The sequence below is a fragment of the Rhodococcus sp. 27YEA6 genome (assembly GCF_044908235.1).
GTDB classification, from domain to species: Bacteria; Actinomycetota; Actinomycetes; order Mycobacteriales; family Mycobacteriaceae; genus Rhodococcus_F; species Rhodococcus_F qingshengii.
This window is the reverse complement of record NZ_JBIYCY010000008.1, coordinates 170,680-286,022: the sequence shown is the minus strand read 5'-3', so window position 1 is coordinate 286,022 and position 115,343 is coordinate 170,680. Positions and strand designations below refer to the sequence as shown.

Annotated in this window: 104 protein-coding genes and 2 tRNA genes (1 of these 106 running past the window's edge); 56 read left to right on the top strand and 50 right to left on the bottom strand. The window is 62.6% G+C overall.

The window, feature by feature from the left end; genetic code table 11:
• Window positions 1-730: 730 nt before the first annotated feature.
• Window positions 731-1,426 carry a glycoside hydrolase family 25 protein gene (locus ABH939_RS21665; RefSeq protein ID WP_370334015.1) on the bottom strand — a complete coding sequence of 232 codons (696 nt, stop codon included), beginning with the start codon at window positions 1,424-1,426 and terminating at the stop codon, window positions 731-733.
• A gap of 107 nt (window positions 1,427-1,533) precedes the next feature.
• The gene (locus tag ABH939_RS21660) at window positions 1,534-2,871 is read right to left on the bottom strand and encodes an amylo-alpha-1,6-glucosidase (RefSeq protein WP_064689015.1); all 1,338 of its coding nucleotides are present in this window, start codon (window positions 2,869-2,871) and stop codon (window positions 1,534-1,536) included.
• A 110-nt stretch (window positions 2,872-2,981) separates the two neighbouring features.
• Here ABH939_RS21660 and ABH939_RS21655 point away from each other — a divergent pair, with 110 nt between their 5' ends.
• The 3 genes from ABH939_RS21655 (at window position 2,982) to ABH939_RS21645 (ending at window position 6,148) form a co-directional block, all read left to right on the top strand.
• A complete protein-coding gene (locus ABH939_RS21655) occupies window positions 2,982-3,680 on the top strand; it encodes a haloacid dehalogenase type II (RefSeq protein WP_007735269.1) in 699 nt (232 codons plus the stop codon).
• Between the two features lie 72 nt (window positions 3,681-3,752).
• Window positions 3,753-4,664 carry a cation transporter gene (locus ABH939_RS21650; RefSeq protein WP_042449892.1) on the top strand — a complete coding sequence of 304 codons (912 nt, stop codon included), beginning with the start codon at window positions 3,753-3,755 and terminating at the stop codon, window positions 4,662-4,664.
• Between the two features lie 119 nt (window positions 4,665-4,783).
• On the top strand, window positions 4,784-6,148 hold the full coding sequence (locus tag ABH939_RS21645) for a DUF222 domain-containing protein (protein WP_404650111.1): 1,365 nt from the start codon (window positions 4,784-4,786) through the stop codon (window positions 6,146-6,148).
• Between the two features lie 9 nt (window positions 6,149-6,157).
• Here ABH939_RS21645 and ABH939_RS21640 read toward each other — a convergent pair whose 3' ends face one another.
• Both ABH939_RS21640 and ABH939_RS21635 read right to left on the bottom strand, forming a co-directional pair.
• A complete protein-coding gene (locus tag ABH939_RS21640) occupies window positions 6,158-7,138 on the bottom strand; it encodes a hypothetical protein (RefSeq protein ID WP_404650110.1) in 981 nt (326 codons plus the stop codon).
• Window positions 7,123-8,124, bottom strand: coding sequence for a PHP domain-containing protein (locus ABH939_RS21635; protein ID WP_404650109.1), 1,002 nt, complete (start codon window positions 8,122-8,124; stop codon window positions 7,123-7,125). The genes ABH939_RS21640 and ABH939_RS21635 overlap by 16 nt, the downstream gene beginning before the upstream one ends.
• A gap of 60 nt (window positions 8,125-8,184) precedes the next feature.
• Here ABH939_RS21635 and ABH939_RS21630 point away from each other — a divergent pair, with 60 nt between their 5' ends.
• Both ABH939_RS21630 and ABH939_RS21625 read left to right on the top strand, forming a co-directional pair.
• Window positions 8,185-8,595 (top strand): TIGR03668 family PPOX class F420-dependent oxidoreductase, encoded by a 411-nt coding sequence (locus ABH939_RS21630; RefSeq protein ID WP_030537452.1) that lies wholly within the window; start codon window positions 8,185-8,187, stop codon window positions 8,593-8,595.
• 144 nt (window positions 8,596-8,739) lie between these two features.
• Entirely contained in the window at window positions 8,740-9,492 is a 753-nt protein-coding gene (locus tag ABH939_RS21625) for a cyclase family protein (RefSeq protein WP_172403480.1), read from the top strand.
• Here ABH939_RS21625 and ABH939_RS21620 read toward each other — a convergent pair.
• From ABH939_RS21620 to ABH939_RS21605, 4 genes are all read right to left on the bottom strand, one after another.
• The gene (locus tag ABH939_RS21620; protein WP_404650108.1) at window positions 9,481-11,037 is read right to left on the bottom strand and encodes a diguanylate cyclase domain-containing protein; all 1,557 of its coding nucleotides are present in this window, start codon (window positions 11,035-11,037) and stop codon (window positions 9,481-9,483) included. The two genes, ABH939_RS21625 and ABH939_RS21620, sit on opposite strands and share 12 nt — an antisense overlap.
• 119 nt (window positions 11,038-11,156) lie before the next feature.
• Window positions 11,157-12,065, bottom strand: a complete 909-nt coding sequence (locus tag ABH939_RS21615) for a metal ABC transporter permease (protein ID WP_228401542.1) — start codon at window positions 12,063-12,065, stop codon at window positions 11,157-11,159.
• 3 nt (window positions 12,066-12,068) lie between these two features.
• A complete protein-coding gene (locus tag ABH939_RS21610; protein WP_003942501.1) occupies window positions 12,069-12,800 on the bottom strand; it encodes a metal ABC transporter ATP-binding protein in 732 nt (243 codons plus the stop codon).
• The gene (locus tag ABH939_RS21605) at window positions 12,797-13,723 is read right to left on the bottom strand and encodes a metal ABC transporter substrate-binding protein (protein ID WP_047272640.1); all 927 of its coding nucleotides are present in this window, start codon (window positions 13,721-13,723) and stop codon (window positions 12,797-12,799) included. The genes ABH939_RS21610 and ABH939_RS21605 overlap by 4 nt, the downstream gene beginning before the upstream one ends.
• Before the next feature lie 77 nt (window positions 13,724-13,800).
• Here ABH939_RS21605 and ABH939_RS21600 point away from each other — a divergent pair, with 77 nt between their 5' ends.
• From ABH939_RS21600 to ABH939_RS21590, 3 genes are all read left to right on the top strand, one after another.
• Window positions 13,801-14,478, top strand: coding sequence for an SDR family oxidoreductase (locus ABH939_RS21600; protein WP_007729052.1), 678 nt, complete (start codon window positions 13,801-13,803; stop codon window positions 14,476-14,478).
• A 138-nt stretch (window positions 14,479-14,616) separates the two neighbouring features.
• Window positions 14,617-15,525 (top strand): TIGR04222 domain-containing membrane protein, encoded by a 909-nt coding sequence (locus ABH939_RS21595; protein WP_030537459.1) that lies wholly within the window; start codon window positions 14,617-14,619, stop codon window positions 15,523-15,525.
• Window positions 15,522-16,427 carry a TIGR04222 domain-containing membrane protein gene (locus ABH939_RS21590; protein ID WP_404650107.1) on the top strand — a complete coding sequence of 302 codons (906 nt, stop codon included), beginning with the start codon at window positions 15,522-15,524 and terminating at the stop codon, window positions 16,425-16,427. Before ABH939_RS21595 ends, ABH939_RS21590 begins: the two co-directional genes overlap by 4 nt.
• On the opposite strand, the gene ABH939_RS21585 is transcribed toward ABH939_RS21590, so the two are convergent.
• Genes ABH939_RS21585 through pdhA form a run of 5 tightly spaced genes read right to left on the bottom strand, consistent with a single transcriptional unit; the run spans window position 16,359 to window position 22,235 of the window.
• Window positions 16,359-17,462, bottom strand: a complete 1,104-nt coding sequence (locus ABH939_RS21585; RefSeq protein ID WP_404650106.1) for a Glu/Leu/Phe/Val dehydrogenase dimerization domain-containing protein — start codon at window positions 17,460-17,462, stop codon at window positions 16,359-16,361. The genes ABH939_RS21590 and ABH939_RS21585 overlap by 69 nt on opposite strands.
• A gap of 24 nt (window positions 17,463-17,486) precedes the next feature.
• Window positions 17,487-18,881, bottom strand: a complete 1,395-nt coding sequence (gene lpdA, locus ABH939_RS21580; RefSeq protein ID WP_404650105.1) for a dihydrolipoyl dehydrogenase — start codon at window positions 18,879-18,881, stop codon at window positions 17,487-17,489.
• Entirely contained in the window at window positions 18,881-20,104 is a 1,224-nt protein-coding gene (locus ABH939_RS21575) for a dihydrolipoamide acetyltransferase family protein (protein WP_276117235.1), read from the bottom strand. Before ABH939_RS21575 ends, lpdA begins: the two co-directional genes overlap by 1 nt.
• On the bottom strand, window positions 20,101-21,105 hold the full coding sequence (locus tag ABH939_RS21570; RefSeq protein WP_058037574.1) for an alpha-ketoacid dehydrogenase subunit beta: 1,005 nt from the start codon (window positions 21,103-21,105) through the stop codon (window positions 20,101-20,103). The genes ABH939_RS21575 and ABH939_RS21570 overlap by 4 nt, the downstream gene beginning before the upstream one ends.
• A gap of 2 nt (window positions 21,106-21,107) precedes the next feature.
• Window positions 21,108-22,235, bottom strand: a complete 1,128-nt coding sequence (pdhA, locus tag ABH939_RS21565) for a pyruvate dehydrogenase (acetyl-transferring) E1 component subunit alpha (protein ID WP_003942481.1) — start codon at window positions 22,233-22,235, stop codon at window positions 21,108-21,110.
• A gap of 154 nt (window positions 22,236-22,389) precedes the next feature.
• Between pdhA and ABH939_RS21560 the strand changes: the two genes are divergently transcribed.
• The 3 genes from ABH939_RS21560 to ABH939_RS21550 are packed head-to-tail and all read left to right on the top strand — an operon-like array spanning window position 22,390 to window position 24,054.
• Window positions 22,390-22,860, top strand: coding sequence for an Lrp/AsnC family transcriptional regulator (locus ABH939_RS21560; RefSeq protein ID WP_020971454.1), 471 nt, complete (start codon window positions 22,390-22,392; stop codon window positions 22,858-22,860).
• A gap of 46 nt (window positions 22,861-22,906) precedes the next feature.
• Entirely contained in the window at window positions 22,907-23,731 is an 825-nt protein-coding gene (locus tag ABH939_RS21555; RefSeq protein ID WP_083058115.1) for a DUF692 domain-containing protein, read from the top strand.
• Window positions 23,728-24,054, top strand: a complete 327-nt coding sequence (locus ABH939_RS21550) for a hypothetical protein (protein ID WP_007729071.1) — start codon at window positions 23,728-23,730, stop codon at window positions 24,052-24,054. The genes ABH939_RS21555 and ABH939_RS21550 overlap by 4 nt, the downstream gene beginning before the upstream one ends.
• Here ABH939_RS21550 and ABH939_RS21545 read toward each other — a convergent pair.
• The 8 genes from ABH939_RS21545 to ABH939_RS21510 form a co-directional block, all read right to left on the bottom strand.
• Entirely contained in the window at window positions 24,043-24,837 is a 795-nt protein-coding gene (locus ABH939_RS21545) for a family 1 encapsulin nanocompartment shell protein (protein WP_003942478.1), read from the bottom strand. The two genes, ABH939_RS21550 and ABH939_RS21545, sit on opposite strands and share 12 nt — an antisense overlap.
• Entirely contained in the window at window positions 24,834-25,892 is a 1,059-nt protein-coding gene (locus ABH939_RS21540) for a Dyp-type peroxidase (protein ID WP_372025707.1), read from the bottom strand. Before ABH939_RS21540 ends, ABH939_RS21545 begins: the two co-directional genes overlap by 4 nt.
• 68 nt (window positions 25,893-25,960) lie before the next feature.
• Window positions 25,961-26,917 carry an SMP-30/gluconolactonase/LRE family protein gene (locus tag ABH939_RS21535; protein ID WP_372025708.1) on the bottom strand — a complete coding sequence of 319 codons (957 nt, stop codon included), beginning with the start codon at window positions 26,915-26,917 and terminating at the stop codon, window positions 25,961-25,963.
• 33 nt (window positions 26,918-26,950) lie between these two features.
• Window positions 26,951-27,907 carry an alpha/beta fold hydrolase gene (locus ABH939_RS21530; RefSeq protein WP_372025709.1) on the bottom strand — a complete coding sequence of 319 codons (957 nt, stop codon included), beginning with the start codon at window positions 27,905-27,907 and terminating at the stop codon, window positions 26,951-26,953.
• A 1-nt stretch (window position 27,908) separates the two neighbouring features.
• Window positions 27,909-28,283 carry a nuclear transport factor 2 family protein gene (locus ABH939_RS21525; RefSeq protein ID WP_003942502.1) on the bottom strand — a complete coding sequence of 125 codons (375 nt, stop codon included), beginning with the start codon at window positions 28,281-28,283 and terminating at the stop codon, window positions 27,909-27,911.
• A gap of 65 nt (window positions 28,284-28,348) precedes the next feature.
• Window positions 28,349-29,029 (bottom strand): hypothetical protein, encoded by a 681-nt coding sequence (locus ABH939_RS21520; protein WP_372025712.1) that lies wholly within the window; start codon window positions 29,027-29,029, stop codon window positions 28,349-28,351.
• 54 nt (window positions 29,030-29,083) lie between these two features.
• A complete protein-coding gene (locus ABH939_RS21515) occupies window positions 29,084-30,514 on the bottom strand; it encodes an APC family permease (RefSeq protein WP_050655905.1) in 1,431 nt (476 codons plus the stop codon).
• 98 nt (window positions 30,515-30,612) lie between these two features.
• Window positions 30,613-31,335 carry a FadR/GntR family transcriptional regulator gene (locus ABH939_RS21510; protein WP_021332595.1) on the bottom strand — a complete coding sequence of 241 codons (723 nt, stop codon included), beginning with the start codon at window positions 31,333-31,335 and terminating at the stop codon, window positions 30,613-30,615.
• A 186-nt stretch (window positions 31,336-31,521) separates the two neighbouring features.
• On the opposite strand from ABH939_RS21510, the gene ABH939_RS21505 reads away from it, so the two are divergent.
• From ABH939_RS21505 to ABH939_RS21485, 5 genes are read left to right on the top strand one after another with little or no spacing between them, the layout of a single operon-like run.
• Window positions 31,522-32,328: a gamma-glutamyl-gamma-aminobutyrate hydrolase family protein gene (locus tag ABH939_RS21505; RefSeq protein WP_233405620.1), complete on the top strand. Its 807-nt coding sequence runs from the start codon at window positions 31,522-31,524 to the stop codon at window positions 32,326-32,328.
• Window positions 32,312-33,085: an SDR family NAD(P)-dependent oxidoreductase gene (locus ABH939_RS21500; RefSeq protein ID WP_021332597.1), complete on the top strand. Its 774-nt coding sequence runs from the start codon at window positions 32,312-32,314 to the stop codon at window positions 33,083-33,085. The genes ABH939_RS21505 and ABH939_RS21500 overlap by 17 nt, the downstream gene beginning before the upstream one ends.
• On the top strand, window positions 33,082-34,458 hold the full coding sequence (locus ABH939_RS21495) for a glutamine synthetase family protein (RefSeq protein WP_404650102.1): 1,377 nt from the start codon (window positions 33,082-33,084) through the stop codon (window positions 34,456-34,458). The genes ABH939_RS21500 and ABH939_RS21495 overlap by 4 nt, the downstream gene beginning before the upstream one ends.
• Before the next feature lie 31 nt (window positions 34,459-34,489).
• Window positions 34,490-35,953, top strand: coding sequence for an aldehyde dehydrogenase family protein (locus tag ABH939_RS21490; protein ID WP_404650101.1), 1,464 nt, complete (start codon window positions 34,490-34,492; stop codon window positions 35,951-35,953).
• 18 nt (window positions 35,954-35,971) lie between these two features.
• Window positions 35,972-36,490 (top strand): hypothetical protein, encoded by a 519-nt coding sequence (locus ABH939_RS21485; RefSeq protein WP_007729094.1) that lies wholly within the window; start codon window positions 35,972-35,974, stop codon window positions 36,488-36,490.
• Between the two features lie 67 nt (window positions 36,491-36,557).
• Here the strand turns inward: ABH939_RS21485 and ABH939_RS21480 are convergent, their stop codons facing one another.
• The 3 genes from ABH939_RS21480 to leuS form a co-directional block, all read right to left on the bottom strand.
• A complete protein-coding gene (locus ABH939_RS21480; RefSeq protein ID WP_058037563.1) occupies window positions 36,558-38,063 on the bottom strand; it encodes an MFS transporter in 1,506 nt (501 codons plus the stop codon).
• A gap of 151 nt (window positions 38,064-38,214) precedes the next feature.
• Window positions 38,215-38,922: a DedA family protein gene (locus tag ABH939_RS21475; RefSeq protein ID WP_404650115.1), complete on the bottom strand. Its 708-nt coding sequence runs from the start codon at window positions 38,920-38,922 to the stop codon at window positions 38,215-38,217.
• Between the two features lie 1,108 nt (window positions 38,923-40,030).
• Window positions 40,031-42,877 (bottom strand): leucine--tRNA ligase, encoded by a 2,847-nt coding sequence (gene leuS / locus ABH939_RS21470; RefSeq protein WP_404650099.1) that lies wholly within the window; start codon window positions 42,875-42,877, stop codon window positions 40,031-40,033.
• A 101-nt stretch (window positions 42,878-42,978) separates the two neighbouring features.
• Between leuS and ABH939_RS21465 the strand changes: the two genes are divergently transcribed.
• Both ABH939_RS21465 and ABH939_RS21460 read left to right on the top strand, forming a co-directional pair.
• The gene (locus tag ABH939_RS21465) at window positions 42,979-43,473 is read left to right on the top strand and encodes an SdpI family protein (protein WP_058227433.1); all 495 of its coding nucleotides are present in this window, start codon (window positions 42,979-42,981) and stop codon (window positions 43,471-43,473) included.
• 5 nt (window positions 43,474-43,478) lie between these two features.
• Window positions 43,479-44,438 carry a DUF1648 domain-containing protein gene (locus tag ABH939_RS21460; protein WP_235808464.1) on the top strand — a complete coding sequence of 320 codons (960 nt, stop codon included), beginning with the start codon at window positions 43,479-43,481 and terminating at the stop codon, window positions 44,436-44,438.
• Here the strand turns inward: ABH939_RS21460 and ABH939_RS21455 are convergent.
• On the bottom strand, window positions 44,407-45,102 hold the full coding sequence (locus tag ABH939_RS21455) for a FadR/GntR family transcriptional regulator (RefSeq protein ID WP_047272655.1): 696 nt from the start codon (window positions 45,100-45,102) through the stop codon (window positions 44,407-44,409). The two genes, ABH939_RS21460 and ABH939_RS21455, sit on opposite strands and share 32 nt — an antisense overlap.
• A gap of 162 nt (window positions 45,103-45,264) precedes the next feature.
• Here ABH939_RS21455 and ABH939_RS21450 point away from each other — a divergent pair, with 162 nt between their 5' ends.
• Both ABH939_RS21450 and ABH939_RS21445 read left to right on the top strand, forming a co-directional pair.
• The gene (locus ABH939_RS21450) at window positions 45,265-46,434 is read left to right on the top strand and encodes an MFS transporter (RefSeq protein ID WP_003942549.1); all 1,170 of its coding nucleotides are present in this window, start codon (window positions 45,265-45,267) and stop codon (window positions 46,432-46,434) included.
• A gap of 4 nt (window positions 46,435-46,438) precedes the next feature.
• The gene (locus tag ABH939_RS21445; protein WP_003942582.1) at window positions 46,439-47,419 is read left to right on the top strand and encodes a bile acid:sodium symporter family protein; all 981 of its coding nucleotides are present in this window, start codon (window positions 46,439-46,441) and stop codon (window positions 47,417-47,419) included.
• Here ABH939_RS21445 and ABH939_RS21440 read toward each other — a convergent pair.
• From ABH939_RS21440 to ABH939_RS21430, 3 genes are read right to left on the bottom strand one after another with little or no spacing between them, the layout of a single operon-like run.
• Window positions 47,412-47,630 (bottom strand): hypothetical protein, encoded by a 219-nt coding sequence (locus tag ABH939_RS21440; RefSeq protein WP_058227431.1) that lies wholly within the window; start codon window positions 47,628-47,630, stop codon window positions 47,412-47,414. The genes ABH939_RS21445 and ABH939_RS21440 overlap by 8 nt on opposite strands.
• A gap of 55 nt (window positions 47,631-47,685) precedes the next feature.
• Window positions 47,686-48,291 (bottom strand): YqgE/AlgH family protein, encoded by a 606-nt coding sequence (locus ABH939_RS21435; RefSeq protein ID WP_003942572.1) that lies wholly within the window; start codon window positions 48,289-48,291, stop codon window positions 47,686-47,688.
• Between the two features lie 53 nt (window positions 48,292-48,344).
• Entirely contained in the window at window positions 48,345-49,040 is a 696-nt protein-coding gene (locus ABH939_RS21430; RefSeq protein WP_003942494.1) for a TetR/AcrR family transcriptional regulator, read from the bottom strand.
• Between the two features lie 134 nt (window positions 49,041-49,174).
• On the opposite strand from ABH939_RS21430, the gene ABH939_RS21425 reads away from it, so the two are divergent.
• The 4 genes from ABH939_RS21425 to ABH939_RS21410 are packed head-to-tail and all read left to right on the top strand — an operon-like array spanning window position 49,175 to window position 53,746.
• Window positions 49,175-50,116, top strand: coding sequence for an NAD-dependent epimerase/dehydratase family protein (locus tag ABH939_RS21425; protein WP_404650097.1), 942 nt, complete (start codon window positions 49,175-49,177; stop codon window positions 50,114-50,116).
• Window positions 50,117-50,170: 54 nt separating this feature from the next.
• Window positions 50,171-50,794 (top strand): TetR/AcrR family transcriptional regulator, encoded by a 624-nt coding sequence (locus tag ABH939_RS21420; RefSeq protein WP_007729115.1) that lies wholly within the window; start codon window positions 50,171-50,173, stop codon window positions 50,792-50,794.
• Window positions 50,778-52,415 carry an acyl-CoA dehydrogenase family protein gene (locus ABH939_RS21415; RefSeq protein ID WP_404650096.1) on the top strand — a complete coding sequence of 546 codons (1,638 nt, stop codon included), beginning with the start codon at window positions 50,778-50,780 and terminating at the stop codon, window positions 52,413-52,415. Before ABH939_RS21420 ends, ABH939_RS21415 begins: the two co-directional genes overlap by 17 nt.
• A 23-nt stretch (window positions 52,416-52,438) precedes the next feature.
• Window positions 52,439-53,746 carry an MFS transporter gene (locus ABH939_RS21410; protein WP_404650095.1) on the top strand — a complete coding sequence of 436 codons (1,308 nt, stop codon included), beginning with the start codon at window positions 52,439-52,441 and terminating at the stop codon, window positions 53,744-53,746.
• On the opposite strand, the gene ABH939_RS21405 is transcribed toward ABH939_RS21410, so the two are convergent.
• Window positions 53,730-55,181: a CCA tRNA nucleotidyltransferase gene (locus tag ABH939_RS21405; RefSeq protein ID WP_003942535.1), complete on the bottom strand. Its 1,452-nt coding sequence runs from the start codon at window positions 55,179-55,181 to the stop codon at window positions 53,730-53,732. The two genes, ABH939_RS21410 and ABH939_RS21405, sit on opposite strands and share 17 nt — an antisense overlap.
• Before the next feature lie 111 nt (window positions 55,182-55,292).
• On the opposite strand from ABH939_RS21405, the gene ABH939_RS21400 reads away from it, so the two are divergent.
• From ABH939_RS21400 to ABH939_RS21380, 5 genes are read left to right on the top strand one after another with little or no spacing between them, the layout of a single operon-like run.
• On the top strand, window positions 55,293-55,865 hold the full coding sequence (locus ABH939_RS21400) for an NUDIX hydrolase (protein ID WP_030537486.1): 573 nt from the start codon (window positions 55,293-55,295) through the stop codon (window positions 55,863-55,865).
• Window positions 55,862-58,216 carry a DUF6049 family protein gene (locus tag ABH939_RS21395; RefSeq protein ID WP_404650094.1) on the top strand — a complete coding sequence of 785 codons (2,355 nt, stop codon included), beginning with the start codon at window positions 55,862-55,864 and terminating at the stop codon, window positions 58,214-58,216. The genes ABH939_RS21400 and ABH939_RS21395 overlap by 4 nt, the downstream gene beginning before the upstream one ends.
• The gene (locus tag ABH939_RS21390; protein WP_404650093.1) at window positions 58,213-62,253 is read left to right on the top strand and encodes a lipid II flippase MurJ; all 4,041 of its coding nucleotides are present in this window, start codon (window positions 58,213-58,215) and stop codon (window positions 62,251-62,253) included. Before ABH939_RS21395 ends, ABH939_RS21390 begins: the two co-directional genes overlap by 4 nt.
• A gap of 47 nt (window positions 62,254-62,300) precedes the next feature.
• Window positions 62,301-62,927, top strand: a complete 627-nt coding sequence (gene sigM / locus ABH939_RS21385) for an RNA polymerase sigma factor SigM (RefSeq protein WP_007729129.1) — start codon at window positions 62,301-62,303, stop codon at window positions 62,925-62,927.
• A 53-nt stretch (window positions 62,928-62,980) separates the two neighbouring features.
• Window positions 62,981-63,697 (top strand): hypothetical protein, encoded by a 717-nt coding sequence (locus ABH939_RS21380; protein ID WP_378397754.1) that lies wholly within the window; start codon window positions 62,981-62,983, stop codon window positions 63,695-63,697.
• A 9-nt stretch (window positions 63,698-63,706) separates the two neighbouring features.
• Here the strand turns inward: ABH939_RS21380 and ABH939_RS21375 are convergent, their stop codons facing one another.
• Window positions 63,707-64,273 carry a helix-turn-helix domain-containing protein gene (locus ABH939_RS21375; RefSeq protein ID WP_404650092.1) on the bottom strand — a complete coding sequence of 189 codons (567 nt, stop codon included), beginning with the start codon at window positions 64,271-64,273 and terminating at the stop codon, window positions 63,707-63,709.
• 98 nt (window positions 64,274-64,371) lie between these two features.
• Here ABH939_RS21375 and nox point away from each other — a divergent pair, with 98 nt between their 5' ends.
• The 4 genes from nox (at window position 64,372) to ABH939_RS21355 (ending at window position 68,403) form a co-directional block, all read left to right on the top strand.
• Window positions 64,372-65,583: a 4,4'-dithiodibutanoate disulfide reductase gene (gene nox / locus ABH939_RS21370; protein ID WP_404650091.1), complete on the top strand. Its 1,212-nt coding sequence runs from the start codon at window positions 64,372-64,374 to the stop codon at window positions 65,581-65,583.
• 131 nt (window positions 65,584-65,714) lie between these two features.
• A complete protein-coding gene (gene trxB, locus ABH939_RS21365; protein WP_166502879.1) occupies window positions 65,715-66,722 on the top strand; it encodes a thioredoxin-disulfide reductase in 1,008 nt (335 codons plus the stop codon).
• Window positions 66,723-66,760: 38 nt separating this feature from the next.
• Entirely contained in the window at window positions 66,761-67,084 is a 324-nt protein-coding gene (gene trxA / locus ABH939_RS21360; protein WP_003942530.1) for a thioredoxin, read from the top strand.
• 128 nt (window positions 67,085-67,212) lie between these two features.
• Window positions 67,213-68,403: an N-acetylmuramoyl-L-alanine amidase gene (locus ABH939_RS21355; protein ID WP_003942558.1), complete on the top strand. Its 1,191-nt coding sequence runs from the start codon at window positions 67,213-67,215 to the stop codon at window positions 68,401-68,403.
• Window positions 68,404-68,423: 20 nt separating this feature from the next.
• On the opposite strand, the gene ABH939_RS21350 is transcribed toward ABH939_RS21355, so the two are convergent.
• From ABH939_RS21350 to rpmH, 10 genes are all read right to left on the bottom strand, one after another.
• The gene (locus ABH939_RS21350) at window positions 68,424-69,107 is read right to left on the bottom strand and encodes a hypothetical protein (RefSeq protein ID WP_007729135.1); all 684 of its coding nucleotides are present in this window, start codon (window positions 69,105-69,107) and stop codon (window positions 68,424-68,426) included.
• Window positions 69,108-69,362: 255 nt separating this feature from the next.
• On the bottom strand, window positions 69,363-70,403 hold the full coding sequence (locus ABH939_RS21345; protein ID WP_054188731.1) for a ParB/RepB/Spo0J family partition protein: 1,041 nt from the start codon (window positions 70,401-70,403) through the stop codon (window positions 69,363-69,365).
• A gap of 1 nt (window position 70,404) precedes the next feature.
• The gene (locus ABH939_RS21340) at window positions 70,405-71,406 is read right to left on the bottom strand and encodes a ParA family protein (protein WP_003942510.1); all 1,002 of its coding nucleotides are present in this window, start codon (window positions 71,404-71,406) and stop codon (window positions 70,405-70,407) included.
• 81 nt (window positions 71,407-71,487) lie between these two features.
• A complete protein-coding gene (rsmG, locus tag ABH939_RS21335) occupies window positions 71,488-72,168 on the bottom strand; it encodes a 16S rRNA (guanine(527)-N(7))-methyltransferase RsmG (RefSeq protein WP_019746204.1) in 681 nt (226 codons plus the stop codon).
• Window positions 72,169-73,526: 1,358 nt separating this feature from the next.
• On the bottom strand, window positions 73,527-73,784 hold the full coding sequence (locus tag ABH939_RS21330; protein ID WP_030536721.1) for a hypothetical protein: 258 nt from the start codon (window positions 73,782-73,784) through the stop codon (window positions 73,527-73,529).
• A 544-nt stretch (window positions 73,785-74,328) separates the two neighbouring features.
• Window positions 74,329-74,892 (bottom strand): protein jag, encoded by a 564-nt coding sequence (locus tag ABH939_RS21325; RefSeq protein ID WP_003942504.1) that lies wholly within the window; start codon window positions 74,890-74,892, stop codon window positions 74,329-74,331.
• Between the two features lie 20 nt (window positions 74,893-74,912).
• Window positions 74,913-76,019 (bottom strand): membrane protein insertase YidC, encoded by a 1,107-nt coding sequence (gene yidC, locus ABH939_RS21320; protein ID WP_003942570.1) that lies wholly within the window; start codon window positions 76,017-76,019, stop codon window positions 74,913-74,915.
• Window positions 76,020-76,023: 4 nt separating this feature from the next.
• Window positions 76,024-76,404 carry a membrane protein insertion efficiency factor YidD gene (gene yidD / locus ABH939_RS21315; protein ID WP_007729147.1) on the bottom strand — a complete coding sequence of 127 codons (381 nt, stop codon included), beginning with the start codon at window positions 76,402-76,404 and terminating at the stop codon, window positions 76,024-76,026.
• On the bottom strand, window positions 76,401-76,781 hold the full coding sequence (rnpA, locus tag ABH939_RS21310; protein ID WP_003942450.1) for a ribonuclease P protein component: 381 nt from the start codon (window positions 76,779-76,781) through the stop codon (window positions 76,401-76,403). Before rnpA ends, yidD begins: the two co-directional genes overlap by 4 nt.
• A 26-nt stretch (window positions 76,782-76,807) precedes the next feature.
• Window positions 76,808-76,951 (bottom strand): 50S ribosomal protein L34, encoded by a 144-nt coding sequence (gene rpmH / locus ABH939_RS21305; protein ID WP_003942540.1) that lies wholly within the window; start codon window positions 76,949-76,951, stop codon window positions 76,808-76,810.
• 780 nt (window positions 76,952-77,731) lie between these two features.
• On the opposite strand from rpmH, the gene dnaA reads away from it, so the two are divergent.
• The 16 genes from dnaA to ABH939_RS21225 all read left to right on the top strand — a co-directional run bounded on the left by dnaA (window position 77,732) and on the right by ABH939_RS21225 (window position 98,064).
• Complete coding sequence (gene dnaA / locus ABH939_RS21300; RefSeq protein ID WP_003942491.1) at window positions 77,732-79,294, top strand: chromosomal replication initiator protein DnaA; 1,563 nt, start codon at window positions 77,732-77,734, stop codon at window positions 79,292-79,294.
• Window positions 79,295-79,878: 584 nt separating this feature from the next.
• Window positions 79,879-81,063 carry a DNA polymerase III subunit beta gene (dnaN, locus tag ABH939_RS21295; RefSeq protein ID WP_007729165.1) on the top strand — a complete coding sequence of 395 codons (1,185 nt, stop codon included), beginning with the start codon at window positions 79,879-79,881 and terminating at the stop codon, window positions 81,061-81,063.
• Between the two features lie 44 nt (window positions 81,064-81,107).
• Window positions 81,108-82,016, top strand: coding sequence for a phosphogluconate dehydrogenase (NAD(+)-dependent, decarboxylating) (gene gnd / locus ABH939_RS21290; RefSeq protein ID WP_030536719.1), 909 nt, complete (start codon window positions 81,108-81,110; stop codon window positions 82,014-82,016).
• Window positions 82,017-83,246, top strand: coding sequence for a DNA replication/repair protein RecF (recF, locus tag ABH939_RS21285; protein WP_058036936.1), 1,230 nt, complete (start codon window positions 82,017-82,019; stop codon window positions 83,244-83,246). It begins immediately after the preceding gene.
• Window positions 83,239-83,784: a DUF721 family protein gene (locus ABH939_RS21280; protein WP_003942471.1), complete on the top strand. Its 546-nt coding sequence runs from the start codon at window positions 83,239-83,241 to the stop codon at window positions 83,782-83,784. Before recF ends, ABH939_RS21280 begins: the two co-directional genes overlap by 8 nt.
• Window positions 83,785-83,908: 124 nt before the next feature.
• On the top strand, window positions 83,909-84,820 hold the full coding sequence (locus tag ABH939_RS21275; protein WP_007729174.1) for a metal-dependent hydrolase: 912 nt from the start codon (window positions 83,909-83,911) through the stop codon (window positions 84,818-84,820).
• Entirely contained in the window at window positions 84,820-85,941 is a 1,122-nt protein-coding gene (locus ABH939_RS21270; protein ID WP_039973074.1) for a PDR/VanB family oxidoreductase, read from the top strand. The genes ABH939_RS21275 and ABH939_RS21270 overlap by 1 nt, the downstream gene beginning before the upstream one ends.
• A gap of 28 nt (window positions 85,942-85,969) precedes the next feature.
• Window positions 85,970-86,893 (top strand): alpha/beta fold hydrolase, encoded by a 924-nt coding sequence (locus tag ABH939_RS21265; RefSeq protein ID WP_007729179.1) that lies wholly within the window; start codon window positions 85,970-85,972, stop codon window positions 86,891-86,893.
• 197 nt (window positions 86,894-87,090) lie between these two features.
• The gene (gene gyrB / locus ABH939_RS21260) at window positions 87,091-89,127 is read left to right on the top strand and encodes a DNA topoisomerase (ATP-hydrolyzing) subunit B (protein ID WP_003942515.1); all 2,037 of its coding nucleotides are present in this window, start codon (window positions 87,091-87,093) and stop codon (window positions 89,125-89,127) included.
• A gap of 86 nt (window positions 89,128-89,213) precedes the next feature.
• A complete protein-coding gene (gyrA, locus tag ABH939_RS21255; RefSeq protein WP_047272672.1) occupies window positions 89,214-91,745 on the top strand; it encodes a DNA gyrase subunit A in 2,532 nt (843 codons plus the stop codon).
• Complete coding sequence (locus tag ABH939_RS21250; RefSeq protein WP_404650090.1) at window positions 91,745-93,139, top strand: DUF3566 domain-containing protein; 1,395 nt, start codon at window positions 91,745-91,747, stop codon at window positions 93,137-93,139. The genes gyrA and ABH939_RS21250 overlap by 1 nt, the downstream gene beginning before the upstream one ends.
• Window positions 93,140-93,214: 75 nt before the next feature.
• Window positions 93,215-93,288: transfer RNA gene (locus ABH939_RS21245), tRNA-Ile, on the top strand.
• A gap of 176 nt (window positions 93,289-93,464) precedes the next feature.
• A tRNA-Ala gene (locus tag ABH939_RS21240) sits at window positions 93,465-93,537 on the top strand.
• 285 nt (window positions 93,538-93,822) lie between these two features.
• Complete coding sequence (locus ABH939_RS21235) at window positions 93,823-94,932, top strand: hypothetical protein (RefSeq protein WP_054828211.1); 1,110 nt, start codon at window positions 93,823-93,825, stop codon at window positions 94,930-94,932.
• Window positions 94,933-94,994: 62 nt separating this feature from the next.
• Window positions 94,995-96,659, top strand: a complete 1,665-nt coding sequence (locus tag ABH939_RS21230) for an alpha/beta-hydrolase family protein (RefSeq protein WP_007729186.1) — start codon at window positions 94,995-94,997, stop codon at window positions 96,657-96,659.
• 127 nt (window positions 96,660-96,786) lie between these two features.
• Window positions 96,787-98,064 carry a lipase family protein gene (locus ABH939_RS21225; protein WP_404650089.1) on the top strand — a complete coding sequence of 426 codons (1,278 nt, stop codon included), beginning with the start codon at window positions 96,787-96,789 and terminating at the stop codon, window positions 98,062-98,064.
• 57 nt (window positions 98,065-98,121) lie between these two features.
• Here the strand turns inward: ABH939_RS21225 and ABH939_RS21220 are convergent, their stop codons facing one another.
• Entirely contained in the window at window positions 98,122-98,574 is a 453-nt protein-coding gene (locus ABH939_RS21220; protein WP_039973062.1) for a hypothetical protein, read from the bottom strand.
• A 90-nt stretch (window positions 98,575-98,664) separates the two neighbouring features.
• On the opposite strand from ABH939_RS21220, the gene ABH939_RS21215 reads away from it, so the two are divergent.
• The gene (locus tag ABH939_RS21215; RefSeq protein WP_007729190.1) at window positions 98,665-99,192 is read left to right on the top strand and encodes a peptidylprolyl isomerase; all 528 of its coding nucleotides are present in this window, start codon (window positions 98,665-98,667) and stop codon (window positions 99,190-99,192) included.
• Window positions 99,193-99,209: 17 nt separating this feature from the next.
• On the top strand, window positions 99,210-100,154 hold the full coding sequence (locus ABH939_RS21210) for a rhomboid family intramembrane serine protease (protein ID WP_404650088.1): 945 nt from the start codon (window positions 99,210-99,212) through the stop codon (window positions 100,152-100,154).
• Window positions 100,155-100,185: 31 nt separating this feature from the next.
• On the opposite strand, the gene ABH939_RS21205 is transcribed toward ABH939_RS21210, so the two are convergent.
• Window positions 100,186-100,713: a lipoprotein LpqH gene (locus tag ABH939_RS21205; protein WP_058227419.1), complete on the bottom strand. Its 528-nt coding sequence runs from the start codon at window positions 100,711-100,713 to the stop codon at window positions 100,186-100,188.
• A 304-nt stretch (window positions 100,714-101,017) separates the two neighbouring features.
• Between ABH939_RS21205 and ABH939_RS21200 the strand changes: the two genes are divergently transcribed.
• Entirely contained in the window at window positions 101,018-102,361 is a 1,344-nt protein-coding gene (locus ABH939_RS21200; protein ID WP_003942551.1) for an MFS transporter, read from the top strand.
• On the opposite strand, the gene ABH939_RS21195 is transcribed toward ABH939_RS21200, so the two are convergent.
• Window positions 102,352-104,217, bottom strand: coding sequence for a helix-turn-helix domain-containing protein (locus tag ABH939_RS21195; RefSeq protein ID WP_404650087.1), 1,866 nt, complete (start codon window positions 104,215-104,217; stop codon window positions 102,352-102,354). The two genes, ABH939_RS21200 and ABH939_RS21195, sit on opposite strands and share 10 nt — an antisense overlap.
• Window positions 104,218-104,356: 139 nt before the next feature.
• Between ABH939_RS21195 and ABH939_RS21190 the strand changes: the two genes are divergently transcribed.
• Window positions 104,357-105,724: an FAD-binding oxidoreductase gene (locus ABH939_RS21190; RefSeq protein ID WP_404650086.1), complete on the top strand. Its 1,368-nt coding sequence runs from the start codon at window positions 104,357-104,359 to the stop codon at window positions 105,722-105,724.
• 122 nt (window positions 105,725-105,846) lie between these two features.
• Window positions 105,847-106,695: a TauD/TfdA family dioxygenase gene (locus tag ABH939_RS21185; protein WP_404650084.1), complete on the top strand. Its 849-nt coding sequence runs from the start codon at window positions 105,847-105,849 to the stop codon at window positions 106,693-106,695.
• 7 nt (window positions 106,696-106,702) lie between these two features.
• Here the strand turns inward: ABH939_RS21185 and ABH939_RS21180 are convergent, their stop codons facing one another.
• Complete coding sequence (locus tag ABH939_RS21180) at window positions 106,703-107,194, bottom strand: PH domain-containing protein (protein WP_063315331.1); 492 nt, start codon at window positions 107,192-107,194, stop codon at window positions 106,703-106,705.
• A gap of 107 nt (window positions 107,195-107,301) precedes the next feature.
• Window positions 107,302-107,565 (bottom strand): cell division protein CrgA, encoded by a 264-nt coding sequence (gene crgA, locus ABH939_RS21175; protein ID WP_003942576.1) that lies wholly within the window; start codon window positions 107,563-107,565, stop codon window positions 107,302-107,304.
• Between the two features lie 102 nt (window positions 107,566-107,667).
• Between crgA and ABH939_RS21170 the strand changes: the two genes are divergently transcribed.
• Both ABH939_RS21170 and ABH939_RS21165 read left to right on the top strand, forming a co-directional pair.
• A complete protein-coding gene (locus ABH939_RS21170) occupies window positions 107,668-108,381 on the top strand; it encodes a DUF881 domain-containing protein (protein ID WP_003942461.1) in 714 nt (237 codons plus the stop codon).
• Window positions 108,382-108,403: 22 nt separating this feature from the next.
• Window positions 108,404-109,069 (top strand): aminodeoxychorismate/anthranilate synthase component II, encoded by a 666-nt coding sequence (locus ABH939_RS21165; RefSeq protein ID WP_003942537.1) that lies wholly within the window; start codon window positions 108,404-108,406, stop codon window positions 109,067-109,069.
• Window positions 109,070-109,126: 57 nt separating this feature from the next.
• Here ABH939_RS21165 and pknB read toward each other — a convergent pair whose 3' ends face one another.
• The 5 genes in view from pknB to ABH939_RS21140 are tightly spaced (at most 3 nt apart) and all read right to left on the bottom strand, a layout consistent with a single transcriptional unit that may run on beyond the window.
• Window positions 109,127-111,052 (bottom strand): Stk1 family PASTA domain-containing Ser/Thr kinase, encoded by a 1,926-nt coding sequence (pknB, locus tag ABH939_RS21160; protein WP_404650083.1) that lies wholly within the window; start codon window positions 111,050-111,052, stop codon window positions 109,127-109,129.
• Window positions 111,049-112,407, bottom strand: a complete 1,359-nt coding sequence (locus ABH939_RS21155; protein ID WP_019746232.1) for a protein kinase domain-containing protein — start codon at window positions 112,405-112,407, stop codon at window positions 111,049-111,051. Before ABH939_RS21155 ends, pknB begins: the two co-directional genes overlap by 4 nt.
• 3 nt (window positions 112,408-112,410) lie before the next feature.
• On the bottom strand, window positions 112,411-113,877 hold the full coding sequence (locus ABH939_RS21150) for a penicillin-binding protein 2 (protein WP_007735774.1): 1,467 nt from the start codon (window positions 113,875-113,877) through the stop codon (window positions 112,411-112,413).
• Window positions 113,874-115,325, bottom strand: a complete 1,452-nt coding sequence (locus ABH939_RS21145; RefSeq protein WP_003943414.1) for an FtsW/RodA/SpoVE family cell cycle protein — start codon at window positions 115,323-115,325, stop codon at window positions 113,874-113,876. The genes ABH939_RS21150 and ABH939_RS21145 overlap by 4 nt, the downstream gene beginning before the upstream one ends.
• On the bottom strand, window positions 115,325-115,343 hold the final stretch of the coding sequence (locus tag ABH939_RS21140) for a protein phosphatase 2C domain-containing protein (protein ID WP_404650082.1). Its footprint extends 1,406 nt past the window's final position; only the last 19 of its 1,425 coding nucleotides appear in the window; its start codon lies beyond the right edge, outside the window; it ends in the stop codon at window positions 115,325-115,327. Before ABH939_RS21140 ends, ABH939_RS21145 begins: the two co-directional genes overlap by 1 nt.

Here is a 115,343-nt window from a genome sequence, read left to right as displayed (position 1 = left end):
ATCAGGAACAAGATAACAGATAACCGGGAGCTTGCCCATCGAAAGTCAGACAAAGCAGACCGATCGACGTTTTTGTTCGTAGATCGGACAAGCTTCGAGGAACAGTGTTGTTCGAGCGGACAATTCAGCCCCCGGAGTACGGCACCGCGGCGAACGCGATGACATTCACCCTTTCCGCTGACCAGATCGGGTGACGACCAACCTCGAGGAAGATACGGAATCTGGACAAATGCCCAATATGAATAAGGCCTGTTGGATGCGCCACAGACCCTCGAACGACGTTCGGAAACCCCGTCCTGCATGGAGTCCGATCACGCGTGCGAACCCGTCGAAATTGATCGAATTGATCCAGACCACACTCAGCGACGGCTGCCGGTAACGAAGCATCCCGAGGCTCCGATAATTGGATTGCGAGGCACCAACTTCGCCCGAAACCGGGCGGCCGCCTTCGATTCAAACCCAACTTCAAGTCCGTTTTGTAGCTTTTCAGGCAGAGCAGTTCTGCTCATTTTCTGCCATAGCTATTTTCCGATCCGGCTCAGCTAGTCGAAAGTTCAGCGACCGTGGTTACCGCCCGGCAGAATTCTCGTAACTGACGAGCAACAACCGGACTAACCAGCCAAGCGTCACAAGAGTGCCAAAAAGGGCCCTTCCGCGTGCCTCAAGGCAAATGCATCGAAGGCGAAAGGGCCCGAACCGGGCACCACGGAGCCAAGGGCCCCGCCGCAAACTAGCTGCTGCCGAACCCCACACTGTTGGCGTAGCGATCGAAATCGCCCTGGGCTCCGCTGTAGACGTTGATATCAGTGTTTCCGGTGATTCCGGGGATGCGTCCGGTGCTGGTGTACTGCCAGAAAGTCCAGTTGGACCAACCGCCGGGTAGCGGCCCCGGTGCGTTCTGCCCGTTGTAATCGGCGATCCACAGCGGGTAGTGGTTGAACTCGGTGGTGTTGGCCATCTGAGTACGCCAGAAGTTGGGATACGTGTAAATGATGGGCTGCCGCCCGGTAAGTGCCTGGACTGTATTCAAGTAGCGATGAGTCCAGTCGATGACCTGCCCGGCGGGCAGTCCCTTCGCGTCCTCGAGATCCAGAACGGGCGGGAGGTCACCAGGTCCGTTGATACCCAGGACGATCGCCGAATAGAAGGCGGCCTGGGCTTCGGGGGACTGGCGAACGTCTGCGTAGTGGTAGGCCCCGCGCGAGACGCCGGCAGCACGCATGACCAGGCAATCCTGGATGAAGTACGGATTGACGTAGTTGAGCGACTCGGTGGCCTTGACCATCGCGAACTCGTGCCCTGACGCCTTGACCTGGAACCAGTCGATTCCGGTTCCGTCCACGTGTTGCCACGAAGAGACGTCCGGGCCACGGGGAGCATCGGCAGCGGCGAGGCCAGGTGCCGTGATCGCGATGGCAGCTGCCATCGCGATCGGGGTGAGCTTGCCCAGTGTCCTGACGATCCGTCGCTCGACCATTTCCCGAGACTAAGGTCGACTAGTCCGTTTTGTCCCCTAATTCAGGGAATGTTCACTCAACCGAGCCAATCGAGAACAGCCGCAGCGGTCCACGACTGTTGCATACTGCCCAGCGGCTCACCGGTGAAAGGCTCGTAGTATTCGGCAAAACTGCCATCGCTGGCCTGCCGCAACCCCTCCGAACGTAAGACGTGCGATCTCTCGGCCCACCCCCGACGCGCGAACGCCCACGAGAACAACCACGTGATCACCGGCCACACCGGGCCACGCCAATACTCCCGAGGACGGAAATCGCCGGAAACCGGAGACGTCGACGGTGGGACAGCAAACCGCATGTCCGGGTGACCACAGAATTTGGGCCCCTCGAAAGTGCGCAACAGAGCGCGCTCGGCATCGCGGCTCAGGCCGCCGCACAGCAACGGCGCAAACATCGCGATGGTCTCGGTATGAACCCATCGCCCGGTGCGAAGATCGAAATCCTTTGCTGCACCTGATCGTTCATCGGTGGTGGCAATCACGCCCTGCCGGAATCGATCTGCCCAACCGCGCAGATCACGGACGTCGGAGTTCGGCCGCGAATGCTCCTCACCGATAGTTGCCAAGACGTCGCATGCCATCGAGAAAACCGCACTGACAAACACGTCCTCGACGGCAAAACTCATGGCAGTGGCGAGTTGAGAATCCTCGTACCGCACGGCCTTCATCTCTTCGAGAAGCCAAAGGTAGCGGTCGTATTCGTTATCCGTGGGCCGCTGAGACAGGTCCGTCACCACAGCGAGATCAGCACGCTGATACGCAGGAACTTGTCCCGCAACAACATTCGCGTACGCCAGATCCCACCGCGGAGAGTTGTCCATCCCAGATTCCCACCCGTGATAGAGCGCGATACGGCCGTTGCCGTCGAGATCGCGGGCCTCCGCCAACCACCGGTGCCACCGAACCAGATCGCTCCAGCGCCGGTCGAGGAACTCTTCCGCGACCGCACGCGTCGTACGTCCGTGCCGACGCGAATGATCGAGAATCCGCTGCACCGCGATCGCGTGAACGGGGGGTTGGGTGATTCCCGATGTAGCGGTACCCAAAGGAGCATGCTCTGCCAACGCATTGACATCCCACCGCGTCGGGCCGGGGAAGTAGCCGTCGACACCGTTCGCGAACACGATGTGCGGAATCATTCCGTTCTTCCACTGAGCCGAGAGCAAGGTATCGAGCTCTACTACCGCCCGTTCGACGCTGAGCGGCGCCAGACCTACCGCCACGAACGCGGCGTCCCAGCTCCACATGTGGGGATACAGCTTCGGGGCAGCGCTGGTCATCGTGCCCAGGTCGTTTCCGCGCAGCAAGTAGGCAGCTCGGGCGGCGAGCTGAGTCGGGGTAAATCCGCGGTCGGCCATAGATGTCTATTTTGCGACGCGTCGAGCCTTTGCGCTCACCGAGCACGAATCCGGCGCTGCAGCCGCAATAATGAAGGAAGTCCGTCAGGTGATCTCGGAGTGGAGGCCTAGTGCGCGAGAAGATCAAAGCACTGCTGTTCGACGTCCAGGGCACAGCGACCGATTTTCACAGCACACTGTGCCGAGAGGCCCGTCGAATCACCGACGCCGACGTGGACTGGCCAAGATTCGTCAATCTCTGGCGCGCTGAGTACTTCGCGAACACCTCCGAGGCCGACGACTCCACAGGCGAATGGGTGACAGTACATTCGGTGTACCGCGAGGCTCTGCGCAAGCTGTTGGCCCGCGAGAGCATCGAACTTTCCGATGCCGAACAGGAAGAACTCACCACCGCCTGGAAATTCCTGGACCCGTGGCCCGACACTGTCGCCGGCCTGACAACCCTGCGCCAGCAGTACACAATCGCTGCCTTGTCCAACGCCGACGTGAATGCCGCAGTCAGCATCTCCCGGCACGGAAATCTGCCATGGCATGCCGTCTTCACTGCCGAAATGGCCGGCGTCTTCAAACCAGATCCGAAGATCTACCACCTGGCTGCTCGATATCTCGGGTACGACCCGGCCGAGATCATGATGGTTGCCAGTCACAAATACGACATCCGGGCGGCCAAAGCTCTCGGATTCCGCACAGCCTTCATAGCTCGACCACTCGAATTCGGAGCCAGGGGCAATCCCGATGTGTCCTTCTCCGACGAGTTCGACATCAACGCCGAGGACTTTCTCGATCTGGCAGCGCAATTGGTCCACTGATCCCGTGCCTGCGCGTCGTTGCTGGTATTCCTACGTGAAGGAATATCGAAACGGACAGGCGGTTTGGAATTCATGGGCACCAAGGAAGACAGCGCTACCCGCGAACGCATGGCCCTGCGGTACTCGCTCGTGGTCGCAACGGCGTTGGCTGTGCTCGCCGCATTCTGGGGCTGGATCTCGCAGTCCCAGGTGATCCTGCTCGACGGTGTGTACGCCCTCATCGGAATGGTGTTGACGGCGATCTCACTGCGGGTCTCGCGGATAGCCGACTCGGGCCCCACCGCACGCTTCCCGTTCGGAAAGGAGGCATTGATCCCGGTCGTCATCGCTGTCCAGGGCATGGCACTACTGGCGACGCTCGCCTACGCCGCAGTCGAGGCAGTTCGTGTCATCCTCGCGGGCGGAGCCGACGTCACCGCGGGGTCTCTGGTGGCATACGGCGCTGTCAGCGCAGTGGTGTCGATCATCATCTGGCGCTACGTCGGACAAGTCGACCGCACATCTGATCTGCTCGTCGCCGAAGCCAGGCAATGGGGAGCGTCGGCTGCCTTCAGCGCGCTGGTCGCGGTCGGTGCTGTCGTCGCAATGATCCTGGGCCGCACCGATTTTTCCGACGCCGACCGATATGTCGACTCCGTCTTGGTCCTCCTCGGCTGTGCGATGCTGGTCCCGCAACCGTACGCACTTCTGCGAACCGCACTGATCGAACTCCTCGAAGGTGCTCCCGGCGAAAACGTTCAGGCCCGCGTGCACGAAGCCATCGCCGTCGTCCGCGACGAATTCGGTTTGGACGAACCGACTCTCACCATGAGCAAGGTGGGTCGCAAGCTGTATGTCGAAGCGACGTTCATGGTCGCGCCACACAGCTGGGACATCGACGGTGAAGACGCAGTACGACGCTCGTTCGCCACCAGCCTCGCCGATCTCCCCTACGAACCGTGGCTGAACATCGAACTGACTACAGATCCGGCGCTGATGCTCTAGCGACGGAATCTGCTCTCGAACAACAGAATCACGACGGCCGGGCCCACCTCACCTTCCCGAAAAAGCCCTTGACTCGAAAGTATGTTCGAGTATGATGGAAGGCGGAACGGGGGGTTCTCATGACGATCAACATCACCGACGAAGATACTGTCACCGACGTGGTCAACAACTCCGCCGTGGGTGTGCGCGGACGATTGTGGCGGCTTCACCCCAGCGACGTCCGCGAGATCGCCATCACCGCGTCAGCGGAAATCCTTCGCCTGGAAGCCATTCGAGTCGCCGCTGTCGACACCCTGACGTTGAACCCGGACGAACAAGTACTCTGCTACCGCGGCACCGGACAATGGCTCGCGAACCACACCATGCTGCAGATCTCCGCCGGCAGAAGAATCGCAGCCCTGGGAAAAGCGCTACGGTCGTTTCCCGAGATCGAAGACCAATTCGATGCCGGTGACCTCACTTTCGAGCACGCAGCACTGATCGTGGCGTTCTGCGAATCCCCACCCAAGGCAATGCCCGACGCCGCACTACCGTACTGCCGCGACACACTCCTCGCCGCAGCATCCGGAACCGAAGCAACCACCGTCAAACTGCGCTACGCCATCAGCGTCCTCGAGCACATGTTCGAATCCGACGACCCACCACCAAGCGAAGACACCGACCGCAACGAACTGCGCATCTCCCCCACCCTCAACGGAAGAGTCGCCGTCCGAGGCGATTTCGACGGAATGACCGGCGAAATGCTTCTCTCCGCCCTCTCCAACCTCTCCATGCCCACCCCCGCCGAAGACGGCACACCCGACAAACGACCCGCCGCCACACGCAACGCAGACGCCATGGCAGAACTCATCCGGCGCTACCTCGACAACGCTGCCACCGGCATCGACGGCGGCCAACGCCCACACCTGAACGTGCACATCAACGCCAAAGACCTGGCCTACCACCGTGAATGCGCCACAACGGGTGATGGCTCAACACCTGTCCCGTCCGAGGACGACGATCCCGGCATGCTCGATCTCGACTTTCACGATCTCGACAAACAAGATCTCGATGTCGGCCACATGCCCTGGATGGGACCACTGAGCGTCGGCCGCACCCGCATGATCGCCTGCGACTGCATGCTCTCCAGCGTCCTCCTCGACGAAAACGGCGCCCCACTCGACGTCACCCCACTCAAAAGGCTTGTCACCGCAGCACAACGCACCGCCCTGATCGCCCGAGACAAAGGATGCGCCTTCCCCGGCTGCGACTGCGTCCCCGCCTGGACCGACGCCCACCACATCAAACACTGGGCCAAAGGAGGACCAACCGTCATGGACAACCTGGTCCTACTCTGCCGAACCCACCACACCCTGATGCACCGAAAACCCGGATTCACCGGCAAATGGGAAATCCGAATGGGCACCGATCACCTGCCCTGGTTCATCCCACCACCAGGCATCGACCCCGACCAGAAACCCCGCCGCTCCACCACACGACTCTGAACCCGGAGGTCACCGAGCAAACGTCTCGGTGACCCATTCCGGCGTGCTTCGATAACCGGAAAGGGCGGCGCGGCGACATCCATCCAACTCCACGCTCACAGGAGTACCACCCGAACCGTCAACCCGTAGGAGGGTTGATGATGCTGTCGCTGTCGCGATCTGATCACAAGGCTGAGCTATAGGAGCATCGGCTATGGCGGCAACCACGTCTCGACTCTCCGCTTCGGACAGGCGAATAACGTCCACGTCTGTCTGAGATTCATGCCGGCACACGGATAGTCCTGCAGCATCAGCGACAGGCGTAGCCAGCTCATTGTCTAGCGGGTCATAGCCTTCGCCTCTCTCGAACTGCTCGCGCGCCTTGTCAACTTCTCTGGCATCTGTCCGGTCGAATTGAACGGCAGACGAGCGATCGCAATTCGCCATCGTCGGAGAAAGACTCAACGAAGTTCGGACACGTTCGACTTCATGCAGAGATCGAAGCGAATCGAGAGGCCCGACTTGAAAGCCGCACGGACTCGACGGCCAGGCCGGAAACATCACTTGTCCGGCGCTGTTGGCCATCCACAGTTTGACGGGAACCAGTTCGCTTGTGACACAACTCGCAACGACATTGTCGGGAAAGCGTTTGGAGTCGACACGATATGCATCCTTGACGGCGGCTACGTCACCTTCGAGTCGAACCATGTCGACGGTTAGCGCTCCGGAGGCATCTTCGCCGACTTCGCAACGAAATACTGCCACTGGATCGAAATCAGATGGAAGATACCCTGTTTCGTGTTTCGGACGCGAATACAGATCGACACCGAACAGGCCCCATGCGACTTCAATTCCGAGACAGTCGGCAGTCTCGAACACCCGAGCCTCAGGAGGTGTGAAGTACACCGAATCTCGCCAGAACGGAGCCGAACAAGCGGTGACCAGGCAAAGCGACGCCACCAACGGCACCGACAGCAGCGCGCGTGCCGAGACCGTCAATTGCCCGCCCACTCCAGAAGGTTGTCGGCGGTCCAGGTATTGATCACCCGATCGGCTTCGACGCCGCACTTTTCGGCCCGGTCACAGCCGTAGCCCTGCCAAGCCAGCTGACCGGGGGCATGGGCGTCAGTGTCGATGGAGAAAAGACAATCGAGATCGCGGGCCAACTCGATCAAACGCGAAGGCGGGTCACGACGCTCCGGTCGGGAGTTGATCTCGACGGCGGTCCCTGATTCTCGGCAGGCCTCGAACACTTTCTCTGCGTCGAACTGCGACTCGGGCCGGGTTCCGCGAGCACCCTCGACAAGACGCCCGGTGCAGTGCCCGAGAATATCGACACGCGGATTTCGCACTGCAGCAAGCATTCTGCGGGTCATCGCCTCGCGTTCGGACCGCAGCTTGGAGTGGACGCTCGCCACCACGATGTCGAGTTCGTCGAGCAGATCGGGATCCTGGTCGAGTGAACCGTCCTCGAGGATGTCCACCTCGATTCCCGTGAGAATGCGGAAGGGAGCCAGTTCGGCATTCAACCCGGCTATCACGTCGAGTTGAGACCGTAGGCGCTCCGCGGACAGCCCGTTTGCAACTGTGAGGCGAGGCGAATGGTCGGTGAGGGCGCAGTAGTCATGGCCGAGTGCTGCTGCGCGTCGCATCATCTCTTCGATGGGGCTTCCACCATCGGACCAGTCGGAGTGGGTGTGGAGGTCGCCGCGCAGCGCTTGTCGCAATGGGCTGTCGCCGATGGGCTCAGCCTGCCCCCGCAGTTCCTCGAGATACTCGGGGATGCCGTCGTACGACTGAGCGATAATCGTGGCAGTCTTCGGCCCGATGCCGGTGAGGGCCCTCCAACTGTCGGCTTTCCGGCGAGACTCCTTCTGCTCGTCGGACAATCCTGAAAAGACCTCCGCAGCTCGGCGATAGGCCTTGACGCGGTGCGTTTCAGCGCGTGATCGTTCGAGCCAGTAGGCGATCTCCCGAAGCGCTTCATCCGGTTCCATGAGACCACTGTTCCGTCAGCAGCGGCTCGCGGCAACCCTTGATCCCCTTACGCTGTGAATATGGACGACCCGAGAGCACGATTTGAAGCCGCGCGGGTGGCTCACCTGGCAACGGCAGATGCGGCCGGCGTTCCGCACATCGTGCCGCTGGTATTCGTCTTGGTGGGCGGCACCGTCTATTCCTGTGTCGACCACAAACCGAAAACCACGACCGCTCTTCGCAGGCTCCGGAACATCACCGAGACGGGGCGCGCAAGCCTGCTGGTCGATCATTACGACGACGACTGGTCCGCGCTCTGGTGGGTCCGCGTCGACGGACATGCGGAGGTTCTCGACCCCGGCACCAAGGAGTCCGAGAGCGCGATCGATGCTTTGGCCGCAAAGTATCCGCAGTACGTAGATCACCGACCGCACGGACAGGTGATAGCTGTCCGCGATGTGGAGTGGTCGTCATGGTCCGCAGCAGCCTAAGGTTCTGTCCTAGTGTTCAAGGAGCGAAAGTGATTGCAACACTCTCAATTCGGACAAATTGGTGGGGGATCGATGAAACGACGGCAGTTACTTCAGCGCGCAGCCACAGGTCTGGCGCTGGTAGCGGGACCTCAGGTGATCGACATGGGTAGCAGTTCCGGAAGCAGTCAAGACGCAACAAGTCCGTTGAACGAACAGTTGTCGGTTGTTTCGCTCTCACACGTGAACGACCCGGCGACGACGCCGGTTTTTCCAGGCGACCCCGAGTTCACTCTCGACACAGCGGCCACCATCGCAAACGACGGCTACTACCTCCAGTACGTCAAGGAAGGTGAGCACACGGGCACGCATTGGGGCGCACCCGCACACTTCCAGGAAGGCGGCCTCACAGCCGACCAACTCGATCCGGCGGACCTCTTCCTCCCCGCAGTGAAGATCGACATCCGGGACAAGGCTGCCGCCGATTCGGACTATGCGCTCACGGTCGCGGACCTGCAGGAATGGGAAACGCGCAACGGCAAGATCCCCGATGGAGCGGCCGTAGTTCTCTGGACCGGGTGGGAATCGCGCTGGGGTAGCGAAGAGTATGCCAACTCCGATGCCGAGGGCGTCACCCACCAGCCCGGCTTCTCGGTGGACGCGGCGCGGTGGCTGATAGACACCGGCCGTTTGGGCACCCGCGGAGCATTGGGAACCGACACGTTCGGTCCCGACCTCGGAAACGACGAAACCTACCCCGTCTCGACAATCCTGTACGACAAGCATCGAATCAGCCTGGAGAACTTGAACAATCTTGCCGCCCTGCCAACCACCGGGGCTAGCATCCTTGTCGGTGGTGCGATCAACAAGGCCGGATCGGGTTCACCGGCAACGATTTTCGCACTACTACGGCGATAACCATTTGCGACGGTCGCCGTAGACAACGACCGCTCCCTTCCCACTTCTCTTCGCCTCGTACATCGCCGCATCGGCCTGGCGAAGAAGAGTGTGCGCGCTGAGCGGTTCGTCCCCGAACTCGAACTGCGCGGACTCGAAATGCGCGACACCAACGCTCGCACCCACCGACACCGATGTGTCTGCAGTCTGATCGGACCTGAGCGCGTCGACGATCCGGCGAGCCACGACGACGGCGTCGTCGATCGTGCCCTGCAGGAGCACTGTGAACTCGTCGCCACCGAATCGAGCGACAAACGCACCCTCGGGAACCGCTTCGCGCAGACGTGCTGTGAGAGCAACCAGTAACCGGTCGCCGGCCGGGTGCCCGTATCGATCGTTGATCTGTTTGAAGTCGTCCAGATCGACAAGCATCAGCACCCAATCGGAGTTCGTCTGGCGATAGTTTTCGATGGCGCTCGCAAAGTGTTCGTCGAACGCGGCCCGGTTTGCAAGCTCGGTGAGTGGGTCGTGATGTGCTCGGTACCTCAGCTCGTCCTGGGCAGCGGAGATCTGTTGAAGGAGCGCGTCGTTCTCGAGGAGCGTGAGTATTTGGCGCACCAGCGCGAGAACCAACACGCCGACGCCGAGTATCACGACCACGGCATCGAGGTTGCCGACGATCAGCGCCTGAACAGTCACGATCGTCGCGATCACCGCGATCAACAGATACGGCAGCAGCAACTGAGTCCGATCGCTTCGCCACTGCTGCGGCGCGTTGCGGTTCCGAGGCTCGGTTCGCTTCGTCAGCGCCGCCAAGGCGATCAACGGCGGCCCCGCGATGAACCCGGCATCGGCGATCGTCGGCATACTCTCGGCGCCGATCGCCACCAAGTACGCGTACAGGCTGTCCGATAGGGAGAGCATCACCAACCCGCACCCGAGGAACGTCAGCGGTTCACGGATCTCTGCTACGGCCTTCGGTCCGATGACCATCAGCAAGACCATGGCGATCAGAACGAAGTCGGTGATCGGATACATCACCGCGACAAGAAACCCGAGAGATCCCGTCGGACCGGTATTAACGACGGCGCCCAGGGCCGTCGTCCACGTGAGGATGAACAATCCACCGACAACGACAAGACCGTCGAGCGTCAGCACGAGCCAGAGATGGATCGGACCGATCGCCTCACGCCGGGGCGACTGACGCACCAACGACAGAAGCGCCGGCACGGCGAACACCGGGAACATGAAGAAACCGATATCCGCGATCGACGGCGACGGAAGTGGAACGTGGAGAACCGAGCGGTAGAACGCCCAGAAGAACATCCCGAGAGTCCAGCCGGCCATACCCAGAGCCATCAGAGTTCGCCAACGACGCTCGACGCCGTGATAGCGCCGCGATGTCCACCAACAGACCGCAGTTGCGGTGGCTCCGCCGACGAGCTGGGCGATATCGTCCACCAGAACCGAAGTTCGTGGGCTGAGCAGCCCGGATCCGGCGAGAGCGATGACCGCGACAACGACGCCGAGAACCAGCCACGTGCGTCGCGCTCGGAACTGCGTCATCGAAGAACCCATCGGTGTTCAAGGCGTCACCACCGATCGTCTTGCAGCCGGCATCGTTGCGGCCGGAATGTTGTGGTGACGAATGCCCGTACGAACCTACCCGATTTGGTAGCGGATTGTTAACTGGACGAACGATCAGGAAGGCTCGTACGCCCCGCGGCGCTGTATTCCGCTCGGGTCCTACGCCGCTGCGAGGTCCATTTCGCGATCACCCCTTGCGACGGGCTGAACAGGTACACCAGGGCGAATACGATGCCCTGCGTCATCACAACCATGCCCCCGGAAGCTGTGTCGAGGTAGTAGCTGACGTAGATACCCGTAATCGCGCAGATCGCGGAAACGACGGGAGCTATCACCAGCATCCGCGAGAACTTGTCAGTGAGAAGGTAGGCCGTCGCGCCGGGGATGATCAGCATCGCCACCACCAGCACGACGCCGACGGCTTGCAACGCCACAACGGACGTGAGCGCGAGGACGCCGAGTAGCAGCGCACCCAGGCGCTTGGGCGAAAGACCTATCGCGTTGGCATGGATCGGGTCGAAGGCAAACAACGTCAGATCGCGACGCTTGATCAACAGAATGCTCAACGCCAACGCGCCGAGTATCGCGACCTGCAGGAGATCTGACGAGCTCACTCCCAGCAGGTTGCCGAAAATGATGTGGTTGAGATCGGTCTGGCTGGGGGTCACCGAGATGAGAACCAAACCGAACGCAAAGAGAGTCGTGAAGACGATACCGATCGCGGCGTCTTCCTTGACGCGACTGGTGTTACGGATCAGTCCGATCAGGGCTACGGCGATCAACCCGAAGATCAAGGCCCCGATGGCAAATGGTGCGCCGACGACGTAAGCGAGGACAACACCCGGCAGCACGGCGTGCGAGACGGCGTCGCCCATCAACGACCACCCGATGAGCACCAACCAACAACTGAGCACCGCGCAGACAACCGCTGCCACAACCGCAACGGCCAACGCGCGCACCATGAATCCGTACTGGAGAGGATCAAGTAGCAGTTCTACGAGGTTCATCGATCAGGTCCTGTCCATCACGTCGAGACCGAAAGCCAGGGCGAGGTTTTCCGGTTGCAGCACGGTGTCCGGGTCGGAATGCACCAGGACCTTGCGCATGAGCAGTACCGCCTCGTCGCAGAGTTTCGGCACAGCGTGGAGATCGTGGGTCGAGACCAAGATCGACCGGCCGTCGGAAGCCAACTCTCGTAGTAGCGTAGAAATCGTTGCCTCGGAACGCTTGTCGACGCCCGCAAACGGCTCGTCCAGCAACAGTATCGACGCGTCCTGAGCGATGCCGCGTGCGACGAACGCGCGCTTCTTCTGACCACCCGAGAGCTGACCGATCTGACGATCCGCAAATTCGGTGAGTTCCACCCGCTCGAGGGCCTCTGCCACCGCCTCGCGATCTGCACGCCGCGGACGTCGCAAGAATCCGAGGTGACCGTACCTGCCCATCATCACGACGTCACGGACGCTGATCGGGAAGGTCCAGTCGACGTCTTCACTCTGCGGCACGTATCCGACGCGGCCGCTCTTGCGCGCTGTGGCTGCGTCGAGACCGGCGATTCTGACAGAACCGTTGTCCGGCTTGATCATCCCCATGATCACTTTGAACAGAGTCGACTTTCCTGAACCGTTCATGCCGATCAGTCCGCAGACGCTACCCGAGTTCAACGTCAGATCGACGTGGTCCAGTGCGTGGACCTCGCCGTAGTGAACGCTGACGTTTTCGACGCGAATGGCTTCGTTCATGATTTACCGCCGGTCAGACCGCCGAGGATGACGTCGGTGTCGTGGCGAATCATGTCCAGATAGGTGGGCACGGGACCGTCGGCTTCGGACAGCGAATCGACGTACAGCGTTCCGCCGAACTTCGCGCCGGTCGCCCCGACAACCTGCTGCATGGGGGCATCCGAGACCGTCGACTCGCAGAAGACGGCGGGAACGGAATTGGCTCGGACGAAGTCGATCGCGGCGATGATCTGCTGCGGCGTCGCCTGCTGCTCGGCATTGACCGGCCAGATGTACGCCTCGCTGAGTCCCGCGTCCCTGGCCAGATAGGAGAACGCACCCTCGCAACTGACGAGTGCACGCTGACCTGCGGGCAATGCCGCCAGCCCACTGACCAGGCCGTCCTGAACTGCTTGCAGTTCCGCCTTGTACTTCGCGCCGTTCTCCGCAAATGCCGAGGCGTTGTCCGGGTCGAGGTCGCTGAAAGCAGTCACCATGTTGTCGACGTAGATCTGCGTATTCAACGGAGACATCCATGCATGCGGATTGGGCTTGCCCGCATACGCGTCGCCGGCGATCGGAATGCCTTCGACGCCGTCGCTGACCACGACGTGTGGCACGTCCAGTCCGTTGACGAATTTCGCGAACCACGCCTCGAGGTTCATGCCGTTGTCGAGGATCAGATCGGCTTCGCTCGCCCGCCGAATGTCTCCGGGCGTCGGCTCGTAGCCGTGAATTTCCGCCCCCGCCTTGGTGATCGACTCGACGCGAAGATGATCGCCGGCAACGTTCTGGGCGATGTCCGACAGCACGGTGAACGTGGTGAGCACCACCGGGCGGTCGTCGTCGGAGCCAGAACTCACCGCAGAACAGCTGGACAGAAGCAGGGCGGCGAGGGCGGCAATTCCCAGGCGGCGGAAGTTCTTCGCGTCGCGTGTCGTCATGGTCGAACTCTAATATGTGGGTAAACAAATACACAAGTTCGTCTCGCCGAACAATCTCCACTCGATAGGCTCGGGCCATGCGTCCTACTGCCTTGATCACCGGTTCCAGTCGCGGCCTCGGAGCTGCCATCGCACGCGAACTGGCGCCGACACACGACCTGCTGCTCGGTGCACGATCCGCGCAGGCCCTCGAGCCGATCTGCGCCGAACTGCCCGGATCGACGCCTCTACCCCTCGACCTCACGGACTACGACGCCGTCGCCGCCGCCGCCTCGTCCATCACGACGCTCGACGTGCTGGTACACAACGCCGGCGTGGCCGACATCGGAACCATCGAGGAATCCTCGGTCGATCAGTGGCGACGCACCCTCGAGGCAAACGTCATCGCCGTCGCCGAACTCACGCGGGTTCTCCTGCCCGCGCTTCGTGCGGCCGGAGGTCACGTCGTGCTGATCAATTCGGGTGCCGGACTGCGCGCCAACGCCGGTTGGGGCTCGTATGCGGCCAGCAAGTTCGCCCTGCGCGCTTTCGGAGATGCGTTGCGCCTGGAAGAGCCGGCACTTCGGGTCACCTCCATTCACCCCGGACGGATCGACACCGACATGCAGCGCGACATCGTCGCGGGTGAGGGCGACGAGTACGACCCTGAGCGCTTCCTGAAAGCCTCCACTGTGGCGCGTGCCGTACTCACTGCCGTCGAAACACCGTCCGACGCACACCCCACGGAGATCGTGCTTCGACCTACCGGCCGGTAAATCCCCAGTTCGGCGGTAACGGAATGGTGACGATGGCCATCCGGATATCGCTTTTCCGGGCACTGGCCCGATACTGACATCAGTTGTCGGACAAAGAGACTGGACTTGTCTCAGGAGTTCATCGAGAGGTGGTGTGCGATGCATGATCATACGGATACATGGGGGATCCCCAGCCAGACTTTCCTTCAGTGGTACCTGGTGGCGGCTGCCGTCGCGATCGGACTCTCGCTGTACAGCCGAATGACTGCGCGCCGGTCACCGGTGGTCGTCGACTCGGTCCGTCGGCCGCTCACTCCTCCCGAGATCGGTGCCTTGACCAGTGACTACCAAGCGGTGCTGGCGTCGATGGCTATTCTGCGCAGCGCCGAGCTGATCAGCACCGAAGGCAAAACCAAGCTGGCACTCACTGCGGAGGACAAGAATCGTCTCGACTGGTTCACCCGTACGGTGCACAAGCGGCTCGGCAACGGAAAAGTCCCGCTGCGGCAGGTGCGTCTGATGGGGCGGCTGAACGTCGCACTCGCACAACTACGTACGACGTTGATCGACGAGGGATATTTGCAACGCCAGCAGGACGGTCTGACCGCTGCCCTTCGGACCGTTCCGATCGTGGCGGTCATTGCTCTCGGGGTAGTCCGTCTCGTCGCCGGAATCGCCGGCGGTAAGCCGGTCGGGTTCCTGCTCCTCACCATCATCGTTCTCGCTCTGATGATTCCACTTCTTCGCATCAAGCGTCGTCGGACAGCTTTGGGAGACAGCGAGCTTCGACGCCTCAAGCACGAAAACTCGTACCTCTCACCGAAACTGCGGCCCGCGTACACGAGCTACGGTCCCTCGCTCGCCGGGCTGTCGGCGGCGCTCTTCGGTGCGGGCGCTCTGGTTCTGATCGATCCGGCGCTGGCGGGAGCGGTAGCTGCGGGCGCCGCGTACAGCCCGGGTGGCGGAAGTTCGAGCTACTACAGTTGTGGCTCCTCATCCGGATCATCTGGCTCGGACGGCGGTGGCGGCAGTGGGAGCAGTTGCGGCGGCGGGGGGTGTGGGGGATGAGCACGCATGCAGCCGACACCTGGGGGATCCCCAGCGAGGATTTCCTCTACGGCTACATAGCCGTTTCGGCCACGCTCATGGTTCTCACTCTGGGGTGGCGTCTGATGATCCGGGCACGCCGGCACGGGTACTCAACCGAGCACGGGTATTCCGCCGAGCAACTGACGCCTCCGGAAGTCGGAATGCTCACCGGCGAGTCACGCGCCATCGCAGCATCATTGGCAATCCTGCGTAGCGCTGACCTGATCACCACCGACGGCGCTGTCCTGCGCCCGTTGGGCCCTGGCGACGAGACCCTGGACTGGTACACCCTCACCGTGTACCAGCGCCTGGCCCAGCAGGCTCTACCCCATCGTCGGCGCCAACTCGCCGAGCGTATGACGGTGGAAACAGCTCGCCTACGAAACTCTTTGGCGGACCGGGGATACCTGACCTCCGACAGCGCCAGGCGTTCAATCTTTCTCTCCACAGTTCCGCTGAAGATCCTGGTGGCCGTGGGTATCGTCCGCATTGCTTTCGGACTGCACAACGACAAGCCCGTCGAGTTTCTGATTCTCGCCGTACTCGTCACCGGGTTCAGTATCCCGCTGCTCGGGCTCAACTTCGATCGAACCACCTCTGGCAAGGCGGCACGTTCGGAACTGACCACGGCACACGCCTACCTGTCCCCGCGCAACAAGCCTGCCTTCTCCGCCTACGGACCGCGTTTGGCGGGAATGTCCGCTGCTCTCTTCGCCGGTTCGGCGATGCTGATGATCAATCCCGCCTTGGCCTCCGCCGCCGGAATCGGTGCCGACGGCAGCGGAAGTAGCGGGGGTTCGGACGGTGGCGGTTCAGGCGGGGGAGGCGGCAGCTGCAGCGGGGGTGGCGGATGTGGCGGCGGCGGTGGATGCGGGGGATAGCCGCGCCCGGGCGAGCATAAGCGCTGCGGCCTCGGTAGTGATGCCACGTTCCTCGCTCAACGAGTACACCTCGTCCAAGGTTCGACCGATCCCGCGGGTTCGTTCGACGACGTCGTCTTCGTTCCACCCCAGGACTTCTCGCCCCACGAGGTGAAAGGCTCCGCCTGCGTTCGCGACGAAATCAGGGGCACAGAGAACCCCGCGGTCTCGCAGAACCTCACCGGCAGCGGCATCGGTCAAGATGTTGTTTGCTGCGCCCGCCACGGCCAGAGTCGGAATCGACGCAGCCGCAGCGGAATCAATGATGCCTCCCATCGCGCAAGGGGCAAAGAGGTCACACGGTGTTCGGAGGACCTCGCCGGCAGGAACGACCGTGTGCCCCGCGAGAGAAGCCGCCTCGAGGCGCTGCGGGTCCGTATCGGCAACCAGCAGACGTGCGCCAGCCTGCGCTGCGAGACGGACGACGTCGCCGCCGACGGCGCCGAGACCCTGTACCAGTACCGTTCGGCCGTCGAGTGTTCCGAGTCCTCGGCGACGCGCCGTGGCCTTCATCGCTTCGAACACACCCAGAGCGGTGGCGTGCGCGCTGGAACCGGCGCCACCCTTGTCAACCGAACGCCCGAAGACGTATCTGGTGGTGCGACTGAGCTGATCCATGTCGGAAGAGTTGGTGTTGACGTCGGGACCGGTCCAGTAGTTTCCTTCGAGCTTGTCGATGTTCTCGGCGTGGATGCCGAGGATACGAGACCAGGTTGCGGCGTCGATCTGATTGCGCGGTGCTGGCAGTGCGATCACCGACTTCCCGCCACCCATCGGCAGGTCGGAGACAGCCATCTTCAAAGTCATTGCACCGGCGAGCTTCCCGGCGTCCGCCAGAGCGTGGCCGATCGAGGGATAGTGAGCGGCCCGCGTGCCACCCGACGCCGGTCCCAGACGGGTGGAGTCGATTCGAATCACGAAAGTCGTACCGGTCTCCCGATCATGGCGTGTGACGGTCAGTTCACCGTCCCAGCGCAGTTGGTCGTCGATACTCATTGAATCTCCTTTTCTGTCTCCGGGTCAGTTGTGGGCGTGCAGTGGTGTTCCCGCGAGTGCGAGCATGGCCTCGCCCAACGCTTCGTTCTGACTGGGGTGCGCGTGGATGAAACGCCCCACTTCATCGGGAAGTGCTTCCCAGGCAACGGCCAACTGCGCCTCACCGATCAGTTCGCCGACGCGGTCTCCCACCAGGTGAACTCCGACAACAGGGCCTTTCGTTCCGCTTCGAATCACTTTGATTCCACCGGTAGTTCGCAGGATCTGACTCTTGCCGTTACCTGCCAGGTCGTAGATGACGGTGGAGACGTCGGTGTGCTGCGTGCGCGCCGCCTCTTCGTCGAGTCCGACCGATGCAACTTCGGGATGTGAGTACGTCACGCGAGAAATCAGATGTTCGGCGACCGGTATCGGATCCTTGCCGGCAATCTGTTCGGCCACAAAGATTCCTTGTTGGAAACCTCGGTGCGCCAACGCAAGACCGGGCACGATGTCGCCGACCGCGTACACACCGTCCACGGACGTACGGAGGCGTTCGTCGGTGACGACAAATCCCTTGTCGAGGCTGATTCCGTTTTCTTCGAAACCGTCACCGTCCGTGCGAGGTCCGCGGCCGACGGCGACCAACAGTAGGTCGGTGTCGAGTTTCGTTCCGTCGCTTAGTTCGATGCGGACGGAATCGGCTGCTTCTTTCGCGAAATCGACCTTTGTGTCTGTCTTACAGACGATTCCACGTTTCCGGTATGCCCGCTGCAGCTGCTTCGACGACCACGGATCCTCGGCGGCGATCAGTCGGGGGAGTGCCTCGACGATCGTTACTTCGGCGCCGAACGAGCGCCAGAGGCTTGCGAACTCGACGCCGATGACACCGCCACCGAGTACCGTTGCGCTGGTGGGCACCCGGTCGAGTTCGAGTGCCTGGTCGCTGGTGACGATCCGTCGGCCGAGTTCGATGCCGGGGAGTTCCCGCGGATACGAGCCGGTGGCCAGAACGAGTGATGTTCCGGTGTAGCGGGTTCCGTCGACGTCGATGCTTCGCCCACCGACATACGTCCCGTATCCGTTGACGATGGTGATCTTGTGTTGCGCCAACAAGCCTTGCAGACCGCTGTACAGCCGCTCGACTGTCCCGTTCTTGTAGTCGTGCACCTGCGCGACGTCGATGCCGGCAAAAGATGCCCGGACACCGAATTGCTCACTGGTGCGTGCCGAATCGGCCACCTCGGCGGAATGCAGCAGTGCCTTGGTCGGGATGCATCCGCGGTGCAGGCACGTTCCGCCGACCTTGTCCGCTTCGATCAGCGTGACCGACAATCCGAGTTGAGCGGCGCGGATGGCGCAGGCATAGCCGCCCGATCCTCCACCGAGGATCACGACGTCGCTGTGGGGTTCTGCAGTTGTCATCGGAGCCTTGGTCATCAGAGCCTTCCCAGGACGCGGATCGGGTTCTCGATGTAGTCACCGAACAGCCTGAGGAATCCGCCGGCTTCGCCTCCGTCACAGACGCGGTGGTCGAAGCTCAACGAGATCTGAGTGACCTTACGAACGGTCAACTCGCCGTTCACGACCCACGGCTTGTCGATGATGCGTCCGATCCCCAGAATTGCCGCCTCGGGGTGATTGATGATCGGAGTCGATCCGTCGACCCCGAATACCCCGTAGTTGTTGAGCGTGAACGTGCCGCCGGTCAGGCGGGCGGGTTCGAGTTTGCCGTCGCGCGCAAGGTCGGTGGTCACCCGAAGTGCTTGTGCGAGTTCGACGGTGCTCAGGGCGTCCGCATTTCGAATGACCGGTACCATCAGTCCCTTCGGTGTCTGCGCGGCGATCCCCAGGTGGGTGCGGGCGTGTCGAACGATCTCGCCTCGAGCAGTATCGACCGACGAGTTCAGTTCGGGGTACTGCGCCAACGCCGCGATGGTCAGCCGAGCCAGGAGCGCCATCAGGCTGATCTTGTCGGAATCGGGCAGTGACTTGTTGATCTCGGCTCGCGCCGCCAACAGTTCGGTGGCGTCGACGTCAACCCAGGTTGTTGCGTCCGGGATCTCGCGGCGGCTGGTGGACAGCTTGTCGGCCACTACCTTGCGTAGCCCCTTGATCGGAATTCTTTGGTCGGTCGCGTGTGACGTTTCCGTTTCCGGTCCGAAGTTTGCCCCGGCCTCGACGTCGGCGCGCGTGATGACTCCGCCAGCGCCCGATCCGGAAATCGTGGCTAGGTCGATACTGTTGTCAGAGGCCAATTTACGAACGATCGGCGAGATCACGCGTACCGACGGAGCCGCTCTGCGTCGGCGTCTCGGTGCATCCTCGCTGGTGCCGTAGCCGATCAGGACGTTGCCCGAACCGGCGCGTTCCTCTTCGCGGTAGCGCTCGTGGTTGGCCGAAACGACCGCGTCGACACTCTCGCCACCACTCACAGTGATCAGCGGTGTGCCCACCTTCAGGGTGTCTCCGTCTTTGCCGTGTAGTTCGATCACGGTCCCGGCGAACGGGATTGGCACATCCACAGCAGCTTTCGCAGTTTCCACCTCGACGACGATCTGATCGATGGTAACCACGTCGCCTACCTTGACGTGCCACTCCGCGATGTCGGCCTCCGCCAGTCCTTCGCCGAGGTCGGGGAGCATGAAAACCTGATTGCTCATGCCGTCACCGCCCAACGGGTGTCCGGAGTGTCGTTCCACTGCAGACGGTCGAGGGCGTCCAGGACACGGTCGACGCTGGGCAGGTGGTGACGCTCGAGCTTGGGAGCGGGGTAGGGGATGTCGAAGCCGCTGACCCGGAGCACCGGGGCATGGAGATGGTGGAAACACCGTTCCTGCACGCGGGCAGCAATTTCTGCACCCACACCGGCAAAACCTTGCGCTTCCTGGATGACGATGCAGCGTCCGGTCTTTCGCACCGATGCGGTGACCGTCTCGTCGTCGAACGGCACTATCGAGCGGATGTCGATCACCTCGATATCCCGGCCCTCGGCTGCAGCGGCCTCGGCGGACCTCAGTGCAACATCCACGGACGGACCGTAGGCAATGAGCGTCGCGTCACGACCGCGGCGCCGGACGACGGCGCGACCGATCGGCTCACGTGCGGTCAGGTCGACATCTGCTCGCGCGAAGTACAGCTTCTTGGGCTCGAGGAAGATCACCGGGTCGGGGTCCTCGATCGCCGAACGTAGCAGCGAGTACGCGTCTTCCACCGTGGACGGCGCCACAACCTTCAGTCCGGGTGTGTGCGCGTAGTAGCCCTCACTGGAATCACAGTGATGCTCCACCCCGCCGATACCGCCGGCAAAAGGAACACGAATGACTATCGGAATCGACAGCGCGCCCTTGGTGCGGTTGCGGATCTTCGCGACATGGGAGGCGATCTGCTCGAATGCCGGATAGGCAAACGCGTCGAACTGCATTTCCACGACCGGACGAAAACCGGTCATGGCCATGCCGATTGCGAATCCGATGATGCCGGACTCGGCGAGGGGAGTGTCGAAGCATCGGTCGTCGCCGAAGTCGCGGGTGAGGCCGTCGGTGACGCGGAAAACGCCGCCCAGGGTGCCGACGTCCTCACCGAAGACGACAACGTTGTCGTCCGCGGCCAGAGAGTCGCGTAGCGCGGTGTTGAGGGCCTGAGCCATCGTGAGCATGGGCATGGTCAGTGTCCCCCTGTGTCAGCGGCTTCGGCAGCAAGTTCGGTTTCGAGTTGGGCTTGTTGCTCACGCAATTGCGGTGTCTGCTCGGCGAAGACGTACCGGAACAGATCGAGCGGATCGTGCGGGCGGTCGACGTTCATGCCGGCGCGCAGTGTGGCGGCCGCGGTTTCTGCCTCTGCAGTCAGCGATTCCACGAACGCGTCGTCGATCAGATCGTGTGCGCGCAGATACTTTTCGAGACGCGGCAACGGATCTCGCCCGAGCCAGGCTTCCACCTCGGCGCTGTCGCGGTAGCGGGTGGCGTCGTCGGCATTGGTATGTGCGTCGATGCGATAAGTGTGTGCCTCGACGATCACCGGTCCGTTTCCGCTGCGGACGAAGCGTGCCGCCTCGTCCATGACGGCCAGCATCGCAACGGGATCGTTGCCGTCGACCTGCTCGCTGCCGATCCCGTAGCCGACGCCCTTGTGCGCCAACGTCGGTGCTGCGCTTTGGCGCGACAGTGGCACGCTGATCGCAAATCCGTTGTTCTGCACCAGAAAGATCACCGGCGCCTTGAAGACGGCGGCGAAGTTCAGCGCCTCGTGGAAATCGCCCTCACTGGTGGCGCCGTCACCACAGAGCGCCAAGGCGACGGTGTTCAAGCCCCGTCGAGACTCCCCGTAGGCCACCCCCGCTGCATGCAGCAATTGCGTTGCCAGCGGGGTGCACTGCGGCGCACTGCGCAGTGCGACCGGGTCGTATCCGCAGTGCCAGTCGCCGGCGAGCATGCTCAGAATCTGCACCGGATCGACACCCCGGGCGGCCAACGCCATCGAATCCCGGTAGGTGGGGAAGAGCCAGTCACTCGGCTCCAGACTCATCGCTGCCGCGATCTGACATGCCTCCTGCCCTCGCGAGGACGGATACACGGCCAGGCGCCCCTGTTTGGTCAGCGCCGTAGCCTGCTGGTCGAAACGCCTGCCCAGGAACATCTTTCGATACATCGCGATCAGGCGATCGTCGCTCGGTTTTGCGTAGCGGGCCTCGCTGCGCGTCAGTTCTCCGGCAGGGTCGAGGTACTGCACCGCAGAATCGGCCGGCAGGAACTTCTGATACCGCAGTTCCCCCAAGGGCTCGACAAGTGTCACTTCTACCTCCAGAAGACGTTGTGTCCATCAGTATTCGCACTTCGGCGACGTAATGGCAGCAGGCGTCGAGGATTCAAGACAAACGGCCTATCATGAGGATTCGGGCAGCAATATGTCCATCAACCGACTCGACTACCGAACCAGGAATGGACAGATGGCCACCGAACCGCACGCTCTCGATGCGATCGACCGTCGCATCATCGCCGAGCTGGTCGCAGACAGTCGCATCTCCATGCGTGCACTGGCCGAGAAGGCGCACATATCCCGCGCTCACGCCTACGTCCGCATCGAAAGGCTCGAGGACGCCGGAATCATCACCGGATTCACGACGCGGATCGCCCACGAGAAGGCCGGACTCGGCTCCTCGGCATACGTGGCACTCTCGATCAGGCAGCACTCGTGGCGAGGTCTGGCGGCGTCCTTGAAGGCCCTGCCGTTTGTCGAGCACTTCTCCCTCCTCGGCGGCGACTTCGACGTTCTGGTGCTGGTTCGAGCCCCGGACAACCAGGAACTACGCCACACCGTTCTCGAAGAACTCCAGGGACTCGACGGGGTTCTCTCGACCAAAACGTGGCTGATCTTCGAAGAAGGCAACGGTCCGGGACCCAACTGGTTGCCCGGCTGATCCGTCTATAGTCGCCGTTAGCAGTTGCACACGGGAGGTGACTCGAATGACCCTGTACGGCCTGGGAATCGGTTGGCGCCCCGAGGTCTCCGGAATCATCGCGCAGCTCGACGGCCTGGCATTCTGCGAAGTCATTGCCGAATCCATCGGAAACGAGATACCGCCGCACCTCGGCTCGCTGGGAGTTCCGGTGATTCCGCACGGAATCTCGCTCTCACTTGGCGGGGCCGAGGCGGTAGATCAGGCACGGATCGATCACCTTGCGCATGCAGCTCAGCTACTGGGCGCTCCCTTGGCGAGCGAGCACATCGCATTCGTGCGGGCGGGCGGCATCGAGGCCGGGCACCTGCTCCCACTGCCACGCACCCACGAAGCGATCGATGTCTTGGTACGCAACATCACCCGCACTCAGGACGGTCTACCGGTGCCGTTTGCCGTCGAAAACGTTGCCGCCCTTTTCGACTGGCCGGACGACGAGTTGACCGAAGGGGAGTTTCTCTCGGAGATCGTCGACCGCACCGGGGCTCTGCTGGTTCTCGACATCGCGAACGTCTATGCCAATGCCCTCAATCGCGGGCGTGATCCCTGGGCCGAGCTGAGCCGGCTACCACTCGAGCGAATCGCATACTGCCACATCGCCGGTGGCAGCATCAGCGACGGCAAATACCACGACACGCACACCGATCCGGTACCCGAAGCCGTGCTGGAACTCCTTGCGCAGTTCACCGCCGCCGGTCACCATCCTGCCATCATGCTCGAGCGCGACGGAAACTATCCGCCGGCACTGGAATTGCTCGACGAGCTCGATGCCATCGCCGACGCAGCTGGTCTGGATCGCATCACCGCGGGCACCGATTGGTCACGCACATGAGCACGCTCGGTGAGCGTCAAGAGGCGCTGATTCGCGCACTGGTGGCGGGTGGCGAACTGCCCGAAGGCTTCGACAAAGACGAAGCCGCCGTTGTCTCGGCGGCGCTGCTCCGAAAGCGCGCAGGAGAAGTGGCGCACCACCTTCCGGTCGTGCGCCACACTCTCGGCGATCGTTATCTTCAGTTGTTCACAGCGTGGGCGGACGGACGACCGAAGTCGTCTTCGCATGCGGATGCCCAGGCCTTTGTCGCCCATCTCCAGGACATCGGCGAACTGCCTCGCCCACCCTGGTATCAGAGGTTTCGAAAGGTCTCACGCAAGTGAGACAACAGCTTCGCTGGTGTACATGAGGAACGTCATCGATTCCTGGAAGTACAGCTCGACGGAGTTCGCATCGTGCGAGAGATAGCCGATGGACAGGTCCTGGCCGAGGTGCAATTCGTAGTCACCGCCACGCGTCGACAGCAGGAAAGCGCCGTCGATGGCCGGGGCCCAGATGATCTCGCCGTCGAGGACGCGTCGCAGGTGCTCGCGGATGGGGTAGCCGTGATCGGAGGTCTCGTTGATCGCGGTGAACGCATCTGCATTCAGGAGCAGTGAGTACGGTCCGTTGACACCGGCCAAGCGCAGCGACGTGATCGCCTGGCTGATGGCTTCCGGGTAGTCCTTGGCGTCGATGGGTAGCTTCAGTTCCGGGTTGGAACCGCTGGCCCGCACGCCGGTGATGCTGGCTGCGGGGTATCCCTCGAAGATGGCGCGGTCCTCGGCGAACGCGATCTGCTTGGCCGCGTCCTTGACGGGCTGCCAGTCGGAGTCCTTGGCGCCGCGTTCGACGTCGTCGATGGCCTGACGGCTGACGGTGAAAGGGACCCGCAGTTCGATGATCGGCTGGGACTGACGAGCATGTGCGATGACGCCGTCGGCCAAGGGATTGATCGGCACCTGATGCCCGAGTGGGATGGCCGCGAGATCGTCACCCGACGGTCCCTCCACATCCACGACACGACGACCGGCGACGTGACGCTTGAAGGTACGGCTCGCCTCTTCTTCGATCTCGGCCCAGGCTGCTGCCGAAATGGGTGCTAGGTCGCGGTGCAGGTTTGTCATTGCTGGGCACTCCTTTTGAGGCTGCCGATTCCGAGAGAACCGTCAGAGATGGGCGCTGTGAACGTCGCTTCGGGAACGAGCCTGGTCGGCAAGTCCGGGGGATCGTCGAGAAAGTCCGCCGTCGGAACGAAGAAATTGATTCCGGTGACGGCGGTGGAGAAATCGAGAATGCGGTCGTAATTGCCGACGGGATTCCCGATGAACATGTTGGTGAGCATCTGCTCGGTGACCGTAGGCGACGCCGAGTAACCGATGAAATAGGTACCCATCTCAGCGGAACCGACGTGGCCGAACGGCATGTTGTCCCGCAGAATCTGGATCTGCTCACCGGATTCGTCCTCGATGACGGTGAGTGCGGTGTGGGAGTTGGCCGGCTTGGTGTCGTCGTCCATCTCGAGATCTTCGAGCTTGGAGCGTCCGATGACGTTCTCCTGCTCCTCGACGGGCAGGGAGTTCCACTCCGACATGTCGTGGAGGTACTTCTGGACGATGACGTAACTGCTGCCTGCGAAATCCGGATCCTCGTCACCGACGGTGACCGCGACGTAAGCGGCCTGCCCGGACGGGTTCTCGGTACCGTCGACAAAACCCATGAGGTCGCGTTGCTCGAAATACTTGAACCCGTGGACCTCGTCGATCACCGACGCGGCCCCGGCCAACCTGTTGGTCACGACCGTGGCGAACTCGAAGCACAGGTCCATCTGACGGGCCCGGATGTGAAACAACAGATCGCCCGGCGTGCGCGGGGCGTGGTGTTTGTCACCGGTCAACTCGACGAACGGATGCAATTCCGCCGGCCGTGGACCGTCGAAAAGTCGGTCCCACGCATCCGAACCGATGCCTACGACGGCAGCCAAGCCACCGGCGGGAACCCGGAATCCGATCGAGCGTTGCAGCCCGGAAATATCCGCCAGAACGTCGTGAACTGCCTGCTCACCACCCTCGCCGATGGTGAAAACCAGGAAGATCGCAGCTTCCGTGAGCGGGGTCAGCAACGGCTGCGGTATCGCGGGAAGGGCCACTTCGGCCTCGTCGATCTCACTCGTTTCCGCCATGCAGACCAGTATGGACGATTCCGGCAGTCCCGGCATCAGTAGTGGGTAAGTCGCGTCAGGGTGTCGCGTCAGGGGGTTGCGGCCTGGGCGCCCGCGTCGAAGCCGGCCGGAATCTCGAAGATCTTTCCGTCGAACCCGGCGCGGTAGAGATGCCCGGCCGCGAAACCGGAATTGCCACGCCCGTAGGTCAACACACTCGACGCTTGCAGTCCGCTGGTGAGCGAGCAGTACTGGCCGGGTCCGTCGATCCGCCACACCTCACCACTGATGTCCGTGGGAACAATTGCGCGATCTCGCGAGTCCAAGGTCAAACCATCTGGGGCAGAGAAGGTTTCGAAACCACCGAGATCGACCAACGACTCCGAATATCCCGGATTGTCCACGGAGATGCGGCTGACACCCGGGTTTGCGAACGTGCGCGAAACGTAGAGCCAGCGATTATCGGCGCTCAGGGCAGCGCCGTTTGCACTCGGGAAGGTTGCCCACGCCGGGTCGACGGAACCATTCGGGCTGACCTTTCCGATCAGCGAACCGAAATCGTTGGTGGCGTAGATCGTCCCGTCGTGCGCGACGGCAAGGCCGTTTGCAGCGCTCAGACCACCGGCTATCGGCGTCACGGCGCCCGAGTTCACGTCGACCCGCGCGACCGACGCAGCCCGCCTCAGATCGCCGATCAGAACACTTGCGTTTGCTCCGGTACCCACCAGCAGTGAACCGTCCGGGCTCCACGCGAGTGCGCCCGCACCGCCGGGAACCGTCGCGATCGGAACTGCGGCCTGACCAGGCCCGTCGACGCGGAAGATCCGCCCACTCACCAGGTCGGTCGTATACAGGCGCCCTTGCCCGTCCACCGTGACACCCTCGAGGGCCGCACCCGGAATCTGGGCGCTGAGTATGGCGGGTGACGATCCAGGGCAAGGCGGAGCGGCGGCGGCACCGGACACGCCCAGAGCCAGAAGCGAACCGGCAACAAGAGCACCGGTGATACCTACCCGAATACCGCGATCGAAGATCCTGGTGCGCATCTGCGCAACGCTAGACCTTCGGCCCGATTTCGCCTAGAGCGACCGAAGGAAAGAGATCAAAAGTTCATTGACCTCGGCAGCGTGTTCTTGTTGTACGAAGTGCCCCGCACCGCCGAGGAGATGTACACCCCGCAGGTCGGGGACGGTGTCCTTCATTCGGTCCAATGCCTTGGGACCGCTCATCGCGATGACCGGGTCTTCCGCGCCCGCAACGAAGAGCGTCGGGACCTCGATGTGCGCTCCGTCCAGATCCGCGCTGCGTTCCCAATTGGCGTCATACGCTCGGTACCAGTTCAAGCCACCGGTGAAACCTGTTGCAGTAAAGGCCTTTACATAGGCATCCAAATCATCCTCGGTGAACCACGACCACGGCAACGCCGGCGCCTCGGGAAGTACGTCGAGATAGCCGTTTCCTTCGGAGGGGTTCTTCCACACATCGAGGTACCGGTAGGCCCCGGACAAGGCGTGGAAGAGCCGCTGAAGGAATTCACGTGGACGGGCGTCGAGTTCGCGCTCCGCGACACCCGGTTCCTGAAAATAGTGAATGTGCAGAAAGTGCTTTCGCGCCAAGGCGGCGTAGATCGTCGAGGGCTTGGCCGGGAATCTGTCCGGCGCATAGGGAACCGCCAAGGAGACCAGTCCCGCAACGCGATCGGGGTGACGAAGCGTTGTCGTCCACGCGACCGGAGCGCCGAAATCGTGTCCGACGAACACCGCTTTGTCGATTCCGAGAGCGTCGAGTAGGTCGATCAGCCGGTTCGCGACGGCGTCGTTGGTGTAGTCCTCGATCGCGTCGGGGCGGGTAGTGCCGCCGTAACCGGGCATGTCGAGTGCAATCGACCGAAAACCCGCTTCCGCCAACGCTGCCGACTGATGGCGATAGCTGTATCCGAGGCCGGGAAAGCCGTGGCACATGACCACAGCTGTCCCGGAACCGGAATCGTCGATCTGCCAACGGAATCCGTCGACGTCGATCGTCTTGACCGTCATGTCAGGCGGTGATCATGTCTTCCTGGTTCCAGAATGCGCGCATCGACAGGATCTTTCCGTCGTCGTCGAAGGTCATGACGTCGATGGGTGCGATGGTCAGGGTCTGCTCGCCGAGCTTGGTGATCAGCGAGAAGTGGAATGCCGCTTCGTTTCCGGCGATGCGGAGGGTCTGAAGGTGAGCTTCCTGGTCGAAATTCTCGATCACGGAGTAGAACTCGAGAATGGACTCGCGGGTGGTGCGCACGTCGGTACCAACCGGGTCTTCGACCGTTGCACCCTCTGCGTACAGGGCCACAACCTGGGCAGCAGTGCCCGTCGCAACGGTCTCGATGTAGGCGTCGACGGTCTTGCGGATTACCTCTGCGGACGGTGCCATGGTCTACCCCTCGTAGTTAGAACAGGTTCTAATTCTGAGGATAACCTACGACTCTGTTCCACGGGTCAGCTTTCGAGCACCTTGCGCAGGCGAGCCTTCTTCCGGTTCTCCCGCACGATCCAGACGACATCGGTGTCGTCCGACGCCCCCAGGGAGACGAATGCCGGCAGGGCATTCTCCGGATCCGCCGCAACCGCGACACTCCAGCAGTATCCAAGCGCCTGCCGGAGAGTCCGTGTGTCGGCCTCGCGACGAGAATCAGCTGGTTGCGAGACGATCCACTCGGTAGCGTCTCGGCACACCTGAACGGCCAGCGCAGCGTTGGTCTTGTCCTTCAGCAACCGTGGCTCGCAGATCCCCGCAGCCGCTGCGCGCAGCGTCAATGGATGAGCGGAGCGTGACCACTGCTCGATGATCGCCCGCAATAATTGCGGATCCGTGTCGCCTATCGCCTGAACGGCCATCGCGGCAGCTTCACGTGCACGCCACGACGCACTGGTGGTTGCCTCCGTCAGACTGTTCAGAACAGCCTTGTCGCGTGAACGAACAAGGATGAATCCGAGCCCGACGATCCCACAGCAGCGGATGTATTCGTCCTCGGACTCCGCCGCCAGCAGGATGTCGTCGTCATCGGCGCCGCGCGCGAACTCGAGCATGAGCCCAAGGTTCGCGCGCGGGCCGGGCAATCCTGAACGCTCCGTCAGGTAACTCCACAGTTCATCGCCGTCCAGATCCGCGAACGTCATGGGAGTCCTGCTTTCTCGAGTGCGGGTGCACCCATCATTTCACCGAAAGCCCTCTCACGACGGGAGTTCGAAGCTCACTTGCTTCCGTCGTCGCGCATAGAGGAATCCACCGACAAACGCGAGCACCAGCACCCCGGTCATCACCACGGCCAGAATGTTGCCGCCCAGTAGGAGCGGAAGGTTTCCGGCAATAGCGATCGCGAATCCGATCAGCCCGACAAGGCCCAAGCTCGGGGCAAGTTTGGTGTGCCAGAATCGCTGATCGACCTTCGTACGATGAAAGAAGACGAGCACCGCAAGGCACGTGAGCAACATGAGAGCCACGATCCCCACCGTTGCAACGCCGGCGAACCACGCGAAGATCTGTGTCACCGGATCCAGACCGATGACGATGCAAGCTCCGAGAAGTACCAAAGCACAGCAGGATTGCACCACTGACGCGATGTGCGGCGAACCATGCACGCGGTGCGTCCGCCCACCTGCGCCCGGCAGAACGCCGGTGTTCGACAGAACGAAGATGTATCTGGCCAAGACATTGTGGAGAGACAGAACTGCGGCAAAGAGACTGGACACCAACAGAATTTGAATCAGGTGGGCTGTCACCGTTCCGGCAAAGTCGGTGGCAGTGGTGATCAGCATGCCGTCGGGGTCAGTACCCGCAATGTCCACTGCACCCTTGTCGCCCCAGGCTGTCACAACCGCCCAACTGGAGAGAGCGTAGAAGCCGCCGATGAGGATCAAGGCGGCGTATGTCGCTCGCGGGATAGTCCGCGCGGGATCCTTCGCTTCGTCACGGAAGATCGCCGTCGACTCGAACCCGATGTAACCGGCAAGCGCGAATACCAATGCGACGCCGGGGGATCCGGAGAATATTTCCGACGGAGAGAACATTGCTGTCGACGGGCCTTCCGGACCACCGTCGGCGATGATGAAAGCGTCGAGTACGACTACGATCCCGACCTCTGCGATCAACAGGATGCCGAGCACCTTGCCCGACAATTCGATATGACGAAATCCGAGGACGGCTACCAGAGCCAACGAGGCGAGCGAGAAGATCCACCACGGCACCTCCGGACCACCGTAGGAGGTGATCAACGAACTCATTGCCGGGCCGAGGTAGCCGTATACGGCCAATTGCACTGTGCTGTAACTGACGAGGGCCAACATCGCACTGCCGACGCCGGCACCACGGCCGAGACCATGTCCGATGTAGAGATAGAACGCTCCGGTTCCCGGGATGTAACGCGACATCGCGGTGAACCCGACGGCGAAGAGCAGAAGTACACCGGTTGTCACGGCGAAGGTCATGGGGAAGCCCGCACCGTTGCCACCGGAAATACCCAGCGGCACAAGACCACTGATCACAGTCAGGGGAGCAGCTGCGGCAACGACCATGAGGACTATCGAGCCGGTACCCAGCGAGCCTCGAAGAGTTCGGTCATCGCCGGATGCATCACGTGAAGCATTGACGGAAGTATGGGTCATACGGGCGATGTTAGAACCATTGAAGTCGATTCGGGACCCAATTCACAAAACTTTTACTTGCGAAAAACGGGACGAACCGTCCGTTCGTCGCGCTCCCGTCAGCCTTCTTCCTGCAGCGCCAAGCGTTTGAGCTCGTCTTTTGCGTGCAGAATGTGACGTTCCATTGCCTCCGCCGCGCGAGCGCTGTCGCCCCGCTTGATCGCCTCGAAGATTTCCTTGTGCTCCACCCTCGAAGCCTCGACCTGGTCTTCGAACACGAGATGATCGACGGGGACGAACATTTCGCCGCGAGCCTCGACCACAGCGGCCTCCAACCTGCTGTTTCCCGCCGCTCTGGCGATACCGCCGTGGAACCTGGCGTCACAAGCCCGGAACGATCCCCGACTTCCGGAAACCCCCAATTGCTCAATGGATTCGAGCAACTCGAGAAGATGACGATCGGTTCGCCGGACCGCCGCGAGGCTTGCCGTGCGCATTTCCAACCCGATACGGAGGTCGACGATCTCGTCGATGTCTGCTTCTCGCGCTTTCAACTGGCCAACCCAGTCTTCATAAGGCCTGGTCAACTCCGAAACGAACGATCCGCCCGTGGCTCCTCGCCGCACCTCGATGTATCCCATCGCCTGAAGGATTCGGACCGCTTCTCGCACACTGACTCGACCGACTTCGAGTTGCTGAGACAGTTCACGCTCGGATGGCAGGCGATCACCGGGGCTGAGCGCGCCGCTGTGAATGAGCAGTCGCAAGCGTCGAGCGATATCCTCCCCCAACGTCGGTGCACTGACCATGAATTCGATGGCCGGCAGCTTGTCGATCTGCACGTCTCGTACCCCCTACTCGGTGCCTGGACCGACACTTACGCTTCGTCTTGACCTACGAAATCGAACGCTCCCATTCGCAACTGTCCTTGAATAGATACAGCAGCGCGCGGCACTTCGAACCCGTTACCCCAACTTTACAAGCCAAACTCTAGCGAAAAGCCATTCAATGGTTCTATGCTCGCTCCTATGACCCAATTCACGATGACGGCGGAGGCACTCCCCGCCATGCCCCTGATCGGAGTCACCGGCCGCGTCGACCGCGGCGGGCCGTCACTACCCAACGTCGTCGGCGACGCGTTGATGGAAATGTTCTTCACCGATTTTCCCTCGAAAATCCGCGCTGCCGGTGGTCAACCGATCCTGCTGAGCATCCACAGTGATCCGCGCCGAATCGTCGAGCATCTCGATGCCCTCGTCCTCAGCGGTGGTTCCGACGTGGACCCCAGGCGATACGGCCGCACCCCCGGACCAAACTCCTCGATGATCGACCCCGCTCGGGACGAATTCGAGTTCGCCCTGGTCGATGCAGCCTGGGAAATCGGACTGCCGATCCTGGGTGTATGTCGAGGACACCAGGTCGTCAACGTCGCCCGCGGTGGCACTCTGATTGCCGACCTTCCGACCGACGCCGGTGAGGCACACAGCTTCTTCGGTTATCCGCGTTCGTACCGACCGCAACAGGTCGCTCTGGAATCCGGTTCCGTCCCACACAGTCTGTACGGCAACAGCATTCACGTGAACAGCCTTCACCACCAAGCCGTGGACACCCCGGGGAGCGGGCTTCGGATCGTCGGACGCGCGCTCGACGGCGTCGCCGAAGCCATCCAGGCCGCCGATCGCCCCGTGGTGGGCGTGCAGTGGCACCCCGAATTCTTCGTCGAAATCGACCCGCTCTTCTCGTGGCTCGTCGACGCTGCAACCTCCCGTCGGACCAATTCTTCTCACCAGATCGATCATCACAGAATGGAAGACAACAATGTCACGTACGCATGAGAACAAGGTTGCCCTGATCACCGGTGCAGGCTCCGGAATCGGCCGCGGCATCGCGCTGCGCCTCGCCTCCGACGGTGCCCGCGTCGCGGTCGTGGACCTTCACATCGAAAGTGCAAAGGAGACCGTCGCACTTATCGAATCGCAGTACGGCACACCCGCGCTCGCCCTTGAGGCCGATGTGCGCGACCGCGCCGCCGTGAGCGCCGCTTTCGAAGCCACCGTCGCCGAATGGGGACGCTTCGACTACCTCGTCAACAACGCCGGCCTGATCACGATGAGTTCTCTCGAGAACCTCACCGACGAAGAGTGGGACCTCGTCCTCGACGTCAATCTCAAGGGCATGTTCATCGTCACGCAGATCGCCACCCCGTACTTCCGCGACGGCAACAGCGGCGCTGTGGTGAACTTGTCGACGGTGGAAGCGGACGTGGTCGTGTCCTCCCAGGGCTTCGCACAGGTCCACTACAACGCGTCGAAGGGTGGAGTGAAGATGCTGACGAAGGCTCTGGCCGTCGAACTCTCGCGGTACAACGTACGAGTCAACGCGATCGCCCCCGGGCCGGTCCCCACCGCCTTCCTGCCTGGCATCGACGTCTCCTCCGGCGAAGTTCTCGACTTCATGAAGTCCAGGCTCCTGGTGCCGCGCGTCGGCCGCCCCGAGGACATGGGTGCTGCAGTCTCCTTCCTGCTCTCCGACGACGCCTCCTACATCAGTGGAGTCCAGCTGCCCGTCGACGGCGGATGGCTTGCCCGATGAAAGGCCGGCTCACCACGGCCGAGCTCGCCGAGTCCGACATCGACACCGTCCTCATCGCCGGTATCGACCTCTACGGACGGTTGATCGGCAAACGAGTCCCGACGCGAATTTTCCTCGCGAACATCGACGAGGGTCTGCATGTGTGCACCTGTGTGTATGCCTGGGATGCCAGCCAACGCATGGACAAACTCGTTGTCGACTACGCCGGCGGACACACCGGCTGGCATGACTGCCGCCTGCAACCTGACCTGGGAACACTGCGACGCGCGTCGTGGCTCGAGTCCACTGCCATCGTCATCGCTGACTCGGTCGACGAACATACCGGCGAGATGGTCCCGATCGCACCGCGCACGATCCTGCGCAAACAGATCGACAAGCTCGAAGCTGACGGCCACACCGTCTACGCGGCAACGGAACTCGAGTTCCACCTCTACCGAGGTACCCCCGACGCATTGCGGCGCAGCGGCTATCGGGATCTCGAACCCACCACCCTGGTGCCCTCGGATTACACCATCACCGCCGGCAACGCGATGGAACCTTTCTTCCGCAAGGTACGAACCGCGTTGGAGGAGAGCGCGATTCCCGTGGAGGTCTCTCAGGTCGAATACGGCCTGGGCCAGTGGGAGATCAACCTCGAATACGGAACCGCCCTCGAGATGGCCGACCGCCATGTGCTATTCAAGCAGGTCGTCCACGACGTCGCTGCGGCAGAAGGGCTCACTGCTACCTTCATGGCACGTCCGAGCACCGACGGCATGGGCTCGTCGTGTCATATTCACGCGTCCATGCGGAGCGACGACACCTTCCCGTTCCACGACGAAAGCGCAGAAAACACCGCGAGCGCCGAACTGCTGCACGCCGTCGGCGGAGTTCTCGAGCACTGCCCGGAACTCATGCTGTTCTACACGCCGACCATCAACTCGATGCGCCGCACCAGAGCCAGCCACGATTTCTCGGGGAACGGCTTGACCTGGGGTTTCGACAACAGGACCACCACCTGCCGACTCATCACCGGTGCACCGTCCGCCAACCGTCTCGAAATGAGACTGCCAGGGGCGGACGCAAATCCGTATCTCGCACTGGCCGCAGTCTTGGCATCGATGAACGACGGTCTGACACGAAAGCTCGATCCCGGCGCACCGGTACGACGCGACGGGTACAGCGACACAGACACACTCGAGAAGGTGAAGCAACAACCGCTGCCCGGCACACTCGACGAGGCGGCGCGTGCGCTCGAGGCCAGTGAGTTCGCACTCGCGGCGTTCGGCGCCGACGTCGTATCGCACTATGCGGCAGTCGCCAAGGACGAATGGGATTCCTTCATGTCCGCGGTCACCGACTGGGAACGCGAACGCTACCTCGACAACATCTGACCTACAAACGATTTCGCCACGAAGGACAGTCATGACCACTTCATGCTCACTCGTGCCCCAGAACAACACGATCGACGGAAACGTCGAAACACCGGCTATCGAACTCGGCGAATTTCTCACCGATCCCGACACCGGAGAGAAACTGCAAGCCCAACTCTCGTCCTCCACCGAACAGGTGGAGAGGGCAATCACCGCCGCGACAGAACTCCATCGATCGGGTGTCTGGACCCGTCGATCGGTAGCCGACCGGGTGCGCCTACTCGAGAGAACGGCTGAACTTGTCGAGGAACGAACTGCGGCGATCGCCCGTGAGGACTCCAAGAACAACGGCCTTCCGCTTTCGATCAGCACACTTTTCGCCGGCGGACTTCCCGATCTGTTCCGCAGTGCTGCAACGCATCTGAAGAACTCCTCCGGGTTCGAGCAGTTGCCGTCAGGTGCACATTTACATCGGCTGGCTTGGGGCCCGACCGCTGTGATCGCACCGTGGAACGCACCGAGCTTCATCACCGCCAAGAAGACCGCATTCGCTTTGGCCGCAGGTGCTCCGGTCATCGCCAAGCCCTCCAACTGGGCACCGTCGGGTCCCAACGTGCTTGCCGAGGCGATCTCACGTGCCATCGCCGAAGTCGACGCGCCGAAAGCTCTGTTTCAACTCGTTCACGGAGGCGGGGACGTCGGGCATCTACTGGCCTCCGATCGACGAATCCGAGCACTGGCGTTCACCGGCGGCCGAGCGGCCGGTAGTTCCATCGCCGCTGCAGCTTCTACCGATTTCAAGGCTCTTCAACTCGAGCTCGGCAGCAACAACCCCGTGATCATCCGCGCCGACGCCGACATCGATCTGACTGCCGCCGCACTCGTCGACGGGTTCACCAAACTCAACGGGCAATGGTGTGAGAGTCCGGGAAGCGTCTTCGTGCCGCCGCACCTTCACGACCGGCTTGTCGACGCAATACTCGACCGCACGGCCGAAATCGCACTCGGCCGAACCGATGACGCCAACACCACGATGGGTCCGCAGGCGAACGAGCCTCAACTCCAACGGATGCGGGATACCGTCGAGTTCCTCCGTGGCGTGGGCGGCACGGCCGTCTCGAGCACCCCCGTGCCTGACGATTCCGGATGGTTCTTCCCACCGACAGTGGTGCACGGAATCTCGTCGGAGCAGACCAAATCGGAGACCTTCGGGCCGATCCTGACGGTGCACCGAGCATCAACCGACGAGGAAGCTCTGCTCGAGGCCAACGCTCTCGATACCGGCCTGGCCGGATACGTGTTCGGCGCCGACGTCGACGCCGCTCGTGAACTTGCGACCCGAATCGATTGCGGTGAGAACAAGATCAACAGCACCAGCCTCCTGGACCTAGACGACCACTCGACCCAGAGTTTTTGGGGCGGAAGCGGTATCGGCGCACACGGCGACGCAAAGCTTCTCGACTTCTTCCGAGGATCGAGAATCATCGGGGTCGATGCGCCCGGACTTCCTCTCTAGGCGGAGGAGGTCGAGGAAATGGGTGAAGCGGCTCGGGTGGGCACCGATACGAGTCGGGTGGGCACCATGGTGGTCGAATGCCACGATACCGCGGCGGTTCTCGCACGTATTTCGTCGCTGGGGTGGAAGCTCGGCGTCGAGGTCGTCAGCCTGTCTACGTGGGTGTCCGTGACATCGCCGGGAGTCACCGGAATGTCGATCGCGTACCGTTGCCCGGCAACGATCTCCGACGCCATGTTGATCAAGCGTCTCAACAAGATCATCGGGATAGTTCGCATCAAGACGGACCACGGCCCGTTCGTTCCGGTGACACCACAGGTCGGCCTACACGTCACCGCGACTTTCCAACGCGTCGATCCAGTGGCGCTGGTGGCGTACCGGCACGGCGCAACTGTGTGCAGTCAAGCGAACAATGTTCTGTCGGTACAACTCACCACCACCCGATCGATCGCGGACACATTCGTATCTGATCTGGCACAGGTCGCAGAGCGTCCGCTGCGGGGTGAGATCTCGCTGCAGGAGATTCATCTTGCATGACGTCGAAGTGCCACCACGGCGATGTGCGGCTACGAACGTTGGTCAGTAGCCGCACATCATCGTGAGATCAGTGAGCAGGGAGGAGGGACGTCTCCTGCTGCACACCGTCTTCTGCGCCGATCTGGACGATGTTTCGAGGCAGGAACACGGCTGCGATCGCGCCGAGAACTGCTGCAGCAGCACCGATCAGGAACGCGATACGCATGCCCTCGTCGGTGTAGAACACAGCGCCCTCCATCGCCATCGCGATGTGCGAGTTCAAGACCGTGAAGGCGATGACGGGAAGCACTGCGGGGAAGATGCTCTGGAAGACCGCAACCATGCTCGCCGTGGTTGCCTGCAACTGCGGCGGCACTGCCTCGATGAGCAGGTTCGGGATGGAGGCGTAGCCCATACCCATACCGACACCGAAGATTCCGGCAAAGATGATGAGCAGAGGCTTGTTGTCGTGAATGGTGGCCGTCAACGTGAATCCGACTGCCATGAGTATCATTCCGATGATCATCAGCAGACGGGGCCGGATGTTGCGCCCCACGAGGAAGCCCACGATCAAACCACCGACCACCACCATGCCGCCAAGGGGCGCCTGGAAGATCGCGAATCCCTCTGCCGTCACGCCGAATCCGTATCCCAGGCCGAGAACTGCTGGGGTCATCACCATCATCGGCAGCAAGATCGTGAAGACTCCCGACGCGCCGTAGCAGAACCCGGCACCGACGGCGGTGAGCATCACCGAACGCTTGCCGAAGTAGCGCAGGTCGATCAAGGGCTCGCGGATGGCTCGGGCAGAGGCAACCCAAGCCACCAACAGTGCGACGCCGCCGATCAGGTAGGCCAGTGTCGAACCGTTCTTCCAGCCCCAGGTCGGTCCGAAGCTGACGCCGATCAGAATTCCGGCGATGCCCGACCCGAGCAGTACCGCACCGATCAGGTCCAGCGAAGAGCGAAGTCGGACAGTTGATTCCGCCGTCGAAGCGAAGATCATGCCGCCGAGGAGAACCAGCCCGACGACAAAGAACCAGAAGATGCTCCGGAACCCGTGGTTGTCGATCAACCAACCGGTGAGGAACGGCGCCGGGATCGCAATCAAACCCATACCGGAAGTCGCGATACTGACGGCCAAGGCAACAGTTTTCGGCGGAAAAACATCTCGAATGAGGGAGTAACTCAGGAACAGGCAGGGAACCAGCAGACCCGTCAGCGACCGGCCCAGAATCAGGATCGCGTAGCTCGGCGCTATCGCCGAAATGAAGGATCCGACCGCCGCGCCGGCGACAGCCAAGAGCAGGACTTTTCGTTTGCCGTACATGTCGGCGAGCTTGCCGAGCAGAGGAGACGCGACCGCCCCCAGCAGCAAGAACGACGTGAGCAGCCAAGCTCCCTGCGTCGTTTGATAGTGCACCGAGATCGCAGGGAGAGCAGTGGAGATCATCATGTAGCTCACTGCGAGCATCTCGAGAAGTAGAACAATCGACGCCAGGGAGAACACCAGTCGCGGAGTCCACCGCTCCGGTATCGATGTCGGTTCGGGCAAACTGGGAGACGAACCGTCGCTGTGGACATGAGACGCCATGGCTGGAAGATCCTTTCGGGAACACCTACGAATTCGATTGACCCTCTGTCGAATACCGTCGACGGGGGCCTAGCCGGGAAGTGCAATGGAACGACAGCTACCGATCTCGGTAACGTGTTACCTGCATCACAGCCCTCGCGTCGTCCGCGCGCTACAGAATGTTCCGCGGAGCGGGACAATCAGGACAACGACTGATTGGCGACGGTGCACCAAAAGGACTGCGGCGGTTCGATTGTGAGCAAAGACAACTACTCTGCGGAGTCGACGCGCGATTAACCCGGGCTGAAAAGCAGTGACTCACGCTTGCCCACACCACCACAGACAGAAATGTCAACGCCAGCGCCAGCAGTCCGACTACCCCCACTCCTGCAGCTACGCGCTCGTTCGCCGCTCCAGCTACTGCCCCGACTGACATCCACGTGCACACCCAGGCCATCGCAGACGGCACTTGCGCAACGGCAAACCTCCGATAGCTCGTCCCGACGGATCCCACCAGACGCGGTGTTACGGTCCGGACTCCAGCCATCCACTGACACAGAACAATCGCTGCAGCGCCATGCCGTTCCACCAGGCTCAGAGCCCGTAACTCCATCGATTGAGAGAGTTCCATCAACCGCGACCATGCCCGCGACCGGTCGGCCCCACGGGCTCCCGTTCCCGCGAGTGGACTCACTCTCCTGAACCGGCGAGCACGTCGGCCTCGCACGTAGGCAATATGCCCTCCGGCAATTTCACCGGCGATCGCGACAAGACACGCTGCGACTGGGTGAACGGCACCCGTACTTCCGAGATACCCGAAAGCAAGGACCGCCGTCACACCAGGAAGAATGATCCCGACCAACGTGCCCACTTCCGCCATGATCAGCATCCCACCCGCCGCGAGCAACCAAACCGGGGGCAGCCCGGTCAAGAGGTCAGCAGAAATTCGCACGAGTCATCGGCTGCCCACATCGGTACACAACCGCCGGCGGTGAGTTACGCCAAATAACCGGACCACACGAGACGTCGGTGAACTTTTCGTTCAGTGCAAACCGGAATCCCTGGGCTCTCGGTAGCCAGCGCGCGTGGGGGTAAGCGAGAAGGCTCGCCTGCCCGCCATCCGTGAGCAGGGTCGCAATTTGATCCAGAATCAGACACTGCTTTCCGAGATCGATGAGCGACCACGGGAGCGCACAGACGATTGCGTCAACGCGTTCTACTCCAGCGGATTTCAACAGGGCGATCAGATCACAGGCGTCGCCCCAAATCGCCTCGATGCTTGGCCTCGTCCGACACAGATGCCTCACCAGTTCACGATCAACCTCGACCGCGATATGACGGCCGCTCCTCGGTATTCGTGAGGAGATGGCGTCCGAGACAGAACCTGTCCCCGGACCCAACTCGACGATCACAGGCGCGCCGACCGCTGGTACGACCGCCGCCAGTTCCGCTGCGACGGAGGGAGAACTCGGCGCGACCGCGCCCATGGTAAACGGCTTCCGGAGAACAGCTTTAGTGAATTGCCAACTTATGTTCTGGTTCGATGTCATCGCGTCAACAATCCTCAGAACGAGCCGCGCCCACATCGTCCCCTGGGGTTGAAATTCACACGATTCGCTCGGGGCTTGCCCCTAAGGGCCGATACCTAAGGGATTGAAACACTCTCTCAGGGCATCGCCTAAGGGTCACAATATAATTCATCAATAGTGACTCCGTAATACCCGGCGCTCCCCTGCTTGAACAGATCGAAGTGAGGTGGTGTTCGCGTGCCGCGAAGCGATGACACTCGTTCTCCAAGTGGAGTATTCAGATTGTTCGAAGATCGCAGCTTGAATCGGAAACTGGATCGGAGATTCGATCCGGGCGATCACCCACGACGCCTGTGAAGACTGGCAGCACATCTGTGGCGCCCAGATACGCACCCAGATACGACTGTGCGCCGTTTCGGTAGCGGTAACTACCAAAACGGCGCACAGGGGCCGAAGGCCCTACAGAACTATGTTCACCATCTTTCCCGGCACAACGATCACCTTGCGGGGTGCGTTGCCCTCGAGCAGAGCGACGATCTTCTCGTCGGCCAGCGCAATCTCTTCGACAGCCTTGCGATCGGCATCTGCCGGGACGCTGATGCGGCTACGAACCTTGCCGTTGACCTGGATCGGGTACTCGACGGTATCCTCGACGAGCCACTTCTCCTCGACTGCCGGGAAGGGTCCGTGCGCAAGGGATTCCGTGTGACCCAGACGCGACCACAGCTCTTCCGCGAGGTGCGGCGCCAGGGGAGCGAGCATCAGCACCAGCGGCTCGACAGCAGCACGCGGCGCACCGCCCGGGAACGCCTTGGTGAGGTGGTTGTTGTACTCGATCAGCTTCGCGGCGGCCGTGTTGTCGCGCAGCGCCGTGTAATCCTCGATGACACCGGAAATCGCCTTGTTGAGCGCACGCAAAGTCTCTTCACCAGGAGCTTCGTCGGTGACACGGGGCTTGCCAGTCTCCTCGTCGATGACGATGCGCCACACTCGCTGCAGGAATCGCGCAGCACCGACGACGTCCTTGGTTGCCCACGGACGCGAGGTGTCCAGCGGACCCATCGACATCTCGTACACACGCAGAGTGTCTGCACCGAACTCGGCGCAGATCTCGTCCGGCGCAACGGCATTCTTCAGGCTCTTGCCCATCTTGCCGTACTCGCGGTTGACCTCGGCGCCTTCGTAGAAGAACTTGCCGTCACGCTCGACGACCTCCTCTGCCGGCACGTAGACGCCGCGGGCGTCGGTGTACGCGAATGCCTGGATGTAGCCCTGGTTGTACAGGCGGCGGTACGGCTCGCTCGAGGACACGTAGCCCAGGTCGAACAGAACCTTGTGCCAGAAGCGCGAGTACAGCAGGTGCAGCACTGCGTGCTCGACGCCGCCGACGTACAGGTCGACTCCACCGGGATCGTTGGGGCCGTGCAGTTCCGGACGCGGGCCCGTCCAGTACGCCTCGTTCTGCGGGTCGCAGAAGGCGTCCTGGTTGGTGGGGTCGATGTAGCGCAGCTGGTACCACGAGCTACCTGCCCACTGCGGCATGACGTTGGTGTCGCGGTGGTAGGTCTGCAGACCGTCACCGAGATCGAGCTCGACGTTGACCCAGTCGGTCGCCTTGTTCAGCGGGGGAGAGGGCTCGGAGTTGGCGTCGTCCGGATCGAAGGACACGGGTGCGTAGTCCTCGACCTCCGGAAGCACCACGGGCAGAGCCGAATCCGGCAGAGCGTGTGCGTTGCCGTCCGCGTCGTAGACGATCGGGAAGGGCTCGCCCCAGTAACGCTGACGCGCGAAAAGCCAGTCGCGCAGCTTGTACTGGATGGTGCCCTTGCCCTGGCCGCTCTCCTCGAGGCGACTGATGACGGTCGCCTTGGCCTCCGCAACGTCCAGCCCGTCGAGGTAGTCGGAGTTCACCAGCGGGCCGTCACCGGAGTACGCAGCCTCCGAAACATTGCCACCGGCAATAACTTCGAGAATATCCAGACCGAACGCGTTCGCGAACTCCCAGTCACGGTGATCGTGTCCCGGAACTGCCATGATCGCACCGGTGCCGTAACCCGTCAGAACGTAGTCGGCGATGAAGATCGGGACCTTGTGGCCGTTGACCGGATTGACGGCGTAGGAACCGAGGAAGACGCCCGTCTTCTCCTTGTTTTCCTGACGCTCCAGGTCGGTCTTGGCGGCAATCGACTTACGGTATGCAGCAACAGCTTCCGCCGGCGTCGTGGCACCGCCAGTCCAGCGTGCGTCGACACCTTCGGGCCACTCGTCCGCGACGAGCTTGTCCACCAAGTCATGCTCAGGAGCCAGCGTCACATAGGTGGCGCCGAACAGCGTGTCCGGACGGGTGGTGAACACATCGACGCCGTACTCGCCTGCAGCAAAGGTAACTTCGGCACCGTACGAGCGTCCGATCCAGTTGCGCTGCATGGCCTTGACCTTGTCCGGCCAATCCAAGTACTCGAGGTCGTCGACCAGGCGATCGGAGTACGCGGTGATGCGCATCATCCACTGCTGGAGATGCTTACGGAAGACTGGGAAGTTTCCGCGGTCACTACGACCGTCGGCGGTGACTTCCTCGTTGGCCAGGACGGTACCCAAACCGGGGCACCAGTTGACCATCGAATCCGACTGGTAGACAAGGCGGTACGAGTCGACGACCTTTGCCTTCTCGGCGACTGTCAGCGACGCCCACTCGCGTCCGTCTTCCAGAGCGCGCTCACCGGAATCGAACTCGGCTTCCAGCTCGGAGATACGACGGGCCTTGCCTGCAGCCTTGTCGTACCAGGCGCCGTGGATCTGCAGGAAGATCCACTGCGTCCAGTGGTAGAAGTCGACGTCCGTCGTCGCGAGGCTACGACGCTCGTCGTGCCCCAGACCCAGGCGTCGCAGCTGGCGCTTCATGTTGGCGATGTTGGACTCGGTGGTCGTCCGCGGGTGGGTACCCGTCTGCACGGCGTACTGCTCGGCCGGGAGACCGAACGCGTCGTAGCCGAGGGTGTGCAGGACATTGCGCCCCTGCATGCGATGGAAGCGCGCGAAGACGTCCGTAGCGATGTATCCGAGCGGGTGACCGACGTGCAGGCCCGAACCCGAGGGGTACGGGAACATGTCCTGCACGAAGAGCTTGTCGGCGGGAACACCGTCGGGCGAGGAGAGCGGACCGACCGGATTGGGCGCGTTGAACGTGCCTTCCTCACTCCAGCGGTCCTGCCAGTGCTGCTCGATCTGGCCGGCGAGCTCCGCGGTGTAGCGGTGCTGCGGAGTTGCGTCGGCTGGTGAATCGGGGGACTGCGGAGACTCGGTCACTGTGGTCGCTATCTACTTGGCTGACGGAAATACCGATAACCAGGGTAGAGCCTGCACGACCCGGGCATACCATCAACTCCACTCGCGCCTATCCTGTATGGGTGATCGTTGTCGCTGTGGTGCTATTCGTGCTCGCTGTCGCCGTCGGTGGAGTTGCTGTCGCCGGACTGATCGGCAAACTCCCGCGCAACCGCTGGGCCGGTGTCCGCACCGAGGATTCCCTGCGGAGCGAGGAGTCGTTCGCCCTCGCCAACAAGGTGGCCGGTCCGACCATGCTCGCGGCCGCCGGAATGTTGGTCATCGGCGGAGTCGCAGCACTGACCATCGGCGGAGTCTTCGGCGTCGCAGTCGCGATCATCGCCGTCGTCGTCGCCGTCCTCACCGCCGGTTTCGGTGGAGGCATCGGTGCCCGTGCTGCCGCCGCACTCCCGCAGCAGAGCGGATGCGGTAACGACTGCAACTGCGGCGGACACTCCGAGCCTGCCGCAGACGAGCCGGTGGCGGAGACCTCCGAGGCCAAGGCGAACGCTGCCGCTTGCGGTACCGCTTCCTGCGGTGCCTGCGCGCTCAAGGATGCTTGCCAGCCGGCTCATTGATTCACGTGAAACATCGCGTGGTCGACCCGGCCGGGGTCGTATTCGGGCTAGTCGTTCCGCTGTTGTGTGCGGTCTTCGGCTTCGTCCTGACAAAAATTTGGGAGCCCCGCCTCCCGGAACAGATCGCGACTCACTGGACCACCACCTCGCCGGACGGATTCTCCACCCCGTCGGCCAACGCCTGGACCATTGCACTTCTGACGCTGCTCTTCGGTGGCGGCCTGAGTGCGATTGCTGCTCTTGCTCCCGCGATGCTGATGATGCGCCGATTCATGTTGGTTGTCGGGCTGAGCGTGGTCGGGCTCATCACGACAGTGAACTTCGCTTTGCTCTACACCCAACTCGATGTCACCGATCCATCCACGACGTCACTCCCGCTGTGGTCTATCGGTGTCGGCTTTGTCATCGGCGGGGTGCTGGGGTGGATCGGCGCCTCGTTCCTGCGTGACTACCGCGTCCGCACTCTTGCCACGATCGAACCCTCGGCCGGGTTGCCGCGAAGCCGCTGCGCTCTCCCCATCTCCGACGACGTCGGATTCAGCACCAAGGGGTCGGTGATCCTCACTGCGATCACTCTGGCGCCCGGAGTCATCATGGCGTTGGCGATGCGGTCACTCTGGCCGCTGTTCATCTTCGGGGCACTCGGACTGCTCGTCGTCAGCCTGGTTCGCTTCCGGGTGATCGTCGACGAACGGGAAATCCGGGTGATCAACATGGGGATGGCTGCGATGACCTACGGCATCGAGGAAGTTGTCGGAGCCGACGTCGCGGAGATCAAACCGTTCGCGGACTTCGGCGGCTGGGGACTCAAGACCAAGGGTCGTCGTAACTACGGCGTCGTCACCCGCACCGGGCCAGCGGTGGTCATCACGTTCGCTTGTGGCGACCGACTCACGATCACGACACCCGGAGCCGAAGACATCGCCGGGTCACTCAATCGATTGGCCGACGCCCGGACTCGGTAACCGCCGAGCCTGAACCGATCGCTTCCTGAGTCTTCTCGAGATACCCACACGCCGCAGCCCTGGCTTTGGTGACATCGCGTTCGGCGATGGCTTCGGCAACTCCCTGATGATGCGAAGACGTCAGCGACGGCGGATGCACCCCTTCGGTCACCTCGTAGGTGGCTCGAACTGTTTCGAGGATTCCGGCAAACAGATCTTTCAGCACGGGATTGTGGGCGGCATCGACAACGGCAATGTGAAACGCGAGATCGACGTCGACGAAGTTCTCGGCCGGGACGTCACGCTTGGTGGCCAGCTCACGAAGTATCCGGACGTCGTCGTCGCTGCGACGCTCACACGCCAACCGGACCGCTTCCATCTCGAGCGCACGACGCACTTCGAAGACGTATTTCATCTCGTCGACGGACGCGTGTCTGCCGAGCAGTCCGCCGATGTCGGTCCGAGCGCGCACGAAGGTCCCTGATCCGCGACGGATCTCCAGGACTCCCGTCGAGGTCAATGTCTTGATCGCTTCGCGCACGGTGTTCCGGCCGACGCCGAGAACACTCATCAGCTCCGGCTCGGTCGGAACACGATTGCCCACTGTCCAGACGCCGTCGGAGATCTGCGCGCGCATCCAGTCGAGGGATTGCTCGTACGCGGACTCTTTGCGAACAACGGTCATCAGCTCATCCTCACAGCATTAGCGGCGATCATTCCACTCACCTACGATACGTAGGACGACCCATGTATTTTCGCACTCTGTCTTCAGGAGGGGCTTCCCACGTCCGCCACAGCTGTCGCCACCGAAGAACGCACACGCCGCACCAATCGACACTTCTACGGCGTGGGCTACGTCCTCACCGTGATCCTCTTGGGCGCGAACATGCCCACCTCCGTCTACGGGCTCTACCGGACCGAGTTCGGATTCACGCCCACCATCCAGACGCTGATCTACGGCGTCTACGTCGCCGGCCTCGTTCCGGCATTGCTGTTCTTCGGACCGCTGTCCGACGCCCTCGGCCGACGCACCGTGCTCCTTACTGCACTCGCTCTGAGCGTCGTCGGCACGCTCGTTCTGGCATTTGCCGACGCGACGGTGTGGTTGTTCGTCGGCCGGATTGCCCAGGGAATCGCGGTGGGCGCGGCCAGTGCGGCGGGCAGCGCCGCATTGGTGGAGCAGGAACCGAAGTTCGATCACCGACGAGCAGCGCTCGTATCGACGGTGACGGGCGCGTTGGGCGGTGCGCTCGGACCACTCGTGTCCGGTGCAATCGCCCAGTACCTTCCACAACCGCTGCGGTTGCCGTATCTGATCTTCCTCGTCGCGTTCATCCCGGCACTGATCGTGTTGCTGCTACTTCCGCGGATCGGGGACGTCACACGCCCGAAGCGGTTCTTCCAGATGCCACATGTTCCCGCCGCCATTCGCGAGACTTTCTGGCTCAGCTCGCTCGCCGTCGCGCTGTCGTGGGGCGCGGTCGGGCTCTTCCAGTCGGTGGTCCCGTCGTGGATGACCAGCCTGCTGAACATCGACAACCTTCTACTCGGCGGCGGGGCGGCCGCACTGGTGATGATCTGCTCGGTGGTCGCGCAACTCGGCGGAAGCCGCATGGACCCGCGCACGTCCGTCACCGCCGGCCTGGGAATCCTCGCTCTGGGAATGATCGGCCTCCTCGTGGTCGACCTCGTCCCGAGCCTGGCACTGCTGGGCGTCATCACCGTCGTGGTCGGCGCCGGGCACGGTCTGGCGTTTGCCGGCGGCATGAAGCGCGTCAACGCCGCCGCCCGGACCCACGCCCGCGAGAGCCACGGCGGAGTTCTGGCCGCGTTCTTCACCGTCAGCTACGCGGGACTGGCGATCCCGTCGATCATCGCGGGTATCGCCATCACCCTCCAGGGAATGCAGACGGCCATCATCGAGCTGTCGATCATCGGGACGCTGCTGTGCCTGGCGGTGATGGGCTTCAACCTTCGTGGGGCTCGAGAGCCCGCTGAAGCTCGCCGTTATCCTTAGCCAGGTGAAGTTTCTCAGCAGGTTCTACATAGACGGGTTCATCCTCGGCATCATCATCGCCGGCGTGCTCGGAAGTGTGTTCCCGGTATCGGGTACCGCGGAGAGCATTCTGAACTGGGCCACCAAGATCGCCATCGGCTTCTTGTTCCTGCTCTACGGCGCACGACTCTCGCCGCAGGAAGCCTGGAAGGGCGTCAAGCACTGGCGACTGCACACCGTCGTCCTCGCCGCGACGTTCGTGCTGTTCCCACTGATCGGCCTAGCACTGCGATTCCTGTCGCCGACGCTGATCAGCGACGAGCTCTACACCGGCATCCTCTACATGTGCCTGGTTCCGTCGACGGTTCAGTCTTCGATCGCGTTCACCTCGATCGCCAAGGGGAATGTCGCGGGCGCGATCGTCAGTGCGTCGTTCTCCAACCTGATCGGCGTCTTCGTCACACCGCTGCTGGTGGTTCTGCTGATGAACACCACCGGCCAGGCGACGGTCGACTTCTCGTCGATCCTCGACATCGTCGTGCAGTTGCTGATCCCGTTCATCGTCGGTCAGCTGATCCGCCCGCTGGTGATCGGATGGCTGCAGAAGTACGCCGAACCCACCAAGTACGTCGATCGCGGATCGATCCTCCTCGTTGTCTTCGCCGCCTTCAGCGAAAGCATGAAAGAGGGGATCTGGAGCACCATCACGATCTGGCAGATCGTGATCCTCACAATCGTGTGCTGCCTGATTCTCGCGCTGGTTCTCGGCGTGACCACTCTCGCGGGGCGCAAGCTCGGGTTCGATCTTCCCGATCAGATCGTCATCATCTTCTGCGGGTCGAAGAAGTCCTTGGCAACGGGCCTACCGATGGCGGCTGTACTGTTCGCGGGCCAGCCCGTCGGCCTGATCGTGTTGCCGCTGATGATCTTCCATCAGATCCAACTGATCGTGTGTGCTGCGATGGCGCAACGCTTCGCGAATCGGGATCCGGTCAGCGTCAGCTAGCGAGCAACTCGCCTCGGGTCGCGTCGACGCAGCCACAACCGCCCTGCAGTTCAGCACAATCGATGGACAGCGCATGGCGGACCGATGCCAAGTCGACGCAGTTCGCGCCGGTGCATTCGAGTGATCCGTCGGCATGCCGCAGCAAAGAATCGTGGCAGTGATCGACATCCGAAACACAATCCGCGCACTGGATCTGACGCTCAGCGATCATTGCTGCCACCTCTCTCGAAAACGATGACACAGGAATATCATCGACCTCCGACAAGTCAGTTTCGTTCCACCTCGATGGGGTGGCTGGCCAGCATCGCCACGGGTAGCGGCTGGCGTCGTAGCACCCGTGCCCAGACATCGACTCGGGGCGGCGTCAGCACATCCGACGGCAGCGAGCTGATCACCATCCAGTCTTCACGCTCGAGCTCCGAATCCAGCTGGCCCAGAGTCCAACCCGAGTACCCGGCAAAAATGCGGATTCCTTCGACCAGAGGAGCAATGACCTCCGGGTCCGAGTCCAGATCCACCATGACTACCTTGCCGTCCACCCGCCGCAGGCCGGCGACGCCGTCGATCCGCGCACCGTTGCGAGCGATGCCCAGGCAAAGCGCCGAGTCACGCTTGACGGGTCCACCGATGTACAGGGCCGAAGGATGCGCGGTCAGCGGTGACCACTGCGGCAACACGTTCTGCACGGCCGTCTCACTCGGCCGATTGACGACGACGCCCAGGCTCCCGGCGTCGTTGTGCTCGATCATGTAGATGACGGTGCGGCGAAATGCGGGTTCCGTGAGATCGGTCGACGACACCAACAAACTGCCCGGACGAACCTCCGGTTCTATCCAGGCCATTCGATCCTCGGGTTCTTCTGCGTGCGCCACAAGGACATCATCTCACCGACAACTGCGTGCGGAGGAACGAGACACAAGCGTGTTCAGGTCAGACCCGCCACATCGGCAAGTAGTGCCAAATGCCGCTCGAAAATCTCGCTCGCGTCGGTGAACGTATCGCTTCCGTACTGCCCGAACACCTCGAAGTTCACCGAACCGAACAGCGATACCCAGACGAGAGTTGCGCGCACGGCGGCATCCGGCGGCAGGTCGGTACCCAGTTCATTCCGCACTCCCTCGAGGTCCGCTGCCAACGTGTCACTCAGGCCCGGACCCTCTCGCACCGTCAGTGAACCCGCGCGATGGGCGGCGTCGATGATCCCGATCAGCCGGGTCACGACGAGGGTGCCGGGGCCGGTGGTCTGCTCGCCCGGAGCGTCGTAGCCGGGGACGGGGCTGCCGAACAACAGACCGTAGCGGGCCGGCTCCCGGATCGCCCAGCTCCGAACGGCGCGCCCGAGAGCAATGAACTGTCCGCGAAAATCTTCTGCTGCAACCGCATTCACGGCGGCGTCCACTTCCGCGCCCAGTTCCGTGTACCCGTCGACCACCAGCAAGGTCAGCAGTTCGTCCCGACTGGCGACATAGCGGTATACCGCTGAGGACACGACTCCCAGGTCACGCGCGACGGCACGCAGGGACAAAGCGGCAGCGCCGACGGCAGCGAGATGCTCGCGTCCGATACGGGTGATGTCCTGCAGCGTCTGTTCGCGCGCCCGCTCACGGGGAGTTCCAACCATGAGTCCATCTTGCCCCATTCCCGAGAGCAGCATCAACAAAAGAGAGCACTGCTCTTGACAGCGCTCGGGTGCAGGTGCATTCTTGAAAACGAGAGCAGTGCTCTCAGTTCACTCGAAACAAGAAGGAGCACACCATGTCGAACCTCGAAATCGTCACCGGAGCAGGACCCGTCGGATCCGCCGTCGCACTACAGCTCGCCGAGCAGGGAATCAACGTCCGGCTCCTGACCAGGTCCGGCAGCGGGCCCGAGCACCCGCTGATCGACCGCCGACGCGTCGACGTCTCGGATGCCGAGGCCCTGCGCTCGGTCAGCGAGGGCGCCACGGCCATCTACCACTGCATCCACGCTGCTTACAACGCAGCCGATTGGGAGCGGGAACTCCCGGCGGCCGAGAAGGTTGTGCTCGACGCGGCCGCATCCATCGGTGCCGTCGTGGTCTTCCCCGAAAGCCTCTACGCCTACAACTCCGACACCCTGACGACCGAATCCGATCCACGCAACGCCACCGGTGGCAAGCGCGGCGTGCGCACCGCGCTGCTGCGCGCTCGCGAGGCCTCGGCAACACCCACCGTCAGCGTCGTGGCCTCGGACTTCTTCGGCCCCCGCGTCCGCACCGCCCACGCGGGCGAGCGCATGGTTCCGAAAGTCATGGCAGGTAAGAAGATTCGTGTCATCGGTTCCGCAGATCAGCCGCACTCCTTCACCTACATCCCCGATCTCGCAGCAGCGATGATCGCGGCGGCACACAACCCCGAACTTTGGAACTCCGTCCTCCACGCACCCACCGGCCCCGCGCTCACTCAGCGCAAGATCGCCGAGGCCTTCGCCCGCGCCGCCGGGGCATCCCCCGCCAAGGTGGGTGTACTCCCCGCCTGGGTGCTCGACGCCGTCGGCAAGATCAACACCGACAGCCGCGAACTCGCGGAGATGAACTACCAGTTCACCAAGCCGTTCGTCATGGACTCGAGTGCCAGCGAAGTGCTGCTCGGACTCTCGCCGACGCCGCTCGATCAGGCCGCCGAAGCGACCGTCGCGTGGTGGCGCGAGGAACAGGCTCGCACCGCTGCTGCCTGAACCTGCAGGTGGGGGCTCTTGACGCAAGAACGGAACGGGTGTTCACTTCTTCACATGGCCTATCGCCGCACTCCGGCAGTACAGGAAAGACTGGACGCCCAACGCGCCCGACTGCTCGAAGCCGCCACGACGGCAGTGGCCACCCACGGCTATGCGGGATGTTCCATCGCCGCGGTGGCCAAGAACGCCGGCGTCGGCACCGGGACGCTGTATCGACACTTCGACGGCAAGGGCGAATTGTTCGCCGAAGTGTTCCAATCAGTCTGCAGCCGTGAGGTATCCGCGGCTCGGGACGCCGGAGACAGCGCCCGACATCTGGAAGGCAATCACCGCTCCGCGGTATCGGCGTCGGTTCGCACCTTCGCCGAACGTGCCATGCGCGCACCGGTTCTCGCCTATGCCCTGCTGGTGGAACCGGTGGACCCACTCGTCGACGAACAGCGTCTCATGTTTCGCGAATCGTTCCGCGATTGCCTGGCCACCGCAATTCGTTCGGCAGTCGACACCGGTGAGATACCGCCACAGGACGCCACTCTGACGGCAGCGTGCATCGTCGGGGCAATCGGCGAGGCCCTGATCCTTCCACTGCGCGGAGGCACCACCGATCCCGCTGCGATCGACGCCATTCTCGCCTTCACCCTTCGATCGTTAGGGAGCTTCGATGACACCCACGCATGAAGTCACCAATCAGGTTCCGCCCCTGATCGATTACGACGCAGCCGAATACGCGCCGATCCTCGAGGCACTACACCGCGAAGGAGCATCGGACGCACTCGAGGGGGTTCATCAGGTTGGAATCCGCGCCGGAAGCGCGCAGGCCCAGGAGTGGGGCGATCTGGCCGAGGAGCACCCACCTGTCCTGAGAACCCACGACCGCTACGGCATCCGCATCGACGAGGTCCGTTACGACCCCGCCTATCACCAACTCATGAGCACCGCAGTGGAATTGGGACTGCACGGCGCTCCGTGGGTTGACCCGAATCCACACGCACACCTCGTCCGCGCCGCGAAGATGGCCGTGTGGGGTCAAACCGATGCCGGCCACGGCTGTCCCATCTCCATGACGTACGCCGTGATCCCCGCGCTGCGGCACAACGCGGATCTGGCCGCGCAGTACGAACCCCTCCTGACCACGCGGCACTACGATTCGGCGCTGAAAGCTCCCCTCACCAAACCCGGATTGATCGCCGGTATGTCGATGACGGAAAAACAGGGCGGTTCGGATGTTCGTGCCGGAACCACAAGGGCAGTGCCACAATCCGACGGCAGCTACCTACTGACGGGCCACAAGTGGTTCACCTCCGCGCCGATGTCGGACGTGTTCCTCGTCCTCGCCCAGGCGCCGGGCGGTCTGTCGTGCTTCTTCCTTCCTCGGGTCCTGCCGGACGGCTCGCTCAACAACATGTACCTGCAGCGTCTGAAGGACAAGTTGGGAAATCATTCCAACGCGAGCAGCGAGGTCGAGTACCGCGACGCTCTCGCGTGGATGGTGGGCGAGGAAGGCCGGGGCGTGCGCACCATCATCGAGATGGTCAACATGACCCGGTTGGACTGCACGATCGGAACGGCCACCGGCATGCGCGTCGGCACGCTGCAGGCAGTTCACCATGCGAATCATCGAAGTGCGTTCGGCGCCAACCTGATCGACCAACCCTTGATGCGAAACGTTCTGGCAGATCTGGCGGTGGAATCGGAAGCGTCGACCACCGTCGCGATGTGGCTGGCCGCTCTGACCGACCACGCAACCGCAGGCGATGCCCACGCCAGCGCACTACGACGCATTTCGTTGGCCGTGAGTAAGTACTTCGTCTGCAAGCGCGGACCGATCCACGCTGCCGAGGCACTCGAGTGTCTGGGCGGAAACGGATACGTGGAGGAATCCCGGATGCCGCGCCTCTATCGCGAGGCTCCGCTGCTTTCGGTGTGGGAGGGTTCCGGCAACGTCGCGGCGCTCGACACACTGCGGGCGATGGCCAAGCAACCCGAAACACTGCAGGTGTTCTTCGACGAGCTGAAACGAGCCAGTGGAGTGGACGGCCACTTCGATCAGGCCGTGCGGGATCTCCAGGCGGCTTTCGGCGATTTCGACGACATCGAATACCGGGCACGAAAGATCGTCGGCGACATGGCGCTCGCGCTGCAGGCCTCGCTGTTGCTCCGCTACGGGCACCCCGCGGTGGCCGACGCGTTCTGCGCGAGTCGGCTCGGAAACAGCTGGGGGAGTGTGTTCGGAACGCTGCCGAGGGGCGTCGACGTCGCGCCGATCCTCGAGCGGGCCACCGTCAAGATCGGCGCCTGACCCACCCACTACAGTTTCCGCTTATGAACCGAGCCTCGAACCGCCGCGAGGCCTGGCAGCGCGTACTGCACACCCTGCGTGAATCACCCGGCCTCGGAAGGCTGGCGCTCGTCCGCTTTTCCAGCCAGTTCGGCGACGGAATGTTCCAGGCCGCGCTCGGCGGCGCAATCCTCTTCAACCCGGAACGCGAAACCGATCCGGTGGCGATAGCGGCCGGCTTTGCCGTACTGCTCCTTCCTTATTCGGTGATCGGCCCCTTTGCCGGCGCTCTGCTGGATCGTTGGGACCGCCGCCTGGTGCTCCTGTGGGCGAGCGTGCTCCGCGGGCTCTTCATCCTGACCACCGCGGTGCTGCTGGTCGCCGGCGGCGGTGACACTCTGTTGTTGACGTGTGCGCTTGCTGCGATCGGGGTCAGCCGCTTTGTCGGGGCAGGCGTATCCGCAGCCCTGCCGAAGGTCGTCCGACAATCGTGGCTGGTGGCAACCAATTCCGTTCTCACAACAGCTGGTTCGGTGGTAGCCGCTCTTGGTGCTTCGGCAGCGGTGGCGATCATCGGCATGATCGGCGCGGGGGATCGAGCGTCAGGCGCCGCCGTGGCCATCGCAGCACTGGGATCGGTGATCGCGGCCCTCGCCGCGGCCAGGTTCACGGCCCGCTCACTTGGTCCGGTCGCCGACGAAGTGGTCCGCGCCAGTGCCGTCCGTTCGGTGACGGCCGGACTGCGCACCGGGGTAACCGCTGTCTGGGAGGCGCCCGGCGTCACCACGGCGATGATCGGAATCGGAGCGCACCGCATCTGCTTCGGCATCAACACCCTCATCATGGTGCTGGTCCTACGCGACACCTCGAACGGCTCCCAATTACCCGGAGGGATGGCCGGATTCGGTGTCGCCGTCGGCGCCACGGCAATCGGAATGCTGATCGCGGCATTGATCACACCGTTCCTCATCCCGCGGATCGGTCGCTCACGGATGATCACCTACGCCCTGGTGTGCGCGGTTCTCGTCCAGCTCGTCTTCGTGACCACGCTGACTCAGGGGTCGCTGCTGATCGCCGCTTTCCTGCTCGGCATCGCCGGCCAGTCCGTGAAACTCAGCGGCGACGCGGCCATGCAGATCGACATCGACGACGACCGTCGTGGTCAGGTATTCGCCCTGCAGGACACCGTGTTCAACGTCGCGTTCATCGGTGCGATCGCGGCAGCGTCGACGGTGATCGCACCCGACGGCAAGAGCGTCGGCCTGGCCGTTGCCGGTGCGGGTGTCTATGCCGCCGGATTGTCAGCGGTGCTGATCAACCGCAAGAAACGAGAAACTAGCCCTGCTGGGTAGCCCACCACTTCAGCAGTTCGGCCTCGGCCTCGTCACGCTCGAGCGGGCCGCGATCCAGACGTAATTCCTTGAGGAACGTCCATGCCTTGCCCACCTGCGGGCCGGCCGGGATGTTCAGCAGCTCCATGATGGCGTTGCCGTCGAGGTCCGGACGCACCCGAGCAAGGTCTTCCTGCTCGGCGATGCGCGCGATCCGCTCTTCGATGTCGTCGTACGTGGCCTGCAGCTGCGCGGCGCGACGCTTGTTGCGTGTGGTGCAGTCGGCCCGCACGAGCTTGTGCAAGCGGGGGAGCAGCTCGCCCGCGTCGGTGACGTACCGCCGCACCGCCGAGTCGGTCCACTGTCCCTTGCCGTAGCCGTGAAAACGCAAGTGCAGGAACACGAGCTGTGAGACGTCGTCGACCATCTGCTTCGAGAACTTCAGTGCCCGCATGCGCTTGCGCACCAGCTTGGCGCCGACCACCTCGTGGTGGTGGAAGCTGACCCCACCGCCAGGCTCGTTACGCTTGGTATCCGGCTTTCCGATGTCGTGAAGCAGTGCTGCCCAACGCAATACAAGGTCCGGATCGCCTTCTTCGAGATCGATCGCCTGCTGGAGCACCGTGAGGGAGTGCTGGTAGACGTCCTTGTGCTGGTGATGCTCGTCGATCTCGAGCTTCATCTGCGGAACCTCGGGCAGCACGTATGCAGCCAGTCCGGAGTCGACCATCATGTTGATGCCGTCCACCGGGTACATGCCGAGCATCAGTTTGTTCAGCTCGACCTGCACACGCTCGGCGGTGATCCGCTCGATCTGCGACGCCATCTCCTTGATGGCCTCGAAAACGCGATTGTTCAACGTGAAACCAAGCTGCGAGACGAACCGGGCTGCGCGCAGCATCCGCAGCGGATCGTCGTTGAACGAGTTTTCCGGCGCCGACGGCGTATCTAGCTCTCCGGCCAACAGGGCGTCCATGCCGTTCAGCGGATCGACAAACGTGTAGGAACCGTCCGCGCCGATCTTCATCGCCATCGCGTTGACGGTGAAATCGCGGCGCACCAGATCGTCGGCCAACGTCGTGCCGTACTCGACTATCGGATTACGAGAGACGCGATCGTAAGCGTCGGCCCGGAAGGTCGTGATCTCGATCTCCTGGCCGTGCTTGATGGCGCTGATGGTCCCGAACTCGATGCCCGTGTCCCACTGCTTGTCCACCCAGCCCTTGAGCAGAGCCTGAACCTTCTCCGGCCTGGCGTCCGTCGTGAAGTCCAGATCGCCACTGAAGCGGCCGAGGATCGCGTCGCGAACACTGCCACCCACCAGGAACAGCTCGTGACCGGCCGCAGCAAAACGCTCACCGAGCGGGTTCAACACGTCGGACAACGTGCCGAGCGTTGCAGTGGCGTCGGCAAGCAGTCGTAGGCGGCGATCAGCGTCGGAGGTAGGGACAGTCACGTGAAAGGAGCTTACTTAAGGTGCGCAAATAGCAGAACGCGCATACGAACGCGATAGACCGCTTTGCGCGGGTTACCGGGCAACGCTGCAACGCCAACTAGTATCGATGAGGTGTCTGGTGCCGAACGAACAAACAGGAGTCGCCGCAACCCGCGGCGTCGACCTGCCGTCGGCAACCCCGATAAACCTTTGATGCGAACCGTCCGTGAAACTTCTGCGGGCGGCTTGGTCGTCGACGGCTGGGGAGGACCCCCGGAACGCCTCTGCGCTGCACTGATCGGCCGAACCGACCGCCGCGGACGCCTGCTCTGGTCGCTACCGAAGGGCCATATCGAACAAGGTGAGACCGCTGAGCAGACCGCGATGCGTGAGGTCGAAGAAGAAACCGGTATCCAGGGAACCGTCCTGGCACCGCTGGGCAGCATCGACTACTGGTTCGTGACCGAAGGTCGACGCGTCCACAAGACCGTGCACCACTATCTCCTCCGCTTTCTCGGCGGTGAACTCTCCGACGAGGACATCGAGGTCACCGAAGTCGCCTGGGTGCCGCTGACGGAATTGCACTCGCGCCTCGCATACGCCGACGAGCGCAAACTCGCAGAACTCGCGTCCCAGATGATCGCCGAGATGCCGCGAACGGAAATACGGCAAGAACAGCGCCCGAAGGAACCGGACGCCGGATGAGAATGGCACTGCGGCGGGCCGGTGTGGCCGCTCTGGTGATGGCCGCTGTCGGTTTCGGGCCTGCAACGACGGCCGTCGCATGGGCAGCGCCGTCCAGCCAGCCCAGTGAGCGCGCCCCGGCGCGAAACACCAACGATGCCAAATTTCTGCAGCTGACCATCGACTCCACCGCACCGACCACGGTGACGACCACCAGCGACCGCAACGTCGTGGTCAAGGGCACGGTGAAGAACGTCGGTGACCGTCCCGTCGAGGACGTCGGGGTGAGGTTGCAACGTGCTCCCGCGATCGACTCCAGTTCGGACGTGCGCGCCGCACTCGACTTCGACCAGGCCGTTTTCGACACGGTCGGCGAATTCGACACCGTTGCCACCACCCTCGACACCGGCCAGTCCAAGCAGTTCACGCTCACCTTGCCGCTGCGGAGCACTACCGGGTTGTCTCTCGACATCACCGAACCGGGCGTCTACCCGATGCTCGTCAACGTGAACGGCACCCCGGAGTACGGCGGTGCCGCCCGACTCGACGACGCACGCTTCCTGCTCCCCGTCCTCGGTGTGCCGGCCGCAGCCGAATCGAACGCCACAGCCGGAACCCCCAGTTCGTCCGCCACGGCGGTCGTTCCCCCCGACACGTCCGCCCCGATCGGCGTCACGCTCATGTGGCCGCTGGCCGACGCGCCACGACTCGTCGGCGGAATCCCCGGCGCGGTCAACGAGCCCGTACGCCTGATCGACGACGAACTTGCCACCGAACTTTCCGACGGCGGCCGTCTGGACGCGTTGGTCGATGCGGTGGAGAACGCCACCAAGCCCGAGAGCGATACCGATCGCCGCGTCACGGATGCGCTCTGCCTGGCAATCGACCCCGACCTTCTGATCACCGTCGAGAACATGACTCGCGGATACCTCGTGGCCGACAACTCGTCAGATCCCACCGGACCGTCGCACGAAGGCCGCGGCAGCGACGCCGCCAACCAGTGGCTCGGCCGGGTGAAGACCCTCGCGTCCTCGATGTGCACGACGGCGGTTCCGTTCGCCCAGGCCGATCTCGCCGCGGTCACCTCGGTGGCCAATCCGGAGTTGACGGCTACCGCGCTCACACGGCCGGCGGACATCGTCGACAACATCCTCGGCGTGACCTCACTGCGAGATTTCGTCTGGCCGGATTCGGGTGTCCTCGACTCGGCCACCGCAGAGGTGCTGAGCGTGAATCCCACCACAGCGATGGTGGCTGACACTTCCGTCGACTCGGCAGCTCCGCAGCTGTCGTCGCGGATAACCGGCTCACTCGACGCGCTTGCCTTCGACACCTCGGCGGCAGCAGCGTTGGCCGCCACCGGCTCGGAACCGCAGGTCCCGTCGTACATCCCCGACGACACCGCGCCGACCATCGACATCGAATCGCGCAGCGCCCGGCGTCAGGACGCGCTGGGGGCGATGGCCTGGGCCGCGCTGACGCCGACGTCGCTGCCGCGCAATCAGATCTTCGCGCCGCCGCAACTGTGGACCGCCGACAGCAACGACGCCACGGCGGTGCTCTCGATGCTCGCGACCCTCATCCGGTCCGGGCTCGCCTCACCTCAGGCCTTGCCGGCACTGCTCGGCAGGCAACCGGGCGCGACGGACGCCGCCACGCTCGACTACCCGCACCGGGCTACCCAGGACGGTCCGCAGACGTCCGTCGTCGAGACCGCAACCACCCAACTTCCGCGTATCGACGGGCTCGAAGCTTCGCTCGTGGACGATCCGGCGGCTTCGCTCACCCCCCGGGGATTCACGGCGCCGCTCCGCGAAGATCTACTCCGTTCGATGACCTTGGCCGATCGCCGCAACGTCGACTCCGCGTCGGTCAATCGGGCGGAGCGGTCCGCGACCATCCGCGCCGACAACGTCACCGAAGCCGTCGACGGGATGTACCGGGCCGTCAGTGTGGTGTCTCCGGGCGGCGTCTACACCCTCGCGTCGGGGCAGAGTCCGCTCCTGCTGGTGGCGCGCAACGAGCTGCCCATCGCCATCAACGTCGACCTGCGTGTGGAAGCCCCACCCGAGATGCAGATCAGTGACATCGGTCCCAAACAGCTTCCGCCGCGAGGTAGCCGACAGTTGACTGTGCCCGCGGAAATGAACGATTCTCGCAAGCTGGAAGTCAACTTCTCGCTGACCACGACAGATGGCCGCCAATTGGGTACGCCGACCAGCGTGACCGTACGGTCGAATGCGTACGGTCGTCCCCTGGCCGCCGTGACGGCGACAGCGGGAGGGTTGCTGCTGTTCCTGGCAGGGCGACGGCTGTGGCATCGATTCAAGGGTCAGCCGGACCCAGCAGATGAAGGGTACGAACGCTCATGACCGGGAATCCACCCGAGGAGGGTCGCCGCTCGGCGATCACCCGCAAGAGTGCCACGACCCGCTCGCATCCTCGGATGCCACCGTGGGAGCGCGGTTACCCGATCCAGCCGGTCAACCCGGACGCACGTTTCGACGACGCACCCACCATGACCATCCCGGTGATCCGCGACTACCCCCGGTACCGCGAAGCCGAGATGGAATTCGCCGACCGGCAGACGACCACGTCGGACGAGTTCGACACCGACGCCCATGTCCAGGTCGGGGAACGCAAGGAGACGAACTCTCGACTCCTCGCGGCAACGGGTTCCATCGCGATCGCGACGCTGACGAGCCGCATCACGGGATTCGCCAAGCAGTTGATGATCCTGATGGTCCTCGGCCCCGCCATCGCCAGCTCGTTCACCGTCGCCAGCCAGATTCCGAACATGATCGCGGAACTGGTTCTGGGCGCCGTGCTGACCGCCATCGTCGTCCCCGTGCTGGTTCGCGCCGAGCGGGAGGACGCCGATCACGGCGAAGCGTTTGTCCGACGCCTCTTCACGGCGTCGCTCGTTCTACTCGGCATGGCCGCGCTGCTCGCGACCCTGGCAGCACCCGTACTCACCAAATACGTCTTCCTGTCCGAAGACGGCAAGGTCAGCACCGACCTGACCACGGCGCTGTCGTATCTACTTCTGCCGGCGATCCTGTTCTACGGGCTGTCGGCACTGTTCACAGCGTTTCTGAACACCAGGCAGATCTTCAAGCCCGGAGCCTGGGCTCCCGTACTCAACAACGTCGTCGTCCTCGTGGTGCTCGTGATCTACCGCCTGACTCCGGGCGAGATCTCGCTTGATCCGGTCTCGATGGGCGATGCAAAGCTGCTCACCCTCGGTATCGGCATCACCATCGGCGTCATCGTGCAGGCAGCCAGCCTGATCCCCGCGCTTCGCCGCGAGAAGATCTCGCTCAAGCCGCTGTGGGGTCTCGACGACCGCCTGCGCCAGTTCGGCGGCATGGCCGTCGCCATCGTCTTGTACGTCCTGATCAGCCAGATGGGCATGATCTTCGCGACCAAGATCTCCTCCCACGCCGACGAAGCCGGCCCTGCCATCTACAGCCAGGCCTGGTTGCTCCTGCAGCTCCCGTACGGCGTGCTCGGAGTGACGGTTCTGACGGCGATCATGCCGCGCCTGAGCCGCAACGCTGCTGCCGACGACACCCCGGCCGTCGTGGACGATCTGTCGGTCGCAACGCGTCTGACCATGATCACGCTGGTTCCGATCATCATGTTCCTGACCTTCATGGGTCCGCAGGTCGGTGAAGCGCTCTACGGTTACGGCCGCTTCGGACCCGAACAGGCCGAACGACTCGGCACCGCCGTGAGCTGGTCGGCATTCACGTTGATTCCGTACGCGCTGGTCCTGATCCAACTTCGTGTGTTCTACGCCCGCGAACAGGCCTGGACGCCGACGTGGATCGTTCTCGGCATCACTGCAGTGAAAATCGCTTTCTCGGCGCTCGCTCCGGTCTTCGCATCCAACAGCGATCAGGTCGTGATCCTGCTCGGTGCGGCCAACGGTCTCGGATACATCACCGGCGCCGTCATCGGCGGGTACCTCCTGCACCGCAGCCTCGGAAACCTGCAGATGGCCAACGTGGGCAAGACAGTCTGGTCCGTCGTACTCGCCTCGCTAGCCGGGTCGTTGACCATGCTCGCGGTCGACCGGGTCCTCGGATTCGATCAACTCACCGAGCGTTTCGGCGGACCTGGCTCGATGGTTCGCGTCGCCGTCGGCGGCATCCTGATGCTCGCGATCACCTTCACGATTCTCTACTTCAAGAAGGTTCCGGAAGTCCTGTCGGTAACGGTTGCGGTCTCCCGCAAGATTCGTTCACTGACAGGTCGCGCCGAACCGGACACACGTAACAACACCGACGACGACGTCACCGAGCTGATTCCTGCAATCAGAACGGAATCAAACGAGCAAGAACGACCGGGTGCGCTCCCGTACCCTGGTCATGGGCGTACAGGATCGCAACCCGCGCGTATTCGGGGACGGGCTATCGATGGAGAAGGAGCGAGGGTGAGCGACGACAACGTTTCCGGCAACAAGAGTGCCGGGACTTCTGCCGTGAAAGCGTCCGAACAGAAGTCAACGGCATCGTCGGGCACACCTGCATCCACGAGTTCCTCCGCATCTGCCGGCCAGAAGCCACAGCAGGGTCAGAAGCCACAGCAGGGTCAGAAGTCACAGCAGCCCGCACAGCGACCGCAGCAGGGCCAAAGCCCGCAGGGTCAGAAGCCGCAGCCGCCGGTGCAGAAGGCCGCTCCGCCGGTACCTCCGGTCAGTGTGTCCAAGACACCTTCGGCGCCCGTGTCGAAGACACCTTCAGTACCTGTCTCGAAGACACCCGCGCCGAAGACGCCTGCTCCGGACAAGAAGGCACCTGAATCTCAGAAGACGGCTGCCGCTCAGACACCACCGCCCGCTGCACCTCGCACACCTTCCGCCGGATCCGCATCACGACCGGCCCAGCGACCGATGCCACGTGGACCGAAGCTCATTCCCGGCGCCTCTGTCGCCGGCGGACGCTACCGTCTGCTCGCGCCGCACGGCGGAACCCGCGGACTGCAGTTCTGGGAAGCTCTCGACGTCAAGCTCGACCGTGAAGTAGCCCTGACGTTCGTCGACGCCGATCAGCGCGGTGACGACGACAGCCAGTCCGGACCGCAGGCAGTTCTCTCACGCACTCTGCGCCTGGGACGAATCAACTCGCCCGGTCTGGCTCGCGTCCTCGACGTCGTCCGCGGAAGCTCGGGCGGCATCGTCGTCGCCGAATGGACTCCCGGCCGTTCGCTGCGTGAGATGGCCGAGACGACGCCGTCTCCGATCGGTGCAGCCCGCGCCATCCGTGCCCTGGCGGCGGCTGCCGAAGCTGCTCACCGCACCGGCGGTGCGCTGTCCATCGATCACCCGGACCGCGTTCGCATCAGCATCAACGGTGACGCCGTACTGGCGTTCCCGGCGACGCTTGCCGACGCCGATTCCACCAGCGACGTCCGCGGCCTCGGCGCCATGCTGTACTCGCTCATCACGGCTCGCTGGCCGCTGGCCGAACCGTCCGCCGGTCCCGTCGGTGGTTTGCTTCCCGCCGGCCGCGGCGCCGACGGGAACATCGTCGAGCCTCGGGTCGTCCGTCCGGAGGTTCCGTTCGACATCTCGGCCGTTGCGGTTCGAGCGTTGCAGTCGGAGAGTGGAATCCGCACTGCTGCCACCGTGCAGCACATCCTCGATCAGGCGTCCGTCGTCAACGACAAGACGGAAATGATTCCGGCACTTCGTCTCGGCCACCGCGAACAGGGTGCGTCGGGTCATGCACTGAACGACCCCGAAGCCATCGAGGCCGAGAAGAAGAAGTCGACGCGGATGCTCGCGGCACTGACGGCGCTCGGTGTCTTCACCGTGATCGTCCTGATTCTCCTTGTGGTGTGGGTAGCGAGCTTCCTCTCGGGTGGCAGTAACGACACCCCGCTCAGCGAGCAGAGTTTCGGACTGACCACCGAAGCCACTGCGCCCGAGAACAATTCACCGGCGCCCGCACCGGCGGCAGCAACCGTTCCGGTAGCTTCCTCGGCCGTAACGGTGTTCTCACCCCAGGGAACGCCGGATCAGCCGGCAACAGCGAAGAACGCCATCGACGGCAATCCGGCCACCGCATGGTCGTCGGATTCGTACTTCCAGCCGTTCCCGTCGCTGAAGAACGGTGTCGGCCTGATGGTGACGCTTGCCGATGCCGCCAACCTGAAGAACGTTGCGATCACGTCTGATTCGCCGGGAACCGTCGTTGAAATCCGTTCTGCCCCTTCTGCGAATACTTCGCTGGATCAGACCAAGGAAATCGGATCGGGTGTCCTGAAGAACGGCGTGACCGACATTCCAGTCACGTCGGACGGCTCGGGTCAGTATGTCCTGGTTTGGATTACGCAGCTCAGCACCGAATCCGGACAAAACCAGACATCCATCTCGGAGATTGCATTCACTGCTGCAAAGTGATCGCCCTTGGCCCTTCTGAAACCTACCGACTGGGCTAATATCCGCCCGTGCACAGTTATCGGGGGGGCACCGGGGGCGGAGCCGGAAAATTCGAATCCAGAAGTTTCGAGAACAAGAATCTCGAGGCGACGGATTTCGAATTGTTGACTGCTCATGTCGAGGGCGATCGGCATGCGTTCCGTGAACTACTGACCAGGCATCAGGATCATCTATGGCACGTTGCCCGGCGTACGAGCTACTCGGACGAGGACGCGGCCGACGCGCTCCAGGAGGGTCTGCTGTCCGCGCATCGCAAGGCGGCGAAGTTCCGCGGCGACGCGGCGGTGCGTAGTTGGCTCCACACCATCGTGGTCAATGCCTGCCTCGACCGGATCCGACGCAACAAATCACGGGCGGCGTTCTCTCTGTCTTCGGAGAACGCGGAGGAACCCCGCGATCACCGCGACTATGCGGCGACAGTGGACATGAGCCTGACCGTCGAACAGGCACTGGCATCGCTGCCGCCTGAGCAGCGTGCTGCCGTCGTCGCCGTCGATGTCGAGGGGTATCCGGTAGCCGAGGCCGCCGAGAGGTTGGGAGTGCCCGTAGGGACCGTGAAGAGTCGCTGCGCCCGCGCGCGCAAGCGTCTCGCCGCCCAGTTGGAGGACTTTCGCGAAGGCGGGAACCATTCGTGAACCGGCCGCGTCCTATCTTGTAAGGGTCCGCACCGACTGCCGAGGGAGGGTTCATGACAGATCCGTCTGTTCGCGTTCCGTCGCCTCCGTTTTCGGAAGACCTACTCGCAGATCTTCACGCCGGGGTTCTCGATTCCGAAACCAGTGCGGCTCTGTGGCCGGTGGTACACGCAGATCCTGACGCCCATGCATTTGTCACCGCCCTTGACGGCGTCACGGCATCACTCGCGACACTGAACTCGAGCAAGGCCACTCACGAACGGATTCCGAATTCGCTTGCCGAGCGAATCAATTCGGCACTGGATCTACAGTCAGAACAGCTGGAGCCGCCAGCTGAGGCAGCTGTCGTGCCGTTCCGGCGGCGCCCACAAGCGTGGGTTCTCGGTGCCGCAGCAGCCGTATTGGCGGCCTTCGTGATCGTTGTTATCGGAACCCGAGATTCCGAACCTGCCGAAAGTGTTGTCGCTCAACCGAGCACACCGGCGACGTCTGCTGTCGACGATCCAGATTCGGCGTCCCTGCTCACACTCGTCGGATCCAAAAACCTTGGACCACTGGATGATCCATCCAAACTTGCCGGATGCCTACGCGCTAACGGCATCGACGAGGGCCGGCCTCTACTCGGTTCCGGCGAGATTCGCATCGACGGGGCGCCGGCGATAGTCCTACTCTTCACGGGATCGCAGCCGCGTCAGATCACTGCACTGACTGTCGGCATCAACTGCAGCGATGGGAATCCGAATACGTTGTCGGTCAAGAACATCGGCTGACGTCGACGGTCAGCGCGGCGATGCCGCCGGGAGTAAGAGCTCGAGGATTCTTTCGCGTAGCGCATCTGTATCGTCCTCGACCGCTATCAGACTCGAAAACATCGCTGCCCCGGCCGCCAATACCAGCACGGCCTTGGCATCGAGCAGTGCCGATTCAGGATCTTCGGCGTTCTGAAGGAACAGTTGCGTACTCGGTCCACTGAACCCGCGCCACAATTCGTTGCGCAGGTCGTCGTGGTCGCGCAGGGCCGCCAGCAATCCTGGCGACGCGGCGCGAACCTCGGGACGGGAGAAGAGCTGAGCACTTCCCTCCACCACCCAACGGATCCAGCCGTCGCGATCGGTGCCCTCGAACGGTGTCAGGTCCGGTGTCGCCCCCAGGATCGACCCGAGAACAAGATGTGCCTTCGACGGCCATCGCCGCGACATCGAGGCTCGGCTGACCCCTGCCCGTGCCGCGATCGCCCGGAGACTGAGTTGATCCCAACCGACCTCGAGGAGCATCGCTCGGGTGGTCTCGAGGACTGTGTCGTCGATGCGTGGGTCTCGTGGGCGACCTGATCCTGTGGCATTCATCGTGTCGAATTGTCGGACAGATTGGGAGTAGGCGCTATATCGTCGTAGTTACGAGTCCACTGGCATCGTAAAGATCAGGCCGCCGCAGGAAGTTGAAAATGACCACAGCGCCCACACCGTCGATATTCGAACCCGCACGTCTCGGCCCTCTGACCTTGCGCAACCGCATCGTCAAAGCTGCAACGTTCGAGGGCGTCATGCCCCGGGGAGCGGCCTCGGACGATCTGATCAACTTCCATGCCGAGGTGGCCCGCGGCGGGGCCGCGATGACCACTGTCGCCTACTGCGCCGTCTCACCAGGTGGACGAGTCCACCGCGACACCCTTGTCATGGACGAGCGCGCGCTGCCGGGACTGCGCAGGCTGACCGACGCCGTCCACGCCGAAGGCGCACTTGCCGCGGCGCAGATCGGCCACGCGGGACTGGTCGCCAACACTCTTTCCAACAAGACGAAAACTCTGGCGCCGTCGACCCGGCTGAGTCCGCCCGCGATGGGCCTCGTCAAAGGCGCGACACTTGCCGAACTCGACGGTGTCGTCTCCGACTTCGAACGGACCGCCCGTGTCGCCGTGGACGCAGGATTCGACGCCATCGAGGTCCATCTCGGCCACAACTACCTCCTCAGTTCGTTCATGAGCCCGAATCTGAACAAGCGCCACGATCGATACGGTGGCAGCGTCGCCAAGCGCGCCGAGTATCCGCGTCGAGTCGTCGAAGCGGTGCGACGGGCCGCTGGATCCAGCGTGGCGGTCACCGCGAAATTCAACATGTCCGATGGGGTGCCGAAAGGTCTGTGGCTCGACCAGAGCCTGCCGATCGCCCAGATCCTCGAAGCCGACGGCCATCTGGACGCGATGCAATTGACCGGTGGCAGTTCACTTCTCAACGGAATGTACTTCTTCCGCGGCGAGGTCCCACTGGCTGAGTTTGTCGCCTCCCAACCCAAACTCGTCGGGTACGGGCTGAAGTTCTACGGTCCCAAACTCTTTCCGACGTACCCGTTCGAGGAGGGCTTCTTCCTGCCCTTCGCCCGTCAGTTCCGACAGGCGCTGAGGATGCCACTGATCCTGCTCGGCGGCATCAACCGCGTCGACACCATCGAGCACGCACTGGATGAAGGATTCGAATTCGTCGCCATGGCGCGTGCGCTCCTCAGGGACCCACAACTGGTCAACAAATTCCAAGCCGAGAGCGTCGACGAGGGGTTGTGTATCCACTGCAACAAGTGCATGCCCACCATCTACACCGGCACGCGCTGTGTGGTTCGGGACGCGCTGGTGGTTCGGGAGGCACCGCGCCCCGCCCAGTGACACCCGCGCTGTGAGCTGCCGGCTGTGAGCCACTTTCCAGCGGAGTGCGGGAACAACACCCCTTATCCTGGTGTTGATCGGTACGGCTCTCCAAGAAGCGGAGGGTCTGCACTCACTATTGGAAGGCTCGCATGACCACCCAGCTGGAAAACACGCCCGCGGTCCATGACGTCATCATTGTCGGTTCCGGACCGGCCGGCTACACCGCTGGTGTCTACACCGCGCGCGCTGAGCTCCAGCCCCTGCTCTTCGAGGGAACCCAGTTCGGTGGCGCCCTCATGACCACCACCGAGGTCGAGAACTTCCCCGGATTCCGCGAAGGAATCATGGGCCCCGACCTGATGGAACAGATGCGTGAGCAGGCACTTCGCTTCGATACCGACATCCGCACCGAGGACGTCGAAGAGATCGATCTCAGCGGCCCGATCAAGACGGTCGTCGCGAACGGCGAAACGTACGCCGCGCACGCGATCATCCTCGCCATGGGCGCGGCAGCCCGTTACCTCGGCATTCCCGGTGAAGAACGCCTCCTCGGCCGCGGCGTCAGCGCCTGCGCCACCTGCGACGGCTTCTTCTTCCGTGACCAGGACATCGTCGTGGTCGGCGGCGGCGACTCCGCGATGGAAGAGGCAACCTTCCTGACCCGCTTCGCTCGCTCGGTCACCCTGGTGCACCGCCGCGAGGAATTCCGCGCCTCACGGATCATGCTCGAGCGCGCCAAGGCCAACGAGAAGATCCGCTTCCTGACCAACGCGGAGCCCGTCGAGGTCCTCGGCGAGAACAGCGTCACCGGGCTCGTCGTTCGTGACACCGTCACGGGTGAGACCTCCACACTCGAGATCACCGGCATGTTCGTCGCCATCGGCCACGACCCGCGCAGTGAGCTCGTCAAGGACCAGGTCGATCTCGACGACGCCGGATACGTGCGCGTCGCTCCCGGTTCCACCGCGACCTCCGTCGACGGCGTCTTCGCTGCCGGTGACCTGGTCGATCACACGTACCGCCAGGCGATCACCGCTGCCGGCACCGGATGCTCCGCAGCAATCGACGCCGAACGCTGGCTGGCCGACCGCGGCGACATCACCGCCAACACGCTCGACGCAGCCGGCCACACGGTCGACGTCGTCGGCGCTCCCTGATTCATCAAGCTGTCGAACCCAACCCTCGAGGAGTAACAGTGTCGAATACCGTCACCATCACCGACGATTCCTTCAAGCAGGACGTCCTGGGCAGCGACAAGCCCGTTCTGGTCGATTTCTGGGCAACCTGGTGCGGCCCGTGCAAGATGGTCGCCCCGGTACTCGAGGAGATCGCCGGTGAGAACAGCGAGAAGCTGACCGTCGCAAAGCTCGACATCGACGCCAACCCGGCGGCCGCCCGCGATTTCCAGGTCATGTCGATCCCGACGATGATCCTGTTCAAGGACGGCAAGCCGATCAAGACGATCGTCGGCGCCAAGGGCAAGGCCGCACTGCTCAAGGACCTCGCAGACGTTCTCTGACGGCTGGATGAGCATCGTGGATTCTCGCAATCCACAGAATTTCTGAGATAATCGATCGATGTGCCTGATCGGGTCTACGACCAGGCACATCGATCGAATTCGTTAACCGATCCGAGAGGCTTTCACGCATGCACAGACTCCGACACGGCGATCACGGCCCGGCCGTCGCCGAGATTCGGGGCACATTGACGAAGCTGGGATACCTCCATCACGGAACTTCCGGTATTCGACGTGAAAGCGCCGACGGTGCCCACTGGGTTGCGCCCGACGCCATCTTCGATCATCAACTCGACAGCGCCGTTCGCGCCTTCCAGCAGCAGCGTGGGCTCCTTGTCGACGGCATCGTGGGCCCGGCCACCTATCGGTCACTTCGCGAGGCCTCGTACCGCCTGGGCGCCCGTACGTTGATTTACCAGCTTTCTGCGCCGCTGTACGGCGACGACGTCGCAGCTCTGCAGGCCAAACTGCAGGACCTCGGCTTCTACGCAGGTCGGGTCGACGGTTTCTTCGGCCCGCAGACCCACGAATCTCTCTCGTCTTTCCAGCGTGAAATCGGGATCGCCGCCGACGGTATCTGCGGACCGCAGACACTCCGTTCGCTGGAACTTCTGGGAACCCGCGTCACCGGTGGTTCCCCACATGCGATCAGCGAAGAGGAACTGGTGCGGCGCAAGGGCCCGCAACTGGGCGGCAAGCGCATCGTCATCGATCCAGGCCTCGGTGGTCCGTCCACCGGCACCATCGTCAACGGCATCTCCGAAGCCGACATCCTGTGGGATCTGGCTATGCGCCTCGAGGGGCGGATGGCAGCAACCGGGATGGAAACCTTCCTCTCCCGCCCGCACAACGCCGATCCGAGCGAGGCCGAGCGCGCGCTGACGTCCAACGCATTCGACGCCGATCTGATGATCTCCCTGCGCTGCGACAGCAACTCGAGCCCGTCGGCGAACGGCGTCGCGAGTTTCCACTTCGGAAATTCACACGGTTCGGTCTCGATGATCGGGCAGGTGTTGACCGGTTTCGTTCAGCGCGAGATCGTTGCGCGAACTCCGTTGCGGGACTGCAGAACTCACGGTCGAACGTGGGAGTTGTTGCGCCTGACCAACATGCCGACGGTACAGATCGATCTCGGCTACCTGTCCAACGCGTCCGACGTTGCGGTACTGACGAATCCGCGGATGCGTGACACCATCGCCGAAGCCATCTTGATCTCGGTCAAGCGGCTGTACCTGCTGGGTCAAGACGATCAGCCGACCGGCACCTTCACCTTCGCCGAGCTTCTCGCAGAAGAACTTTCGGTAGCCGACCGCATTTCGTAGATCCTGCGGTCGGCACCTGCTCACACTCTGGCGAGTTCGCTGATCTCCACCATTTCGAGAGCTGCGGCCTTCAATAGACGGTCGAGGGCTTCTTCGACGTCGACTTTCCATTCGTGATCTCGATTGAGTTCGAGACGAAGGCGCGGATAACGATGGTGCGGTGCCACGACCTCGAAACCGTAATCCTCGAGGAACTCGGCACTGATCATGCATTCCGCGGGTGAACATTCCAGAGCAGCCGTTGCACTGGCCACGTCGGAAGCAGGCCCCAAGTCGTCGCTACGGATACCGAATGCCTCGAGCGCACGAACTCCTCGTCGGACCAGATCTGTCACGACAGCGGCCAGCAGGCTCGGCCCTAGTTCTTCCTCTATGCCCGAGGGCTCGAGGCGAAGGCTTGTGAGAAGCACTGCGTCCGAGCTGACCGGGCTGGTGGGAAACAGTTGCGCGCGCGGGATCATGCGGGGAGGGGCGTACAACGCACTGCCGAGCGGCTTTCCGTCGCGGACGGCGACCTGTCCGCACGAACCCCACTCGAGCATGACCATCGACAGCCAGGCTTCCTTCTCAAATTCCTGATCACAGAATCCTCGGGCGTCATGAAGCGCGCCCGGGTCCATCTCCCAGAACACGCATCGGCGCGCATGGGCGGAAAGCTGATCGAGGCTGTCGAGTGTGAGAGAGGTGATGACGTGAGTCGACACTGACTAACTCACTCTCCGTAGGTCCCCGAAGCGGTTTTGATGCTCGCCCGCCGCTTTTCTCTTCTCCAGGATAGGCCAGCTACGACATGTCGGCAGTGGCACGAGAGTTGATCGCCCTAATGTATTGCTGTTCAACATCTTTCGTCCCGGTTCAAGATTTCGAGAAGCTCGGACCACCTAGATTTGTCACAGTGACGAAAATAGGTGGTGTGTCCGGTCATCATGATTACGTCACCAAACGGGCATCCGAGTTCTCTACTTGGATTTCTGTGCTTCCATCATTCCGACGATGCGTTGTAGGTCGTCGACCGAGCCGAATTCGACCACAATCTTTCCCTTCCGCTTGCCCAGACTGACTGTCACCCGAGTGTCGAACGAGTCCGACAATCGCTCGGCCACATCCTGCAGACCCGGCATCACGATGGGCTTGCGCTTCTGTGGGGGAGCGATCTCATTATCCGCCCGGTTGGCGAGAGTGACTGCTTCCTCCGTCGCGCGAACAGACATTCCTTCCGCGACGATGCGCGCCGCCATGACCTCCTGAGCGTCGGCACCCGCCTCGAGGGACAGCAGTGCACGAGCATGGCCGGCCGAAAGTACACCGGCCGCAACGCGACGCTGAACCGCCACCGGCAGCTTCAGCAGACGAATCATGTTGGTCACGACGGGACGCGAACGTCCGATCCGATTGGCCAATTCTTCGTGGGTGACTTCGAACTCCTCGAGCAGCTGCTGATACGCCGCTGCCTCCTCGAGGGGGTTCAACTGCACTCGATGGATGTTCTCGAGGAGCGCGTCGCGCAGCATCGAGTCGTCATCTGTTTCACGAATGATCGCCGGAATCTTCTCCAGCCCGGCTTCCTGGCTCGCGCGCCAGCGACGCTCACCCATGACAAGTTGGTACTTGTCACCGTGACGACGGACCACGATCGGCTGCATCAAGCCGAACTCGCGGATCGAGTGAACCAACTCCGCGAGTGCTTCCTCGTCGAAAACGCTGCGAGGCTGCTTCGGGTTCGTCTCGATCAGGCTCGGTTCGATCTCGAGATAGACCGCGCCGGTCGGCTCGAGTTCGGTCTCCGGCTCAGCTTCCACCGGAGCCTTCGCAGCCGACGCCTTGGTGGCTTTCGGCGTTTTCGGGGCCGCTTTGGTCGGTGGGGGAGGGGAGGGGTTGCGCTTGTCGACGCCGATTACGACGTCCGCTGCAGCCGATCCCAGACCCGGCGCCGTGGCCGGCCCAGTGGGGATGAGAGCAGCCAAGCCGCGGCCCAATCCACCTTTGCGTGCTTGACTCATCTCACTGCTCCTGGGTCGTCGTGGTGGCAGAGCGGGCGGCAAGTTCACGGCCGGCGTCGAGGTAACTCATGGCGCCACGCGAACCCGGGTCGTAGTCGAGAACTGTCATCCCGTATCCGGGAGCCTCGGACACCTTCACGCTGCGCGGAATCACAGCGCGCAGAACGGCCTCACCGAAGTGCTTGCGTACTTCTTCGGCGACCTGGTCGGCCAGCTTGGTGCGCCCGTCGTACATCGTCAGAAGGACGGTGGAGACATGCAGATCCGGGTTGAGATGAGCCTGGACGAGTTCGATGTTGCGGAGCAACTGACCGACCCCCTCGAGGGCGTAGTACTCGCACTGGATCGGGATCAGAACTTCCTTGGCAGCGACCATCGCGTTGACGGTCAGCAGTCCCAGCGAGGGCGGGCAGTCGATGAGGACGAAGTCGACGTCAAGCTCTGCGAGCACCTTGTCGTTGAGCGCGCCTTTGAGTCGATTCTCGCGGGCAACCATGGAGACCAATTCGATCTCGGCGCCCGCCAGATCGATCGTTGCCGGGATGCAGAGAAGGCGCTCACTGTGCGGGCTGGTCTGGATCGCCTCCGGGGCCTTCACTTCGCCTATGAGCAGCTCGTAGCTCGACGGGGTGCCCGAGGTATGGACGACGCCCAGAGCGGTGCTGGCGTTGCCCTGAGGGTCCAAATCGACCACAAGGACAGTGAGCCCTTGAAGAGCGAGCGCCGACGCAAGGTTCACCGTGGTCGTCGTCTTGCCGACGCCACCCTTCTGGTTCGCGATGGTGATCACGCGGCGGAACGCCGGCTTCGGCAGCGTCACCGAATGGGGATGAAGCACTTGGCTCGCTCGATGCGCGGCCGCCCCGATGGGGGTCTCCTCCGAGGAGATCGCCGCGTAGGGGGCGGTGAAATTGTCGTCGTCGTTGACGATCTGATCCGCACCCGCACTCGTGTGCTGCTTCGGTGTTTCACGTGAAACGGCGGATTCAGATCGACCCGACATTGACTGCTCCTTCGATTGGGAATCGATCACTAGGTGCTCTCATCATCTGTACATTGCTCTCGATTGCATGCGTGTAAATCATCAACGCTGGCGGCGCTTCGGGAGACGTTCGGCCTTCACCACAACAGTGGGGGTGCGGAGAATCTTGGCTCCGCATTCGAGTATTTCCAACTTACCTGCGCCCAACTTGGTGAGCGCCGTACGGTCTCGCTCGATCTCCTCGGCGGCGCTCGAACCCTTGAGTGCCAACATCCGGCCGTGCTCGTGAATGAGTGGGAGGGACCAACGTGCGAGCTTCTCGAGAGGCGCCACAGCTCGCGAGGTGACTACATCCGCGCCGCCCGCTTCCTTCACAACACCCGATTCCTCGGCTCGCCCTCGGACAACCAATACGTCCAATCCGTTGGACTCGATAAACTCCGCGAGGTACACCGAGCGTCGGAGCAACGGTTCGACCAGAGTCACTTTCAAGTCCGGGCGGGCGATTGCGAGAGGGATACCGGGTAGACCGGCACCGCTTCCAACGTCCACAACCGACTCGCCTTCGGCAATCAACTCACCGATGACGGCGCAATTGAGAAGGTGACGCTCCCACAGTCGAGGGACTTCACGGGGACCAATGAGCCCGCGCTCGACACCATCCGTCGCCAGGGATTGGTAATACCGTTCCGCGATCTCATATCTGTCACCGAACACTGCGCGCGCAGTCTCTTGTTCGTCCCAGTCAACCGACGCCGCACCATTCTGTTCCACGTGAAACATCCTCCCGCGTAAACCGCGAAATCAACAATCAAGACCGAAATCATTATCCGCTCTGGAGCCGACATGTGTTCGCTTCTGCACACCGACTCGCTGTGAGTCTGCCGACTCGTTCATTCTTTGGGAAGTATTCGGCCCAAAATTCAAGCGGGGGAGGGAAGGGGTTCACGTTCCACGTGAAACATTGCGCTGAAAAATCTTCCAATTCTGACGCGTTTCACGTGAAACATAGCCGGGCGATCGAATGCAGATAGGAGCGCAATTCTTAGTATCATCACAGTGACGAAACTGCCATGGGTAGTTACATGGATGGAATTCTGACCCAAAATGGGCAATTTTCAACGAAAAGTGGTTGCCGAAAATCGCTGTCGTAGGACTGCCGAGCGGACTCGGTCACTCTGACCCAGTCGGTTTCTGACGCGGACGTTCTTCTTCGATTCCAGTTCTTGGACGACATCCGAAGACGAAGATGACCGCAATGACTCAATCCCCACGAAGGCACCGCCAATTATTGTGGCCAACAGAGCAAGAGCCCGCGGCGCCTACGCCGATCAAACCATCCACATAATTAGCCGCCCACAGCGCTCCGTTGACCAGAGCCCTGACAGCAGCGAGCACGATGACGGCGAGAGCAGAACCCTCGCTAGTCCCGCCCATCTGATACGAAACCTCAACCCTCGGCGGTTCCACGTTGGTACCGAGGCACCACATCGACCCGGTTTCACGTGAAACGAAGGCCGACTATTTCGAGTCGAGGGAGAGGGGCATCTCGCAATACGGCAACCTGCCGCCCTTCGGTAAATCTCATGGCAAGCTCGGAATCCATGTCTCGCGGGCAAATAGCAGCCATGGACCATACCGCCAACTCGACAGATACTGACGTAAACGATGACGGGACCGAGGGGTCGATCAGCCAAGTTGTCTACCGTGCCGGAACTGACCAAGCCAGCGTGGTCGAACCACGGATCGCTTGTGGTCTCGCCTCGAGGCGACCGGTTGGCAGCGATCACGACCTGACCGGGGCTCTCGGGTCTAGATGAGTAACCGTCAGGCAGTGCCGAATGAAATGTCAGCACCCGGTAAGGCCATACGCAGATCCGGTTCGACAACCGAGACGAGTTCAAACTCCACTGAAGGCGGTTCTGCTCTACAGAAGGCGGAAGAGTCCGGACGGCCCTCAATTGATGCATTCATCGCGTTTCTGACTCGCTTGTTAAAAAGGTCGCCGACGCACCTGGGAAGTTCCGTACGGCACGGCGGTGTTCATATCCCAAAAAGGCATCCAACGAGGTACCTCGACTTACTCCATAGTGCGGTGGAACCAGGCGATGGAGCGCAGTGGTTCTGAGGTCGAGAAGATACTAGGCGTGGTACAAATCGGGCATGAGATACGCAATTGTTGCCGCTGCCATATTGGCCTCGCTGGCTGCACCCGCTTTGGCCAGCGCCCAGGTCCCGTACCAACCGCCAGTGGTGGCGCTCGTTGGTGATGATTCATCGATCACCGCGACGATCACGAACCCGAATGACAGTGGCATCTGCACCCTGTCAATTTCGTCCTCACCGAGACCACCGGTGAACGATCCCAATGACCACACACGCACGGTCGAGCCTTTCACCGATGACGATGCCTCCTGGCCGCAGGCCGGGCAGTCGGTGGAACTAACGCGCGACGATCTCCAGCCGGGGGTTTACGACCTCACCGCCTGGTGCGGTAAGCCCGCGCAGGGAGGAGGTTGGGTGATGGGACAACTGTCGAATGGCGTGTCCTACGAGGTGCGGGTTGGATCGATGCCGGAACCTACAGGCTCCCTGGCGTTCGGGTCATAAAGACCACGAGATTGCGCCTACGAGCGAACCGGATGGGTATTTCCGATTTCCTTCATCCGCCTTCGCTTACCCGATCAAAACGAAGAAGCAATGACCCACCCATGAGGGAATCGCCGCCTAGGGACTGAGCCCCGACCATACAGAAAGAGCGTGCGTAAGGCACTCAAGATCATCAATCCGAGAGGGATTCCGGAACGCTCGTGGGACATGTCGACAACGATAGGCACCTGACCGTCACCGTGCCGCCGGATTCGGTTTCACGTGAAACACCTCTCGGACACAAAAGCGGGCCCCGGAAAATCCGGGGCCCGCATTCGATCAGGGGGGGGAGTGTCAGTCCTTGAGGACAACCACTCGACGAGACGGCTCAGCGCCTTCGCTCTCGCTGGAAACACCGGCGACCTTGGCGACGGCGTCGTGCACGATCTTGCGTTCGAACGGCGTCATCGGAGCAAGCTCTTCGCGTTCGCCGGTCTCGAGAACACGCTGTGCAGCTTCCGCACCGAGAGCACTGAGTGCCTCGCGCCGGCCCGCACGCCACCCGGCGATGTCGAGCATCAAGCGGCTACGCTCTCCGGTCGACTGCTGAACTGCCAGACGAGTCAGCTCCTGGAGAGCATCCAGAACCTCACCCTTGCGTCCCACGAGCTTGGTCAGGTCGTCGCCGCCGTCGATGCTGACGATCGCCCGATCGCCCTCGACGTCAAGGTCGATGTCTCCGTCGAAATCGAGAACGTCGAGCAACTGCTCGAGGTAGTCGCCGGCGATCTCGCCCTCTTCGATCAGGTCGTCATCGGAATCGTCGATGTCTACATCCACATCGGTAACCGGCGCAGTGGTCTCGGTGCTCACGTCTGCGTTCTCTCCATCCACAACGATGTCAGCTTCACTGGACATTGGTCGTTCTCTTTCCTGGATCAGCGCCGTTTATTGCGCTTGGGGGAGTTGCCGCGGTTGCTCTGTGGCCGGTTCTGTTTCGGTTTCGACGTGGAACCACCACTGGAACCCGAGGGCTTCGGCTGTGGCTTCTTGAGCGAAACTTCCGGGGCGTCACCGTCGTCGTCGGCTGAATCCGCGGTCTTCAGCGCAGCCGGAGATCCCTTCTTCTTGCTGGGATCGGGACGGGCACCGGGCTTGGGCGCATTGTCGTTGCGGCGAGTGATCGCTTCCTGCTTCTTGGCTTCTTCTTCCGCGTCGATCTTGCGGAAGACGAGGTGCTGCTGACCGTAGGTCCAGATGTTGTTCGACACCCAGTACAGGAGGATCGCGATCGGAAGGAACGGTCCACCGACCAGAACACCGAGCGGGAAGACGTACAGGGCGAGCTTGTTCATGATCGCGGACTGCGGGTTCGCGGCAGCTGCTTCGCTCTGACGGGCAACAGAAGCGCGTGAGTTGAAGTGCGTCGCGATGCTGGCGATGATCATCAGCGGAGCGGCCACGAGGATGATGTTCAGCCGTGACGGAAGCTCGGGAACGTTCTCGGTGACGTAGGCCTGAAGCTGCGCAACCGGCGTCGTGATCGCGGCCGAGATGGGCGCGCCGAACAGACGAGCATCCAGGAACGACTGGACGTCAGTGGCCGAGAAGACGTAGTTCGGGGTGTTGAGGTTGTCCTCGGCGCTCATGCCCAGCTGGCCCATGCCGGTGCCGGTGCGGTTGAACGAGCGCAGGACGTGGAACAGACCGATGAACACCGGAGCCTGAGCCAAGACCGGGAGACAGCCCATGATCGGGTTGAATCCGTGCTCCTTCTGGAGCTTCTGCATCTCGACGGCCTGGCGCTGACGGTCGCCCGAATACTTCTTCTGCAATGCCTTGATCTGTGGCTGCAGTTCCTGCATCTGACGCGTCGTGCGGACCTGCTTCACGAACGGCTTGTACAGAACCGCACGCAAGGTGAACACCAGGAACACCACGGAAAGCGCCCAGGCTATTCCGTTGTCCGGGCCGAGAATGAACCCGAAGACCTTGTGCCAGACCCACAGAATCGCGGATACCGGATAGTAGATGAAATTGAGCACGGCTCTAAGTACTCCTCTGTTCGTCCGTCGGACTGTGACACGCTGCGCGTGCTTCCGGACAGCTATGGCGGCTACCCGCATCACGGTCACGACGGGCAGGGACAGGGTCCCACCCTCCAGAATGCCAGGGGGCACACTTCGCCAACCGCACCACAGTCAAGAAAAGGCCTTTGATCGCCCCGTGAGTGCGCAGCGCTTCGACTGCGTATTCACTGCAGGTGGGGGTGAACCGGCAGGTCGGCATCCTCAAGGGCGACACATACGTCCGGTACAACTCGATACAGAAGATGAGAACAGTGGCGGGAGCGCGACGCACAGCCTTCAACACCGTGATGACACGGGAGGCTCTGGGAGTCTCGATCTGCTCAGAGAGCGGAGTACTCATGGCTCTTCACTTACCGACACCAATAGGTTCATTTTGGTCAGGCCCCCGCGCAACTGCTTGGCCAGTTCGGCTGAACTGGCGGTAGCTGCACCCGGAAGTGCGCGGATAACCACGTCCGTCTCCGGCGAAACCTGCCCGACGAAATCTGCACAGATATGACGAAGCCGGCGTGCGACTCGATGTCGAATCACCGCCGGCCCGACAGCCTTGCTCACGATCAGCCCGAAACGGGGACCGTGATTTGTTACTACCAGCGCCTCTACTTGCTCGCGATCGAACGCGTGCACGACAAGGTCGCGTCTTCCCATACGACGTCCACGTCGCACCGCCACGGAGAAATCCGCGTGGCGACGCAACCGGAACGGCTCAGGCAACACCCCGAGCTCCTGAACTCGAAATCAGATCAGGCGGTGAGGGAATCGCGGCCCTTACGGCGACGCGCCGAAACGATTGCACGACCCGCACGGGTACGCATACGAAGACGGAAGCCGTGAACACGCGCGCGGCGGCGATTATTCGGCTGGAACGTCCGCTTGCCCTTGGCCACGGTCAACACTCCTCGAAGTTCATTGACGCCTCCCGGCGTCATTCAGTGATCGACGCCTTACGGCGCCTTTGGATACAACAGGTACAGAACAATCAGCTTCACTCGTTGTGGCTTGGAAGACCGTTCCGACCTGACATATGTAGCCAGCACGAAGCGATCACCACCAGCGGGTGACCGTTCGAGGCTACTTACCACCGTTGCCAAGGTCAAACCAGCCCGATTCGGAGCCCTCCCGCGGCAACCACGGCGACACGCCGATACTTACATCATTCCGCAGATTCCATTCACAGTGTGCATACGGCCGTGACCTCGAGCGAGGCGGCAAGTGTGACCTTGGCAACAGTTCCGCTACGGACTGCAGGTGACCCGAAGGCAACCCGGACAGTTCCACCGGCGCATGCTCTCGACAAGGCCTCATCAGCACATACGGGCACGAGCGCCGGACGCGACCCCGAATCCCGAGTTTCCACATTCATCCACAGGGCTGTGAGTGTTGACGCATCCCCGACACCAAGTGGCGAACGCCTCGAGTTCCGACAAAGTTGCAGGTAGATCAATTTCTCGATCACTTTGACGAATTTGGTTGACGAAAAAACCGACTCAGTGCAGGTTTGTCCACATCTGTGGATAATTGTGTGGAAACACAGCCCAGGTGGCATATTCGTAGCCTGTTACGGGGTTCTCACCCCGGGTGGTAATCCACCGAATCATTCGACGCCGCAGCCATACGCTCGGCAGCTGCAGCACACCCACTGTCGGCGAAACACGGGAAGGAACCACGTGAACGACGATCCCAACGCGCTCGCACGGGTCTGGGTCGACGTGGTTGCAGAACTCACGAGTGATGACCCCGGAAGTAATCTTCCGGCTTTGAGCAGCAAGCAGAAGGCATTTGTCCGTCTGGTGAGGCCTCTCACACTTGCTCAGGGTTTTGCACTCCTCTCGGTTCCATCGCCATTTGCTCAAGAGACGATCGAGCGCGATCTGCGCGAGCCGATCCTGCAGGCACTCGGACGCCACCTCGGCGGCCAGGTCGAGGGACTCGGTGTCCGCATCGCACTCGAAGACGATGCCGACGCACCCGCCGAACCGGTCGAGGAGCGCACGGGCAGCCGTCAGTTCGAGTCGGTCAACTCATCGGGCGCATACCGTCGGCGCAGATTCACCGAAGGCGACGGCGAACCTTCGGACTCCGAGACTGCCGAGACCGAAGAAGTCGACGACGACCGCGAAGCACTCGCGAGCGTTCACGAATCGTGGCCGTCGTACTTCACGAAGCCGCCCGCTACTCCTTCTGCTTCGGGGTCCGGCGCCAACAGCCTCAACGCGAAGTACACCTTCGACACTTTTGTGATCGGATCGTCCAACCGATTCGCTCATGCCGCTGCCGTCGCGATCGCGGAGGCGCCGGCGCGTGCCTACAACCCCTTGTTCATCTGGGGAGCTTCGGGCCTGGGCAAGACGCACCTTCTTCACGCCGCCGGCCACTACGCACAGCGACTGTTCCCCGGCATGCGGGTCAAGTACGTCTCGACCGAAGAATTCACCAACGACTTCATCAACAGTCTTCGTGACGACCGCAAGGTCGCGTTCAAGCGTCGCTACCGGGAAACGGATGTCCTGCTGGTCGACGACATCCAGTTCATCGAAGGCAAGGAAGGTATTCAGGAGGAGTTCTTCCATACCTTCAACACCTTGCACAACGCGAACAAGCAGATCGTCGTTTCCTCGGACCGTCCGCCCAAACAGTTGGCAACCCTCGAGGAGCGTCTGCGGACGCGCTTCGAATGGGGCCTGATCACCGACGTTCAGCCGCCTGAGCTCGAGACGCGTATCGCGATTCTGAGCAAGAAGGCGAGGATGGATCGCCTCGAGGTCCCGCACGACGTCCTCGAGTTGATCGCCAGCCGTATCGAGCGCAACATTCGTGAACTCGAGGGCGCGTTGATCCGCGTCACCGCTTTTGCCTCGCTCAACCGCCAGCCGTTGGATCTGACGTTGGCCGAGGTGGTCCTGCGCGATCTGATGCCCGATTCGTCGAGCCTCGAGATCAACGCGGCGACGATCATGGCGGTGACGGCCGAATACTTCAACATGTCGATCGACGACCTGTGTGGGCCGGGTAAGGCCCGGCCACTCGCTCAGGCCCGCCAGATCTCGATGTATTTGTGCCGTGAGCTCACTGATTTGTCCTTGCCGAAGATCGGTCAGACGTTCGGCCGTGACCACACGACGGTCATGTACGCCGACAAGAAGATCCGTAAGGAAATGACGGAACGCCGCAAGGTGTACGACCAGGTTCAGGAGTTGACCGCAAGGATCAAGCAGCGCTCCAAGCGTTGACCTGCACTTATTTCGATCGATGCCGCTCGAGGCAGAGGTTCCCTCGAGCGGCATCGGTGTATTCGAAGGGTTCCACGTGCGGTCCCCTCGAGGGCGGTTGTCCACCTCGAGGGACGACACGCCGTAGTCAGACACGCCGATGAGAACAAACTCTTCGTTTCTTGTGAAAAGTATTCACATCTGTGGATAAGTGTGTTGATAACTCCGAAAGTCTGTGGAGTTCTCGAGGAGGAATCCGAAAACTTTCAGAGAGTGCACAGAGGGGGTCGATTGGTCCTCGAGTCTGTCCTCGAGAAGTGCACAGGCCCTCGAGGGGACCTACCAGCGTCGACAACCGTTGCTCCACAGATTGCACAGGACTTATTACTACTACTGAGAATTTCCTAGGAAAAGCTCTTTGAAAATAGTTCTGGGGACAACTCCTGTTGAGAACCTCGCCTCAGGCTGCGCTCGCCGCGGCTTCGGCTTTCCACTTGCGCCCTCGAGGGCATACGGTGGGCATCGCTTGGTCTGTGTCAGACTTCAAGTGAGCTGATGCAGATCCGCAGCAGACGAACATGCCTACCGAGAGGAATAACCCGGCGATGGAGCTTGGAAGCCTGAAGTTTCGCGTTTCCCGGGAAGAGTTCGCTGATTCAGTAGCGTGGGTTGCTCGTAGCCTGCCCTCGAGGCCGCCCGTGCCGGTTCTCGGCGGAGTTCTTCTCGACGCAACCGAAGCCGGCCTCACCGTTTCCGGGTTCGACTACGAGGTATCCGCGCAGGTCCGCGTCTCGGCAGATGTCACAACTGCAGGTCAGGCACTCGTCTCCGGTCGCCTCCTCGCAGATATCACCAAGTCACTTCCCAACAAGCCGGTCGATGTGACCCTCGAGGGCACTCGCGTGCTCATCTCGTGCGGAAGCGCCAAGTTCTCCCTGCCCACGATGCCGGTCGAGGACTACCCCCAGCTTCCGACGCTTCCGCAGCAGTCCGGGTCCATTCCCGTCGACCTGTTCTCCGAAGCCATCAGCCAGGTAGCTGTTGCAGCCGGCAAGGACGACACCCTTCCGATGCTCACGGGTATCCGTGTCGAGATCGAACAGAATTCGATCGTCCTCGCCGCTACCGACCGCTTCCGTCTCGCCGTACGTGAACTCGAGTGGACTCCGGCCAATCCCGACGTCCAAGCTGCTGTTCTCATCCCGGCCAAGACTTTGTCCGAGTCCGCGAAAACGCTTGCCGGCAATGCAAATTCGCCGGTCGAGTTGGCTCTCGGCTCCGGTACGACCATCGGAAACGACGGACTCCTCGGCATCGTCAACGACGGACGCCGCACCACGACGCGCCTCCTCGACGCCGAGTTCCCGAAGTTCCGTCAGTTGCTGCCTGCTCAGCACACCGCGATGGCAACGGTCGAGGTCACGCCTCTCATCGAAGCCATCAAGCGTGTAGCACTCGTCGCCGAGCGTGGCGCACAGGTTCGCATGCAGTTCTCCGCTGACGGCCTGCTCCTCTCTGCGGGTGGCGACGACGCCGGCCGCGCGGAAGAGACGCTCAACGCGTCGTTCCAGGGCGAAGCACTCACCATTGCGTTCAACCCCGGTTACCTGATCGACGGGTTGAACTCGCTTCACAGCGAAAACGTTCTGTTCGGCTTCACCACTCCCAGCCGTCCGGCTGTTCTTCGCCCCGCGGCCGAGGAAGAGCCCACGGCAGACGAGTCCGGTAACTTCGCTGCGCCCTCGAGCGAGTACACGTACCTGCTGATGCCGGTTCGCCTTCCGGGCTGAGTGGAACCCCGCACTTCAGTTCGCGCCTGACCAGGGAGAACAGTATGAAGATCGGACTCGTAGGTCTCGGCAAGATGGGCTTCAACATGCGTGAGCGCTTGCGCGCGCATGGCCTCGAGGTGATCGGATACGACCCTCGACCGGAAGTCACCGATGTCGGGTCACTTGCCGAACTCGCTGCTTCCCTCGAGGGACCTCGAGTCGTCTGGGTGATGGTTCCGGCCGGTGACATCACCCAGAGCACCATTGCCGAGCTGGCGGATGCCCTCGAGGGTGGCGATCTGGTCATCGACGGTGGGAACTCGCGTTACACCGACGATACTGTCCATGCCGAGCTTCTGGGCGCCCGTGGGATCGGTTTCCTCGACTGCGGTGTCTCCGGTGGCATCTGGGGCCGTGAGAACGGATACGGCCTGATGGTGGGCGGATCCGAGACCGACGTGGCGAAGGCAATGCCGATCTTCGACGCTCTGCGCCCCGACGGCGACGCTGCAGACGGCTTTGTCCACGCCGGCCCCGTCGGTGCTGGTCATTACGCGAAGATGGTGCACAACGGCATCGAATACGGCCTGATGCAGGCGTATGCCGAGGGGTACGAGCTCCTCGAGGCGGAAAGCCTGATCGCGGACGTTCCGGGCGTGCTCCGAGCTTGGTCGAAGGGGACCGTCGTACGTTCGTGGTTGCTCGATCTGCTTGTCGACGCCCTCGAGGAGGATCCGGAGCTTGCGCAGATCACGGGCTATACCGAGGATTCCGGTGAGGGCCGCTGGACGGTAGAGGAAGCCATCAAGCACGCTGTCCCCGCTCCCGTCATCTCCGCTGCTCTGTTCGCGAGATTTGCTTCACGACAGGATGATTCACCGGCCATGAAGGCGGTGTCGGCCTTGCGCAATCAGTTCGGTGGTCACGCCGTCAAGAGCGCCTCGCCCAAGAATTCGGCTTCTGGAAGCTAAGTGTTCGTTCGTAGATTTTCGCTGCGTGACTTCCGATCCTGGGATTCGCTGACGCTTGACCTCACGCCGGGAACAACCGTGTTCCTCGGTTCCAACGGGCACGGTAAGACGAACGTCCTCGAGTCACTCGGGTATCTGTCGACGCTGTCGTCTCATCGAGTGTCCACGGATGCACCGATGATCCGCAGCGGTTCGACCAGTGCTTTTGCCGGTGCAACGGTGGTCAACAACGGGCGCGAACTGACCATCGACGTCGAACTGATCGAGGGAAAGTCCAACCGCGCCAGGATAAATCAGTCTCCGACGCGTCGCCCACGCGAAGTGTTGGGGATTTTGCAGTCGGTGATGTTCGCGCCGGAAGATCTGTCGTTGGTTCGAGGAGATCCTGGCGATCGTCGACGCTATCTCGACGAGTTGTTGACGTCCCGGATTCCCCGAATGGCTGCTGTCCGTGCGGATTACGACAAGGTGCTGCGCCAGCGTTCGGCGCTACTCAAAACTGCCGGTGCGGCTTTGCGTCGCGGTTCTCGTGGTGGCGAGTCCGACAACGTCCTCTCCACCCTCGAGGTGTGGGACGGGCATCTGGCCGCTCACGGCGCACAATTGTTGGCCGGGCGCCTCGAGTTGGTCCATGATCTGGCGCCGCATCTGGCGGAGTCGTATCGTTCCATCGCACCCGAATCCCGGCCGGCGTCGATTCGATACAAGAGCAGTCTGGGGTCCTCGTTGGATCCCGAATTCACCGATCCTGCAAGGATTTCCGGTATCGACGACGTTGCATACCTCGAGGAGAGATTCCATCTCGAGTTGGCGCAGATGAGGTCGAAGGAAATCGATCGCGGAGTGTGTCTGGTCGGTCCGCATCGGGACGACCTGGAGCTGATTCTCGGCGACAGTCCGGCGAAAGGTTTTGCCAGCCATGGTGAATCGTGGTCTTTTGCGCTTTCGCTGAGACTGGCAGGTTTTGCTCTGTTGCGCGCGGACGGCAGCGACCCGGTCCTGATGCTCGACGATGTCTTCGCGGAATTGGACCGTCGTCGCCGTCGTGCGCTCGCCACCGTTGCCGCCACCGCAGAACAGGTACTGATCACAGCTGCTGTTCCCGAGGACGTACCGGACGAACTCGAGGCGGCCAAGTTCGGCGTCGAAGCCTCCGATACCGGAGACGGTCGGATATCCCGGATAGTGCCCGTAGGCTCGACAGATCAGGAGGTCGAGTTCGATGACTGAAGACAGCAGCGCGGCTCCGGAGCCCGAGCTCAAAGGGATCGATCTGGCGCGCCGTGCCCTCGAGGAGGCACGCGCGACGGCAAAGGCCAACGGCAAGGCCGTCGGGCAGGGGCGATCGTCGCCCAAATACGGAAGTGGCCGACCGCGTCGACGCAGCGGTTGGTCCGGCCCCGGCCCGGATGCGCGGGACCCTCAGCCGTTCGGCGCTCTCACCAGCGCTATCTCCAAATCGCGTGGGTGGTCCCCCAAGGTGTCCGAGGGCACGGTCCTCGGTCGGTGGCCGCAGGTCGTCGGAGAAGACATCTCCGCGCACGCCGAGCCGATCTCTCTGAAAGAAGGTGTTCTCAGCATCTCCGCCGAGTCGACGGCGTGGGCTACCCAGTTGCGCATGATGCAGTCCCAGATTCTGGCCAAGATCGCTGCTGCCGTCGGTGACGGCGTCGTGAAGACACTGCGCATCACCGGTCCGAGTGCGCCTAGCTGGCGCAAGGGTGAAAGGCATGTGAAAGGCCGCGGACCTCGCGATACGTACGGCTGAGGAAAACTCAACCACGCCCTGGTTCTACCTATTACTTCGTGTTACAGTTAAAACTCGCTAGTGAGTGAACTGTGTCACAAGGCTGTCGTTCCCTACCGATCGGCAGGCATGAAGGAGTAGCTAGATGTCGCAGAAGATATCGACACCCGCTTCGTCGTTCGCCGAGCCGGATCACATCCTGTTGCAGGCTCGCAATGTCGAGTTCGACTGGTCCGATCTGCCCATGCACTGGATTCCGGGCGATCCGTTCAGCACACACGTTCTCAACGTGCTTCACCTTCTCCTCCCCGCCGGTGAGGAATGGTTTGTCGAGACCTTCAAGGAAGCTCTTCCTCTGATCGAGGACGAGAAACTCCGTGAAGACGTCGTCGGATTCATCGGCCAAGAGGCGATGCACTCCAACGCGCACTCGGGTGTCCTGGTCCATCTCAAGGAAAACGGCCTCGATCCGACGCCGTACACCCAGCAGATGGAGTGGGCATTCTCGAAGCTGCTCGGACCGCGTCCGATGACGGGTCTGCGTGCCGAGAATCACCTGGTGGAGCGCTTGGCGATCATCGCGGCCATCGAACACATCACTGCTTTCCTCGGCGACTGGGTGCTCAACGCCAAGGGACTGGACAAAGCCGGCATGCACCCGACCATGCTTGATCTCCTTCGCTGGCACGGCGCCGAAGAAGTCGAACACCGAGCCGTCGCGTACGACGTTATGCGCTACTTCGACAAGCGTGAGACCCGCCGGATCCGTACCCAGATCCTCGTCACGCCCGCAATCGTGTGGCTGTGGATTCGCGGTACCCGGTTCTTGATGCGCAACGATCCCGAGCTTGCCGCTCAGGCTCCCAGCCGTCGACGCCCCCACCTGTCCGATTTCATCGCGGCCGGTAAGCGCGGCACAGTTCCCACGTCGTTCGAGCTGGTCAAGCGGATGTCGACCTACTTCAGCAAGTCCTATCACCCCAGTAACGAGGGCTCGACCGCCCAGGCGGTGCAATACCTCGCGTCGTCACCCGCAGCCCAGGCGGCCGCACGGTGATTTCACTCTCGAGGGTCAAGGACGTCATCTCCGGGCACGACGGGTTGCCGCGGTTTCCGGCGCCACCCGATCTGTCCGGCAAGAACCGTCCCGACCGCGCCATGCGCATCACGGAGTTGTTGGCGGACAAGTACCTTCGGGTGTTGACGGCCTACGACTACAACCCCGAGATCGCGGGCCACAACCCCGACACGGCCATGAACATGGTGGTCAGCACACGTGAGGTGGTGGCAACCGACGAGAACGTCGTTCGCCTGCGCTTCGAATCCGCCGACGGCTCACCGATTCCGCCGTGGCATCCGGGTTCGCACCTGGACTTCCATCTACCTTCGGGTCTGCGGCGTCAGTATTCGCTGTGCGGCGACCCGGCCGATCGCACGGGATACAGCGTCGCGGTGCGCCGGATCCCCGACGGCGGTGGCGGTTCCATCGAGATGCACGCTCTCCAGCCCGGTGAGCACGTCACGGTACGCGGACCACGCAACGGCTTCCCGTTTGTCGGAGAAGGCAGCGCGTTGTTCGTCGCCGGCGGCATCGGTATCACGCCGATCATCGCAATGGTCCGTGCGGCAAGAGAATTGGGGATGGACTGGTACTTCGTGTACTCGGGCCGCTCCCGTGAATCCATGCCGTTCCTCGACGAGATCGCAACCTGGGATCCCGAGCGTGTCTTCGTGCGCCCGGACGACGAGTTCGGATTGCCCACCACCACAGACCTTCTCGGACGAGCGCCGGTCGGCGGCGCCGTGTACTGCTGTGGCCCGACGCCGATGCTCGATGCCGTCCGCCGCGGTTTCCGCGATACACCCTCCACCGCTTTGCATTTCGAGCGGTTCGGGGCTCCGCCGGTGATCGACGGCAAGGAATTCGAAGTGCAGCTTGTCAATTCGGGTCAGGTACTCACCGTGCCCGCCGACGAGTCCGCGCTCGACGTCATCAAGAAGACATTGCCCGGTGTCGGGTACTCGTGTCAGCAGGGTTTCTGCGGAACCTGTCGTGTGAAGGTACTCGCGGGTAAACCCGATCACCGCGAAAGGCGTCTGACCGACACCGAACAGGAAACGGAGATGCTCATCTGCGTATCCCGTTCCGACGGTGGACGTCTCGTTCTCGATCTCTAGATATTTCCCGACTCCGAAGGGTTCGACAATGTCGAAGCACTCTCCTGTCCATGCCGTGACCGCGCGTCGCGTGACCAACGGTTCCGTCAGCCTGGCCGTGTTCGAGCAGGGCAAGGCAGACGGCGAGACCATCGTCCTGGTGCATGGTTGGCCCGACACCCATGAATTGTGGAACCGCATCGTGCCTTTGCTGGCAGACGACTTCCGCGTCGTCAGCTACGACAGCCGCGGGGCCGGTGAGAGCACAATCCCCTCGAGGGTGCAGGACTACCAACTGAGCGCACTGGCCGGCGATCTTTTTGCCGTCATCGACGCGGTCAGCCCGGGCAAGCCGGTGCACGTCCTCGCGCACGACTGGGGATCCGTCGAAACGTGGGAAGCGGTCTGCGAGCCGGGTGCCGAAGAGAAGATCGCGTCGTTCTCGTCCATCTCGGGCCCCAATCTCGATCATCTCGGCAAGTGGATCCGGGCGAGCGCGTCCAAGCGTCGTTTCCTCGGCCCGGCGGCGCAGGGAATTGCGTCGGCCTACACCGTTCTGTTCCAGATTCCCGGCCTGTGCACCCTTCCGTTGCGTCTGTGGTTCTCCAAGCACTGGCCGGCGTTTCTGGGCTTCTTCGACGGTCTGGACCCCCGTGTGGTCAACACCGCGCCCACCATCGCCGACGACATGGTGAACGGACTCAAGCTTTATCGCGCGAACATCCGGCCGTCTCTCGGCAAGCCGCGGGATCGGTACACGGACGTGCCTGTTCAGCTCATTCTGAACAAGTACGACAAAGCCGTTCGTCCGGTGGGATACGAAGACACCGAAAAATGGGTCTCCGACCTGCAGCGACGTGAAATTGCCGCGGGACACTGGTCGCCGTTTTCACATCCGGGTGAGGTTGCCGAACATGCGCGGGCATTTATCGCGAGCCTGAGAGAGCGTCGCTCGGAGAAGCAAAGTTCCTAGCGTTTCACCTTCCGGGGATCGTAAAAATTCGTCTGCGGCGCAGCCAGGGGTGTCATTGGCCGCTTCTAGTCGGTGCTTACCAGTAAGATGGTCAACGGTAACTAGCGGCAACATTCTCGAACCCGCTCCGACGACACCCGCAAGGGCTTGCTGACGGCTGCGCTCGAGTATTGACGGAGAAGGAGAGCTACCCACCCGTGGCTGCCCAGAAGTCAGATACAAGCACTTCCAGCAAGGACTACAACGCGTCGTCCATCACCGTCCTCGAAGGACTCGAGGCGGTACGTAAGCGTCCAGGCATGTACATCGGTTCCACCGGTGAACGCGGTCTGCACCACCTCATTTGGGAGGTCGTCGACAACTCGGTCGACGAGGCGATGGCCGGACACGCCACCAAGGTCGAGGTCACCCTCCTCGAAGACGGCGGAATCCGCGTCATCGACGACGGCCGTGGCATCCCGGTCGGCATGCACGCCTCCGGAGTTCCCACCGTCGAGGTCGTGCTGACCCAGCTGCACGCCGGCGGCAAGTTCGACTCCGACTCCTACGCCGTCTCCGGTGGTCTGCACGGCGTCGGCATCTCGGTGGTCAACGCGCTCTCGACCCGGCTCGACGTCGACATCAAGGTCGACGGCTACCGGTGGCAGCAGACGTACACCGATTCCAAGCCGGGAGAGCTCGTACAGGGCGACCCGACGAAGGAAACCGGCACCACCGTCAGTTTCTGGGCCGATCCCGAGATCTTCGAGACCACCCGCTACAACTTCGAGACCGTTGCGCGTCGTCTGCAGGAAATGGCCTTCCTCAACAAGGGCCTGACCATCACGCTGACCGACGAGCGCGCCGAGGTCATCGACGACGAAGCTGCCGAGGTGGCCGAGGCTCCCAAGTCTGCTGCCGAAGAAGCCGAAGAAGCTGCTCAGGCAGCGCCGCGTAAGTCCAAGACCCGTATCTACCACTACCCCGGTGGACTCGAGGACTACGTCCGGCACATCAACAAGAGCAAGACCCCGATCCACAACTCGGTCGTCGGATTCACCGCCAAGGGCACCGGCCACGAGCTCGAGGTCGCAATGCAGTGGAACTCCGGCTACTCGGAGTCCGTGCACACCTTCGCCAACACGATCAACACCCACGAGGGTGGTACCCACGAAGAGGGCTTCCGCGCCGCACTGACCGCAACGGTCAACAAGTACGCGCTCGAAAAGAAGCTGCTCAAGGACAAAGATCCCAAGCTCACCGGTGACGACATCCGTGAAGGACTCGCGGCCATCATCTCGGTGAAGGTCGGTGAACCCCAGTTCGAGGGTCAGACCAAGACCAAGCTCGGCAATACCGAGGTCAAGTCCTTCGTGCAGAAGGCGTGCAACGAGCACCTCGCGCACTGGTTCGAGGCGAACCCCGCCGACGCGAAAACCATTGTGAACAAGGCTGTTTCGTCGGCGCAGGCCCGCGTCGCCGCACGTAAGGCGCGTGAGCTGGTCCGTCGTAAGAGTGCGACCGACCTCGGTGGCCTGCCAGGCAAGCTCGCCGATTGCCGCTCCAACGATCCGGAGAAGTCCGAGATCTACATCGTGGAGGGCGACTCTGCAGGCGGCTCGGCCAAGTCCGGCCGAGACTCGATGTACCAGGCGATCCTCCCGCTTCGCGGAAAGATCATCAACGTCGAGAAGGCGCGTATCGATCGCGTCCTCAAGAACACCGAAGTCCAGTCGATCATCACCGCGTTCGGCACGGGCATCCACGACGAGTTCGACATCGCCAAGCTGCGCTATCACAAGATCGTGCTCATGGCCGACGCCGACGTCGACGGTCAGCACATCGCAACGCTGCTGCTCACGCTGCTGTTCCGCTTCATGCGGCCGCTCGTCGAGCACGGCAAGGTCTACCTCGCGCAGCCGCCGCTGTACAAGCTCAAGTGGCAGAAGGGTGCGCAGCCGGAATTCGCGTACTCCGACCGCGAGCGCGACGCGATGGTCAAGGCCGGCCTCGAGTCCGGCAAGAAGATCAACAAGGACGACGGCATCCAGCGCTACAAAGGCCTCGGCGAGATGAACGCCAAGGAGCTGTGGGAAACCACGATGGACCCGACGGTGCGCGTTCTGCGTCTCGTCACGCTCGACGACGCGGCTGCTGCCGACGAGCTGTTCAGCGTGCTGATGGGCGAAGACGTCGAAGCACGACGCAGCTTCATCACCCGCAATGCCCGGGACGTTCGTTTCCTCGACGTGTAGGCCTGCGGCCCTGTGCGTGGTTGAGGAGTCCCCGGGCTCCTTTTCCGCGCACAGGGGCTTGCCCCCTCTTTTAAGAAAGTGAGCTCATGACCGACACCACGTTGCCACCGGACGGTCCGCAACACGACCGGATCGAACCGGTCGACATCCAGCAGGAAATGCAGAACAGCTACATCGACTACGCCATGAGCGTCATCGTCGGTCGCGCTCTGCCGGATGTCCGCGACGGACTCAAGCCGGTGCACCGCCGCGTGCTCTACGCGATGTACGACAACGGATATCGCCCCGACCGCGGATACGTGAAGTCTGCCCGACCGGTCGCCGAGACCATGGGTAACTACCACCCCCACGGCGACTCCTCGATCTACGACACGTTGGTCCGTATGGCCCAGCCGTGGTCGCTGCGTTACCCGCTCGTCGACGGTCAGGGAAACTTCGGATCCCGCGGCAACGACGGCGCAGCCGCCATGCGTTACACCGAGTGCAGGCTCACGCCGCTCGCGATGGAAATGCTGCGCGAAATCGACCACGAGACAGTCGATTTCACCCCGAACTACGACGGCAAGACGCAGGAACCGACGGTTCTGCCCAGCCGTATCCCGAACCTGCTGATCAACGGTTCCAACGGCATCGCCGTCGGTATGGCCACCAACATTCCGCCGCACAACCTGCGTGAAGTTGCCGAGGCCATCTACTGGGCGCTCGACAACTTCGAAGCGGACGAGGAAGCCACCCTCGCGGCCGTCATGGAGCGCATCAAGGGACCCGACTTCCCCACGCACGGGCTCATCGTCGGTGGACAGGGCATCCAGGACGCCTACACCACCGGCCGTGGCTCCGTTCGTATGCGCGGCGTCGTCGAGATCGAAGAAGATGCCAAGGGCCGCACCACGATCGTCATCACCGAGCTGCCCTACCAGGTCAACCCGGACAACCTGATCACCTCCATCGCGGAGCAGGTTCGTGACGCCAAGATCGGTGGCATCTCCGACATCCACGACGAGTCCTCGGACCGCGTCGGCATGCGCATCGTCGTCACCGTCAAGCGTGACGCCGTTGCCAAGGTCGTGCTGAACAACCTTTACAAGCACACCCAGCTGCAGACCAGCTTCGGCTGCAACATGCTCTCCATCGTCGACGGAGTGCCGCGCACGCTGCGCCTCGACCAGATGATCCGTCTGTACACGGCGCATCAGCTCGAGGTCATCGTTCGTCGTACCAGGTACCTGCTTCGCAAGGCACAGGAGCGCGCCCACATCCTGCGCGGTCTGGTCAAGGCGCTCGACGCTCTGGACGAGGTCATCGCCTTGATCCGTGCGTCGCAGACCGTCGACATCGCTCGCGCGGGATTGATGGAACTCCTCGACGTCGACGAGATCCAGGCCGACGCCATCCTCGGCATGCAGCTGCGTCGTCTGGCCGCCCTCGAGCGTCAGAAGATCGTCGACGAATTGGCCGAGATCGAACTCGAAATCGCGGACCTCGAAGACATTCTGGCTCGCCCGGAGCGTCAGCGCGCGATCGTTCGTGACGAGCTCAAGGAAATCGTCGACAAGTACGGCGACGACCGTCGTACCCGCATCATCGCCGCCGACGGAGACGTCAACGACGAGGATCTGATCGCCCGCGAAGACGTCGTCGTCACGATCACCGAGACCGGTTACGCCAAGCGCACCAAGACCGACCTGTACCGCTCGCAGAAGCGCGGCGGCAAGGGTGTTCAGGGTGCCGGCCTCAAGCAGGACGACATCGTCTCGCACTTCTTCGTCACGTCGACGCACGACTGGCTGCTGTTCTTCACCACGAAGGGCCGCGTCTACCGCGCCAAGGCTTACGAACTGCCCGAGGCGAGCCGTACAGCTCGCGGTCAGCACGTTGCCAACCTGCTGGCATTCCAGCCGGACGAACGCATCCAGTCCGTCATCCAGATCAAGACGTACGAAGACGCGCCTTACCTGGTGCTCGCCACTCGCAACGGTTTGGTCAAGAAGTCCAAGCTCACCGACTTCGATTCCAACCGCAGCGGTGGCATCGTCGCCATCAACCTGCGCGGTGAAGACGAACTGGTCGGCGCTGTCCTCTGCTCCGCCGAAGACGACCTCCTTCTCGTCTCGGCACAGGGCCAGTCGATCCGCTTCTCGGCCACCGACGAGGCACTGCGTCCGATGGGCCGCGCCACTTCCGGTGTCCAGGGCATGCGTTTCAACGGTGACGACGAGCTGCTCTCGCTCAACGTCGTTCGTGAAGGAACGTTCCTCCTGGTCGCCACGTCGGGCGGTTACTCCAAGCGAACCGGCATGGAGGACTACCCGGTGCAGGGTCGCGGCGGCAAGGGCGTGCTCACGATTCAGTACGACAAGAAACGTGGCACTCTGGTCGGTGCGCTCATCGTCGACGACGACGACGAGCTGTACGCGATCACCTCGGGCGGCGGCGTCATCAGGACGGCTGCCAAGCAGGTTCGTAAGGCGGGACGCCAGACCAAGGGCGTGCGTCTGATGAACCTCGGCGAAGGCGACACACTGCTCGCGATTGCGCGCAACGCCGACGAGCCCGAAGAGCTCGCTGCAGAGACCACCGACAACGCAGACAATGCCGATGGAGCTAAGGAGTCCTAGTGAGCACTCCCAACCAGCCGGGCAGTGACCAGAAGAGCGAAAGCACTTCAGGTTCGACGCCACCGAAGCCGGAGCAGGCAACTGCTCCGGCGGGGCCGCAGACCTCGAAACCTGCAGCTCCAGCGGACGGCGGACCCAAAGCTTCTGAGGCAGCTCCGGCGCCCAAGGCACCGGAGCCGCCTCGCGGCCCGTCGGCTCAGAAGCCGGCGGGTGGGGCTTCCGACGTCGCGGGTGCGGCCAAGGGTCAGGCTCCTTCCGCTCCTTCTGTGGCTCCGGCTGCGCCGGTAACTCCGGCAAAGGGTGACGGTCAGGCTCCGCCGCAACCGGTTGCCAATCAGGCTCGTGGCAGCCAGGCGCCGCCGTGGCAACGCGGACCCCAGCCGTCGGGTCAGCCGCAGGGGCAGCCAGCTCAGAACCCCGCTGCTCAGAACCCGGCGTCCAAGGCCCCGGCGTCGAAGGCTCAGCCACCGCAGAATCAGGCTCCGCAAAGTCAGCCGCAGACCAACATCACGCGCCCAGCCGGCGCTGGTGCTCCTGCGGGTCGACCGGCAGCTCCTGCCGGGGGTAAGCCGCCTGCGGGTCCGCAGCGTCCTGCAGCGGCAGGCCCTGCGCAGGGTGGTCCGGTGCAGGGTGGTCCGGCCAAAAACCCCGCGCAGGGTGGTGCGCCGAAGGGACAGCCGCAATCGGGTCGTCCCGCTGCCGGTGCACAGACGGGTCGTCCTGCCGGCAACCCGTCGGCACGTCCCGTCGTGACGGGAACGGCGGCTGCCGCAGCTACCGGTGGCGTCGCCGGCGCGGCAGCAGCCAAGGCTGTTACACCCTCGGGCACAAATCCCAAGGCTGCAAACGCCACGGTCGCCAATCCCACGGTCGCTAATCCGAAAGCAAAAGCCGCCGCGATCGACGGGCCGACCCGGCACATCGATCGCAAGGATCTACCAAAGGACATGCCTGACCTCTCCGAGGCCAAGCATCCGTTGCCTGCTGCGGTGAAGGGTGAGAAAACTCACGCCGTATCGGCTTCGGTCGTGGACGGTGCGCCGCTGCGCGCAACGGTCCAGATCCGTCGTATCGACCCGTGGTCCACGCTCAAGATCACATCCGTGATCTCGGTGTCGCTGTTCTTCGTGTGGATGGTGGCCGTCGGACTGCTCTACGTCGTTCTCGACGGCATGGGCGTCTGGGATCGCCTGAACAACGCGTTCACCGACATCGTTGCCGACGGCGGCTCCGACGGTCTGGTGACGGCCGGCCAGGTGTTCGGCTACGCCGCGCTGATCGGCATCGCGAACATGGTGCTTTTCACGGCACTCGTCACGATCGGATCGTTCATCTACAACCTCTGCAGCGACCTGGTTGGCGGCGTAGAGGTAACTCTCGCCGACCGCGACTGACCTGCGAAAACATTGCTCCGCCGGGCCCGTTTTGGTGTCAGCGGCCCGGTGGGGTAATCTTTGGAATCGGTTCAGGGGCCTATAGCTCAGGTGGTTAGAGCGCTTTACTGATAATGAAGAGGTCGGAGGTTCAAGTCCTCCTAGGCCCACTCCCATGTGCCGAAGAAGGGTTGCTGGAATGAAGGTTTTCCTGCTTGTCGGGGCCGGAATTCTGGTAGCTCTCGGGGTCACCAAGCTGATCAAAAGTCAGCGCGGAGACAAGGTTTGGCACGATTTGGAAACAGGATAGAACCTAGGTACTCTGACTCCGGTCAGAAAACCGAACGGGGCCTTAGCTCAGTTGGTAGAGCGCTGCCTTTGCAAGGCAGATGTCAGGAGTTCGAATCTCCTAGGCTCCACAGTAAGAAAACACCCTCCCGGGATCCGGGAGGGTGTTTTTGTATGCCGATGTACCCGATCTCTGCTCGCCCCGGCCGGTGCCCGACTTGCCCGACTTGTGTGCCCCCGTTTTTGAGCGAACGGCACTTTCGGCGCACTGAAGGCGATGAACATGCCGTTCGCTCGGAGTGGGGTGGCCAGAACCGCGCCCACTATGGACCGTTCGTCCCGAATTCTCCGGAAAGTCTAGTGGTCATAACCAGCCGGGCGTAGCGTGAGGAGAACCCAATTTCAGGAGGTTCGTAGTGCTTCACAACGACATTCCCAGCCACGGTGAAATTGCCGCACTCGCGGAGGTGGAAGGGCCCACCTGCATCACCATCGTGACTCCGACTGAAGATGCGCCGCAGGATTACGACAAAGCGCGCATAGCCTTCAAGGACCAGGTCCGCTCGGCACTCGCATCGGTGGAGGATCCGGCCGAGCGCAAGCAGTTCGAGGCCGAATACGCAGAGCTCGACGACGACGACGATTTCTGGCGCTTCCAGTCGCGCTCATTGGTCACGTACGCGACGCCGGACCGTCTGGTGACCTTCCGCCTCCCCAACCGTCTGCAGGCGCTCGAAACGGTCAGCGATCGGTTTCATCTCAAGCCACTGCTCCGTTCGGTGACGTTCCCCCAGACGGCGTTTGTTCTCGCTCTGGCAGAGGGTTCGGTGCGACTGATCGAGATCGCTGCCGATCAGCCGGCCGACGAGGTTCGTGTTCAGGGAATGCCGAAGAACGCTGCGGATCACGCGGGCAAGTCGTCAATCAACAGCCGTACCGAAGCGGGTCGGTTGTCGGGGTCGGACAGCCGAAAGTTGCGCGTCAATCAGTACGCCCGCGCAGTCGATCACGAGGTCCGCGGTGTGCTCGCCGGCCGTGACGTCCCCTTGATTCTGGCCGCTGCGGAACCCATCGCGTCGGTGTATCGCTCCGTGAATTCGTACCGCCACCTGGTCGACAAAACCGTCGAGGGAAACCCGGAAGCCTTGTCGACGCAGGAAGTGGCGGACGGTTCGCGTCCGGCGCTCGACGACTTCCATGCCGAGCAGCTGGCGGCGGTGCGGGACACCTTCAATGTGCGCACGGAACAGGGACGCACTCAGACGGACGTCGCCGACGTGGCAACAGCCGCGACGTACGGACAGGTCGACACCGTTTTCATCGACATAGATTCCGTCGTACCCGGAAGTCTCGATCCCCAGACGGGCGCTCTCACGACCGGTGAGTCGACTAACGGAAGCACCTACGGGGTCGTCGACGAGATCGCTCGTCGTGCGCTCCTGACGGGTGCGCGGGTGCTCGCTGTTCGCGCGGAGGACATTCCGGGCGGCGGCGCAGTTGCCGCGATTTTGCGCTTCGCCCCGTAAACAGACTGGACGCGTGTGCGCCTCGTGACCTGATTCGGGCACGGGGCGCATACGATTCCGGCATGAAACGTGTGTGGGAACGGCTGCGCCTCTATTGCAAGACGCTGCACCCGGTCGGGCTTGCCTTTGCTCTGGTCTTCTTCACCTGGTCGATGAGTCCGTCCCTGTTGCCGCGCGCGTGGTACCTGCAGGGCGTTGCGACGGGCATCTCGCTCGCAATGGGATACGGCGTCGGCGTGACGGTTGCCTGGATGATCCGCAAGTGCGGCGTCGAACCGCAGTGGTCGGATCGCACCAAGAAGATCGGCTGGCGAATCCTGTTGGTCGCGGCCGTCATTCTGGTGCCGACGTTCTTGGTCCTCGGTTCGTGGTGGCAGCAGATCGTTCGCGATCTCGTGGAAGCTCCACGCACCAATCAAGCGAATTATCTTCTGGTGTTGATGATTTCGCTCGGAATCTGGTTCATCCTGCTCGAGGCAGGCCGTGGTCTTCGGTTCACCACCAACAAGCTCACCGCCGTCGCACTACGGTTCGTTCCCCTCGAGGCGGCGAAGGTCGGCAGCTTGATCGTCATCTTCGCCCTCGGCATCTTCATCGTGAACGGTGCGCTGTACAACGGGCTGATCGCCTTCGCGAACTGGAGTTTCTCCGGTGCGGATCACGAAACACCGGACGGCATCGAACAGCCCATGATTGCAGAGCGGAGCGGTTCGCCGATGTCCGCCGAGGCTTGGGATTCTCTCGGTCAGGAGGGGCGCACCTTCATGGGTAGCGGTCCCACTGCAGCCGAGATCTCTGCATTGACCGGACGTGAAGCGAAGCAACCGATCCGGGTGTATGCCGGACGTGAATCCTCGGACTCGATCAACGGTGTCGCACAGCGGGTCGTCGACGAGTTGGAGCGCACCGGCGGATTCGACCGCGGAACTCTCGCAGTTGTCACGACCACCGGTCGCGGTTGGGTGAACGAGGACGTCGCGTCGGCGTTCGAGTACGTCGAGGGCGGGGACACGGCGATCGCGTCGATGCAGTACTCGTTTCTTCCGAGTCCGTTGGCCTTCATCGCCGACCGTGAGACGCCGATGATCGCCGGCCGCGCACTGTTCAACGCGGTGTACGCCAAGTGGATCGACCTGCCCGTGGAGACGCGACCGGAGCTGGTTGTCTTCGGTGAGAGCCTCGGCTCCTACGGTGGCCAGGCAGCATTTGCCGGCGCTCAGGACATGATGACGCGCGTCGACGGCGCACTGTGGGTCGGAACCCCCAACTTCACTGCTCAGTGGCAGGAAATCACGGACAGTCGTGACTCGGGCTCACCGGAGATTCTGCCGGTGATCGACGGTGGCCAGGCAATTCGGTTTGCCGGTGATCCGGAAGATCTGGAGCTGAAGTCGGACTGGGACGACGATCGCATCGTGTACTGGCAGCACGCCAGCGACCCGATCACGTGGTGGTCCTTCGACCTGCTGCTCAACAAGCCGGATTGGCTCAAAGAACCGCTGGGTCGCGACGTGGATCCGGGAATGACATGGGTTCCTCTCGTGACCTTCTGGCAGGTAACCCTCGACATGGTCTTCTCGGCTGACGTCCCGTCCGGGCACGGTCACAATTACGGCGAGGATGCAGCGGACATGTGGGCCAAGATCCTGCACCCCGAGGCCTGGACCTCGGCTGATACCGACAAGCTTCGTGCGCTGCTGACCACCAATCTGGAGCCCACGAAGTAGTCGTAAACGGTTGTATTTCAGCCTGTTAAGGCGAAAACCTCACGAAAAAGTGTTACGTGAGGTATGTGTTACTCTGCGTTCGCTGTGTGCCAAGCCACAGCGCAAGCGAACGTGGGGAGATCGAAACGTGAAGAGCAGAGCATGGTGGGCGGCCGGGGTCTCCGTCGCGGCACTGGTCATGGGTGCTGTGACGGCCCCTGCCGCAACGGCGGAGCCGGCGGATTTCTACACGCCGCCGGTCGAGCTTCCGGCAGGTGCCAACGGAGATCTCATCAAGAGTGAGCCGTCACCACTGCTGCTGAGCGTGCCCGGATCGAACGGTGCGTGGCCGGCAACCGCCACCAAGATCATGTATCGAAGCGAGGACGCCAAGGGCGCCCCCGTTGCCGTGACGGGCACCTATCTCGAACCGTCGAACCCGTGGACCGGGCAGGGGGCGCGTCCACTGGTTGCCGCAGCGGTGGGAACGCACGGGCAGGGCGATCAATGCGCTCCGTCCAAGCTGTTCAACACCGGTATCGAGTACCAGTTCCCGACGGACGTCATGGTCGGCTACGAGTCCATCTGGGTGAACACGTTGCTGCTCAACGGCATTGCCGTCGTCGTCACCGATTACGAGGGCCTCGGAACTCCGGGCGATCACACCTACGTCAACCGTGAAGCCGAAGCGCACGCCGTTCTGGACTCGGTGCGAGCCGCTCAGCAACTCCCGAACACGAGCATTCCCGCCGACGGCCCCATCGGACTGTGGGGTTACTCGCAAGGTGGTGGAGCTGCCGCTGCCGCAACGGAATTGAAGCCGTCGTATGCTCCTGAGCTTGATCTCAAGGGCACGTACGCAGGTGCACCGCCCGCCGATCTGGCGGCGACGCTGCAGCAGGTCGACGGCACGTTCCTCACCGGAGTGATCGGATACGCGCTCAACGGGATCCTTGCCCAGTACCCCGAGGTTCAGCCGCTGCTCGACGCCGAGATCAACGATCGCGGCCGACAGATGTTGGCCGCCACCAAGAACCAGTGCGTCGCCGAAAGTGGATTGCAGTTCGGCTTCCAGCAGTCGTCGAACTTCACCAATTCCGGTGAATCACTCTCCGCGGTTCTGGCGCGTCTACCCATGGCGCAGGCAATCCTCGATGAGCAGAAGATCGGCAAGCTGACGCCGGAGTCGCCCGTGCTCATTCAGCATGGCCGCTCCGACGACATCGTTCCGTTCGGCCAGGGACAGCAACTGGCGCGAGACTGGTGCGGCAAGGGTGCGACGGTGCAGTTCTCCGTCAACGAACTGCCCCCGATCATTCCGGGCATGGCAATCAATCATGCAACGCCGTACTTGGTGGGTACCCCGGAATCCGTCGGGTACATGATCGATCGCTTCAACAACGTCCCAGCACCGTCCAACTGCTGAACGTGAACATCGAAAAGCCCCGGAACACAATCTGTTCCGGGGCTTTTCGTATGTCGACTAAGCGGTCTTCTCGGCCGAGTTCTCCTCGAGGCGAGGGGGTGCGGAAGCGACCGGCGGATGCTCGCGTCGGCGGCTCTTGAAGAACACCGCGCCACCGATCACCGCAACACCGGCGATGACGAACACGGTGACGCGCTTGCGACCGCGAGGCTTCTCGGTGCGTTCCGTGGATTTCGTGGGGATGGCCTTTGCGCGCTCGACGCCCTTCTTGGCGAGGACTTTGCCCTGACGACCCAGGAACAACCCGACCTGCCCAGCGCCGCGAGCGACCGACGTGGCGACCACCGCAGCGATGCGGCGAGCGTTGTCGGCTGCCTCGGACTCCTTGATGCGAGCCGCTGTCTCTTCGAGGTAGGCGGCAGTCTCGTCGAAGGTGTCCTCGACGCGGGCGCGCGCGTGATCGAAGGTGTCGGGCAACTGCGTGCTGAGGGACTCGGTCACTCGTGTCATGACTTCACTGTGCCATAACAGTGGGGCGAGGACAGGGAGACTTTTGCGGGGCGACATCCGCGAGAACGCCGGCAATGGCACGATGGTGGTGTGACTTCAACTCATCAGACCGCAACCGCAACGCTGCACACGAACCGCGGCGACATCAAGATCGCTCTGTTCGGCAACCATGCGCCGAAGACCGTCGAGAACTTCGTCGGCCTCGCCGACGGCTCGAAGGAGTACACCACCGCAAACGCCGCCGGCACCAAGACCGGCCCGTTCTACGACGGTGCCATCTTCCACCGCGTCATCGACGGCTTCATGATCCAGGGTGGCGACCCCACCGGAACCGGCACCGGCGGCCCGGGCTACAAGTTCGGTGACGAGTTCCACCCGGAACTGCAGTTCGACCGCTCCTACCTGCTGGCCATGGCCAACGCAGGCCCGGGAACCAACGGCTCGCAGTTCTTCATCACCACCGGCCCGACGCCGCACCTGAACCGTCGCCACACCATCTTCGGTGAGGTTCTCGACGACGATTCCAAGAAGGTTGTCGACGCTATCTCCTCCACCGCCGTCGATCGTGGCGATCGTCCGGTCGAGCCCGTCGTGATCAACAGCATCACCATCTCCTGAACAGGTAAAACAAGCAGATGACGAACCCCGGTTGGGGCGGCGGTGCGAGTGAGGGCATCCCGCCCCAACCGCGGTGCGTCCGCCATCCAGATCGACCTACCGCACTTTCCTGCAATCGGTGTGGACGTCCGGCATGCCCGGACTGTCTCCGTGAGGCGGCGGTGGGATACCAATGTGTTGACTGTGTAGCTGCCGGTCAGCGTGACGTCCGTCCCGTTCGGGGCGTCGCCGGAAATGCCGTGAGCCCCACCCGCGCGGTCCCGGTCGTGACGTACACCTTGATGGGGCTCAACGTCCTGGCGTTCCTCGCGACCTTCGCGCAGTCGCGAAGCATCATGAACAATCAGGTCGGCTCGTCGATCTTCGCGAACTGGGCACTCAATCCGGGGCTGGTCGCCAGCGGTGACTGGTTCCGGCTCATCGGCTCCGGGTTCCTGCACTTCGGAATCCTGCACCTCGCGGTCAATATGTACGCCCTCTACATCCTGGGCCGCGACACCGAAATCGTGATGGGCCGCTCGAGGTACATCGGCATCTACCTGGTTTCGCTTCTCGGCGGTTCCGCCTCGGTGATGGCATTCCAGCCGGTGTTCTCCTCGCTCACGGCCCTGTCCTGGACCGCTGGAGCGTCGGGTGCAATCTTCGGCATCATGGGCGCACAGGCCGTCCTTCTACTGCGTTTGCGTCGAAGCCCGGTCCCGATCATCTCGGTGATCGCGATCAATGTGATCATCAGCATTTCGCTGCCCGGGATCTCGTTCTGGGGTCACGCGGGAGGTCTGGTGGCAGGTGCCGCAACGGCCGCTGCATTCCTGTACGCCCCACAGTGGTTGGGCGCCGGTGAGAACCGCGTGAAAGCAGTGCGGATCGGCTGGATCGCTTTTGGTGCCGTCACTGTGGTGACGTTGGGAGTCATCGTGCTCCGCGTCGTCCAACTGCGCGAACAGCTGGGAATCAGTTAGCAAAAATCCTAGGGCCCAGCCGTTCTATGGCTCAGCCGCCGATGATGGACTCGCAGGCGAACGTGATCTCGAAGCTCGACGTCGCCGTCGGGTTGCCCTTGTCCCGGGCGCCGATTCCCTCGCCCGTCACAACGAAGGTATTGCCGTCCTGCTTGGCACTGGCAGATCCGCCGGGCAGTCCCGGTGCGTATCCGGCGGTGTACGGCAGACCGTTCGATCCACCCTCGCTTCCGGCAATTCCAGCAGTCTGAACCGTGCCGGATTCATCGACGATGGCCGAGACGGTCAACATGCCGTAAGTGGCATTTTCCGCGTCGAGCAGTGTCATAACTGTCGTGCCGCCGTCCTTTGCGCACTTCGTCTCGAATTTGGCGTCGAGCGTCTTCCCGCCGACGGTGGCCGAGGATGTAGCGGACGAGGCGCCGGCAGCGCTCTTGTCGGAGTCGGTCTTGTCGGAGTCGCTGCCGCAGGCGGAGGCGAATAGGGCGACCGCCGCGAGGGTGGCAGCGACTGCGGTGGAGGACCGGCGGGTCATCGTGGTCCGAACCAACTTCGTCATGTTCTGTCCTTCAAGTCATGCGGTGCGTCCGCACTTGCTCTGGCTGTTTCGGCGACAACACTAACCACTGACTCGGTGCTCGTAGCGCTAAACCCCCAGCTCAGACGGGTTTGTCGCCTTCGGCTGATCAGGGACATTCGTCGGGCTGCCCGGGATCATCTGCCGGATCTTTGGGAGCAATCGCACATGCAGAGACGGCTTCTGTAGAGATTGTCCACATAGGTTGGGCTCAGTCGTGCTTCTACTGTGGCTTGAGTCACTTCGTAGATAGCAACGCTGACCTTTTCCGAGGAGTACCCCTGCCATGACCTCCACCGATAGCACCACCACTGACGGTGGGGTTGCGCCGAGCGAGATCGAATCTCGCGTGGTGAAGAAGGTAGCGCGACGACTGATCCCCTTTTTGATCCTGCTCTATTTCGTGAACTATCTGGATCGTACGAACATCGCCTTCGCGAAGCTCACCATGAGCGCCGACCTCGGGATGACCGAGACGATGTTCGGCCTTGCGTCCGGTCTCTTCTTTGTCGGCTACCTGCTGTTCGAGGTGCCGAGCAACCTGGCCCTGCACCGCTTCGGCGCCCGGTTGTGGATCGCGCGGATCATGCTCACCTGGGGCATCCTTGCCGCTGCGCTGGCATTCGTGCCTAACGTGGGCAGCCTCTATTTCCTCCGCATTCTGCTGGGCATCGCCGAGGCCGGCTTCTTCCCCGGAGTTCTTCTCTACCTGACCTTCTGGTTCCCGAAGAAGTACCGCGTGCGCCTGATGGGTCTGTTCCTGCTGACGCTTCCGCTCTCGTCGGCGCTCGGTGCCCCGCTTTCGGCGGCCATCATCCAGTACGGCGACGGACTGTTCGGCCTCGCCGGATGGCGCGTGATGTACCTGATCGAGGGTCTGCCCGCCGTGATCTTGGCGTTTGTCGTCTGGTTCTACCTCACCGACCGTCCCGCCGACGCGAAGTGGTTGACCCTCGAGGAGCGCACCTGGCTGATGAAGTCGATGGCCGACGAGGAGAAAGAACTCGGCGACGCCGGTCACCAGTCGGCCGGCAAAACCCTGCGTGATCCCCGCGTCATCGGTTTCGGTCTGGTCTACTTCGGAATCACGTACGGCCTTTACGCTTTGAGCTTCTTCCTGCCCAGCATCGTCGCGGGATTCAAGCAGACGTTCAACACCGATTTCTCGCTCGTCGAGACAGGCCTGATCGTGGCCGTCCCCTACGCGATCGGCGCTGTCGCGATGGTGCTGTGGAGCCGCCATTCCGACAAGACCGGTGAACGAATGTGGCACGTTGCAGCCCCGACGCTCCTGGGCGCGGTATCCATTCCGATTGCGCTGTACCTGGATTCACCGTTCACCGTCATGATCGCGGTCTCGCTCACCGCCGTCGGCGTGCTGTGTGCACTCCCCGTATTCTGGTACCTTCCCACCACGTTCCTGACGGGTGCCAGCGCGGCCGCGGGCATCGCCATGATCAACTCGATCGGCAACGCGTCGGGCTTCGGTGCTCCGTACATCACCGGCTGGCTCACCGATGTGACCGGAAATGCCAAGGCAGGACTGTGGGTGGTGGGCGCCGTGATGCTCTGTGCCGCAATCCTTGTGGTGGCGCTGGCAAAGCGATCGAGCAAGCCCGCTCAGATCTGACCGAGTTTCCCCGCACTGGCACGCAGCCGGATCAGGAGCGCAAGATCGAGCGCCTGGTCCGGCTGACGCCACTGTGTACCGATCAACCTGTCGATCGACTCGAGCCGTTGGTACAGAGTGTTGGCGTGAATCGCGAGCGCGGCGGCGGTCGCAGAATGCTTGCAATTGTGTGACAGGTACGACGCGAGGGTGTCCAATAGCGGAACGCCGCGTCGTTGCTCCTCCTCGAGGAGAGGACCGAGGGACCGCTGCGTCAGCGATTCGAGTTCTTCGCGGCCGGTGCGGCTGAGGAGAATTCGGTAGATACCGAGTGAACTTGCCGGCTCCACGTGGGAGGCCCGCCCGAGAGTCTCGAGGACGTCGACGGTGTGCTGTGCCTCGACATAGGCTCGCGCCAGAGCTTCCGCTCCCACCGCGGGATCGGCGATTCCGACGGTCGGGTTCTCCGCCGGCTGAACCCACGCCTTCGCAACTGCTGCCGGTGACATTCCGGGAATCAGTGCGATGACTCGTGAACCATGTTCGGCAACAACGGTTCCTGACGGGAATGCAATTTCCTCGATACTGCGACGCGCACGGTCGACGGCGTCGGCCGGGCGGGCCACCACGACGGTGTACGAGCGGTCAGGATTGAGCCCGGCCAGGCGGAACTGACCGGTGACCTCGGCCGGCGTCGGCGCAGGCCTGGTGATCAGATCGACCAGAAATGCGTCGCGTGCCCGACGGGTGGCTTCCCGGGCTGCCCGTTCGCCGACCAGTGCCAGCGCAATGGCGGGAGCAGACCTTTCGAGTGCCAATCTCATGGCGGCGGTGGGTTCCTGGCGCGAGAGTAGGAACAGAACTCCGAGTTGGTCACCGGCACTGCGTACTTCGGTGGCGAACAGGAACTGCTCACCGACGGTGAGCGTCACCTCCTGCTCGCGTCGGTCAGCGGCAAAGATGTCGAAGACCCGATGCACGCTCTCGCTCACCCGTTGCAGTCCCGGTGGAATCTCGGATGTTCCGGTCACGAAGAACACCGGCGAACCCGTCGACGCCGAGGTTTCCTCCACGAGTTCACGGACTCCACCGCCGCGCAGGACAACTTGTGTGAGCGATCGGTCCCAGGTCAGTGTCTGTTCGAGAAGTGCTGTGCGCTCGGCAAGTTCGGTGTTCGCGGCGTTCACTTCTGCAACCGTCGCGCGATAGCGTTCGAGAGAGCGGGCATTCTCGATCGCCACCGAGGCATGAGCTGCGAGGGCGGACAGCAACGCAACTTCCTCGTTGCCGAATCGGCGCTCTTGACGTTTGCACGCGCAGAGGGCACCCAGGATCTTGCCGTTCAAAGTCAGCGGAACGGCCAACAGGCCGCGCATGTTCTCGGCTCGTGCTGCGTCGTCGGCCGGTCCGATATGTGCAAACGAGGGATCGTTGCGATAGTCGGACGACCAAGCAGGAGAAGAGTTCTCGACCACTCGACCGATCAGACCTTCGCGGAACGGAACCGTGAGGCCGAGCAGTTGGGACGTGTACGCACCGCTCGTGACTTCGATGATCAAGATGTCGTCGTGAATGAGAGCCAGGTACGAAAGGTCGACCCCGAGTAGTCGTTTGGCCTGATCCACGATCTCCTGCAGGAGGGCGTGGTGATCGTGCATCGTGGTGAGCAGCGACGCGATGTCGTTGAGTGCCCCGAGTTCGGTGGCGCGCTGTCGGCGCTGAGCCAGGAGACTTCGTAGTTGAAGCGCCGATCGGGCTTCTCGCTCGATCTCGGCGGCGACCTCGGGGCCTGACCCAGCGGCCAACTGATCGCGGTGTTCGATCAGTTCCTCGGTGGATGCCTCGGCCAGGAGAAGCTGTAGCCAGTTCTCGTGCATCCGCGCTCCCTTGTCAGACCAACTCGTCAGACCAACTCGTCTGACCAAAGATGAGTATGGAGAGAATGTCCATACAGTTTCCGGTTTCTCGGAGTAAATCTACATGGGGCGGTGTAGCCGCCGTCACTATCGTGGAGACATGACACTCCTCGAGGCGCTCGGCTCGCAGATCGATGCGGATCGACTGATCACCGACCCCGACATCATGGCGAGCTACATCCACGACGACGCCGAGTGGGCTCCCTACGAGATGCCTGTCGCAGTGGTCCGCCCGCGCACAGCCGAGCAGGTACAGACAGTTGTGCAGGCGTGCATCGCCCACGGTGCGCCCGTCGTCACGCGCGGCGCCGGAACCGGTCTGTCGGGCGGAGCCAATGCAGTCGCCGGCGGCGTCGTGATCGCCTTCGACGCGATGAACGCCATCAAGGAGATCAACACCCTCGAGCGTTTGGCCGTGGTCGAACCCGGAGTGGTCAACGATCACCTCCGCGACGCCTGCGCCGAGCACGGCCTCTGGTATCCACCCGATCCGGCGAGCGCACCCTGGTCGACGATCGGCGGCAACGTCGCGACCAATGCCGGCGGCCTGTGTTGCGTCAAGTACGGCGTCACCAAGGACTACGTACTGGGCATGCAGGTGGTCACCGGAACCGGTGAGCTGGTTCGGCTCGGGCGTCGAACTGCCAAGGGAGTGGCTGGGTTTGATCTCTCGGCACTCATGGTCGGCTCCGAAGGCACTCTCGGGGTGATCACCGAGGTGACCGTCAAGCTTCGTCCTCAGCGCGATCCCGAACGCACCATCGTCGGATACTTCGACTCCATCGTTGCTGCGGGCAAGGCCGTCGAAGCCGTCGCCGCAGACGGTCTCACGCCGTCGGCCCTCGAGTTGATCGATCGGCAGTGTCTCCTTGCCGTCGATGCCTGGAAGAACATGGGCCTCTCGGCCGATGCCGAGGTGGTCCTGCTCGGCCGCATCGACACACCTGGCGAGATCGGCGACGCCGAAGCTGAGCGAATGTTGGCCTGCTTCAACCGCTCCGGGGCTACCTGGAGCGCCAGATCCACCGATCAGGAGGAAGCCGACGCCTTGTTCTCCGCCCGGCGTCTGGCGTACCCCGCCCTCGAGCGGCTCGGCCCGGTGCTCACCGAGGACATCTGCGTCCCCAAGGCAGCGGTCCCGGAGATGTTGGCGCGCATCGAGGCCATTTCGGCCCGGCACGACACGCACATCGCGAACATCGCGCACGCGGGTGACGGCAACCTGCACCCGCTGCTGATCACGCCACACGACGACCAAGCGGCGCGAAGGCGCGCTCAGGCCGCTTTTGCCGAGATCATCGACAACGCCCTCGAGTTGGGCGGAACCGTCACCGGCGAGCACGGCGTCGGCCTGCTGAAGATGGGTGGCCTGGCGCAAGAACTGTCACCGGCCGTCGTCGCGATGCATCACGCGATCAAGGGCGCACTCGACCCCCACGGAATCATGAACCCCGGCAAGGTGATCTGAAAGGCCGGGTGATCTGAAGGCTGGCTCCGTAACCGAATCGGTTTCCGGAGTTACGCCGTCGAAATGACGAGTTCCTACGCTCGAGTTGAACCGTTTGGCCAACTCGACGTATGGAGTCATGAATGTTCTCTTCCGATTTGACGCTGGCAAGTGTTGTTCCGCGGCGCGTGGACACGGTCGAGGCCGTCCGGGCGGCAATCGCTCTGGACGGCGCCGCGGTCTTCGGTGGCCTGCGCTCCGAGGAAGATGCCATTGCCTTCGCGTCGAAGTTGCTCGGTGAGAAGTGCATTCGCGTCGGCCGTCAGTTCGAGGCGAGTGCCAAGAGTCAGGATGCCGAAGCAGCTGTCGTCGACACCCAACCGGTGGACGAACGCGGCAGGAAGCGCTCGTTCGGCATCTCCGGCGAGCGGATGACCGCCCACAACGACGGTTTTGCGTTCGGTGACTACGCGCCCGACTATCTGTTTCTGTGGTGCAAGCGTCCGGCGTATCCGAGTGGCGGCGACTCGTTTCTCATCGATGCGCTCAAACTGACGCGGTTGCTCGCCTTCGATCCCGCAACCGCTGAATTGGCCGAATTCTGTTGGAGCACAGACATCGACCATTCGGAACCGAACCTCCCGCAGAACACATTTGCGCCGATCGCCAGGACGGTGCCGAGTGGACGCAACCAGGTTCGCTATCACCCGTACCTCGCGCCGATCGCCGGTGAATCGGAAGTAGCGCAGTGGCCGCTGGTGAAGCAGTGGAGTGAGGCTGTGATTCACGTGCGCGACAGCGGTCCGATGTTCCGCGCCGAAGCCGGCGAGATGATCTGCATCGACAACTACCGGGTACTGCACGGCCGCGACGGATACACCGACCCCGGCCGTGAGCTGTACTCGATCTGGGGATGGTCGAGCGACGCAGTCGCGGTGCCGCAGCAGGCTCTCGACATCGTGCAGCCGGACCTCGCGGCACTGGCCATGTAACCCGCGCTTATTTCTCGGGCGGCACCAAACCGTGAACGGCGAGCACGTCCAGGACGTCCTCCGGTGACGTGCCGAGATCCCAGCGTCCGAAGATCAACAGCTTCTCCGTGTCGGTGGGACGGTCGACGATGTCGATCTCGAGCATCGGGACGCGTCGACCGAGGCGCGGGTAGCGGACGAGACGGACCCGGTCGATCTGTTCGCGGGTGAACTCGTGGCGGGCGCGCAGGCGCTGCACCGCGATCGACTTGGTTCCCGCGTCTTCGATCACAGCCAGGCGGGGGCGCTGACGCAGGGCGAGTCCGCCCATCACGAACAGCCCGATCACCGCGAGGGCGAGCAGGAAGCGCCCGGCAGGCTCCGTGGGCGCGATTATCGAGGCGATCGCGAGGGCAATTCCGCCGCCGAACATCGCGTAGACAACACCCATCGGAGTGGCCCACGAGACGACTTCCGTGGCGTTGTCACGAGGCTGTGGATGAAATTCATCCTCGAGCATGTGGATAACTTCCTAGGTTGTCCACAGGGGTTATCCACAATGGGGATGAATGACACCCATGTAATTGAGAGACGGTCACGATTCGAGTCGAATCAGATACTCGCTGGTCAGCGCCATCTCATGGTCATCACAAGACCCACAACCATGAAGCCGAAGCCGACGAGGAAGTTATAGTTTCCCAAGTCGTTCATCCACGTGATCGAATCCGCGGCCAAGTAGTACACAATCAACCACGCCAGGCCGACGAGCATGAATCCGAGCATTACGGAGACGTACAACGTGCTCGACGGACCCATCTTCACCTTCACCGGAGTGCGGTTTGCCGGGTTGACTGTGTAGTCGTTCTTCTTACGGACCTTCGACTTGGGCATGACGTCCTCGCTCTACGGTGTGACCTGCATGTGTTACCTACACGCTAACGTAGCTGTGTCCAGTTGGTCACCGGCCGACCTGCACAATCCGGGAGGAGCCACGTGTCTTCGGGTGAATCTTCACGAACCGTCTGGCACATCGGTGTACTTGCCGTCTGCCTGGTAGCCGGTCTGATGGTCGCCACGGCGCAACGATCCGCCGAGGAAAACCAGCTCCAGGTCACCGAAAGCACCAGGCTCTCCGATCTGGTCCGCAGCGCCCAGGCCAATGCCGAAAAAGTTTCGGCCGACCGGGACGAACTTGCCGCTCAGCTCGATTCGCTGCAGCAAGACGCCGCTCGGTCCGACGCCGGAGTGGCCGCCGCGCTCGGAGACATCAAGAACATCTCCGCCGACGCGGGACTGACGGAGATGACCGGCCCGGGTGTTGTCGTCACGATGACGGACGCTCCGCGCAACGCCGACGGCAAGTATCCGGTCGACGCCACCCCGGACGACCTCGTCGTGCATCAGCAGGACGTCCAGAGCGTCCTGAACGCACTGTGGGCGGGCGGTGCCGAAGCGGTGGGCATGCAGGACCAACGGATCATCAGTACGTCGGCGCCGCGGTGCATCGGAAACACCCTCCTTCTTCACGGACGTACCTACAGCCCGCCGTACGTGATGAGTGCCATCGGCGACGTCGCGCGCCTCGAGGCGGCACTCGCTGCCGAACCGGGCATTCGGATCTACAAGCAGTACGCGACCCGCTTCGGCCTCGGGTACACGCAGGCGACGCCGTCGCAGATCACGGTCCCCGCCTATACCGGCGGATAGCACAGGCGTTTACCCTGCTCTCATGAGGATTCTCGTCGTCGACAACTACGACAGCTTTGTGTTCAACCTGGTGCAGTACCTCGGCCAGCTCGGAACCGAAGCCGTGGTCTGGCGCAACGACGATCCACAACTGACGGCAGACCTCGAAGGTGCAGTAGCGCAGTTCGACGGCATTCTCCTGAGCCCGGGCCCCGGAACTCCGCAGCGCGCGGGAGCGACGATGGATCTGGTGAAGGTCTGCGCCGATACCAAGACTCCGCTGCTTGGCGTCTGCCTCGGACATCAGGCGATCGGTGCGGCTTTCGGCGGAACCGTCGACCGCGCGCCCGAACTGCTTCACGGCAAGACGAGTCTGGTTCATCACAAGGACGTCGGCGTCCTGGCCGGACTGCCCGATCCGTTCACCGCTACCCGCTACCACTCGCTGACGGTTCTCGAGGACACCATTCCCGAGGAACTCGAGGTGACCGCCCACACCGAGAGCGGCGTCGTGATGGCGATGCGCCACCGCGAACTGCCGATTCACGGCGTCCAGTTCCACCCCGAGTCCGTACTCACCCAGGGTGGACACCGGATGCTCGCGAACTGGCTCGCAGTCTGCGGTGAGGCGCCGCCGGAAGGGCTCGTCGCAGCCCTCGAGGCCGAGGTCGCGTCGGCGCTCGGCGGCGCATTGCCCGCAATTCTCTGACACCTGTCCACAAAAAAGTGCCTCCCGGAAATCTCCGGGAGGCACTTTTTCACTTTGCTAGCGGCCGGGGATTCCGAGCGCTCCGACGCTGACGGTGATGACTGCGTCCTTGGAGATCTCCGAGCCCGGAGGCTGCGTCTGCGAGACGATCTTGCCCACCATTTCCGGGGTGAGCGTCGTGCTCTGGTTCTGCACCAGCTGCGATGCAGTTCCCGCCCAGCCGGCTGCGCGAAGCGTGCTCAACGCCTCCGACACCGTCTTGTTGGTCAGATCAGGCATCGCGACCTGGTTGCCGTTGGACACTCGTAGCGTCACGGTCGAACCCTTGGTGGCCGAAGTACCGCCGGTCGGGTCGGTCGAAACAACCTGTCCCTTGGGCAGTCCCGAATCGATCTCCGTGATCTGGACGACGAACCCGGCACCTTCGATGTTGGGCCTCGCCACCTCTTCACGCTGACCGGTGACATCCGGGACACGAACCTGCTCCGGTCCGGTGCCGACGGTGATCGAGACCGCGGAATCGAGAACAACCGACACTCCGACGGCCGGGTCCTGATTGACGATCTTGTCGACCTCGGCGACGGTCGATGCCGCCTTGCCGATGGTCGGATCAAGTCGGAGTCCGACGGAGTTGAGCTTCTTCTCGGCGTCGTCCTGGCTCAGGCCGGTCAGGCGTGGGATCGCGACCTGCTCGGGTCCGGTGGACACGTCGATGGTGACGGTGCTGCCCTTCTCGATGCGCACCCCGGCAACCGGACGCGTCGTGATGACGTTTCCGGCAGCGATCACCTTGTCCGTCTTCTGCTGACGCTCCACCTGGAATCCGGCGTTGGTCAGCGTCGCCTCGGCGACGTCGGCGGGCTGGTTGGTCAGGTCACCCGGAACGGTCACCATCTCGACCTTCGGCGAGTTCACCCGAATGAGGAAGAACGTCACCAGACCGATCACCAGAAGCGCCGCGATGCCCATCAGGGCGTAGCGCCCGCCCTTCTTCTTGGCAGGCGGCTCGGCGGCGCGAGTTGTCCTCGCAGGAACCGGCTCGACCGGATCGGGAGCAGTGCGGTAGTTCCCGGTGTCGGAGCCGACGGCGCCGAGGATGGTGGTGCGGTCCTCGTCGTTCATCACCATCGGCGCACTCGGACGCTGACCGCCCAGGACGCGTACCAAGTCGCTGCGCATGTCGCCGGCGCTCTGGTAGCGGTTGGCTGGGTTCTTGCTCATCGCCTTGAGAATGATCGAATCCAGCTCGCGCGGAATGTCGGGATTGATCTCCGACGGCGTCTGCGGATCCTCACGAACATGCTGGTACGCCACGGCGACCGGTGAATCACCCTTGAACGGCGGCTCGCCCGTCAGAATCTCGAACAGCACACAACCGAGCGAGTAGACGTCCGAACGTGCGTCCACCTGCTCACCTCGCGCCTGCTCCGGCGAAAGGTACTGAGCGGTGCCGATCACGGCGGCCGTCTGCGTCATCGGGCTCGACGCGTCGGAAATGGCACGGGCGATACCGAAGTCCATCACCTTCACGGCGCCGGCACGGTTGATCATGATGTTGGCGGGCTTGACGTCGCGGTGCACGATGCCGTTGCGGTGGCTGAAGTCCAAAGCGGCGCACACGTCCGCGATCACTTCCATCGCCTTGCGCGGAGTCATCGGCCCGGTGCTGCGCACGATGTCACGCAACGTGTCGCCGTCGACGTACTCCATGACGATGTACGGCAGCGGCCCGGCGTCGGTCTCGGCTTCACCGGTGTCGTAGACGGCCACGATCGCCGGATGGTTCAGCGCGGCAGCGTTCTGCGCCTCACGACGGAACCGCAAGTAGAACGTGGGATCGCGCGCGAGGTCTGCACGCAGCACCTTGATCGCGACGTCGCGGCTGAGTCGGAGGTCGCGCGCCAGGTGAACCTCGGACATTCCGCCGAAGCCGAGAATCTCACCCAGCTCGTAGCGGGAGGAGAGATTGCGGGGTGTCGTCATTGGTCTTGTCCTAGCGGTTCTTCAGCGTCTCCGGGATCCGCCAACGGCTCAGTGGTCGTTGTGGTCGTCGTTGTCGTCGTGGTGGTGGTTGTGGTCGTCGGAGTTGTTGTTGTCGTGGTCGGCGTTGTTGTGGTTGTTGTCGGCTCGGTCGTGGTTGTCGTCGGCCGAGTCGTCGTTGTTGTCGGCTCGGTGGTCGTCGTCGTCGGCCGAGTCGTCGTCGTGGTGGGCTTGGTCGTCGTGGTGGTCGGCAACGTCGTGGACGTGACGACGGGCGGCGTCGGGTCGCTCGGACCGTCGGTCGCGATCCAGACTCCGCCGATGATCAACGCCAACAAGATCAATCCGCCGCCGGCCCATGCGACGGCCTTCTGCCCACTGGTCATTCCGCCGGCTGCCGCGTCGTCCGCAACAGCTGCGCCCGTCACCGGGCCCGCGTACGTCGGCGGCATGACCTGCGTGGCACCCGTAGCCGGCAACGCGCTCGCGGCACCGGTGGCGAGCAGACCGGGCGGCGGTGGACGCCTCCCTGCCCGAACGGCTGCAACGGCGTCGGCGAACTCACCGCCACTGGCGTAACGGCCGGCCGGATCCTTGGTCAACGTGATGTCGATGAGCTCGCGGATGTTCGGCGGCAGGTCGGCCGGCATCGGCGCCGGGGTTTCCTGCACGTGCTTCATCGCGACGGTCAGCGCGCCGTCACCGGTGAACGGGCGTCGACCCGAAAGTGCTTCGTATCCGACGATTCCCAACGAGTACACGTCACTCGCCGCGGTCGCGTCCTGACCGAGAGCCTGCTCGGGCGCGATGTACTGGGCGGTGCCCATCACCATTCCCGTACGCGTGACGGGAGAGTTCTCGACGGCCTTGGCGATGCCGAAGTCCGTGATCTTCACCTGGCCCGTCGGCGTGATGAGGATGTTGCCCGGCTTCACGTCGCGGTGCACGACACCGGCGTCGTGTGCGACCTGCAGGGCGCGGCCGGTCTGCTCGAGCATGTCGAGGGCATGCGGAACCGCCAGGCGGCCGACGCGTGCCAGGACGGCGTTGAGCGGCTCACCGTTGACGAGTTCCATCACCAGGTACGCCGTGGAATCGCCCGAGCTGTCACGGGTCTCGCCGTAGTCGTAGATTCCGGCGATACCGGGATGGTTGAGCTGTGCGGTGGTGCGGGCCTCGAAGCGGAAGCGCTCCAAGAACTCCGGATCGGAAGAGAACTCGGACTTGAGTACCTTGACGGCGACGCGACGGTTGAGCCGGGAGTCGGTGGCTTCCCACACCTGACCCATCCCACCGGTGGCGATGAGACGGATCAATCGGTAACGATCGGCGATCAAAGCGCCGTTGTTCAACGCCACGGTTCAGCCCCCTTGGATTCCGGCTGCGATGACTGCACGACCGATCGGCGCAGCAACCGAGCCACCGGTAGCGGCAAGTCCGCGGTCACCACCGTTCTCGACGATGACGGCCACGGCGACCGTCGGATTCTGCGCCGGTGCAAAAGCGATGTACCAGGCGTGCGGCGGGGTTTCCCGCGGGTTCACGCCGTGCTCGGCGGTACCGGTCTTGGACGCGATCTGAACCCCGGGGATCTTGCCGTCGCCGCCGGTGAAGTTCTCCGAGCCGATCATCAGATCAGTCAGCGTTGCGGCCACTGCCGGCGAGATCGCCTGACCCATCGACACCGGTGACGGCGTACTGAGATCGGTCAGATCCGGTGCTTGCAACTGGGAGATCAGGTTGGGCTGCATCCGCACACCACCGTTGGCGACGGTCGCGGCGATCACTGCGTTCTCGAGCGGGGTCACCGCGACGTCGCGCTGGCCGATGCTGGTCTGGCCGAGAGCCGCGTCGTCGGAGATGTCGCCGACGGTGCTGTCAGCAACCGGCAGCGGGATCGCCGGAGTGTTGGGCCCGATGCCGAAAGCGCTGGCCTCGTCCTTGATGGCGTCCGCGCCGTCCTTGATGCCCAGTTCGACGAAAGCCGTGTTGCACGAGCGCGCAAACGCGTCGCGCAACGACGCCGTCGGGTTGGGGCCGCAGGTGCTGCCGTTGTAGTTCTCGAGGGTCGTGCTGGTGCCGGGCAGCGTGATCTGCGGAGCCGCGGTCAGCTGGTCGTCCGGCGTCGCACCGTTGCCAAGAGCTGCGGCCGTGGTGAGCACCTTGAACGTCGAGCCGGGTGGGTAGGTCTGCGAGATCGCGCGGTTGACCAGCGGATCGTTGGGATCGGCATTGAGCTCGTCCCACGCCTTGGTGGTCTCGGCACCGTCGTGGCTGGCAAGCAGGTTCGGGTCGTAGCTCGGAGTGCTGACCATCGTCAGGATGCGTCCGGTGCTCGGCTCGATGGCGACGACGGAACCGGTGTAACCCTTGCTGGTCAGCTGGTCGTACGCCACCTGCTGCATGGCCGGATTGAGCGTCGTGACGACGTTGCCGCCGCGCGGATCGCGTCCGGACACCAGGTCGAAGAAGCGCTGACTGAACAGCCGGTTGTCCGAGCCGTTGAGAATCGGATCCTCGGTGCGCTCGAGGCCGGCGCTGCCGTACTGCATCGAGTAGAAGCCCGTGACCGGTGCGTACGGGTACGGATTCGGATACTCGCGCAGGTACTTGTACCGGTCGTCGGTGGCGCGGGAGGCGGCAAGCACCTGACCGGAAGCCGAGATCTGACCTCGCTGGCGTGAGTACTCGTCGAGCAGCACCCGCGAGTTGCGCGGGTCGGCTCGCAGGTCGTCAGCTTTGATGACCTGTACGTACGTGGCGTTGGCGAGGAGCGCGACGACCATCACCATGACGGCCATCGCGACGCGGCGCAGTGGAGTGTTCATACGCGCGGCATCATCTCGGTATTGGCGTCAGCGATTGGGGGCGGACCTTTCTTCTTCGTCACTACCGGCGCACGAGCCGCGTCCGAGATCCGGACGAGGATGGCCAGCAGTAGATAATTCGCGAGCAGCGACGAGCCGCCGTACGACATGAACGGTGTTGTCAGACCAGTCAGCGGGATCAGCTTGGTGACGCCGCCGACGACGACAAAGATCTGGATCGCAATGGTGAACGACAGACCGGCGGCGAGCAGTTTGCCGAAGCTGTCGCGCACCGCCAACGCCGTACGCAGGCCGCGCACGATGAGAAGCAGGAACAGCATCAGCACAGCGGCCAGGCCGATCAGGCCGAGCTCTTCGCCGATGGTCGCGATGATGAAGTCCGTCTTCGCGAACGGCACCTGGTTGGGGCGGCCGCTGCCCAGACCCGTTCCGGCGATACCACCGGTGGCCAGGCCGAACAGCGATTGCGAGATCTGATAGCCAGTGTTGGCGTAGTCGCCGAGCGGATCGAGCCAGGTGTCGACGCGCACGCGCACGTGACCGAACATCTTGTAGGCGAAGAAGAATCCGATGGCGAGCAGTCCGCCGCCGATCACCAGCCAGCCCACACGTTCGGTCGCGATGTAGAGCATCACCAGCACGGTGCTGAAGAGCAGCAACGACGTACCGAGGTCGGTTTCGAAGACGAGCACACCCACCGAGACGATCCAGGCGAGCAGGATCGGGCCCAGGTCGCGGGCACGCGGAAAGTCCATGCCCAGGAAGTGTTTACCGGCCGAGGTGAACAGGTCGCGCTTGGCGACGAGCACGGACGCGAAGAAGATGATGAGCAGGATCTTCGCGAACTCACCTGGCTGAATGCTGAATCCGGGCAGGCGAATCCAGATTTTTGCGCCGTTCACGCTCGAGAACTTCGCCGGCAGGATCGCGGGAATCGCCAGGAACACCAGGCCCGCGAGGCCAAGCGTGTAGCTGAACCGCGCCATCAGGCGGTAGTCCTTCAAGAACACGAGCAGCAGCACGAAACCGGTGATCGCCAATGCAGTCCACATGACCTGCTGGTTCGCATCCGGTGACGGTGCCTCGACGCCGTTGTAGAGCGCTGTCTGTTCGTCGGCGAGGTCGAGTCGGTGGATGAGCACCAACCCCAGGCCGTTGAGCAGGGCGACGATCGGCAGCAACAGCGGATCGGCGTACGGCGCATACCGCCGAATTGCCAAGTGCGCGATCAGGAACAAGCCCGTGTACGCGAGTGCGTACTTGGCGAGGTCCAGCGTGATCTTCTGTTCCTGGCTCGCCTCGACGAGCAGAAGCGAGACCGTCGTGATGATGACGGCAAAGCCCAGGAGCAGCAGCTCCACGTTTCGACGGGTCGACTGGACCGGCGCCGGGGCAAAACCTCCGGGCGGACTCGGAAAAGCCGTCCCCGCAGCTGCGTTGGACGACATCAGTTGACCGTCCTGCAA

Bases quoted from the DNA above. Each gene is read 5' to 3' on its own strand.
- ABH939_RS21585 (WP_404650106.1), bottom strand. From the start codon at position 17,462: ATGAGTATCGACGACCAACTGCGCTGGGACGGTGAACTGACCGTCACA.
- ABH939_RS21195 (WP_404650087.1), bottom strand. From the start codon at position 104,217: ATGCACGAGAACTGGCTACAGCTTCTCCTGGCCGAGGCATCCACCGAG.
- pknB (WP_404650083.1), bottom strand. From the start codon at position 111,052: ATGACGACACCCCGCAATCTCTCCTCCCGCTACGAGCTGGGTGAGATT.
- ABH939_RS21145 (WP_003943414.1), bottom strand. From the start codon at position 115,325: ATGTCGTCCAACGCAGCTGCGGGGACGGCTTTTCCGAGTCCGCCCGGA.
- crgA (WP_003942576.1), bottom strand. From the start codon at position 107,565: ATGCCCAAGTCGAAGGTCCGTAAGAAGAACGACTACACAGTCAACCCG.
- ABH939_RS21630 (WP_030537452.1), top strand. From the start codon at position 8,185: ATGGACGACCCGAGAGCACGATTTGAAGCCGCGCGGGTGGCTCACCTG.
- rsmG (WP_019746204.1), bottom strand. From the start codon at position 72,168: ATGTTTCACGTGGAACAGAATGGTGCGGCGTCGGTTGACTGGGACGAA.
- ABH939_RS21280 (WP_003942471.1), top strand. From the start codon at position 83,239: ATGACTGAAGACAGCAGCGCGGCTCCGGAGCCCGAGCTCAAAGGGATC.
- ABH939_RS21615 (WP_228401542.1), bottom strand. From the start codon at position 12,065: ATGAACCTCGTAGAACTGCTACTTGATCCTCTCCAGTACGGATTCATG.
- ABH939_RS21525 (WP_003942502.1), bottom strand. From the start codon at position 28,283: ATGGCACCGTCCGCAGAGGTAATCCGCAAGACCGTCGACGCCTACATC.
- ABH939_RS21340 (WP_003942510.1), bottom strand. From the start codon at position 71,406: ATGTCGGGTCGATCTGAATCCGCCGTTTCACGTGAAACACCGAAGCAG.
- ABH939_RS21190 (WP_404650086.1), top strand. From the start codon at position 104,357: ATGACACTCCTCGAGGCGCTCGGCTCGCAGATCGATGCGGATCGACTG.
- ABH939_RS21200 (WP_003942551.1), top strand. From the start codon at position 101,018: ATGACCTCCACCGATAGCACCACCACTGACGGTGGGGTTGCGCCGAGC.
- ABH939_RS21595 (WP_030537459.1), top strand. From the start codon at position 14,617: ATGCATGATCATACGGATACATGGGGGATCCCCAGCCAGACTTTCCTT.
- ABH939_RS21395 (WP_404650094.1), top strand. From the start codon at position 55,862: ATGAGAATGGCACTGCGGCGGGCCGGTGTGGCCGCTCTGGTGATGGCC.
- ABH939_RS21625 (WP_172403480.1), top strand. From the start codon at position 8,740: ATGGGTAGCAGTTCCGGAAGCAGTCAAGACGCAACAAGTCCGTTGAAC.
- ABH939_RS21410 (WP_404650095.1), top strand. From the start codon at position 52,439: ATGAACCGAGCCTCGAACCGCCGCGAGGCCTGGCAGCGCGTACTGCAC.
- ABH939_RS21550 (WP_007729071.1), top strand. From the start codon at position 23,728: ATGAGCACGCTCGGTGAGCGTCAAGAGGCGCTGATTCGCGCACTGGTG.
- ABH939_RS21485 (WP_007729094.1), top strand. From the start codon at position 35,972: ATGGGTGAAGCGGCTCGGGTGGGCACCGATACGAGTCGGGTGGGCACC.
- ABH939_RS21185 (WP_404650084.1), top strand. From the start codon at position 105,847: ATGTTCTCTTCCGATTTGACGCTGGCAAGTGTTGTTCCGCGGCGCGTG.
- nox (WP_404650091.1), top strand. From the start codon at position 64,372: ATGACCACAGCGCCCACACCGTCGATATTCGAACCCGCACGTCTCGGC.
- dnaN (WP_007729165.1), top strand. From the start codon at position 79,879: ATGGAGCTTGGAAGCCTGAAGTTTCGCGTTTCCCGGGAAGAGTTCGCT.
- ABH939_RS21265 (WP_007729179.1), top strand. From the start codon at position 85,970: ATGTCGAAGCACTCTCCTGTCCATGCCGTGACCGCGCGTCGCGTGACC.
- ABH939_RS21605 (WP_047272640.1), bottom strand. From the start codon at position 13,723: ATGACGACACGCGACGCGAAGAACTTCCGCCGCCTGGGAATTGCCGCC.
- ABH939_RS21440 (WP_058227431.1), bottom strand. From the start codon at position 47,630: ATGATCGCTGAGCGTCAGATCCAGTGCGCGGATTGTGTTTCGGATGTC.
- ABH939_RS21620 (WP_404650108.1), bottom strand. From the start codon at position 11,037: ATGACGCAGTTCCGAGCGCGACGCACGTGGCTGGTTCTCGGCGTCGTT.
- ABH939_RS21635 (WP_404650109.1), bottom strand. From the start codon at position 8,124: ATGGAACCGGATGAAGCGCTTCGGGAGATCGCCTACTGGCTCGAACGA.
- ABH939_RS21645 (WP_404650111.1), top strand. From the start codon at position 4,784: ATGACGATCAACATCACCGACGAAGATACTGTCACCGACGTGGTCAAC.
- ABH939_RS21230 (WP_007729186.1), top strand. From the start codon at position 94,995: ATGAAACGTGTGTGGGAACGGCTGCGCCTCTATTGCAAGACGCTGCAC.
- ABH939_RS21490 (WP_404650101.1), top strand. From the start codon at position 34,490: ATGACCACTTCATGCTCACTCGTGCCCCAGAACAACACGATCGACGGA.
- ABH939_RS21380 (WP_378397754.1), top strand. From the start codon at position 62,981: ATGACAGATCCGTCTGTTCGCGTTCCGTCGCCTCCGTTTTCGGAAGAC.
- ABH939_RS21220 (WP_039973062.1), bottom strand. From the start codon at position 98,574: ATGACACGAGTGACCGAGTCCCTCAGCACGCAGTTGCCCGACACCTTC.
- ABH939_RS21150 (WP_007735774.1), bottom strand. From the start codon at position 113,877: ATGAACACTCCACTGCGCCGCGTCGCGATGGCCGTCATGGTGATGGTC.
- ABH939_RS21560 (WP_020971454.1), top strand. From the start codon at position 22,390: ATGGCCACCGAACCGCACGCTCTCGATGCGATCGACCGTCGCATCATC.
- ABH939_RS21545 (WP_003942478.1), bottom strand. From the start codon at position 24,837: ATGACAAACCTGCACCGCGACCTAGCACCCATTTCGGCAGCAGCCTGG.
- trxB (WP_166502879.1), top strand. From the start codon at position 65,715: ATGACCACCCAGCTGGAAAACACGCCCGCGGTCCATGACGTCATCATT.
- ABH939_RS21535 (WP_372025708.1), bottom strand. From the start codon at position 26,917: ATGCGCACCAGGATCTTCGATCGCGGTATTCGGGTAGGTATCACCGGT.
- ABH939_RS21415 (WP_404650096.1), top strand. From the start codon at position 50,778: ATGACACCCACGCATGAAGTCACCAATCAGGTTCCGCCCCTGATCGAT.
- ABH939_RS21390 (WP_404650093.1), top strand. From the start codon at position 58,213: ATGACCGGGAATCCACCCGAGGAGGGTCGCCGCTCGGCGATCACCCGC.
- ABH939_RS21275 (WP_007729174.1), top strand. From the start codon at position 83,909: ATGTCGCAGAAGATATCGACACCCGCTTCGTCGTTCGCCGAGCCGGAT.
- ABH939_RS21180 (WP_063315331.1), bottom strand. From the start codon at position 107,194: ATGCTCGAGGATGAATTTCATCCACAGCCTCGTGACAACGCCACGGAA.
- ABH939_RS21520 (WP_372025712.1), bottom strand. From the start codon at position 29,029: ATGACGTTCGCGGATCTGGACGGCGATGAACTGTGGAGTTACCTGACG.
- ABH939_RS21480 (WP_058037563.1), bottom strand. From the start codon at position 38,063: ATGGCGTCTCATGTCCACAGCGACGGTTCGTCTCCCAGTTTGCCCGAA.
- ABH939_RS21355 (WP_003942558.1), top strand. From the start codon at position 67,213: ATGCACAGACTCCGACACGGCGATCACGGCCCGGCCGTCGCCGAGATT.
- ABH939_RS21665 (WP_370334015.1), bottom strand. From the start codon at position 1,426: ATGGCAGCTGCCATCGCGATCACGGCACCTGGCCTCGCCGCTGCCGAT.
- ABH939_RS21375 (WP_404650092.1), bottom strand. From the start codon at position 64,273: ATGAATGCCACAGGATCAGGTCGCCCACGAGACCCACGCATCGACGAC.
- ABH939_RS21165 (WP_003942537.1), top strand. From the start codon at position 108,404: ATGAGGATTCTCGTCGTCGACAACTACGACAGCTTTGTGTTCAACCTG.
- ABH939_RS21495 (WP_404650102.1), top strand. From the start codon at position 33,082: ATGAAAGGCCGGCTCACCACGGCCGAGCTCGCCGAGTCCGACATCGAC.
- ABH939_RS21205 (WP_058227419.1), bottom strand. From the start codon at position 100,713: ATGACGAAGTTGGTTCGGACCACGATGACCCGCCGGTCCTCCACCGCA.
- ABH939_RS21575 (WP_276117235.1), bottom strand. From the start codon at position 20,104: ATGAGCAATCAGGTTTTCATGCTCCCCGACCTCGGCGAAGGACTGGCG.
- ABH939_RS21515 (WP_050655905.1), bottom strand. From the start codon at position 30,514: ATGACCCATACTTCCGTCAATGCTTCACGTGATGCATCCGGCGATGAC.
- ABH939_RS21475 (WP_404650115.1), bottom strand. From the start codon at position 38,922: ATGGCGGAAGTGGGCACGTTGGTCGGGATCATTCTTCCTGGTGTGACG.
- ABH939_RS21590 (WP_404650107.1), top strand. From the start codon at position 15,522: ATGAGCACGCATGCAGCCGACACCTGGGGGATCCCCAGCGAGGATTTC.
- ABH939_RS21570 (WP_058037574.1), bottom strand. From the start codon at position 21,105: ATGCCCATGCTCACGATGGCTCAGGCCCTCAACACCGCGCTACGCGAC.
- lpdA (WP_404650105.1), bottom strand. From the start codon at position 18,881: ATGACCAAGGCTCCGATGACAACTGCAGAACCCCACAGCGACGTCGTG.
- ABH939_RS21540 (WP_372025707.1), bottom strand. From the start codon at position 25,892: ATGGCGGAAACGAGTGAGATCGACGAGGCCGAAGTGGCCCTTCCCGCG.
- yidD (WP_007729147.1), bottom strand. From the start codon at position 76,404: ATGAGTACTCCGCTCTCTGAGCAGATCGAGACTCCCAGAGCCTCCCGT.
- gyrA (WP_047272672.1), top strand. From the start codon at position 89,214: ATGACCGACACCACGTTGCCACCGGACGGTCCGCAACACGACCGGATC.
- ABH939_RS21505 (WP_233405620.1), top strand. From the start codon at position 31,522: ATGACCCAATTCACGATGACGGCGGAGGCACTCCCCGCCATGCCCCTG.
- ABH939_RS21210 (WP_404650088.1), top strand. From the start codon at position 99,210: ATGACGAACCCCGGTTGGGGCGGCGGTGCGAGTGAGGGCATCCCGCCC.
- ABH939_RS21530 (WP_372025709.1), bottom strand. From the start codon at position 27,907: ATGACGGTCAAGACGATCGACGTCGACGGATTCCGTTGGCAGATCGAC.
- ABH939_RS21660 (WP_064689015.1), bottom strand. From the start codon at position 2,871: ATGGCCGACCGCGGATTTACCCCGACTCAGCTCGCCGCCCGAGCTGCC.
- ABH939_RS21455 (WP_047272655.1), bottom strand. From the start codon at position 45,102: ATGACCGTTGTTCGCAAAGAGTCCGCGTACGAGCAATCCCTCGACTGG.
- ABH939_RS21610 (WP_003942501.1), bottom strand. From the start codon at position 12,800: ATGAACGAAGCCATTCGCGTCGAAAACGTCAGCGTTCACTACGGCGAG.
- ABH939_RS21600 (WP_007729052.1), top strand. From the start codon at position 13,801: ATGCGTCCTACTGCCTTGATCACCGGTTCCAGTCGCGGCCTCGGAGCT.
- ABH939_RS21555 (WP_083058115.1), top strand. From the start codon at position 22,907: ATGACCCTGTACGGCCTGGGAATCGGTTGGCGCCCCGAGGTCTCCGGA.
- ABH939_RS21345 (WP_054188731.1), bottom strand. From the start codon at position 70,403: ATGAGTCAAGCACGCAAAGGTGGATTGGGCCGCGGCTTGGCTGCTCTC.
- ABH939_RS21430 (WP_003942494.1), bottom strand. From the start codon at position 49,040: ATGGTTGGAACTCCCCGTGAGCGGGCGCGCGAACAGACGCTGCAGGAC.
- ABH939_RS21650 (WP_042449892.1), top strand. From the start codon at position 3,753: ATGGGCACCAAGGAAGACAGCGCTACCCGCGAACGCATGGCCCTGCGG.
- ABH939_RS21325 (WP_003942504.1), bottom strand. From the start codon at position 74,892: ATGTCCAGTGAAGCTGACATCGTTGTGGATGGAGAGAACGCAGACGTG.
- gnd (WP_030536719.1), top strand. From the start codon at position 81,108: ATGAAGATCGGACTCGTAGGTCTCGGCAAGATGGGCTTCAACATGCGT.
- ABH939_RS21425 (WP_404650097.1), top strand. From the start codon at position 49,175: ATGTCGAACCTCGAAATCGTCACCGGAGCAGGACCCGTCGGATCCGCC.
- ABH939_RS21500 (WP_021332597.1), top strand. From the start codon at position 32,312: ATGTCACGTACGCATGAGAACAAGGTTGCCCTGATCACCGGTGCAGGC.
- ABH939_RS21420 (WP_007729115.1), top strand. From the start codon at position 50,171: ATGGCCTATCGCCGCACTCCGGCAGTACAGGAAAGACTGGACGCCCAA.